A 103,514-nucleotide genomic window follows, 5' to 3' on the forward strand; every position below is an offset into this window, starting at 1 on the left:
CTCGAAGCCGCCCAGCACGGGCCACGTCGAGTCGCCGATCGCGATCTGCATGGCGGTGGAGGCGATGAGTCCGGGAACCATCCAGTCGAGATAGGGCACTCCCTCGACGCCACCGGTGACGTACGCCCCGACCCCCACGCCGAAGCCGAGCATGGTCAGCAGGGGCAGCACGAACGACGAGAGCACGCTCGAACGCCAGATCCGGCGGTAGCTGACGAGGTGATACTCCAGGACGTGCCAGGTCATGTCAGTCCACCAGCGTCCGTCCGGTGAGGTGCAGGAACACGTCCTCGAGGCTGCTGCGGCGCACCAGGACGCTGGCCGGGCTCAGGGCGCGGCGCTGGACCTCGGCGACCGCCTCGTCGCCGTCGCCGACGTAGAGCAGGATGCGGTCCGGCAGGATCTCCAGGCGCTCGCCGACGCCGGCGAGCTTGCCGGCGAAGGCGTCCTGGGACTCCACGGTGAAGCGCAGCTCGACCACCTCGCGCGTGGAATACCGCTCGATCAGGGCGCGGGGCGAGCCCTCGGCCACGATACGCCCGCCGTCCATCACCACGAGCCGGTCGCAGAGCTGCTCGGCCTCGTCCATGTAGTGGGTGGTCAGCACCAGGGTCACGCCCTGCTGCTTGAGCCGGAACAGGCGCTCCCAGACCAGGTGCCGGGCCTGCGGGTCGAGGCCGGTGGTGGGCTCGTCGAGCAGCACGATGTCGGGCTCGTTGACCAGCGCGCGGGCGATGGTGAGCCGCCGTTTCATGCCGCCGGAGAGCGGCTCGACCTTGCTGTCGGCGCGCTCGCTCAGCTGCACGAAGTCGAGCAGCTCGTCGGCGCGCCGGCGGGCCACCCTGCGGGGGATGCCGAAGAAGCGGGCATAGGTGGTGAGGTTCTCCCGGACCGTGAGCTCGAGATCGAGGTTGTCGAGCTGGGGGCAGACGCCGAGGCGGGCGCGGATCGCCGGCCCGTCGCGCAGCGGGTCCTTGTCGAGGATGCGCAGGACGCCGCCGGTCGGCGGGGAGACGCAGCCGATCATGCGCATGGTGGAGCTCTTGCCCGCGCCGTTGGGACCCAGGAAGCCGAACGCCTCCCCGCGCGCCACGTCGACGTCGATGCCGTCGACGGCGGTGAAGTCGCCGAAGCGTTTGACCAGCCCGCGGGCGTGAATGAGGCTCACCCGAGCGACCTTAGTGAAAGGGTCCGACAAAACCGCGCGTTTGCTGAGCCGGCCTTGCGACCGGCTTGAGGTTGCCCGCCGATCCCTCCACCTGTCATGAAGAAGCGGGAAGGAACCTCGAAGTGAAGTTGACGCGTACGATCGCAGCCCTGAGCCTCAGCCTGCTCGGCTCCCTCGCCGTCCCGCTCTCCGCGTCGGCCGCCGTGGCCCCGCCCGCGCCCGAAGTGCCGCCCACGCCGGTCGGCGTGCACCAGGGCCGCGCGTACATGAGCCCGATGGAGACCGAGATCCGCTGGGCGTCGATGCCGCGCGCCACCAGCTACGACGTCACCGTCACCGACGGCACCACGAGCAACACCTACTCCGTGCCGAGCTCGGCCTACTACCTGGCCCAGGGCTACAAGGCCTTCGCCTTCCGGGTACCGACGCCGGACAAGTGCTCCACCTACAAGATCAGCCTCGCGGCGCGCAACGAGTCGGGCGTCAGCAAGCCGGTCCTCATGACGGAGAAGACGCTGGCCCCGACGATCGTGACCAAGGCTTCCGCCACCCGGGGCTCCGCGCCCACCATCGGCAAGTTCACCATGTCGGCGCCGCACTGGCGGGGCTACCTGGGCGACCCGGTCCGCGGTACGGCCTGGCCCGACGACCCGGTGAACGCGACCGGAACGCTGAACGTCAAGCTGGAGCTGGTCCGGATGGTGGACAACAAGGTCGTCCAGACCGCCAACTGGGCCGTCGGCAAGTGGTACACCGGCGTCCGGACGCAGAACTTCTTCGGTCTCGAGGCCAAGCGCGCCTACGTGCTGAAGGTCACCACCGCCAACGGCTGGGGCAGCTGCTCGCGCCAGGTGGGCAAGATCCTGCTCCCGCGCCTGCCGTGACGTCCGCCCGGCCCCGCGACCGATCAGGTTGCGGGGCCGGTCACGTCATGGGGGCCGGTCAGGCCGGCGGCGCGGTCGCTTCCTGCGCCGACGCGACGAGCTGGTCGGTGGCCTCGATGATCGGGTCGGCCTCGACCGCGGTCCTGGCGTCGTACCGGACCGACCAGGTCAGCCCGTCGACACCGCTGATCCGCCGCCCGACGACCCGGACGCCGCCGTTCGGCGGCAGCGGGTGGTGCGACGTGTACGCGACCGAGCGCGTCACCCGGGTGCGCACCTGGTCGGGCAGCTCCCCCGGCTCCAGCAGCAGGAAACCGACCACCGGGGCGTCCACGTGCACCGTGTAGCCGTTGCGTTCCTGGGCCACCTCGGCGGGGGTGATCCGCAGCTCGCGCCCGGACCACGCGGCCTTGTGGATCTCGTGCCAGCCGAGCCGGCGGCCGTCGGGCAGCCACAGGCCGCGGTTGGTGGCGACGAGGACGCCGTCGCCCTCGGTGGCGGCCCACGCGAGGACGCGCTCCTCGCTCTCCAGCGGGGGCCGCTTGTCGAGCGGGAGCTTCGGGACGCGGCGGAAGAGTCTCACAATGCACCTGCTGCCTGGTCACGGAGTGCGCGGGCGTGCTGTTCCAGCGAGAAAAGCTCCCCGGCGAGCGCCAGGTACTCGTCCTTGTGCGCCACCGGGTTGAGGCGCTGCACCTTCGACTTGAGGTCCTTGATCCGGGTGGTCACCGAGCCGACCTGCAGGCGGGCCAGGGTGATCTGCACGTAGCGCAGGTCGGCCTCCCCGTCGACCAGCAGCGGTTCGACCGACAGCTCGCCGACCAGCGCCTTGGCGCCCAGGTCCTGGCAGGCGTCGCGGACCGCCTCGATCCACACCGCGCCGCCGGTGGCCGAGGCGGTGCCGCCGGCCGCCGCGACGGCCGCGCGGATGTCGCGCAGGACCGGGTCGCCGTACGCGTCCACCTCGATCGCGTCGAACATCGGCCCGGCCAGCACCGGCTGCTGCAGGGCCAGCTTCAGCGTCTCCCGCTCGACCTGGCGCTGGGGGCTGTCGGCGGCGCGGCGCTGGGCCACCACCGGGGCCTCCGGCGCGTGCGCGGCGGCCACCGCCCGCTGCACGGGCTCCAGGTCCATGCCCAGGTCGCCGGCGAGCTTGCGGGCGTACTCGGGGCGCTTCTCCCGGTCCTTGATCTTGGCGACCAGCGGCGCGGCCCGGCGCATCGCCTCGACCCGGCCCTCGACGGTGTCCAGGTCGAAGCGGGCCAGGGTCTGGCGCAGGGCGAAGTCCACGAGCGGCTCCCGCCCGGCGATCATGTCCCGGACGGCGAGGTCGCCCTTGGCCAGGCGCAGTTCGCAGGGGTCCATGTTGTCCGGGCTGACCGCGATGAAGGTACGCCCGACGAACCGCTGGTCCTCCTCGAACGCCCGCAGCGCCGCCTTCTGCCCGGCCGCGTCCCCGTCGAAGGTGTAGATGATCTCGCCGGTGAAGCTGTCGCTGTCCATCAGCAGCCGGCGCAGCACGCCGATGTGGTCGACGCCGAAGGCCGTGCCACAGGTCGCGACCGCGGTCGGCTCCCCCGCCTCGTGGCAGGCCATGACGTCGGTGTACCCCTCGACGATGACCGCGCGGCCGCGCTTGGCGATCTCGCGCTTGGCGAAGTCGATGCCGTAGAGCACGTGGGACTTCTTGTAGAGCGGCGACTCGGGGGTGTTGAGGTACTTCGGGCCGTCGTCGTCGTCGAAGAGCTTGCGCGCACCGAAGCCGATGACGTCGCCGCTCAGGTCGCGGATGGGCCAGAGCAGGCGGCGGCGGAAGCGGTCGATGAGCGAGCCTGAGCGGGCCGGCTTGGCCAGGCCGCCCGTGGTCAGCTCCTCGGCGGTGAAGCCCTTCTGGCGCAGGTGCTTGGTGAGCAGGTCCCAGCCCTCGGGGGCGTAGCCGCAGCCGTACCTCTCGGCGGCGTCCCGGCCGAAGCCGCGCTGGGCGAGGAACTCGCGGGCCTTGCGCGCGCCCGCCTTGCCGAGCTGGTCGCGGTAGAACTCGGCGGCTGCCGCGTGGGCGGCGATCAGGCGCTGCTTCTGACCGGGCTGCTGCCGGGGCGTGCCGGGCCGCTCGTCCGGGGCGTCGTAGCGCAGCTGGATGCCGGCCCGGCCGGCGAGGCGCTCGAGCGACTCGACGAAGGTGAGGTGCTCGGCGTCCATGAGGAACTTGATGGCGTCCCCGCCCGCCCCGCACCCGTGGCAGAAGTAGACGTTCCGGGCGGGCGACACGGTGAACGAGGGGGTCTTCTCGTCGTGGAACGGGCAGAGACCCTTGAGGTTGCCGCCGCCCGCGGAGCGCAGCGTCACCGTCTCGCTGATCACGTCCGCGATCGAGGTGCGGTCGCGGACCAGCGCGATGTCCTCGTCCTTGACCCTGCCCGCCACGGCTACATACTGCCTCGCGTCACCGGCGGCCCGCCAAGAGGGTCCGGTGCCAGGCGACCGCCGCGGGATCGGTCAGCGACGCGACCTGGTCGACCACCACCCGCAGGCGCGCGGCGTCGTCCGCGGCGGCCTTCCACTCCTGCGCGAACATCGGGTCGAGGTGGTCGGGAGCGCGGTGGCAGAGGAGATCGACCAGGGACGTCAGGATGGCGCGCTGCTCCTCGTACCAGTCCTCCGCGGCGCGGGCGCGCATCACGTAGCGCAGTGCCATGCCCTTCAGGAGCGCGCATTGGTTACGCACCGTACGCGGCACGATCAGGTCGGCGTCGTAGCGGCGGACCCGTCCGGGCCCGTGCCTGCTGTTCGTGGCCCCGACCGCCGACGAGACGAACCGGCCGGTCAGGACGCTGGTCATCCGCTTGAGCGCGACCTGGGCGGCGTACGTGCCGTCGTAGCCGGCGGCGGCCTGCACCACACCGTCGGAGAGCAGCAGGTCGAGAGCCTCCCCGAGCGCCTCCGGGGTCTCGTCGGAGTAGGTGGCGGCGACGTCGGCGCACAGCTCGGCCCGCTCGTCGGCGTCGTCGAGCAGCGGCCGCAGCGACAGGTAGCCGCCGTGCACCCCGTCCTCGACGTCGTGCACGGAGTAGGCGACGTCGTCGGCCCAGTCCATGACCTGCGCTTCGAGGCAGCGGCGCTCGCCGTCGGGCGCGGTCGAGCGGATCCAGGCGAACACCGGCATGTCGTCGGCGTACACCCCGAACTTGCGGCTTCCCGGCCGCCGGGGCCAGGGATATTTGCAGCTCGCGTCGAGCGAGGCGCGGGTGAGGTTGAGGCCGGCGCCCTCGACCTTGGCCTCGAGGCGGGTGAGGACCCGCAGCGTCTGGGCGTTGCCCTCGAAGCCGCCGCACGGCTGCGCCACGGCGTCCAGCGCGGCCTCGCCGTTGTGCCCGAACGGCGGGTGGCCGAGGTCGTGCGCCAGCCCGGCCACGTCCACGACGTCCGGGTCGCAGCCCAGCCGCGCGCCCATCTCGCGGGAGATCTGGGCGACCTCCAGGGAGTGCGTCAGGCGCGTACGCAGGAAGTCGTCGGACCCGGCCGTGTGCACCTGGGTCTTGGCCGCCAGGCGCCGGAAGCCCGCGGAGTGCAGCACCCGGGCCCGGTCGCGCTCGAACTGGGTGCGGCCGTAGCCGCTGTCCTTGGCGGGTTCGCTCGCCCACCGCTCGGCGTCGCCCGTCATGGCTCAACCCTAAGGCCGCGGTCGATCACTCGGACTGCTTCGCGGCGAGCACACAGAACTCGTTGCCCTCCGGGTCCGCGAGCACGACCCAGCTCTCGTCCTGCTGGCCGATGTCGATGGCCCGGGCGCCCATGTCGACCAGGCGCTCCACCTCGGCCTCCTGGTCGTCCGGGCGCAGGTCGAGATGGAGCCGGTTCTTCACCGTCTTGGCGTCCGGGTTGGTGCCGAACAGCAGGCCGGGCAGCGTGTCCGGGGTACGCCGGATCTCCACCTCGTCGGGCGCCTCACGCACGATGACGTAGCCGAGCGCCTCCGCCCACCAGCGCGCGAGCCGCGCCGGGTCCTCGGCGTCGACGACGATCTGTTCCCAGGTGCTGGCCATTGGACACCCTCCACGAAACGCCATCGAAAGTGACGATCATGTCACGCGGGGACGGCGGCCGCAGCACGGATCGAAACAACGCACTCGTCGTGCGACATCCTCCGGCCAGGCGCCCGACACTGGCCGAAAGGAGGAGCGACATCGTGATTTCGCTGAGTCATCGCCTCGCCGCCCTGGCCGAGGCCGGGCGCACCGGGGCCCTGCACATCGGCGGTACGCCGGGGGGCACCGTCTATCTCGTCGCCGGGCGCATCACCCACGCCGAGTCGCCGGCCTGCCCCGGCATCGGCGAGCGACTGATCGCGTCCGGCCGCCTCTCGGCGGTGCAGTGGCGGGCCGCGTACGACGCGGGGCACCGCGCCCGGCAGGTCGGCCGGGTGCTGCTGCGCGACGGCCACCTCGGCCACCACGAACTGGCCTGCCGAGTCGTGGCGACCATCACCGCCGTCACCCACGTGCTGCTGCAGGCGGACGACGCGCCGATGCTGTTCGTGGCCGGCGAACGGCACTGGTTCGGCACGATCGCCGAGGTGGACCTCGATCTCGGACCGCAGGCGGCACGGCGGCTGCTGGCCCGGCCGCTACCCCGGGGCGCCCGGTCGGTGCGGTGCCGGCGGCGTTCGCCGGTGCCCGGATGACCATCGACGACCATGACGCACACGGGGTGCGACTCGCGATCTCAGCGTGGCCGCAGGATGGCCCATTGTGACGGCGGGACGTACGCCATCCCGCCGGAGCAAAAAATCCGGAAACACCCGACACCGCCGGCAGCGGGGACCGGCCGCCGGCGGGAGCATCACTCGGCTGAGGAGAGATGTGCCCGGGGTCGAAAACTGTCTGCAGGAGGCCATGGCGATCCCCGGCGCGATCGGCGCCAGCATCGTCGACTACACCACCGGCTTCCCGGTCGCCACGACCGGAGCCGCACCCAACGAGGACCACGAGGCCGCGGCGGCCGGCACTGCCGACGTCGTCCAGGCCGCGCAGAGCCGGGCGCTGTTCGTCTCGGCCGTACCGCACGACCTGCTCGAGGACCTCATCATCACGACCGCGGGGGGCTACCACCTGCTGCGGCTCGTCCAGACCGACTTCGACAGCCGGCTCGTGCTCTACGTGTGGCTCGACCGGATCCACGGCAACCTCGCCGTGGCCCGGCGGCGCATGCAGACGCTGGCCGACGAGTTGATCGCGACGTAAGGGATGACAACCCTGCGCAGTGAGGAGTTCACGGTGAAGCCCCCGAAGTCCGCGGCGCCCGGCCGCCTGCTCACGCAGGTCGCGGGCGAGCGGCGGACCGGCGCCCTGATCGTCGGCGGCACGCCGGGCGGCACGATCCACCTCGACGAGGGCCTGGTGACGTACGCCGAGTCGGCCGCCGCCCCGGGCGTCGGCGAGTTGCTCACCGCGTCCGGGCGGCTGGCGGCCCGGACCTGGCAGGCGGCCCTCGACGCCGGATCGCCCCGCTCCTCGGTCGGGCGGACGCTGCTCGACCAGGGCCACATCACCCAGGGCGAGCTGGAGCTGTGCGTGCTGGGGGCGACGTACGACGCCGCGTACTTCGCGCTCTCCCCCGCCTCGGCGCCGGTCGACTTCGTGGACGGCGTCAAACACTGGCTGGGCGACCTGGTCCGCGTGGACCCGGCCGCGCTCAACCGGGAGTCGCGCCGCCGCGTCCGGCTGCTGGACGAGATCTTCCCCTACCCCCAGCTCGACACGGAGGTGGTCATCCCGGTGACCCGTCCGCCCCGCGAGCGGATCACGCTGACGGCGGCGCAGTGGGAGCTGCTGGTGCACGCGGACGGCCAGCGCACCCCGGCCGACCTGGCCCAGCTGCTCGGCCGGGCCGGCTACGCGACCATCCAGGAGCTGCGCCGGCTCGCCGCGGCCGGCCTGATCGAGCTGCCCACGCCCCGGGACGCCACCGGCGCCCCCGCGTTCGTCCGCCTGCCGCGCGCCCGGGGAACGGCGGTGGACGTGCACCGGCCGGCGCCGCCCGGGCCGGCCGTACCCGCCGCCACCGCGGCCCGGCCCGGCCTGGCCTCCGGCGACCCTCCCGCGCGCGAGCCCGACCCGGCCACGGCGAACGGCACCGCCTACCGCCCGCCCCGGCTGGCCCGGCGCAAACCGGGTGCCAAGCTGCCGAAGGAGATCGCCGCCGAACCGGCGTCCATCCATCCCGGCACGGACGAGGTCCTGCTCAAACGCATCCGCACCGCCCTGAAAGCGCTGCGGTGACGCGCGCCCCTCCCGCCGCCCGGCGGTCGACACAAAGGAGAAACCGCGGATGACGGTGGACCCGGCGGTACTGAAGGAACTCGGCAACCTCCGCAACAGGCTGCCGGAGCTGTGCGGGAGCGTTCTCGCCACCGCCGACGGCATGGTGGTGGCCCACGACGCCCACGGCATCGAACCCGACAGTCTCGCCGCCCTGGCCGCCGCTCATCTCGCCCTTGCCCGGCGCTTCGCGCACGCCGTGAACCACGGCGAGTTGCGCGAGTCGGTGGTGGAGTGCGACGGCGGATACATCACCTCGTACACCGCGGGACCGAACGCCCTGCTGACCCTCGTCACGTCCGGGGGCGCGAACCTCGCCCTGGTCCATCTCGAGGCGCGCCGAGCCGTACGCCGGCTCATGAAGCTGCTGGTCCTGGAGCCCGCCGCCCCCCGGCCGGAGATCCCGATGCAGGCGGGGCCGCCGACGCCGCTCGCCCGGCGGACACCGATGGCGACGCTGCAGAACACGATCCGAGGCCGCTGAGGTCTTACCCGCAACACCCCTACCCACCATCGCGAACGAAGACGGAGGAACAGAAATGCCCAGTATGGAAACCGCACTCAAAGAGGTCATGGACATCGACGGCGCCATCGGCGTCGCGCTGGTCGACCACACGAGCGGCATGGCCCTCGGCACGGCCGGCGGCGGCAAGGATCTCGACCTGACGGTCGCCGCGGCCGGCAACACGGACGTGGTCCGGGCCAAGCTCCGGGCGATGGAGATGCTCAACCTCACCGAGAAGATCGAGGACATCCTCATCACCCTGGACACCCAGTACCACATGATCCGGCCGCTGACGAGCCGGTCGGGCAAGGGCCTGTTCCTGTACGTCGCCCTGCGCCGCGACCGCGCCAACCTGGCGATGGCCCGCCACCAGCTCAAGCGCATCGAGAACGACCTCGACGTCTGAGCGAGGCGCACGGCCACGGCGGGGAGGGCACCTGGCGCCCTCCCCGCCGGCGTCGTGTCCGCCGACCGCCCGGACCTAGCCGCCGCTGTTGTCCATCTCCGCGCCCTCCGGCACGGTGTCGTCGTCGCGGCTGTCCAGCCAGCCGTACGGCAGCGACACCTTGCCCGGCGCGTTGACCCGGCCGCGGGGCTGGCCCAGCGACTCGCGCGGGAACGGCGCGTCCGCGTCGAGCTTGCCGAGCAGGTCGTCGAGCTGGGCCAGCGACGACACCATGGACAGGCTGCGGCGCAGGTCGCCGCCGACCGGGAAGCCCTTGAGATACCAGGCGATGTGCTTGCGGAAGTCGGCGCAGCCGTGCTTCTCGTCCTCGAGCGCCTCGACCAGCAGGTGCGCGTGCCGGGACATGACGGCGGCGACCTCGCCCAGGGTCGGCAGCTCCTGGGACCGGACCCCGTCGAAGGCGGCGTGCAGGTCCTTGAAGAGCCAGGGCCGGCCGAGGCAGCCGCGGCCGACCACCACGCCGTCGACGCCGGTGTGGGCGACCATCCGCATCGCGTCGTCGGCCTCCCAGATGTCGCCGTTGCCCAGCACCGGCACGTCGAGGGCCTGCTTGAGGGTGGCGATGGCGTCCCAGTCGGCCGTGCCCGAGTAGCGCTGCTCGGCGGTGCGGGCGTGCAGGGCGACGGCCGCGACGCCGGCCTCCTGGGCGATCAGCCCGGCCTCGACGTACGTCAGGTGGTCGTCGTCGATGCCCTTGCGCATCTTGACCGTGACCGGGATGCCGGCCGGCGCCGCCGCGCGCACCGCCTGGGTGACGATGCGGCCGAAGAGCCTGCGCCGCCACGGCAGGGCGCTGCCGCCGCCGCGCCGGGTGACCTTGGGCACCGGGCAGCCGAAGTTGAGGTCGATGTGGTCGGCGAGGTTCTCCTCGGCGACCATGCGGGCGGCCGCCGCGGTCACGTCCGGGTCGACGCCGTAGAGCTGCAGGCTACGGAAGCCCTCGTCCGGCGCGAACTGGATCATCTTGAGCGTCTTGGGGATCCGCTCGACCAGCGCCCGGGTGGTGATCATCTCGCAGACGTACACGCCGCCGCCCTGTTCCCGGCAGAGCCGCCGGAACGCGACATTCGTGATGCCGGCCATCGGCGCCAGCACGACGGGCGGCCACACCTGATGATTTCCCAGCGTCAGGGCCTTGGCGGAGGGTGCGAGAGTCACGTCGTCGAGCATGGCACAGCCCTTTCCCGGCGGGAAAACCGGAAAGATCTACGGATCCGGTTCGGCGCGCCGATCGCAGACGGAGCTTGCCCGTCTCCAGAGCCAGGACTCCGCCTTCATGATCACTCGCGCACCGCGCTCCGCCGCGTCGCTGCTGTCCGCCGCAATCCTCGCCACCGGTGCACTGAGCGGGGCCGCCCTCGCCCCCGCGCCCGCCTACGCCGCCGGTGTGGCCACCGCCGTCCCGCTCAGGTTCGTCCTGCCGACCGTGGACAAGGCGACGGACGTGCTGGCCGTCGGCGGCAACGTCTGGGTGGCCGCGGGCAACGGCGTTCTCATCGCCTCGCCGTCCGGCACGGTCGGGGCGCCGGTGAACGGGCTGCTCGGAGCGAAGGCGCTCACGCTGAGCCCGGACGGGCAGAGCGTCTACGTCTCCGCGTCCACCGGCTCGAAGATCTTCCAGCTCTCCACGTCCGGTGCGGTCCTGGGCTCTTGGACGGCCCAGAACTGCCCGGGCGAGTCGGCCGTCGCCGGCGGGGCGCTCTACTACGTGTACGGCTGCGCCGGAGCGACCGCCGGCATCGCCCGGCTGGACCTCTCCACGCACGAGGACAAGAGCGTGCTGACCAAGAACCTCATCGGCATGACGGCCGCCGGTGAGACGCTGGTCACGTACACCACCGGGGGCCAGTTGACGTCCTTCGCGATCGGCGCCGACGGAGGCCTGACCGAGCAGGCCGACAAGTTCACCAGCACCACCTACGACGCGGCGCTCTCGCCCGACGGCACCCAGCTGATCACCACGGACTACGGCAACGGCTACGGCGTGGCCCGCTACGACAGCGCGACGCTGACACCGGCCGGCACCTTCGAGACCGGGGCGTACCCGAACGCCGTCGCCTGGTCCCCGGACGGCACCAAGTTCGCCGGGATCCTGGACGCCAGTTACGAGACGTCGCCGGTGCACGTCTTCTCCGCGCAGGACGGCGCGGTGCTCACCCGCGCGACCAACGCCGGCACCACGACCTACCAGAGCCTGGCGCACGAGGCGTCCTGGTCCGCGGACGGTCGGTACATCTACTCGCTGGCGCAGGGCTACACCGGCAACCCGTCGCTCGTGGTGACGCCCGCCGCCGGCCAGGCCAAGGCCCCGGTCACCGTCGCCGTCAAGGCGGCCTCCGCCTACGGCAGGAACCTCACGGTCACCGTGCGCACGACGAACCGCCCCGGTGCCCGGGTGACCGTGACCGTGACCCAGAACGGCACGGCCACCAAGAAGAGCCTCACGACCGACAAGAGCGGCGTCGCCACCTTGTCGCTCGCGGCGAGGGCCAGTGGCACCGTCACCGCGCGCACCGCGGGTGACCTGTCCTATCTGGCCGCGTCGGCGACGGCGAGGTTCAGCACGCCGTCCGTGGTGACCGCCAAGCTGACCGGTCAGGCGAGGACGAGGAGCGGTGTGGCCCAGTACACGTCGTACTCGAAGGTCCGGCTGAACATCCAGACCCTGCCGAAACACCGCGGCAAGGTGACCATCTCCCTTCAGCACCGCAGCGGCGGCACCTGGAAGACCGATCAGAAGGGCACCGTGCTCACCGCCACCGACGGCACGGTGCAGATCCTGCTGACGGGGGGCCGCAAGAAGGTGACCTTCCGCTTCGTGGTCAAGGCCGTCGCCGACTCGGTCGCCGGAGCCTCCCCCACCGTGATCTCGCAGTCCCTCATCGTCAACTGAGCCGTGGCGCCGCCCGCGAGCGGGCGGCGCCACGTCCTTCGCGTCAGCAGCCGGGCAGGCGCTTGATCAGGTAGTCCTCGATGGCGTCGAGGGAGACGCGCTCCTGCTTCATGGTGTCGCGGTCGCGGACGGTCACCGCGTCGTCGGTGAGGGTGTCGAAGTCGACCGTGACGCAGAACGGGGTGCCGATCTCGTCCTGGCGGCGGTAGCGCCGGCCGATGGCCTGGGAGTCGTCGAACTCGACCATCCAGCGCCGGCGCAGCAGCTCGGCGAGGCCGCGGGCCTTGGGCGAGAGCTCCGGGTTGCGCGACAGCGGCAGGACCGCCACCTTGATCGGGGCCAGCCGCGGGTCGAAGCGCATCACCGTGCGCTTGTCGACGCCGCCCTTGGTGTTGGGCGCCTCGTCCTCGTCGTACGCCTCCAGCAGGAAGGCCAGCACCGCGCGGGTGAGGCCGGCCGCCGGCTCGATGACGTACGGCACCCAGCGCTCCTGCTTCTCCTGGTCGAAGTACGACAGGTCGACGCCGGAGTGCTTCGAGTGCGTGGCGAGGTCGAAGTCGGTGCGGTTGGCGATGCCCTCGAGCTCGGCGAACTCGGTGCCGCCGAACTTGAAGCGGTACTCGATGTCGACCGTGCGCTTCGAGTAGTGCGAGAGCTTCTCCTTGGGGTGCTCGAAGAAGCGCAGGTTGCTCTCGCTGAGGCCGAGGTCGCGGTACCAGTTCCAGCGCTGTTCGAGCCAGTACTCGTGCCACTTCTCGTCGGTGCCGGGCTCGACGAAGAACTCCATCTCCATCTGCTCGAACTCGCGCGTACGGAAGATGAAGTTGCCCGGGGTGATCTCGTTGCGGAACGACTTGCCGACCTGCGCGATGCCGAACGGCGGCTTCTTGCGCGCGGCGGTCGCCACGTTGTTGTAGTTGACGAAGATGCCCTGGGCGGTCTCGGGGCGCAGGTAGTGCAGGCCCTCGGCGCTCTCGGTCGGGCCGAGGTAGGTCTTCATCAGGCCGTTGAACATCTTCGGCTCGGTGAAGGTGCCCTTGTTGCCGCAGTTGGGGCAGTTCAGCTCGCTCAGCGAGGCGGGCGCGGAGCCGTGCTTGGCCTCGTACGCCTCCTCGAGGTGGTCGGCGCGGAACCGCTTGTGGCACGACTGGCACTCGGTCAGCGGGTCGACGAACGCGTCGAGGTGGCCGGAGGCGGCCCACACGTCACGGGCGAGGATGACGGCGGAGTCGAGGCCGACGATGTCGTCGCGCTGCTGGACCATCGTGCGCCACCACTGCTGGCGGACGTTCTCCTTGAGCGCCACGCCGAGCGGACCGTAGTCCCAGGCCGAGCGGGTGCCTCCGTAGATCTCGCTGGAGGGGAAGACGAAGCCGCGGCGCTTGGCCAGGCTGACGACGGCGTCGATACGGTCGACAGGCATGTTCCTCCTACGCCGGCTGGTTGTCGGCGGGGACGTGTGGCGGACAAAATGAGGAGATTACCCCTCGATACTGCACACCTCGAAACCGCCCGTCCGGGGGTTCTGCGCCAGGTACGCCTCCAGCCGGTCGGTGGAGCCGTCGGCGTAGGTGACCTCGACGGGCGCGGACAGCCGGACGGGGTTGAGGTCACCGACGTCGTAGTCGGTGATCGGCTCCCGGGAGGTGGCCTCGCTGGTGAACTCCGCCTCGGTCGTGCTGTCCTTGGCGTCCTGGCACAGCATGTCGTAGGCGCTGTGCCAGCGCCGCTCGCGCAGCGCGTCGAGGTAGTCGCTGACCACGACGTCGGCCTGCTCGTTGAGCGCGCGGGTGGCCACGGTGGTGAGCCCGACGGTGGCGGCCGCGCCGCCGCCGAGGACCAGCACCAGCGCCCCGACGCCGAGGCCCACTCCGAGGCCGACCCGCCGGCCACGGCCCTCGACCGGCGGCGCCGGGAAGGGCGGCACGACTCCCGGCCCGGGCGGCGGCCCGGGCGCCTCGATCCCGCCCGGTCCCGCAGGGGCCGGCGCCGGTGCCGAGACGGCCGGCCCGGGGAAGGCGGGCGCGGAGTCACCGAGGGTGGTCATGCGAGCAAGCCTACGGCTCAGCGCCAGGGTTCGGCGGCGCGGTCGCTGGCGCTGGCGACGACGCCGGCCCCGGGCTCGGCCGCGGCGAGCGTCTCGAACGCCGACGGCTCGTCGAGCGACTCGGACAGCAGCGGTGTGGCGTGCACCTTGACGTCGAATCTGCCCAGCGCCCGGCGGTACGCTCCGACGGACTCCCATTCGGTGACCAGGGTCCAGTAGGCGGGGTCGTCCAGCGCGCGGGTGAGCCGTCCGGAGGTGTATCCGGTGCTCGCCGCGAGGGCGGCGAGGGCGGCGTGCGCCCGTTCGACGAACGGGTCCTGCAGGTCGGCGGGGACGACGAAGCGGTTGAGCACCAGCATGACGTGAGCGTACGCACCAGGAAGGAACCCGACGTGACCGTGTTGCGCAGGCTGGCCGGCGTGAACCCGACGACCGCGTTCGTCGCCGCCCTGGTGGTGCTGCTCGCGGGCCTGTTCCTGCCGGGCATCGTGGGTGCGGCGGTGCTGGTCGTGCTGGGCGCCGCGCTGGCCACGCTGACCTTCACGACGTGGCCGGTGCAGCCGCCCGCGCTGCGCACCGTACGGGTGATTCTGCTGGCCCTGCTCTTCGTGGCGGCGGTGGCCAAGGCGCTCTGACCCATGCGCTTTTGACAATCATTACCATTATCGCGCATGGTAGGTGCTATGCCGCTCCGCCGATTCCTCGCCGTGTCCGCCGCCGCGCTGCTCCTCGGCGCGACCAGCGCCTGCGGACAGGAGGCGAACGGATCGAGCGGCGGGCGGCTCGATGTGGTGACGGCGTTCTATCCGCTGAAGTTCCTGGCCGAGCGCGTCGGCGGCGACGCCGTGCGGGTCAGCCAGCTCACCAAGCCCGGTGCCGAGCCGCACGACGTGGAGCTCACCGTCCGCCAGGTCGCCGAGATTAGCGACGCCGCCCTGGTGGTCTATCTGCGGGGTTTCCAGCCGGCCGTGGACCAGGCCGTGGCGCAGCGGTCGAAGCGGGGGTTCGACGCGGGTGAGGAGGTCGAGCTGCTCCCGGCCGGCGAGCACGACCACGAAGCCGGCGAGGAGCACCAGGAGGGTGCCGGGCACGAGGGTGACGAGCACGCCGAGGGCGGCACCGATCCGCACGTCTGGCTCGATCCCGCGCGCTACGCGGCCATCGCCGACGCGCTCGCCGTACGGCTCGGCACGATCGATCCCGAGCGCGCCGCGGCCTACACCGAGCGCGCCCGTACCCTGCACGCCGAGCTGGACGCGCTGAACGGCGAGTACGCCGCCAAGCTGAAGACGTGCGCGCGCCGCGAGTTCGTGACCAGCCACACCGCATTCCACTACCTCGCCGACCGGTACTCCCTGAAGGAGATCGGCATCACCGGCATCACCCCCGAGACCGAGCCCTCCCCGCAGCGCCTGGCGGAGGTCGCCGAGCGCGCGAAGGCCACCGGTGCCACGACGATCTTCTTCGAGACGCTGGTCAGCCCCAAGGTCGCCGAGACCGTGGCGCGCGAGGCCGGGGTCGGGACCGCCGTCCTCGACCCCATCGAGGGTGTCGACGAGAGCCGGGCGGACTATTTTTCCGTCATGCGCGCCAACCTGACCGCCCTCGCCACAGCGCTGGGCTGCTCGTCGTGAGCGTCGTCGCCGTCCGGCACGCCGCGGTCGCGTACGTCGGCCGTCCCGTCCTGCACGACGTCTCCCTCGACGTCGCCCACGGCCAGGTCGTCGCGATCCTCGGCGCCAACGGCTCGGGCAAGTCGACGCTGATCCGTACGGTCCTCGGCCTGGTGCCGCTGGCCGGTGGCGAGATCGAGCTGTTCGGCACCCCGCAGCGCCGCTTCCGGGCGTGGGCGCGGATCGGCTACGTGCCGCAACGGATGGGTGCCGGCAGCGGCGTGCCCGCCACGGTCGGCGAGGTCGTGGCCTCCGGGCGGCTGGCCCGGCGCGGCATCTTCCGGCCCGCCCGCGCCGCCGACCGGGCCGCGGTCCGCGCGGCGTTGGAGGACGTGGGCCTGCTGGAGCGGATCGGCGACCCGGTCGCCACCCTCTCCGGCGGCCAGCAGCAGCGCACGCTGATCGCCCGGGCCCTCGCCGGGCGCCCCGACCTGCTCGTCCTCGACGAGCCGACGGCCGGGGTCGACGCGGCGAGCCAGGAGGCGTTCGCGGACGCCCTGCGCCGCTTCGGCGAGCGCGGCGGCACGGTGCTGCTCGTCGCGCACGAGCTGGGCCCGCTGGAGCCGCTGATCGACAGGGCCGTCGTCGTGCACGACGGGCGGATCGCCTACGAGGGACGGGTCCCGGAGCCTGCCGGGCACCACGCGCATCCCGGTCACGATCACGTCCACCCGCACGCGGACCCCGAGGACTCCGGAATCTGCGTGGCACCCACGGATCGGATGCCGGCGAACTGAGATGAACCTCCTGCTGCACGACCTCGTCCTCCTGCCGCTGGCCGGCGCGCTGGTCATCGGACTGACCGCGCCCGCGCTCGGCATCTACCTGGTGCAGCGCCGGCTGTCGCTGATCGGCGACGGCATCGGCCACGTGGCGCTGACCGGCGTCGGCGTCGGCTTGCTGCTGGATCACCACCCGGTCGTCACCGCGGTCGTGGTGGCCGTGCTCGGGGCCGTCGCCGTCGAGCTGGTCCGCGAGCGTGGGCGCACCTCCGGCGACCTGGCCCTGGCCCTGCTCTTCTACGGCGGCATCGCCGGCGGGGTGGTGCTGGTCGGGCTCTCCGAGGACAGCAGCAACGCCAACCTCATGCAGTATCTGTTCGGCTCGCTGACCACCACGTCCGGGCCGGAGCTGACGGTGATCGCGATTCTCGGCGCCGCCGTGCTGCTCACCACGCTGGGGCTGCGCCCGGCGCTGTTCGCGGTCTGCAACGACGAGGAGTACGCGCGGGTCTCCGGCCTGCCCGTCCGTACGCTCAACCTGGTGCTCGCCGTGACCACCGCCGTGACCGTCACGATCGCCATGCGCACCGTCGGCCTGCTGCTGGTCAGCGCCCTGATGGTGGTGCCGGTGGCGGCGGCCCAGCAGGTCACCCGGGGCTTCCGCACCACGATGGCGACGGCCATGACCATCGGCGTCGTCGCCGCCGCGACCGGCGTGCTGGCCTCGGTGCAGCTGGACACGGCACCGGGCGCGACCATCGTCATCGTGGCCATCGCCATCTTCGTCGCGCTGACCGCCGCGGGCGGCGCCTGGCGGACGCTGCGCAGGATGCCCGCGCAAAGACGGGCCGAGCATGCCGAACCGCCGGACGTCGTGCTCGGCGCCGGGGCCCGGTGAGCAACCCCGCCGTGGCCGGGCAGTCCGCGGCGTACGAGGCGTTCGAGGCGGCCGCCGAGCTGCTGCGGGCGCTGTCCACGCCGATCCGGGTGGCGATCGTCGCCGAGCTGGGCGGCGGCGAGCGGTGCGTGCACGAGCTGGTCGAGAAGCTGGGTGTGTCGCAGCCGCTGGTTTCCCAGCATCTGCGGGTGCTGCGGGGCGCGGGGGTGGTCCGGGGTGCCCGCCGCGGACGCGAGATCGCATACTCACTCGTGGACGAACACGTCGCGCACATCGTCGCCGATGCGGTGAGCCACGCGAGGGAGGGAACATGACGGACGACGGGACCATTGTTCGCAACACCCGGCAGCGCGCGGCGGTCCGTGAGCTCCTCGCGGACTGCGAGGGCTTCCACAGCGCCCAGGACCTGCACGCCATCCTGCGCGACCGGGGCGAGCGGGTGGGACTGACCACCGTCTACCGCACGCTGCAGGGCCTCGCCGACGCGGGCGAGATCGACGTGATGCGCCCGCCCGGCGGCGAGCACCTCTACCGCCGGTGCAGCGAGGGCCACCATCACCATCTGGTCTGCCGCTCCTGCGGGCGTACGGTCGAGGTCGAGGGCCCGGCGGTGGAGACCTGGGCCGACAAGGTCGCCGGTCAGCACGGCTTCGTCGACGTCTCGCACACCATGGAGATCTTCGGCAGGTGTCCGGAGTGCGCGGCCAAGCGAAGCTAGCCGGTCCGTGGGAGGCTGGCGCGCGTGAAGATGTACGCCGACCGGCTGCCCACCGCCGTCCGCCAGCTCCTCACCGACATCCTGGTCGTGCTCTGGGTCTACTGCTGGATCCGGGCCGGCCTCTGGGCGCACGACATGGTGGAGAGACTCGCCGTGCCCGGGCGCAAACTGCAGGAGGCCGGCACCGCCATCGCGGGCAACCTCGGCGACATCGGCGGCAAGGTCGGTCGGGTCCCGCTCGTGGGTGACGAGCTGACCTCACCCTTCTCCGGCGCGGCGGACGCGGCCGGCGGTCTGGCCGAGGCCGGCCGCCAGCAACAGGAGATCGTCGGCGACCTCGCGCTGACCGTCGCGCTGCTGATCGTCGCGGTCCCGCTGGCGCTGGTGCTCTTCGGCTGGTTGCCGCTGCGGCTGCGCTGGATGCGCCGCGCCGGGGTGGCCGCCCGGGTCCGCGACGAGCCGGCCGGCCGGGAGCTGCTGGCGCTGCGGGCGCTCGCCGGCCGTCCCCTCGGCGAGCTGACGAAGCTCGGCCCGGACATCGCCCGGTCCTGGCGCACCGGCGACGCCGCCGCCGTCGACGCGCTGGCCGCGCTGGAGCTGCGCGGGCTCGGGCTCAGGAGCGCGCGGCCGCGTTAGGCTCCGCGGCGTCCCGCGCGAACTCCTCGTCCTCCTGCTCGGCGTCCTCGTCGAGCCAGGTGCGCTTGGCGAACGGGATGGCCGCCCAGAACGTCAGGAAGTAGGCGGCGGCGACCGCGGTGAGCACGATGGCGACCCAGAAGTTCAGCAGGTAGTCGGTGATGAGCAGGATGCTGCTGACCATCGAGATCAGCATGAAGGCCAGGCCGCCGGTCGCCATGCGGTGCGAGTACCGGACCAGCTCCGGCTTGCGGCCCTGCCGGAACAGGGCCCGGTGGAAGGCGACCGGCGAGATGATCATCGCGGTGGCGAACGCCGCCGTGATGAGCGCGACCAGGTAGGTGTCCTTCTGGAACTCGGTCACCCGGGGGAAGCCGTTGCTGAACGGCAGCGTCAGCAGGAACGCGAAGAGGATCTGCACACCGGTCTGGGCGACGCGCAGCTCCTGCAGGAGATCCGCGAAATTCCGGTCCCAGCGCTGCTTTTCCGACTCGTGTTTCATCCGCGGCTTCTCGGCGGCCATCCGGGCGACTCCTGTTCGTCAACTGGCGCACCGCATGCCCGCTCGGCGAGAACGTCAAACACCGATGCGTGCGAGGGCCACCTCGGCGAGCGCCTGCGGTGCCTCCTCCGGCACCCAGTGGCCGATGCCCCGCAGGACGACCAGGCGGTAGTCCGCCTCCACCCAGGTGCGCGTCGCGGACGCGGCGGCCCGGCCCACGACGGGGTCACCGTCGCTCCAGACGTACGTCGTCGGCACGGTGACCTTGCCGACGTCGGCCAGCTCGCCGCGGGAGAGCGCCCGGTACCAGTTCAGCGCCCCGGTGAGCCGGCCCGGCTCGGCCATCGCCCCGGCGTACATCGCGGCGCGCGGACCGATGTCGCGCATCATCCCCTTCAGCACGGCGCCGTCGCGCGCCAGCAGCAGCCGCTCGGCGACCCGCGACTGGAAGACCTTCATGTAGGCGAACCGCAGCCGCTGCGACGGCTGGTTCTGCAACGCCACGGCGATGCCGCGCGGGTGCGGGACCGAGATCGCGGTCAGCGTACGGATCCGCCCGGGATGCCGGGCGGCCAGCGCCCACGCCACCTGTGCACCCCAGTCGTGGCCGATGACGTCCACCTGCTTCAGGCCGAGCGCGTCGAGCACCGCCACCGCGTCGGCCTCCGCCTCCCGCAGCCGGTAGTCGGCGACCGCGGCGGGACGCGCCCCCGGCGAGTACCCGCGCTGATCCAGGGCGTACGTCCGCAGCCCGGCACCGTGCAGCCGCGGCAGGATCAGGTCGAACTCCCGGTGATCCTGCGGAAAGCCGTGCAGCAGGAGCACCGGCCGGCCGTCCTCGGGCCCGGAAACCGCCACGTCGAAGGTCAGACCTCGGGCTTTGATCTCCACGGGACCCCTCCTATGCTGTTGGCTCCCCACCAGGGGTGTTAGCGTCATCGAAACACATGCCATATGAAGCTTGTTCGCGACGGCGAGGACGTAGTGCATCGCTCACGCGAGGCAAGCGTCAAGGTGGTCGCGAACGAACTTCACCGACAGGGGAGCGCGCGGCGCTGAGAGTGCGGGACACCCTTCCGCAGACCCTCGAACCTGATCTGGGTAATGCCAGCGCAGGGAGCTCGGTCTTCTCCAGCCGCGCCATGTCCGGAAAGCTCCGGGTGTGGCGTGCGTCTCCTCCCGGTGGTCGCTGGGAGGCATATACATGAGCAACAACACCAACGCATACCGCTGGCGCACGATCGACATCGTGATCGCCTCGGTCATCGCCGTCGCGTTCGGCGTCATCTTCTGGGCCTGGGGCCACCTCTGGACCGTCACCGAGGGCGCGTTCGCCTTCTTCCCCCCGGCGCAGGCCGTGCTCTACGGCATCTGGCTGATGCCCGCCGTACTGGCCGCGCTGATCATCCGCAAGCCGGGCGCGGCGCTCTACGCCGAGACGGTGGCGGCGGTCATCTCCGCGCTGCTCGGCGAGAAGTGGGGCGCGATGGTCATCCCCCAGGGCCTGGTCCAGGGCCTCGGCGCGGAGCTCGCCTTCGCGATGCTGTTCTACCGGTCGTGGAAGCTGCCCGCCGCCCTGCTGTCCGGGGCCCTCGCCGGTCTCGGCGCCGCCCTCTTCGACTTCTTCGCCTGGAACAGCGCCTACGACCTCTGGGACTTCCGGATCCCGTACGCGCTGTTCACCGTCGCCAGCAGCACGCTGATCGCGGGCGCCGGCAGCTGGGCGCTGACCCGGGCGCTCGCACCGACCGGCGTCCTCGACCGCTTCGCGGCGGGCCGGGACCGGGCGCTGGTCTGAGCGATGGCGGAGGTCGTGCTGCGGGGCTTCGGCTGGCGCCATGCCGGGCGCCGGGCCTGGGCGATCCGCGGCGTCGACCTGCGCATCCGCAGCGGCGAGCGGGTGCTGCTGCTCGGCCCGTCCGGGGCGGGCAAGAGCACCCTGCTCGCCGCGCTCGCCGGGCTGCTGCCGGAGGACTCCGGCGAGTCGGAGGGCACGGTCACCGTCGACGGGCGCGACCCGCACGCCCGGGAGAGCGCCGGCCTGCTCTTCCAGGACCCGCAGACCCAGCTCGTGATGGCCCGCAGCGGCGACGACGTGGCCTTCGGCCTGGAGAACAGGGGCGTGCCCGCCGGTGAGATCTGGCCACGGGTCAGCGACGCGCTGGACCGGGTCGGCTTCCCGTACCCGATCACCAGGCCGACCCACGCCCTCTCCGGCGGCGAGCAGCAACGCCTGGCGCTGGCGGGAGTCCTCGCCCTGCGGCCCGGCCTGCTGCTGCTCGACGAGCCCACCGCCAACCTCGACCCGGCCGGCGGCACCCTGATCCGCGAGGCGATCGCCCGGGCCGTCGGCCGCGACACCACCCTGATCCTCGTCGAGCACCGCGTCGAGCAGGCGCTGCCCCTGATCGACCGGGTGGTGGTGCTCGCGCCGGGCGGCGGCGTGGCCGCCGACGGCGCGCCCGAGGTGGTCTTCGCCGGTCACGGCCCGGCGCTGGCCGAGCAGGGGGTCTGGGTGCCGGGATATCCGCTGCCCCGGCACCGGGCCGTCGCCGGTCCCGGAGATGCTCTGGTACGGGCGCAGGCCGTCGCCGTCGATCGCCGCCTCCCGCCCGTACGGCTCGAGGCCCGCGCCGGCGAGGCCCTCGCGGTGACCGGCCCCAACGGTGCGGGCAAGTCCACCCTGGCGCTCGTCCTCGGCGGGCTCCTGGCGCCGACCTCGGGCACGGTGACCGCCTTCGACGATCCGTCGCCCCCGCACCGCTGGCGCGCCGCGACGCTGACCCGGCGCATCGGCTCGGTCTTCCAGGCCCCGGAACACCAGTTCGTCACCTCCCGGGTCGCCGACGAGCTCGCCCTCGGCCCCCGCCGCCTGCGCCGCCCGGCCGCCGAGGTGTCGGCCACCGTGGACGAGCTGCTGGCCCGGCTGCGGCTGACGGCGCTGGCGGAGGCCAACCCGTACACCCTCTCCGGGGGTGAGGCGCGCCGGCTCAGCGTGGCGACCGCCCTGGCGACCCGGCCCCGCCTGCTCGTGCTCGACGAGCCGACCTTCGGCCAGGACCGCGGCACCTGGATCGACCTGGTGGCCCTGCTCGCCCGGCTGCGCGACGAGGGCCACGGCATCCTCGCGGTGACCCACGACGAGGCGTTCGCCGACTCCCTGGCCGACCGGGTCCACGACCTGACCCCGGCCCTGCCCCACGCCCACCGCCGGCCCGACCGCAGACCGGCATGACGCTCGCCTGGGAGCCGGTCGCGGATCCGGCGGCGCCGCTCGCCCGCCGCAACCCGGTGGCGAAGCTCGGCGCGGCCCTGCTGTTCTCGCTGCCGCTGATCGCCACCCTCGACCCGCTCACCCCGGCCCTCGCTGTCGCCGTCGAGCTGGCCCTGCTGCCCTTCTTCGGCGTACGCCTGCGCGTCCTGGCCCGGCGGGCCTGGCCGCTGACGCTCGCGGCGGGCGGCGTTCTCGTGACGATGGTGCTGTTCGCCGCCGAGCGCACCGGCACGCTGCTGGTCGCGCTCGGCCCGTTCGACGTGACCACCGGCGTGGTCTCCACCGCCCTGGCCCTGGTGCTGCGGATCTTCGCGGTGGCGCTGCCGGGCGTCGTCGTCTTCGCCACCACCGACCCGACCGACCTGGCGGACGCCCTGGTGCAGAACGCCAAGGCGCCCGCCCGCTTCGCCATCGGCGCGCTGGCGGCCTTCCGCCTGATCCCGCTGCTGGCCCAGGAGTGGCAGATGCTGAGCCTGGCCCGCCGGGCCCGCGGCATCGACGCGGGCCGCAACCCGCTGGCTCACCTGCGGATCTTCGGCTCGACCGCGTTCGCCCTGCTGGTGGGCGCTTTGCGGCGAGGGGTCCGGCTGGCGACGGCGATGGACGCCCGGGGCTTCGACTCCCGCACGCCCCGGACCCACGCCCGCCGCCAGCACTTCGGCCCGGCCGACGCCGCCCTGCTGGCGGGCGCGGCCGTGCTGTCGGCCGCGGCCCTGACCACCAGCGTGCTGACCGGCTTCTTCACCCCGATTCTGGGCTGAGAACCGCCGTCAGTGGAGCGCGGCGGCCGCCTCCTCCTGCGCGCGGCGCTCGTCGCCGCTCAGCGTGTGCAGCGGTTTCTCCTTGATGAACAGGACCGCGATCACGGCGAGCAGTGCGATCGGGGCGCCGACCAGGAAGAGGCCGGCGGTGGCCTCGCCGTACACGTCCCGGACGACGGCCAGCACCTGCGGCGGCAGGGTGGCCAGATCCGGGACCTTCGCCGTGCCGCCCGTGGCCGCGGGCGCGCCGAAGCGCTCGGCCAGCAACGAGGTCACGTGGTTGGCCAGCACGGCGCCCAGCGCGCTGACGCCGATCGCCCCGCCCATGGTCCGGAAGAACGTCAGCGACGACGTGGTGGCGCCCAGCTCCTGGGCGGGAACGTCGTTCTGGGCCGCCAGCACCAGGTTCTGCATCAGCATGCCGACGCCGATGCCGAGCACCGCCATGAACAGCGACAGCGTCGGTACGCCGGTGTGCGCGTCGATGGTGCTCAGCAGCAGCATGCCCCCGGTCATCACCACCGCGCCGGTCACCAGGTACGCCTTCCAGCGGCCGTACCTGGTGATCAGCTGGCCCGCCACCGTCGACGACACCAGCACCCCCGCGATGAGCGGCAGGCTCATCAGGCCGGCAACCGTCGGCGACTTGCCGAGCGAGATCTGGAAGTACTGCGACAGGAACACGGTGCCGCCGAACATGGCCAGGCCGACCAGCACGCTGGCGACGATCGCCAGCGACACCGTCCGGTTGCGGAAGATGCTCAGCGGGATGATCGGCTCCTTGGCCCGGGACTCCACGTACACGGCGAGGGTGAGCAGCAGGAGCCCGCCCACGACGAAGGTGGCGGTCTGCCACGACGCCCAGGCGAACCGGTGGCCGGCCAGGGTCGACCAGATCAGCAGGTCGCACACGCCCCCGGTGACCAGGACGGCACCGAGCCAGTCGATGGAGACCGGCTTGCGCGGCGTTCGGGGCAGGTGCAGCGTCTTCTGCAGCAACGTGATCGCGGCCAGCGAGAACGGCACGCCGATGAGGAAGCACCAGCGCCAGCCCAGCCAGGAGGTGTCCACCAGCACGCCGCCGATGAGCGGGCCGGCGATGGTCGCGACGCCGAAGACGGCGCCGAACAATCCGGAATAGCGGCCGAGCTGCCGCGGCGGGATCATCGCCGCCATCACGATCAGCGCGAGCGAGCCCATGCCGCCCGCGCCGACGCCCTGCACGACCCGGCTGACGAGCAGCACCCCGACGTCCGGCGCGAGGCCGGCGATCAGCGAGCCGACGACGAACATGCCGAGCGAGAGCTGAATGAGGAGTTTCTTGCTGTAGAGGTCGGCCATCTTGCCCCACAACGGCACGGTCGCCGTCATGGCCAGGAGCTCGGTGGTGACGATCCAGGTGTACACCGACTGGCTGCCGTCCAGGTCGGCGATGATCCGCGGAAGCGCGTTGGACACGATCGTCGAGGCGAGGATGGTGACGAACATGCCGAGCATCAGGCCGGAGAGCGCCTGGACTACCTCGCGGTGCGACATCTTCCCGGCGGTTTCCGCCGATTTGTCTCCAGTGGTCTCGGGCTGGTCGGGCGAGCTGGTGACTGACGTCATCGATCTCCTCTGGTGAGGTCGTCCGCCGGTAATGCGTGGGTACCGGCATCGGTCAGCGATTCTGCGCCACCCCCAGGGCCTTGCCGCAAGCCCTATATTGCGATATAGGTTAGAACTGGAAGGAGTGTGTATCTCCTCCTTCGAACCCCTCATCCCCTACCGTCAGCCACGCCGGCGTACGGCCGGCACGGCGAGCGACGCGAGGACGGCGAGGGCCCCCACTCCGGCACAGACCGCGAAACCGGTGGTGAACGCGCCGTCGGCCGGCAGACCCTGCGGCGTGCTGTGCGCGGGAGATCACCGCCGCCGCCGGCGAGCAGGACCTGATCGGGCCCCTGCGCGACCTGACCACGGCACTGCTGGGTGATCCGCCGGAACCGAAGCCCTGACCTGTCGCACGGCGAGGTCCGCACCGGGCGCGGCCCGTGGCCATGCCGGCCGGTCCGGTGGCCTGCCAGCCGGCTCGGTGGCCTGCCGGCCGGCTCGGTGGCCTGCCAGCCGGCTCGGCGGCCTGCCAGCCGGCTCGGTGGCCTGCCGGTCCGCTCGGCGGCCTGCCAGCCGGCTCGGCGGCCTGCCGGTCCGCTCGGCGGCCTGCCGGTCCGCTCGGCGGCCTGCCGGTCCGCTCGGCGGCCGTGCCACGATGAGGCTCATGCTGATCGCCTTCTCCGTCACCCCCATCGGCGTCTCCGAGTCCGTCGGCGACCTCGTCGCCGAGGCCGTCCGGGTGGTGCGCGCCTCCGGCCTGCCGAACCGCACCGACGCGATGTTCACCACGATCGAGGGCGAGTGGGACGAGGTCATGGCCGTCGTCAAGCATGCCGTCGACGCCGTCGCCGCCCAGGCTCCGCGGGTCAGCCTGTCGCTGAAAGCCGACATACGGCCCGGGGTCACCGGTGCGCTGGAGTCGAAGGTGGAGCACATCGAACGCAGACTGGCCGACCAGTGAGGCGGCTGGCCCCGCGGCGGATTTGCACGTCTGCCGTCGCCGCCGACCGCCTCGACCCGCTCGGCGGTGCGGGGCACATCGAGCGCAAGTGGACTCAGCGGTGAGGCGGCCGGTTGCGCGACACATCGAGCGCAAGCGGGCTCAGCGGTGAGGCGGCCGGTTGCGCGACACGTCGGGCGCAGGCGGGCTCAGCGGTGAGGCGGCTGGTCATGTGGGACATCGACCACACGTTGCTGCGCGGCGGAGATGTTGCCGCGCGGGCGTGGGTGGCCGCGTTCACCGAGGTGACGGGGCTGGCCTGGCGGGCGACTCCGGCCTTCGCGGGACGTACCGACCTGGACATCTGCGCCGAGGTCTTCGCCGTGCACGGAGTCACCGACTGCACGCCCGAGCGGTTCTTCGCCCGCTACGTGGAGCAGGTGCACGCCTCGCGCCATCTCTTCGCCGAGCGGGGAACGCTGCTGCCCGGGGTGCGGGCCGTCCTCGACGCGCTGGGCACCCGCGACGACGTGGTGCAGACGCTGGTCACCGGCAACGTGCCGCAGGTCGCCGCGGCCAAGATCGCGGCCTTCGGCCTGACGGGTGTGTTCGACGCGGAAGTCGGTGGTTACGGCACGGACGACAGCGTGCGCGCGACGCTCGTCCGCCGCTCCCGGGAACGCGCGGAGGCAAAATACGGCGAGAGCTTCCGCCCGGTCGTCATCGGCGACACGGCACACGACGTGTCGGCGGCCCTGGCGAACGACGCCCTCGCCGTCGGCGTGGCGACCGGCGGCACCACCATGGCCGAACTGGCCCACGCCGGCGCCCATGCCGTCCTGCCCGACCTCTCGGACGTCGCAGCGACCATCGACATCATCACCGCCTGACCACAACCCCGGTGGGCGCTTCACCAACCCGCGCTTGCCCCAGCGATGACCCGGACGCTGCCCACCGACCCGGCAGGGCGCGGGTGTCAGCGCCGGGTGTCAGCGCTAGGCCGGCGCCCGGCGCAGGTCGCCGGCCTACAGAAGAATCCGCTGCACACGGCGGGTCACCCGGGGCACCGGCGTCACCGAGGGGCGATCGGGTTCGGGATCGCGCCGCCGAAGCGGCGGTCGCGCTGGGCGTACAGCTCGCAGGCGTACCAGAGGTGGCGGCGGTCGAAGTCGGGCCAGAGCGTGTCGAGGAACACCAGCTCCGCATAGGCCGACTGCCAGAGCAGGAAGTTGGACGTGCGCTGCTCGCCCGAGGGGCGCAGGAACAGGTCCACCTCCGGCACCTCGGGGTGGTAGAGGTACTTCTGGATGGTCTTCTCGTTGACCTTGTCGGCCCGCAGCTTCCCGGCCGCCACGTCCCGGGCGATCGCCGCCGCCGCGTCCGCGATCTCGGCCTGGCCACCGTAGTTGACGCAGAACTGCAGGGTGAGCGTCTTGTTGCCGCGGGACATCTCCTCGGCGGTCTGCAGCTCCGAGATCACGCTCTTCCAGAGCCGGCCCGCGCGGCCCGACCAGATCACCCTGACGCCGAGGTCGACGAGCTGGTCGCGGCGGCGGCGGATGACGTCGCGGTTGAAGCCCATGAGGAAGCGGACCTCCTCCGGCGAGCGCTTCCAGTTCTCGGTCGAGAACGCGTACGCCGACAGGTAGGGGATGCCGAGCTCGATGGCGCCCTCGATGGCGTCGAACAGCGAGTGCTCGCCCTGCTCGTGGCCCTTGGTGCGGGAGAGGCCGCGCTCCTTGGCCCAGCGGCCGTTGCCGTCCATCACCAGCGCCACGTGCCGCGGGATCGCGTCCTTGGGCAGCGCCGGCGGCGTCGCGCCGGAGATGTGCGGGGTGGGCGGACGTGTCACAGGATCTCCCGTTGCTCGCTGATGATGGGGTGACGCGGAACCGGCGCCGGCTCCCGACGATCGGCACCCGAAGCCGGCGCCGGCTCCCGACGAACGGCACCCGAAGCCGGCGCCGGCTCCCGACGAACGGCACCCGAAGCCGGCGGCGACTCCCGCGGGTCGGCCCGCGGAGCCGGCGGGGACTCGCGGCGGTCGACGAGGGGCAGGGCGCGCAGGTTGCGCTCCATGTGCCATTGCAGGTGGGCGGCGACCAGACCGCTGCACTCGCGGCGCACCGGCGGCTCGGCGCCGTCGGCGATCTGCCAGTCGCCGTGGGTCAGGGCCAGCATCAGGCCGACCGTCGCCGGGGCGGGATGCGCCGCGCCGGGCGGGCGGCACTCCGGGCAGACCGAGCCGCCGGCCGGCACCGAGAACGCGCCGTGCCGGCCGGGCGTGCCGCAGACCGCGCACTCGGCCAGCGCCGGCGCCCACCCGGCGAACGCCATGCCGCGCAGCAGGTAGGCGTCGAGGACGAGGCTCGTGGCGTGCTCCCCCGCGGCCAGCGCCTTCAGCGCGCCGAGGGTGAGCTGGAAGAGCCGCAGCGACGGCTCGCGCTCCACCGGGGTGAGGCGCTCGGCGGTCTCGGCGATCGCGCTCGCGGCGGTGTAGCGGGGGTAGTCCTCCAGGAACCGCTTGCCGTAGAGGGCGAGGCCCTCGACCTGGCTGATCGAGTGCAGGCTGCTGCCCACCCCCTCGGGCGAGCCGGCGAGCTGCAGGTCGACGTGGCCGAACGGCTCGAGCCGGGCCCCGAAGCGGGAGGTGGTGCGGCGCACGCCCCGGGCGACGGCGCGCAGCCGGCCGTGCCGGCGGGTCAGCAGGGTGATGATCCGGTCGCTCTCGCCGAGTTTCTGCACGCGCAGCACCACCGCGTCGTCGCGGTAGAGCTGGCGGCGGTATCCGGCGGGCACGCAGACATTCTGCCCGGTGGGTACGACAGACCCTGACCCGGATCTCAGGGTCTTCTCGGGGGCGGCTGGGTGGAGGGACGGATGGCGCCGGGCGTACCCGGGCTCATAGGTTCTGACCATGACAGCGAGGCTGACCCGGCGCGCCGGCGCACTCACCCTGATCGCCGCCGCGGCGACGGCCCTCACCGGCTGCGACGGCGCGATCGGCGCCAAGCTCACCTACGAGGACACGGAGAAGGTGAAGGTCACCGAGATCGTGGTGGCGGGGGCCTCCGGGGACGTCCGGGTGCGGACCGCGGCGATCGGCGAGACCCACATCAAGCGCGTGGTCCGCGGCGGCACGAGCGATCCGGGTGCCTCGTACCAGCTCTCCGGCACCACCCTGACCGTCGACACGAGCTGCGGCGACGACTGCCACGCCTCGTACGAGATCGAGGCGCCCACCGGCGTCGCCGTCCGCGGCACCCTGCGCTCCGGCTACCTGGACCTGCTCGGCGTGGCGACCGCCGACGTCAGCGTGACCTCCGGCGAGATCCACATCGAACAGGCCACCGGCGAGGTGAAGGCGAAGGCCACCTCGGGCAACATCGTCGCCAACCGCCTCGCCGGCCCGGCCACCCTGATCGCCACCTCCGGCAACATCGAGGCCCTGGAGCTGACCGGCGGCGGCGCGATCCGCGCGGAGGCCAGCTCGGGCAACGTCGACCTGCTCCTGCGCGAGCCGGCGTCGGTGACCGCCGGGGCGACGAGCGGCAACGTCGACCTGGCGGTACCGGCCGGCTCCTACCGGATCGTGGAGCAGGTCGGCGCCGGCAGACTCGACTCCCAGGTGCGTTCCGACCCGAAGGCGAAGCAGGTGCTCACCGTGCGGACGAGCAGCGGCGACGCCACGATCAGGACCACGTAGGAGCCGGTCAGAACCCGAGCCGGCGGAGCTGCTTCGGGTCGCGCTGCCACTCCTTCGCGACGCGGACGTGCAGATCGAGGTAGACCTTGCGGCCCAGCAAGGTCTCGATCCCGGCGCGTGCGCGGGTGCCGACGTCCTTCAGTCGGGCGCCGCGGGTACCGATGACGATCGACTTCTGGCTGTCGCGCTCGACGTACACATTGGCATAGATCTTGGTGGTCTGCCCCTCGACGAGCATCTCCTCGACCAGCACGGCGATCGAGTGCGGCAGCTCGTCGCGCACGCCCTCGAGCGCGGCCTCCCGGATCAGCTCGCCGATGAGGACCTGTTCGGGCTCCTCGGTGAGCACGTCGTCGGGGTAGAGCGGCGGCGACTCCGGAAGATGGCCGACGATCACGTCGACCAGCGTCTCCACCTGATGGCCGGAGACCGCGCTGACCGGCACGATGTCGGCGAAGTCGTACAGCCGGCTCACCTCGAGCAGGCGCTCCGCGAGGACGGCCGGAGGAACCAGGTCGACCTTGGTGACGACGGCGATGACCGTGGCCTTGAGCTCGGCGATCTCCGCGGAGATGAACCGGTCCCCGGCGCCCACCGGCTCGTCGGCCGGGAAGCACACGCCGATCACGTCGACCTCGCTCCACGTCTCCCGCACGAGGTCGTTGAGCCGCTCCCCGAGCAGCGTGCGCGGCCGGTGCAGCCCCGGCGTGTCGACCAGCACGAGCTGGGCGTTCTCCCGGTGCAGCACGCCCCGGATGACGTGCCGGGTGGTCTGCGGCTTGTTCGAGGTGATCGCGATCTTCTGCCCGATGATCGCATTGGTCAGCGTCGACTTACCGGCGTTCGGCCGCCCGACGAAACAGGCGAAACCCGCGCGATACACGTCGTCCACCGGCCGGGTGGGGCGCGCGGCCTTGTGCCGGTGCTTCTTCACCCCGGCTACCGTACGGGCGTTCCCCGAACCCGCCTTGGCCCGTGGCCCCGAGCTCACGGCTTCCCCGGACGTCCCGCCACCTCTTGCGCGACTGTCCTTCGGGTCTCTCCCGGGCCTCTTTCCGGTCGCGCTCTTCTTCCCGGAAACATCAGCATTTCCAGGACGGCCGCCTGCCTCCTGCCGCCGGACGTCCGCTTCCTGCTGCCTGCGTGCCGCGCGGCGCTCCCGGCGGCGCTGCTCGTTGCGCTCCCCCGGCGTGAGCCTGCGCTCCTCGCCGCCCGTCGGTTCCGTCACTCCGTCACCGTGCCGAGCAGGGTGCCGTCCGGCGCCGCCACGTACACCGGGGCGTCGTCGGCCAGGTCCCGCACCGCGGCGTGACCGGCGCCGTCGAGGGTGGCGGACTCCGTCGCCACCGCCGCGGCCTCGATCGTGGTCGCGCCCGCCGCCACCGCCGAGGCCACCGCGAGCTGCAGGGCGGTCACCTGCAGGCTGGGCAGGGACACCGTCGCGGCGGCGTAGGTGCGGCCGTCCTGGTCGCGTACCGATGCTCCCTCGGTCGCGCCCACCCGGGCGCGGGCGCCGCGGGCCAGGGTGACCAGCTTCGCGTCCTCGGCGCTGAGCTCGGCGTCCGCGGTGCCGGCGGGAATGCTCTGATCAGGCATCGGCGTGCTGTCTTTCCTCGGTCTCGGGGGCGTTCTCGTCGCCGGAGTCCTCCGACGGGGGCTCGACCCGGCGCACCAGCACCGAGTCGATGCGATTGCGGCGGCCGGTGGTGCCCTCGGCGATCAGGTGCAGGCCGCCCACGTCGACGGTGGCGCCGGGGATCGGCACCCGCCCCAGCGTCTGGGCCAGCAGGCCGCCGACCGTCTCCACCTCGTCGGCGGGCAGCTCGACGCCGAAGATCTCGCCCAGGTCCTCGATCGGCAGGCGCGCGGTGACCCGGACCGCGCCTCCGTCCAGGTGCTCGACCGGGGGCCGCTCCACGTCGTACTCGTCGGTGATCTCGCCGACGATCTCCTCGAGGATGTCCTCGATGGTCACCAGCCCGGCCGTGCCGCCGTACTCGTCGACGACGATGACCAGGTGCATGCGGGCCGCCTGCATCTCCGAGAGCAGGTCGTCGACCGGCTTCGACTCGGGCACGAACGTCGCGGGGCGCATCAGCTCGGCGACCGCCACCGCGGAGGAGCCCGGGTCGCCGTTCTGGGTGCGGCGGACCACGTCCTTCAGGTAGAGCACGCCCAGCACGTCGTCGACGCTGTCGCCGATCACCGGGATGCGGGAGAAACCGGAGCGCAGGAAGAGGAACAGCGCCTGCTGCAACGTCTTCGGCGCCTCGATCCACACCATCTCGGTGCGCGGCACCATCACCTCGCGGGCGATGGTGTCGCCCAGCGCGAAGACCGAGTGGATCATCTCCCGCTCGCCGTGCTCGACGACCCCGCGCTGCTCGGCCAGGTCGACCAGCTCGCGCAGCTCCACCTGGCTGCCGAACGGCCCCTCGGGGAACCCCTTGCCCGGCGTGACGGCGTTGCCGATGAGGATCAGCAGCGACGCCAGCGGGTTCAACACCCGCCCGATCCAGCGCACGAGCGGGGCGGTCGCCTTGCCGACGGCGTACGCGTGCTGCCGCCCCACCGTCCGCGGCCCGACGCCGACCACGACGAAGCTGACCAGCGTCATCGCCCCGGCGGTGACGAGCGCGGCGCGCCATCCCGCGCCCCAGCTGTCGACCGCGACGAGCGCGACGAGCGTGGTGGCGGTCAGCTCGCAGAGCAACCGCAGGAGCAGCAGGAGGTTGAGGTGCCGCACCACGTCACCGGCGACGGCGGCCAGGGCGGCGGCACCGCGCTGCCCCTCCCGCTCCATCTCGGCGGCCCGCGCCGGCGAGACGGTCCCGAGCGCGGCGTCGGTCATGGACGCGAGCCCGGCGAGGAAGACGAGCACGGCCGCGTAGACGATGAGCTGAAGATCCGGCAGCCCGGCCGCACCCGCGCTGTCGGCCGCCGCGAGCAGAGCGGAAGGGTCGGCGGGCAGAGCGGAGGGCCCGGCGTGCAGGGCCGACGGGTCGGTCGCGAGTGGCGGCGGGGCTGTCGCGGCGAACGGCGCGGACAGGTGGGTCGCCGCGGCCGGTGAGGACGGCTCCATCGGGATCAGCCGGTCCGCCGTCCGGAGCGCCAGCTCTGCAGCAGCCGGGCCTGCAGGGCGAACATCTCGCGCTCCTCGTCGGGTTCGGCGTGGTCGTAACCGAGCAGGTGCAGCACGCCGTGCACGGTGAGCAGGTGCAACTCGTCCGCGGGGGTGTGCCCCGCGGCGGCGGCCTGCTTCGCCGCCACCTCCGGCGCCAGCACGATGTCGCCGAGCAGCGCCGGCTCGCCCGTGCCCGCCTCGCCCGGGCCGTGGTCGACGCTGCCCTCGTCCATCGGGAAGGCGAGGACGTCGGTCGGCCCGTCGCTGCCCATCCAGCGATGGTTGAGCTCGGTCATGTAGTCGATGTCGACGAGCAGGATCGACAGCTCGGCGAGCGGGTTGACCCCCATCTCCTCGAGCGCGTGCCGGGCCACCGCGAGAATCGCGTCGGTGTCGACCTCGACTCCCGACTCGTTGGCGATCTCGATGGACATGTGGTGCGTTACCCCTGGTCTCGAATCGGTACGGCCCCGCCGCTCCGGCGGGCACCGGTCTTCCACGTGCTGATTGTCCCCGCTCCCGGTCCGCCCGAGCGCCTGGGCCGCCTCGGCCGTCCCGGTCGGTGCATCGCCGGCTCAGCGCCGCCGTCGGCCGCCACCGGCGGCGCGTTCCTGCACCGCCCGGACGGACTGCTGGGTGGTCTGCTGTTCCTGGTCGGCGTCGTAGCGCGCGTACGCGTCGACGATCTCGGCGACCAGCCGGTGGCGGACCACGTCGGAGCTGGACAGCTCGGCGAAGTGCACGTCCTCGACGGCCTGCAGGATCTCGCGGACGACCCGCAGCCCGCTGGTGGTGCCGCCGGGCAGGTCGACCTGGGTGACGTCGCCGGTCACCACGATCTTGGCGCCGAAGCCGAGCCGGGTCAGGAACATCTTCATCTGCTCGGGCGTCGTGTTCTGCGCCTCGTCGAGGATGATGAAGGCGTCGTTGAGCGTGCGTCCCCGCATGTACGCCAGGGGCGCGACCTCGATGGTCCCCGCCTGCATGAGCCGCGGGATCGTCTCGGGGTCGAGCATGTCGTGCAGGGCGTCGTACAGCGGGCGCAGGTACGGGTCGATCTTCTCGTTGAGCGTGCCGGGCAGGAAGCCGAGGCGCTCGCCGGCCTCGACCGCCGGCCGGGTGAGGATGATCCGGTTGATCTGCTTCGCCTGCAGCGCCTGCACGGCCTTGGCCATGGCGAGGTAGGTCTTGCCGGTGCCGGCCGGGCCGATGCCGAACACGATCGTGTTCTCGTCGATGGCGTCGACATAGCGCTTCTGACCGAGCGTCTTGGGCCGGATGGTGCGCCCGCGCCGGGACAGGATGTTGAGCGTCAGCACGTCGGCCGGGCGCTCGGCGGTGTTCTGCTCCAGCATGGCGGCGGTCCGCCGGACCGCGTCGACGGTGAGCGTCTCACCCTTCTCGATGAGCTCGATGAGCTCGGAGAAGAGCCGCTCGGCGGTGGCGTTGTCGGCCGGTGCGCCGGTGATGGTGATCTCGTTCCCGCGGACGTGCACATCGCTGGCGAGGGTGCGCTCGACGAGCCGCAGGATCTCGTCCTTCGGGCCGAGCAGGTTCACCATGATCTTCGGGTCGGCGACCGAGATCCTGGTCTGCACCCGAGCGGCAGCGCTGCTGTGTTCGGTGCCGGTCATAGGGGCGGCCGTACGGCCTACGCCACCTGCTCTCTTTCTCATCACCGCCGTGGGGGCGGCGTGCGTAAGGATCGTGCCATCGTATCCGCTCGGGAGCGAACCCGCCGAGGCCATTATCGGCCGTTTCCGGGCGCCGCCGCCCGCGGGTGTCCCGCCCGGCGACCCCTCGGACCCCACGGCCTGGGGACATCGCACCGGCAGGATGGCCCACAATGCCGCTTTCCGCCCAAACAGACAGAGAGCGGGTCAGCCCTCGGACACCGGCACGCCGTCGAAGGTTTCCTGGACGCGCGTGAACCGGTAGGTCGCCCAATGCATCCGTACGACGGTTCCCTCGGCGTCCCGCGTCAGCCGCAGCAGCTCTCCCGCTTCCCTTCCCGACACCGTACGCAGAATGTCCGGTTGGTCCGGAATCGGGCGGAAGATCGACGGCGGCCGGTCGGCCGGGGCGTCCGCCGCGCGCGACTGCAGGGCGCCGTCGTGCCAGCTGAAGATGTGCGCGAAGCCCTCGCCCCACCACGGGCCCAGGATGCTGCGGTACTGCGGCGGGGCCGCCGGGCCCGGGGACCAGGGGCGGATGTCGGCCGGGTCGGCGTCGACCGCGATGGCCAGCAGCTCGTGGACCAGGTCGTTGATCTCTGTCGCCGTACCCGAGGAGGCCAGGACCGCCGCGCCCAGCGCGCCGGGGTTGCCCTCGCCGCCGCGGCGGCCGTAGACGCCGGCCAGGAAGCCCGGCATGGCGCCGTCGTGACCGACGTGCAGCACGCGCCCGCCCTGCGGAACGAGGATCAGGCCCAGGCCGAAACCGCCGGTCCACAGGGTCTCGTCGGTGGTCGTCCGCGGCCAGCGCATCTCGTCGAGGGTGGCCGGGGCCAGCACGCGGGCGTCCGGATCGACGATCTCGGGCGAGGCGAGGAACGCCGCCCAGCGGGCCATGTCGGTGGCCGTGCTCCACAGCTGCGCCGCCGGCGAGACGCCGCCCAGGTCCAGCCGGGGCTCGGGGCGCGCGGCGTCGGAGTAGGCGTCGACGAGGTAGCCGACCGCCGCCTCGGCGGTGGGGTCGACCGTGGTGGCGGTGAGTCCGAGCGGGTCGAGGATGCGCTCCTGCAGCACCGAGGCCCAGGTGCCGCCGCGCAGCCGGGCCACCAGCTGGCCGAGGAGGGCCAGGCCCAGGTTGGAGTAGTGGTAGCGGCGGTGGGCGGGCAGGACGCGCTCGGCGCGGGCCAGGTCGTCGAGCAGCCGGCGGTCGTCCGGGGCGGTCAGCACGTCCCAGACGTCGCCGTGCGGCTCGCGCTGGTAGCCCGCCGTGTGCGAGAGGAGGCCACGGATCGTCGCCGTGCCGTGCGCCGGGACGTCGAGGTGGGCGGAGACCGGGTCGTCGAGGTCGAGCAGGCCGTCGTCGCGGGCCTGGAGCACCAGGACGGCGGTGAGCGTCTTGGTCACCGAGCCGATGCGGAAGCGCGTGCCGGCGTCGAGCGGGCGGCGCGGGTCGCCGGACGTCCCGACGGTGCAGGTCCAGGGCTCCCGGTCGGCCCGGTGCAGCGCGACGGAGAGCGCCGGGACCCGGGCGTCGGCTTGGACCTTGCGGACGGCGCGCTCGAGGCGCCGGCGGGCGTGCGTCAGGCGTTCTGGCTCCACGACGAAGATCCTAGAGCCGCCGGCGCGCCGGCCGCGTCAGCCGACGCGGGTCACGACCAGGTCCAGGCCCTTGTCGGGGTCGTTGGTCCACACCACGGTGTAGCCGGGCCACTCGCCCTCGAGCCGGCCGTCGGCGGGCACGGTGGAGTACATCCGGGCGGTGAGGGCGCCCGGCATCTGGAGTGTCTCCATCACGCAGGTCATGGCCTGCTCGGGCAGGCCGCCGAGGACGGTCTTCCCGGAGCCGTCGACGGTCAGCTTGCGGTTGCGGTCGGAGAGCTTGAGACCCTGCTTGGCGGGGTCGCACTTGCCGATCACGGTCAGCATCGGGTCGGCCTCGGCGGCGGCGACCGGCGCGGCGTCGCCGGCGTCCTCGCCGTCGAGCAGGATCTTGGGTGCCAGGACGACGCCGACCGCGACGGCGACGACGGCGAGGAACACCCACGGGAGCGGACTTCGTTTGCGCGTGTGGCGGTGCTGGGTCATGACACGTCCTAGAGCGTCGAGGGGGAGGGGATCAACGCGAGGACGAAGTTTCCTCCGCGTGACGAACCGGGACAACGATCATGACTCGAACTCGGCCGAACGGACGAGTCGACAGTGGAAGAAAGTCCTACCCGACCCCCCAGCCGGCGCTAGCGCAGATCCCGCAGGGCCGCACGCAGCAGACCGGGGGTCTCGTCCGGCGGCGCCGCGTCGATGAACAGCCGGCCCATCGCCGCCGCGTAGTGGTCGACCTCCTCGCGCTTGTCCAGGTAGATGCCGCTGGTCAAGTGCTCGATGTAGACGACATCGGGCAGGTTCCGGTGGGGGAAGCGCAGGATGGTGAACGCGCCGCCCGCCGCGGCGTGGCCGCCGGAGCGGAACGGGATCACCTGGAGCCGGATGTACGGGTAGGCGGACATCTCCAGCAGGTACTCGACCTGCTCCCGCAGGACCGCCCGGCCGCCGATCGGGCGCTTGAGCACCGCCTCGTCGATCACCGCCCACAGGCGCGGCGGCTTCTCGCGGGCCAGCAGCCGTTTGCGGGCCATGCGCAGGTCGGCACGCCGGTCGATCTCCTCCGTCGAGGCGGTGCCGTGGCCGAGCATGATGACCGCGCGGGCGTACGCATCCGTCTGCAGCAGGCCCGGCACGAACTGGATCTCGTACGAACGGATCAGCTCGGCCGCCTGCTCCAGGTCCAGATAGTTCTGGAACCAGGTGGCCAGCACGTCGCCGTACGAGTGCCACCAGCCGGGCGAGTTCGCCTCGCGGGCGAGGGCGACCAGCCGGGCGTGCTCGCCGGGGTCGGTCACGCCGTACAGGGTGAGCAGGTCGGTGACGTCGCGCTCCTTGAACGCGACGCGGCCGAGCTCCATCCGGCTGATCTTCGACTCGGAGCCGCGGATCTCGTAGCCCGCGCGGTCGCGGGTGATCCCGGCCGCCAACCGCAGGCTGCGCAGGCGCGCGCCGAGCTGGAGCCGGCGAACCGTCGGCCCGCCGTTCTGCTCGGTGGCGCTCATCGTCGCGACAGCATAGACCCCTCTCCTGACGAAAGGGGCGGCCGGCGGCCACCCCTTTCGCCCGATGGGAGGTCAGAGCTTCACGGAGCCGATCCGGTTGTCGAACCCGATCTCCCGCAGATCGGCGATGCCGCCCACGTTCTCCGCGTCCAGCGCGCCCAGTTCCTTCGACTGTCCGGTGCAGCCCGGACCGCTCCAGATCTTGACCAGTCCGTCGAACACGATGGAGGACGCGGTCCCCGGTGCGGTGGCGTCGACACAGCCGCGCTTGCCCTCGATCAGCTGCGACTGCGCGTGCTTGTCGAAGACGTTGAAGGACCGGGCGCTGAAGAGCACGACGCGCTTCGCCGGGACGTTGCGCCCGCCGCCGTCACCGGGCGGAGGAGTCTCGCCCGCCTCGTCGACGCCGGCCTTCTTGCCGTCCGGCCGGACGCCGAACCAGGTGCCGCCGACGCCCTGTCCCTTGGTGTCGCCGGGCGCGGTGTCCTTGGCGAAGCGGTAGACCGGCCATCCCCCGACGGTCACCTGGAGCCGGCCGTCGTCGCGCTTGACGACACCGACCTTGCTCTTCTGGACCCCGGCGAGGAAGATCCGGCCGCCCGGCTTCACGGTCACCGGCGGCCACTTCGCCGCGCAGTCGCCGTTGCACGTGGACTTCGACGGCTTCGCCGTGTCCTGGTCGAACCGGTAGAGCGTCAGGCCCGCGCCGTTCACCAGCACCGGGTCGAGGTCCCCGGCCCGAGCGGCGGTCAGCTGCACCCACTTCTGCGACACGGTCGCGGCCTCGCCGGTCGGGGTGCCGCCCTTCGGCGCCGCCCAGTCACCGGTGCCACGCAGCGCCTGAGAGCTTTCCGCCGTACCCGTGACCAGATCGGCCAGGGCCGCCACCGGCGCGGCGGCGGGCACGGACGAGGTGCTGCCGCACGCGGACAGGAGCAGCGCGCCACTCACGGCAACTGCGGCAAAAGAAAGCATTCGCGGGGATTGCATGACGGGGCCCTTTCTAGTGGCCTTTGCGGTACGAACGCCCTTCACACGTAGGACCCCGCGAAGCGGTTCAGGCCGCCGGCCCACCCCTCGGCGACCTCCCGGATATCACCTGGTCAGAGGCGCGGAGACCCGCGGGATGGTGGCTTGGATCACGAATCCGGCGGCGCTCAGGAGTGCTCGGCACCCGTGGGGGTGCGGGATTCCCAGGCGGCCCAGAGCCGGGCGTACCGGCCTCCCGCGGCGACCAGCTCGGCGTGCGGCCCGGACTCCACGATGGAGCCGTGCTCCAGCACGACGATGCGGTCGGCGGCGGCGGCCTGGGTCAGCCGGTGCGCCACCACGAGGGCCGTCCGGCCCCGCAGCGCGGCCGCGGCCGCCTGCTCCAGCGCCCGCGCACCCGCGCTGCCGGCTTCCGCGGTCGCCTCGTCCAGCACCGCCACGGCCGGATCGAGCAGGACCAGCCGGGCCAGGGCGAGCTGCTGCGCCTGGGCGGCGGTCAGGTCGTGCCCGCCCTCGCCGACGGCCGTGTCCAGGCCCTGCGGCAGCGCCCGTACCCACTCCAGCGCCCCGACCGTCGCCAGGGCGGCCTCGACGTCGGCGGGCGCCGCCGCCGGCCGGGCCAGCCGCAGGTCCTCCACGAGCGGGCCGGCGAAGACATGCGTCTCCTGGCTGACGATCGCCACGGTGTGCGCGGGCAGGTCGGCGACCGGCACGCCGCCGACCCGGGCGGTGCCGCTGCCGGGCCGCAGGACGCCGGCGGCGATCGACGCGACGGTGGTCTTGCCGGCGCCGGTGGAGCCCACGAGCGCGACCCGCTCCCCCGGTGCGACGCGCAGCGAGACGTCGCGCACCACCGGGGTGACCCCGTCGTAGCTGAAGCCCACGCCCTCCAGGGACAGCGACGCATCGGCCGGGGTCCGGCCGGCGACGCGCTGCTCCACCGGCATCCGCTGGACGCCCACGAGGCGGGCCAGGCTCGCCCCGGCGGCCTGCATCTCGTCGAAGGTGAAGAGCAGCATGGCCACCGGGTTGAACAGCCGGTGGAACAGCAGGGCGGCCGCCGACGTCTCGCCGACGGTGACCGCTCCCTCGCGAACCAGCAGGAAGCCGACCGTCAGGATCGCGGCGAGGCCCAGGAACTCGGCCCGGTTGATCCTGCCGACGAACCGGGTGAACAGCGCGAAGACGTGCACCGAGAGATCCCGGGCCCGGGCCGAGGCGCCGTCGATGTCGCGCAGGTGCCGGTCCTCCAGCCGGTAGGCGTGCACCGTACGCAGGCCCTGCATGCTCTCGACGAGCAGCTGGGACCGTTCCGCGACGGCCGCCCGCTCCTGGGCGTAGCGGGGCGCCGAGCGCGGCAGATACCAGCGGAGCGCGACCACGTAGAACGGCACCGCCAGGGCACCGGCGAGCCCGAGCCGCCAGTCGATGCCCGCCATCGCGCCGAGGCTCAGCGCGGCGAGCAGCACGGCCGAGATCAGCTCGGGGAGCACGTCGGACCCGGCCTTGCCGATCGCCGCGATGTCGGCGCCCACCCGCGACAGCAGGTCGCCGCGGCCCGCGCGGTCCAGCACGAGCGCGGGCAGCCGCAGCGCGGTCGCCACCGTGCTCTCCCGCAGGTCGGCGAGCATCCGGGCACCGAGCCGGCCGGCCAGGTACGTGGCCAGCCCGGTCGCCACGCCACCCACCACGGCGGCGACCACGATGACGACCGAGAGCCCGGCGATCGCCGAGGTGCCGGCGCCGGCGCGGACCCGGTCGACGAGCATGCCCAGCGCGTACACGGGGACGATCGAGGCGGCGGCGGCGAGCAGGCCGGCCACCAACACGCCGGTCACCTCGCCGCGGCGGCCGCTCAGCTCGGCCCGCAGCCATTCCCAGCTCTGCCCGGCGGAGGCGATCGGCAGCGCCGGCGCCCGGTCGCCGGCCGCCGCGGCTCCCGCCCGGCTCACCGCAGCACCAGTCGCCGGTAGGAGTCGTCCGTGGCGCCGAGGTCGGCGTGCCCGCCCTCGGCGGTGACCACGCCGTCGCCGAGGACGACCACCCGGTCGGTGGCGGCAAGCAGGGCCGGGCTACTGGTGATCACGACCGTGCCGAAGCCGGACCCCGGGCCGTGCCGCAGCGCGCGGATGCCCTGGGCGATGGCGTGCTCGGTGACCGCGTCCACGGCGGTGGTCGGGTCGTGCAGCACCAGCACCGGCGCCCGGGCGAGCAGGGCGCGCGCCAGGGCGAGCCGCTGCCGCTGGCCGCCGGAGAGGCTGGCGCCCCGCTCCGCGACCGGCGCGTCGAGGCCGGCGGGATGGGTCGCCACCACCTCGTCGGCGGCCGCCGCGGCGAGCGCCTCGGCCAGGAAGGTGGCGTCGTCGTGCACGGCCACGTTGGCCGCGAGCGTGCCGGTGAACAGGTCCGCATGGTGCGGCTCGACCAGCAGCAGGCGCCGGGCGTGGTCCCGGTCGACCTGCTCGATCGGGACGCCGCCGAGCAGCACCGTACCCTCGTAGCCGGCCGGGACGGCGAGCAGCTTGACCAGGGCCTCGGCGTCGGCCGGCCGGCGGGCCACGACGCCGACGAACTCACCCGGCCGCACGTGCAGGTCCAGGCCCGCGAGCGGGCCGTGGCGCACCCCGCTCAGGTGCAGCTCGCCCGGCCGGTCGGCGGGAGCCGCGACGCCCTCCGGCAGGATCAGACCGGCGTCGGCCACCCGGGCGACCCGGTCCGCCGACGCGCGTGCCCTGGCGATCAGGGCGGGCACGACCGCCAGCAGCCCGAAGGGCTCGACGAGGAACTGCGCCGAGCCGATCACGGCGATGAACTGGCCGACGGTGATCCGGCCGGTGAGGGCGAACCACCCGGCGAGGATCGCGATGCCGCACGCCACGAGCGTGCTCAGGATGGTCGAGGCGGCGAGATGGCCGCCCTGTGTCCGGGCGGCGCGCAGGGTGGCGGCGAGCGAGCGGCGGCTCACCGCGCGGTAGCGCTCGGCGGCCGCCTCCTGGGCGCCGATGCCGCGCAGCGGACGCAGGCCGGTGACCAGGTCGGCGGCGAGCGAGGTGGCCCGACCGGCCTGCTCCTGCTGGTGCGCGACCCGCCTGGTGATCAGCGGCGCGCCGAGCTGCAGCACGATCAGCACGAGCGGCGTGGCGACCAGCACCGCCAGCCCCAGCGGTACGGAGATCAGCAGCAGCGTCACGGCGCTCACCGCGGTGGCCACGACGGCACCGGCGATCCGGGGCACGTAGTCGAGCAGGTACGACGTGTTGTCGGCATCGGTGGTGGACACGGACAGCAGGTCCCCGGCGCGCAGGTCGGAGAGGATCCCGCGGGGATGCAGGATCCTCGCGGCGACCTCCACCCGGAGCCGGTGCGCCTCCTCGGCGATCGCTCCCACCAGCAGCCGCGACCCGATCCGGTACGCCGTGGTCAGGACGGCGAAGACCAGGCCCAGCGCGGCGACCCAGAGCGCCAGCGCGGCGCCGTCGCCCGGCGTGACGGCACGGTCGACGATCACGCCGACGAGGACCGGGATGGCCGCCTCGCAGGCCTGGAACACGCCGATGAGCGCGGTGCCGGCCGACAGGCGTCGGCCGTTGCGGCCGATCGTCCTGCGCAGGATGCGGCTGCCGGAGCGGGGTGACACGCTGACTCCTTCGCGCTGTCGCGGACTCGCCGGCTCCGTCGAGGGGCGGGCGCGCAGGCGAGGCTAGCCTAAGCTGCGGCGGCGAACCGTGATCGGGCTCTCACCAGCGGTCGAGCAGCGCCGACAGGACCGCCAGGGCGGCCACCCCCGCGGTGGACGTCCGCAACACCGCGTCACCCAGCCGCACCGGCTGGGCGCCCGCGGCGACGAACGCGCCCACCTCCTGGTCGCTGATCCCGCCCTCCGGGCCGACGACCAGCACGATCTCCCCGGTGGCGGGCAGCTTCGCCGAGGTCAGCCGGTCGGTCGCCTCCTCGTGCAGCACGAAGGCGGCCGCGGCGGCCGACAGCCGCGCGGCGGCCTGCTTGGTGGACACGTCCGGGTCGCCGGACACCACCGGCAGCCAGGGCCGGCGCGCCTGCTTGGCGGCCTCGCGCGCGGTGGACACCCACTTCTCCCGGGCCCGGACGCCCCGGTCGCCGCGCCACTGCGCCACCGACCGGGACGCGGCCCAGGGCACGATCTCGTCGACCCCGATCTCCGTCATCGCCTGCACGGCGAGCTCGCCCCGGTCGCCCTTGGCGATCCCCTGCACCACGACGAGGCGCGGATCCGGCGCCGGGGCGAACGTACGCTCCCCCACCTCGACGTCGACGCTGCCCCGGCCGACCCCGGTCACCTGGGCGCGCACCGAGCCGCCCCGCCCGTCGGCGAGGATGAGCGCCTCACCGGTCCGCAGCCGCTGCACGTCGGCAGCGTGGTGGCCCTCCCGGCCCGAGAGCGTGAAGCGCCGGGAAGTGGGCAGGTCGTCGACCAGGAACAGGGGTGCGGACACGGTCAGTGGCCGTTGAAGGCGTCCCGCATGCGCGAGAAGAACCCGCCCTGCTTGCTCAGCTCGGCCACGTCCTCGCCGCGCGTCTTGGCGAAGTCGCGCAGCATCCGCTCCTGGTCGGCGGTGAGCTTGGTCGGGGTCTTCACGTCGAGGTGCACGAAGAGGTCGCCGCGGCCCTGCCCGCGCAGGTGCGGCACGCCCTTGCCGCGTACCCGCAGGGTCGAGGCCGGCTGGGTGCCCGGTTTGACCTCGATGTTCTCCTCCGAGTCGAGGGTCTTGATGGTCAGCCGGGTGCCCAGGGCGGCGGCCGTCATCGGCAGCGTGACCCGGCAGTGCAGGTCGTCCCCCTTGCGGGAGTAGACGTCGTGCGGGCGCTCGTGGATCTCCACGTAGAGGTCGCCGGCCGTGCCGCCGCCGGGGCCGACCTCGCCCTGCTGGGCCAGGCGGATCCGCATCCCGTCCTCGACACCGGCCGGGATCTTGACGGTCAGCGAGCGCCGGGTCCGGATCCGGCCGTCACCGGCGCAGGTCGGGCAGGGCTGCGGGATGACCGTGCCGTGACCCTGGCAGTTCTGGCAGGGGCGCGACGAGACGACCTGGCCCAGGAAGGTGCGCTGCACCGACTGGACCTCGCCGCGGCCACCGCAGGTCTCGCAGGTGGCCAGGTGGGTGCCGGGTGCGGTGCCGGCGCCGGAGCACTGGGTGCAGAGCACCGCGGTGTCGACCGTGATCGGCGCCTCGACCCCGAACGCGGTCTCGACCAGGTCGAGCTCCAGGCGCAGGATCGCGTCGGCGCCGGGCCGGGTGCGCGGCCGCGGGCCCCGGGCACCGCCACCGCCCGCGGCCGTGCCGAAGAAGGCGTCCATGATGTCCTGGAAGCCGACGAACGGGCCGGCGCCGCCGGGACCGCCCGGGCCGGCACCCGCGCCGCCGCCGGGCGCGAGCGGGTCGCCGCCCAGGTCGACGATCTGGCGCTTCTGGTCGTCGGAGAGGACCTCGTAGGCGGCGTTGATGTCCTTGAACTTCTCGTGCGCCTCGGGGTCCGGATTGACGTCCGGGTGGTACTGACGGGCCAGCTTGCGGTAGGCACGCTTGATCTCGTCGTCGGTGGCTTCGCGGCTGATGCCGAGAATTCCGTAGTAGTCCTTCGCCACAGGGTTTCGAGTCCTCATGTCTGCCCCGCGCTGTGAAGCGCCGGAAACCTTCGTCGCTTTGCGTCAGTGCCGTGCTTCAGTTCTGGGCCAGCAGATCGCCAACGTAGCGTGCCACGGCGCGCACGGTGGCGATGGTGCCGGGGTAGTCCATCCGGGTCGGCCCCAGCACGCCGAGGCCACCAACGATTGTCGTACCCGGTCCGTAACCGGTACTCACCACCGACGCCGCCCGCAGATTGTCGATCTCGTTCTCGTCGCCGATGCGGACCCGGGTCGTGCTCGGCTCCACCTCGCCGATGAGCTTGAGCAGGATGACCTCCTCCTCGAGGGCCTCCAGCACCGGGCGCAGCGAGCCCTGGAAGTCCAGGACGCCGCCGCGGGTCAGGTTGGCCGTCCCGGCCAGCGCGAGACGTTCGTCACTGCGCTCGACCAGGGTCTCCAGGAGCACGGAGGCCACGCATGCCACCGTGCTGCGCTTCTCCGGGGCCGACTCGTCGACCAGCGCCTGCACCAGCGGCGGCGTGTCGGCGAGCTTCACCCCGGTCAGCTTGGCGTTGACCTTGCGCCGCATGTCGAGCACGTCGTCGGGGTGGGTCGGCTCGGGCAGCTCGACGAGCCGCTGCTCGACCCGGCCGGTGTCGGCGATCATCACGAGCATGATCCGGGTGCTGGAGATCGGCACCAGCTCGAGATGGCGCACGGCCGAGCGCGAGAGGCTCGGATACTGCACGACGGCGACCTGGCGGGTGAGCTGGGCGAGCAGCCGCACCGTGCGGTGCACGACGTCGTCCAGGTCGACCGCGCCGGCGAGGAACCGCTCGATGGCCCGGCGCTCGGCCGGGCTCAGCGCCTTGACCCGCGACAACCGGTCCACGAAGAGCCGGTAGCCGGCGTCGGTGGGGACCCGGCCCGCGCTGGTGTGCGGCTGGCGGATGTAACCCTCCTCCTCCAGCACGGCCATGTCGTTGCGCACGGTGGCCGGGGAGACGCCCAGCTGGCGCCGCTCGACCAGAGCCTTGCTGCCCACCGGCTCCTGGGTGGCGACGTAGTCCTCGACGATGGCACGGAGCACCTCGAGCTTGCGGTCATCGAGAGCCATGACCCCTCCCCCTGTCCACTGGCACTCCGTCGAGTCGAGTGCCAGTCTACGACGCACCGGGCCCGCGCGCGATGATCGACCGATGATGCCGGCACCGGTTAGCCGAGTGTCTATTCTTGGACCCACCTCGGGTGTTGCCCTCGCCAGGGCCGACCTGCGGTCCTACCGTGTCAGCCATGACTGAACCGCCGCGCCCGCCCGGTGAGGGAAATCCCTCGGACCCCACCGCGCCGCTCAACCCCTATCCGGGCAGCGAAGGGTCGGCCCCGCCGCCGCCCCCGGCATACGGAGCCCCCCAGCCCCCGACCTACGGCACCCCGCCCCCGACGTCCGGCGCCGGTGGGTACGCGCCGCCGCCCACCTCCGGCGCGGGCGGATACGGACCGCCGCCCGGTTCCGGCGCCCCGTACGGCGGGCCGCCGCCCGGCCAGCCCTACGGTGCTCCCGGCGGGTACGGCCAGCAGCCCGGCTACCCGTCGCAGGGTTACGGCCAGGGCAACGACGACAAGACCTGGGTCCTGGTCGCGCACTTCGGCGGCGCGGCCGGTGCCTTCCTCGGCGGCGGCGTCTCCGGCTGGATCGCGCCGCTGATCGCCATGCTGGTCCGGGGCAACCAGTCGCCGTGGGTGCGGTCCGAGGCGATCAAGGCGCTGAACTTCCAGATCCTCTGGGCGATCATCGCGGTCGTCGGCTGGCTCCTCGCCTGCATCTTCATCGGCATCTTCGTGGTCATCGCGGCCTGGCTGGTCGGCACGATCGTCGGCGTCATCGCCGGCGTGAAGGCGAACAACAACGAGCCGTACGACTATCCGATGAGCATCACGATGATCAAGTGACGCGGCGGGCGGCGCCGGACTCGACGGCGCCGCCCGGCCGGGTCGGACGTGCGGACGGGTCAGATCAGGTCGCGGAGCACGGCATCCGCCAGCAGACGGCCCCGCAGCGTCAGCACGGCCCGGCCCCGTCCGTACGCGATCGGCTCCAGCAGCCCCGCGTCCAGGGCCCGCCGCGCGCCGTCCTCCCGGGCCAGGGCCAACGGCAGGCCCTCGGCCAGCCGCAGCCGCAGCATGATCTCCTCGATCCGGCGGTCCTCGCCGGTCAGCACCTCCCGGCCGAGCCCCGGCGAGACCCCGTCGGCCAGCCTCTTCGCGTACGCGGAAGGGTGCTTGACGTTCCACCACCGCACCCCGCCGACGTGGCTGTGCGCGCCCGGGCCGAGCCCCCACCAGTCGCCGCCGGTCCAGTACAGGCGGTTGTGCCGGCAGCGTGCCGCCTCCGACGTCGCCCAGTTGGAGACCTCGTACCAGGAGAAACCCGCCGCGGAGAGGACGCTCTCCGCGGCCAGGTAGCGATCGGCCGCGACGTCGTCCTCCGGGTACGGCAGCTCGCCGCGGCGCATCCGGGCGGCCATCCGGGTGCCGTCCTCGACGATCAGCGAGTACGCGCTGACGTGATCGACCCCGGCGGAGATCACGGCGTCCAGCGAGGCGGCGAAGTCGTCCGCGGTCTCCCCCGGCGTCCCGTAGATCAGGTCCAGGTTGACGTGGTCGAAACCGGCCTCCCGGGCCTCCTCGGCGGCCCGCGGCGCCCGCCCGGCGGTGTGCCGGCGGTCCAGGATCGCGAGCACGCCCGGCGACGCCGACTGCATGCCCAGCGAGATGCGGTTGTAGCCGGCCTTGCGCAGCGCCTGCAGCGAGGCCGGGGTCACCGACTCGGGGTTGGCCTCGGTGGTGATCTCCGCGTCCGCGGCCAGGCCCCAGGTGCGGTCGATGCCCTCCAGGATCCGGCCGAGGTCGCCCGGGTCGAGCAGGGTGGGCGTGCCGCCGCCGACGAAGACCGTGTCGACCGGGGCCCGCAGGATCCCGCCGGCCAGCGCGAGCTCGCGCAGCACGGTGTCCGCGTACGCGTCCCGGCTCGCCCCGCCGCCCAGCTCGCTCGCCGTGTACGTGTTGAAGTCGCAGTAGCCGCACCGGCTGGCGCAGAAAGGCACGTGGACGTACACGCCGAAGCCGTTGCGCCCGGCCTCGCGCAGCGCCGCGGCGGGCAGCGAGCCGTCGGCCGGTACGGGCTCGCCGTCGGGCAGGGGACCAGGCATCTGCCAAGTGTGCACGGACACCGTTAGGGTTCGGTCATGGCTCTGGTCCGTACCGTCACCGACGCCGGGGTTACCACCCTGACGCTGGACAGCCCCTCGAATCGCAATGCGCTGTCCTCCCAGCTCATGACCGATCTGCTCAACGGCCTCAGCGCCGCGCTGACCGACGCCGCCGTCCGGGCGGTGGTGATCTCGCACACCGGCCCGGTGTTCTGCTCCGGCGCCGACCTGAAGGAGACCGCCGAGGCCCGGGAGAACGGCCGGGTGCCGGCCGAACTGCTCGCCGACGTGCTCGCGGCGATCTGGGAGTTCCCGAAGCCCGTGGTGGCCCGGGTCGGCGGCCCGGCCCGGGCCGGCGGGCTCGGCCTGGTCGCCGCCGCCGACATCGCCGTGTGCACCCGCGACGCCACGTTCGCCTTCTCCGAGGTTCGGCTCGGCGTGATCCCGTCCGTGATCAGCGCCACGGTGCTGCCGCGGCTGGCGCCCCGGGCCGCCGCCGAGCTGTATCTGACCGGCAACGTGTTCGACGGCGCCCGGGCGGAGCAGATCGGCCTGGTCACCGCCGCGGTCGAGGCCGACGGGCTGGACGCGGCCGTGCGCGCGTACTGCGATTCCCTGGTCAAGGGCGGCCCGCTCGCGCTGGCCGGCACCAAGCAGCTGCTGCGCCGCCCCCCGGGCGGGTCCATCCGCGCCGATCTCGCCGAGCTCTCCGAGCGCTCGGCGGCATACTTCAAGTCCGACGAGGGACGCGAAGGGGTGACGGCCTTCCGCGAGAAGCGCCCGGCGAGCTGGGTGCCGGTCACGTAAGCGGCGAGCGGTCGTTGTCTACGCTTGTCGTCCGAACGACGAGGGAGGCAGCGGTGAAGCGGAAGCCGGTCGCGGTGGCCGTGGTGGTCATCCTTCTCGGTGCGCTCGGCCTGTTCTTCGCCGGCAAGTCCTTCACCGGCGGTCTCAAGATGCCGCGGCTCGGGCCGGAGTGCACGGTCCGGGCCGACGGCGAGGTGGCCCTCGACTCGGTGCAGATGGCGAACGCGGCGACGATCTCGGCCGTGGGCATGCGGCACAAGCTGCCCGAGCGGGCCGTCGTGGTGGCGCTGGCCACGGCCTTCCAGGAGTCCAAGCTGGAGAACCTGGAGACCGGCGACCGTGACTCGGTCGGCCTCTTCCAGCAGCGGCCCAGCCAGGGGTGGGGCACCCCGGAGAAGATCCAGGACCCCCGGTACGCGGCGGACAAGTTCTACTCCGCGCTCAAGAAGGTCAAGGGCTGGGACGAGATGCGGGTGACGGACGCGGCACAGAAGGTGCAGCGGTCGGCGTTCCCGAACGCGTACGAGAAGTGGGCCGACGAGTCCGAGGTGCTCGCCCGGGCGCTCACCGGGCGGGCCACCGGCGCCGTCGAGTGCACGGTCAGCGGCAAGCCCGCGCTGCGCGGCGCCGCCGCGGCGGCCGCCCTGGCGGAGGGCTTCGCCCTGGACTGGGGCGTCCCGGCGACGACGGCGACGGACCTCACCGTCGCCGTCGAGGACCCGAGTTCGGGCTGGCGCTACGCGCACTGGCTGGTCTCGCACGCCGAATCCACCGGCCTCGAACGGGTACGTTTCGCCGATCGCGAATGGACGGCGCCGGACGGAAAGTGGCAGCCCGTAACCGGTGACCGCCGGGTGGCCAGCGGCACGGTGGTGGCCGAGGTCTTCCGCTGACCTGGGGCGACGTCCGGTCCATCCGGGTATTCGCGAGGCTCCACCCCGCTCGGCGTCGTCGCGGACAGCAGTCCCGTCCATAGCGCTGCGTATACATCGACATGGACAGACAGCGACCGTCCTGGTACTAGTTACTTCCGTGCTCCAAGCCCTGGAATGGATCCTCTTCGGAGCCGCGAGCGTCGGAGCCTTCGCCGTCGGGCTGAGCCGGCACCGGCCGGCCCGCCTCGCACCCTGGCTCCTGCTCGCCGCGTCGATCACCTGCCTCGCCGTCGGTGACGTCTGTTACGCGCTGGCCGCGCGCGACGCCGCGGCGATCTGCTACCTGACGATGTTCGTCTTCGTGGCGCTGGCACTGCTGCAGTTCACCCGCAGAGGCGCCCTGCTCATGAGTCGCGCGCGGCTCATCGACCTGCTCGCGGCCGCCTGCGCGGCCCTGCTCGTCGGATGGGTCTTCCTGATCGGCGACAGCGGCCGGTTCGCCGCCCTCTCCGCGACCGACGTGATCGGCGCGCTGCTGCTCATCGGCGTCACCGTCCGGCTGGCGGCGGCCGCCTGGTTGAACTGGTCCGCGCTGCTGCTCTGCACGGGCGCGATCGGCCTGCTCGTCAGCGACGTCGCGTACGGCCTGGCCCCAGGGTGGCCGAGCGAGATCGGCTACATGGTGCTCTACGTCGCGTGGGGCGCGGCCGCCCTGCACCCGTCCATGGTCCGCCTGACCACCCCGATCCCGACCCACCCGGCCCCGTGGCAGGGTCGCTGGGCGGCGCTGCTGGGAGTGTCGGTCGCCACGCCGCCGCTGGTCCTGATGGTCGAGGCGGTGTCGGGCACGGTGACCGACGGCGTGGTCATCGCGGTGGCCTCCGCCCTCACCCTGGTGCTGACGATCACCCGCCTCGCCGACTCGGTGACGCTCAACAGCCACGCCCTGGTCCGCGAACGAGCGCTGCGCGAGGCCAGCGCGGCCCTGGTCGCCGCGGCGGACGAGGTCGCCGTCGACCGCGCGGTCCGCGGGGCGGTGACCCAGCTCCTGCACCCGAACGACCTGACGCGGGTGGTGTTCGCGACCGACGACCGCGAGCTCGCCCTGGAGGCCTTCCCCCCGGCGCCGAGCGGCCCCCGCCCGCGCAGCTGGTGGCTCGACCCGTCCCGTTCCCCGGCCGGCTCCGGCGCCCGGACCGGCTCCCGGGCGCGAGATGACGCCGGCGACGGCACGCTGGTGTGCCCGCTCTGGCTCGAACCCCTGGCGGTGGCCCGCCCCAGCGGCGGCGCCCTGGTCCTCGAGGGCCGCCGCGACGTCCTGGCCGCCAGCCGCGACGCCCTCGAGGTCCTCGCCGGCCAGGCGGCCCTGGCCCTGGACCGCATCAGCCTGGTCGACGCGGTCGGCCGCCGCGACAGCGACCTCTACCTGCGCGCGGTCATCCGCAACACCGCAGACATCATGCTGGTGGTGGACGACGACCAGGTCATCCGGTACGCCAGCCCCGCCCTGCACGACCTGATGGGCATCGACGAGCTCCCGCCGTTCGCGACGCTGCCGGATCTGGTCCACCCGGACGACACCAGCCACGTCCGCCGCGCCCTCCGAGAGGACGGCGACGGCGTGCTCTACTGCGCCCTGCGCCGCCCCGACGACACCCAGATCCTCGTCGAGGCCACCTACCGCGACCTGCGCGGGGACCGCCTCGTCCAGGGCTTCGTGGTGACCGTCCGCGACGTGACCCGGGCCCACGACCCGGTCGAGCGGATGCCCCACCTGGAGCACGTCGACGCCCTCCCGGCCTGGGTGAACCGCCGCAGCGCGCAGCACAAGTTCCGGTATTGAGAAGTGGCGCCTGCTTTCCCGGCGCATACCCGAGACGCCGGGTCCCTGAGGACCCGGCGTCTGCTGGTGGTGCGGTTCCTCCAAGCCCCCGAGGGGCCCGAGGTCAGCGGCGGCTGTAGCCGCGACGACCGCCGATGCCGACGACCAGCGCCACACCCAGCGCGGCGAGGACGACCTGGAACAGCAGCTCGGTCCAGTCGACCCCGCTGGTGTCGGCCACACCGATGGCACGGGCGATCACGGTGCCCAGCAGCGCCGCCACGACGCCGATGACCATCGTCAGCCAGATCGGAATGTTCTGCTTGCCCGGTACGACCAGGCGGCCCAGGGCGCCGATGATGAGGCCGACGATGAGCGCGGTGATGATGCCGGTGACAGTCATGGAATACCTCCTCGGGGGTGGTGCATTCGTTGCGTCCGTCGCACCGCAGAGTTCCCGAGGTCCCGAAAAATCAAACCGCCGAATTGCCAGGAACCTTTCAGCCAGTCCCTGCCACCAAGGCCGCCACAACGCCGTCCGCGCAGTTCAAGGCCCTTTACGAGGTTCGCGGCGCTTTCCTGCCCGCCGGGTGGAATCCACCCCCTCGGACCACGCACCGGGCCCCCGGCCCGGACGGGATTCCGCTCTCGCCGACCGAAGCCCTACCCGCAGACGCCGGCGGCGCCGCGAATCCGTGATCCGCGACGCCGCCGGCTTGGTTGCGCCGAGCCAGGCTACTTCTTGCCGCCACCCTTGGTGTCGGGGCCGTCCGAGGTCGACAGCGCGGCGATGAAGGCCTCCTGGGGCACCTCCACCCGGCCGACCATCTTCATCCGCTTCTTGCCTTCCTTCTGCTTCTCGAGCAGCTTGCGCTTGCGGCTGATGTCACCGCCGTAGCACTTGGCGAGCACGTCCTTGCGGATGGCGCGGATCGTCTCCCGGGCGATGATCCGGCTGCCGATCGCCGCCTGGATGGGAACCTCGAACTGCTGCCGCGGGATCAGCTTCTGCAGCTTGGACGCGATCGTGACCCCGTAGTTGTAGGCCTTGTCCTTGTGCACGATGGCGCTGAACGCGTCCACCGGCTCGCCGTGCAGCAGGATGTCCACCTTCACCAGGTCGGCCACCTGCTCGCCGGAGGGCTCGTAGTCGAGGGACGCGTACCCCTTGGTCTTGCTCTTGAGCTGGTCGAAGAAGTCGAAAATGATCTCCGCGAGCGGCAGGGTGTAGCGCAGCTCGACCCGCTCGGAGGACAGGTACTCCATGCCGAGCAGGTGGCCGCGGCGGCTCTGGCACAGCTCCATGACGGCGCCCACGTACTCGTTGGGCACCAGCACCGTGGCCCGTACCACCGGCTCGTGGATCTCGGCGATCTTGCCGTTCGGGAACTCGCTCGGGTTGGTGACGACGTGCTCCTGCATGTCCTCGGTGATCACCTGATAGACCACGTTCGGCGCGGTGGAGATCAGGTCGAGGTTGAACTCCCGCTCCAGGCGCTCGCCGATGATCTCCAGGTGCAGCAGCCCGAGGAAGCCGCACCGGAACCCGAACCCGAGCGCCGCGGAGGTCTCCGGCTCGTAGGTGAGCGCGGCATCGTTGAGCTTGAGCTTGTCGAGCGCGTCGCGCAGGGCCGGATAGTCGGAGCCGTCGATCGGGTACAGCCCGGAGTACACCATCGGCTTCGGGTCCTTGTACCCGCCGAGCGGCTCCCGAGCCGGCCGGCCGTTGCCGGTGACGGTGTCGCCGACCCGCGACTGCCGCACGTCCTTCACGCCGGTGATGAGGTAGCCGACCTCACCGACCCCGAGCGCGCCGGCCTTCTCCATCTCCGGAGAGACGACCCCGATCTCGAGCAGCTCGTGCACGGCCCCGGTCGACATCATCTTGATCCGGTCCCGGGCCTCGATCCGCCCGTCGACGACCCGCACATAGGTGACGACGCCGCGGTACACGTCGTACACGGAGTCGAAGATCATCGCTCGCGCGGGCGCGTCGGCCTCGCCGACCGGCGGCTGGAACTGCCGCACGATCTCGTCGAGCAGGTGCTCGACGCCCTCGCCGGTCTTGCCGGAGACCTTCAGCACGTCGCCGGGCTCGCACCCGATCAGCTTGGCGAGCTCCTCGGCGTACTTCTCGGGCTGGGCGGCCGGCAGATCGATCTTGTTCAGCACGGGAATGATGTGCAGATCGTTCTCCATGGCCAGGTACAGGTTGGCCAGGGTCTGCGCCTCGATCCCCTGCGCCGCGTCGACCAGCAGCACCGCGCCCTCACAGGCGGCCAGACTGCGGGACACCTCGTACGTGAAGTCGACGTGCCCGGGAGTGTCGATCATGTTGAGGACCGCGGACTGACCCTGCTGCTCGCCGGCGCGAACGACCCAGGGCATGCGCACGGCCTGGCTCTTGATCGTGATGCCGCGCTCACGCTCGATGTCCATGCGGTCGAGATACTGCGCCCGCATCTGCCGTGGGTCGACCACGCCGGTGATCTGCAGCATCCGGTCGGCCAGGGTCGACTTGCCGTGGTCGATGTGGGCGATGATGCAGAAGTTGCGGATGCGACCCGGATCGGTCGCTCCGATGATGTTCACGCCGGGGTCGAGCGGTCCAGGCACGTTCGTCCGTTCTGTTCAAGCAGGTCAGATCTGCCGACTGGCAACCGGCACGAGGTCCGGCCCTCCTATCGTCCCACGCCGCGAACCCACCCCGGACAAGACCCGATCCTCCGGCCTCCCCGGCTCGGCGAGAACCCGGCCCGCCCAGCAGACCGCCGCACGAATCGCCCTCGACGGCAACCGGAACGCGCGGCCGCTCCCGCCGACCTACCTCCTCAGCCCACCTCGCCCCGGGGCCGGCGCATGTGAACCGCGCCCTGCCCCTCAGCTCCTTCCGCCGGGGCCCGCAAAGCCGGGGCCTGCAAAGCCGAGGGCCCGCAAAGCCGAGGGCCCGCAAAGCCGAGGGCCCGCAAAGCCGAGGGCCCGCAGAGCCGGGGCCTGATCGGTCAGACCCGATCCAGCGCCCGATGGGCGACCACGGTCGGCAACTCGACGGTGATGGCGTCGCCCGGCCGAACCGTCCCACCGCGCAGCACGACGGCCATGACACCGGCCTTGCGCACCAGGTTGCCGTCCGCATCCTTGCCGAGCACCTGCTTGAGCAGCCCCGCCCGGAAGCCGTTGATCTGCTGACAGGGATTACGCAACCCCGTGACGACGACGGCGGGCCGCGGGTCGGCCGTCCCATCCCGCGAACCCTCGGCCGCGACGACAGCCGCAAGCACCGCGACGGCACCCTCGGTAGCCGGATCAAGCGAAGCCCGCCGGGCGACGGCGACAACGTCGCCTGCGTCACCCGGGCCGCCCCTCCCCGCCGGGCCGGTGCCGTTCGTGCCGCTGCTGGACGGTGCAAACGGCTCCGAAGGCGGGCGCCCGAAGCGCAGAACCGTTCCACACGGGAGCGACAGGAGGTCGAGCCCCATCGTCGTGACGTTCTCCCCCAGCGCGCCCGGGGCAACGTCGTAGCCGACGGTCCGCAGCTCGTCGTGCAGCTCGGCGTGGATGAGGTGGACCTGCCGCAGGTTCGGCTGGGCCGGATCCGCGGCGACCCGGCTGCGGTGCCGCACGGTGACGCCGGCGTGGATGTCGTCACGCACGCCGAGACCGGTGACCAGCTCGATCGCGTCACGCCGAGGCTTGCCGAAGGAATAGGCGTCGTTGCGGCTCACCGCGACAACCGCGCCCCGCAGAGACGCAGGGTTCTGCCGAGGAGTGCTCATGGCGTGACCTGTCGAAGGGTGCTCATGGCGTCGATCTTCCCCATTCGTTCCCGGCGTCGTCACCCTCGCCCGCAGCACCGGGAGGGGGCGAGTCACTCCAACCCGGAGGAACCAGACAGCAGAGTCGCTCAGTCCGGGGGCTCGAGGAAGAGAGAGGACAGGCGGGGCAGGCGGCGGCGCATCTCTTCTTCGTCGTCGAAGTCCCAGAGCATGGAGGCGTCCGGGCGGTTCGGGGCGGCCTCGGCGGGCGGCAGCTCGTCGCCCGTCGCTTCCCGGTGGGCGACCTGGGCGATCGTCAGCACCTCCTCCGCCTCGAACACCGCGCCGGTCGCCGCCGCGGCGCGAACCGAGGGCAGGTCGGCGAGGGAGTCGGGGTCGCGGACGGCCCGGGCCAGGACCTCGCGGCCGTTGGCGATCAGCCATCCGCGGAAGTGGTCGAACCCGTCGTCCGAGCAGCCGCCGTTGACGAGGTAGGCCGCCGCCCACAGATCCTCCTTGCCGGAGGCGGCCATCACCTTGTCGAGGTGGCGGGCCCAGGCCACGATCTCGGCGGGGTCGCGCCCGGCCAGATCGGCGGCCGCCCGCTTCGCCACCTCGCCGGGCGAACCCGGCCGGTCGGCGGTCGCCCGGTCGATGACCGCCCAGAAGTCGTCCGTTCTCATGGGCGACAGCCTGCCAGCCGGGTACGACAAAAGCGGGGAGGCAGGATGGGGGCATGCGTCCGATATCGCTGCCCGAGGTCGCCTACGGTGCTACCGCCGTACGCCCGGATTGGGGGGATCTGCCGTTGGCCCTGCGGGCGGCGATCGAGGCCCGGCTCGGCGCCCGGGTGACCGCCTCGGCCACCGCAGGCGGGGGCTTCACCAGGGCTTTCGCGGCCGTCGTGGAGACCTCGGCCGGCGACCGCGCGTTCCTCAAGGCGGCTCCCCTGGACCACCCCGATGCCGATGCCTACGCCCGTGAGGCGGCCGTCACATCCGCGCTGCCTCCCGGCGTACGGGCACCACGGCCCCGCTGGACGCTGACGGCGGAAGGTCACTACGTGCTGTGCATGCAAGCGCTCGACGGACGCGTACCCGGACTCCCCTGGCAACCGGACGACCTCGCGGCGGCACTGCGGGCGTGGCACACGGCTGCCGCGGCTCTGTCCCGGCCGACGACCCCGGGGCTGCCGCAGCTGAGCGACATCGTGAGAGGCGAGCTGTCCTGGTGGTCGGAGATCGCGGCCGGCCGGGCCCCGCTTCCCCCGGCACCCGGGTGGGTCCGCGAGCGCCTCGACGACCTGGCGGATCTCGAGCAGGGGCTGCCGGCACTGGTCGCCGGACCCGGAATGCTCCACGGCGACCTGCGGATAGACAACGTCATGATCGACGCGTACGGGGAAGCCTGGCTGTGCGACTGGACCTGGCCGTGCCTGGGCGCACCCTGGTTCGACGCGGTGACTCTGCTGGTCACGGCGTACGCCAGCGGGCTCGACGCGGACCGGCTGCTGACACCCTGGGCGGCCCCGACGGCTGGCGTGGACGGGGCACTGGCGGCGCTGAGCGGCTACTGGCTGACCCGCGCGGCCGGAAGGCCGAGCACCGCCTCACCGCACAGCCGCCAGCACCAGAGGTTCAGCGGCGAACAGGCCCTGGCCTGGCTGGCCACCCGGCGCACCTGGCACCCACCCGCCGAGAACACCGCCTGACCTGGCCGCCGCCGAGAATGTCGCCTGGCTCCCACCCCGCGCCGCGCGGCCTTTCACCTCATGCGCCGAGAGTTCGCCCGACCTTCGGTCCGCGGCCAGATGCACCGCCCGGAGTGGCCGACCACCGTCCGCTGCGCCCACCCGGAGGCCACCCCGCTGCGGAGGTCCTCGGCGACCCGCTAACGTTCCCCGGGACGAACCGGCCCCGTGGACTGCTCGATTTGGGCGGGCCCGATCAGGCCTGATACATTGGTTCGTCGCGTGTGGTGACGCGCTGCTGCTTGCCGTCCGTCGCCACCGTCCGAGTACATCATCCGAACTAGTCAGGACAAGGCTGTCGCGTGGCGAACATCAAGTCCCAGATCAAGCGCAACCGGCAGAACGAGAAGGCCCGGCTGCGCAACAAGTCGGTCAAGTCGTCGCTGAAGACCGTGATCCGCAAGCTGCACGAGGCGAGCGAGGCCGGCAACACCGAGACGGCCACCGCTCTGCTGCGTGACGCCTCGCGTCAGCTCGACAAGGCCGTGAGCAAGGGCGTCATCCACAAGAACCAGGCGGCGAACCGCAAGTCGGCCATCGCCAAGCGGGTCGCCTCGCTGTCTGCCTGATCACTGACCAACCACGGTCGCGCCCCCGGGGCCCGACCGGGTCGTAGATCGCTCTCCAGGCACCGCCGGACTCTCCGAGTCCAGCGGTGCCTGAGCTGTTTCCACCTCCCGGGCCGCCGGAAGCGGCCCGCCCGCCGCGACCGCAACCAGCACGGGCCGGCAACAACCGACACAGCTCGTCCCGGGCCGATCCCACCCGGCCTGACCCAGCACGGGCCGACGCCACCAAGAACGGCCCGACGCGACTCGGCGCGGCGCGCCGCGACCAGGGGTCACGCGACCCCACGTGACCCAGTGCGTACCAACCTCCACCCAGCATGGGCCGGCGCGGTTCGGCCTGACGTGACCCGGCGCGGTTCGGCCCGGCGCGGTTCGGCGCGGTTCGGCCCGGCGCGAAGCCGCCCCGCGCCGCCTGGTGCAAAGCGGCCCCGCACGGCTTGGCGCGGTTCCGCCCTGCGCGGTTCGGCGCGGTTCCACGCGGCGCGGTTCGGCCCGGCGCCAAACCACCCCGCACGGCCTGGCGCGGTTCCACCCCGCACGGTTCGGCGCGGTTCGGCGCGCGGCCCGGCGTCATACCGCTGGCGATGGAATCCGGGGGGTGGTGCGGGGCCGCTCCCGCCCTCGCCGACTAGATCACTGACGGTGTCCGGTCGCCGTGGCGGAGAAGAGCTGGCGTGATGTCGGCGAAAGGCGTGGAGCGCACGCGGGACCACCGACTCCGGCGGATGCGCGCGTGACCAGGGTCGGGACGGCAGGTGCCGGGCCGTGTGTCACGGGACCGGACTGTGCCCGTACTTATAAAAAGCCCCACCCCCGACACGCCCGAATTAGGCCTTGTGTTTGGTTCGACCCCCGGCTATCGGTCGGGATGTGCGTCGGATCACGTTCCCGGCGTGGCGGCGCCGTCCCTCCTGATCGAGGCGGTTGTGCACGCGGCGGGCATGGCAGCCTACCGATATGTCTGGTTTCGCGTTCGATGATCAGACAGCTGCGCGCAGGAGTGAGGCTCGCGGAAGTGTCGGACCGACATGCAAAGATTCTGTACGTGAAAAGCGCACCTCCCGCCCCCGTCGTCCTCGTTCTCGGTGACGAGGAGCTGCTTGCCGCGCGTGCGATCACCGCGACGGTCGAGGCGGCGCGGGAGCAGGATCCCGGGGCCGACGTCCGGGAGTACGAGGCGGGTCAGCTCAGCGCCGGCGAGGTGGCCGAGATGCTCAGCCCTTCGCTGTTCGGCGGGCGGCGCGTGCTGGTCGTGCGCGGTGGGCAGGATGCGCGCAAGGATCTCGCTTCCGCCCTGCTTTCCTATGCGAAGAGTCCCGATCCCGACGTGACGCTCGTCGTCGCCCACCTCGGCGCGGCCAAGGGCAAGGCGTTCGCCGACGGGCTGAAGTCGGCGGGGGCGACCGTGGTGCCCGCCGTCAAGCTCAAGGGCGACCGGGAGAGGATCGCGTTCGTGCGCGACGAGTTCCGGCGCCATGGCGGGCGGTGCGACGAGGCCGCCGCGTCCGCGTTGCTGCAGGCCGTGGGCACGGATTTGCGCGAGATAGCGGCCGCGTGCTCGCAGCTGCTCGCCGATACCGACGGCAGGATCAGCGCCGCCGTGGTCGCCCGCTACTACAAGGGGCGGGCCGAGGTGAGCGGGTTCGCCGTGGCCGATGCCGCGATGGTCGGCGACGTGCCGGGGGCGCTGGAGGCCCTGCGCTGGGCCCTGCACGTCGGGGTCGACCCCGTGCCGATCGCCGACGCGCTCGCCGACGGCGTGCGCACGGTCGCCCGGGTGGCGTCCGCCGGGCGCGGCAACCCCTACCAGATGGCCAGCTCCCTCGGCATGCCCGCGTGGAAGATCCAGAAGGCCCAGGAGCGCAGCCGCGGCTGGACCCCCGAGGGCCTGGTCGACGCGATGCGCGCCGCCGCCGACTGCAACGCCGCGGTCAAGGGCGGTGCCGAGGACCGGGGCTACGCGCTGGAGCAGGCGGTCTTCGCGGTGGCCCAGGCTCGGCAGTCCGGAGGTGCCCGATGACGCGGTCCCGCCGTGCCGGGCTGTCCCGCGACGAGGTGCGGCAGCAGCCGCTCTACGCGCGGATGCTGGGGCTGCAGTATCTGGCGCCCAGCGGCTTCCTCTGCTTCGTCTTCCTCGAGGGAGCGGTCGCCCTCGGCATCCTGCTGGCCCTGGCGGAGCTCGTCAGCTGGTGGGGCGTGCTGGTGCTGCCGGTGACCGTCGCGGCGATGGTCAAGCTGAACGACGTCGTGGCCGGGGCGCTGACGAGGCCGCAGGTGCGCACTTCCGGGGGCGGGGGGCGCAGCGGTGCGGAGTTCGGCGGGCGGGAGCCGGGATCCCGGGGTGCGGAGACGGTGCGGATTCCCGAGTCGCTGATCGCGAACGTCAGTGCCGCGCCGCCGACGCGACCGGCTGGGCTACCGATGGGTGGCGGACTGCCTTCGGATGCCGGGTTGCCTCCAGCCGGCGGGTTGCCGACAGCCGGGCGGGTGGAAGGCGGACGGCCGACGCGTGTCGGAGAGGGTCCGACGAGGACGTTCGAACGTGTGCCGGCCGACGGTCCGGTGGCACCCCCCGTCTCCGGAGACCGGTGGGCGCCGGAGAGCCCCGGCCGCTTCACGCCCGTCAGCGCGGACCGCTTCACAGCCGACAGCACAGACCGCTTGACGCCCGACGGTGCGGGCCGCTTCACGCCCGGCAGCGCGGGCCGCTTCGCCCCGGACAGTGCCGGCCGTTTCAGCCCTGACGGCGCCGGCCGTTTCGCCGGTGAAGGCGCGAGCTCGTTCGACCGTGACCCGGCGGCGTCGTTCACTCACGACGGTGCGGGCTCGCTCAGGGGTGACAGCCCGGCCCCGTTCCCGCACGGTGGCGGGGAGCCGTTCCCGCACGGTGGTGGAGAGCCGTTCCCGCACGGTGGTGGAGAGCCGTTCCCGCACGGTGGTGGAGAGCCGTTCCCGCACGGTGGTGGGGAGCGATGGGCGGTGCGCGACGGCGAACAGCAGCGTCCGGCCGGACCGCCGATCGGGGCGGAAGGCTTCGTCGTCGACCCGGCGGCTATGGACGGGGTCGGGGGTCCGCTGCACGCGTCCGGGGCCGCCATCGACGAACCTGGCATGTTCCAGAGCCCGCGCACGGTGCAGCAGTGGGCGAGCAGCCAGGTGGACGACCACCAGCAGCGCGCCCGCCAGTCCGCGGCGCGGCGCTACGAGTGACGGCCGCGGAACAACTTCGGAGCCTGCCGGCTGTGAGCCTCGTGGCGCCGAGGGCGCACACGGCACTACGGGCGAGGACCGCGGAACAGCTTCGGAGCTACCGGCCTTGACACTCGGCGGTGCGCGAGGGGGCATCCGGCACCGCTGGCAGGCCCGCCGGTAACCCGTCAGCGGAGTGAGCGCCCGCGACGGCATGATCAGATGGTGGCGTTGAGTTCGGAGTCGGTCGCCGCCTGGTCGGGCATCGAGTTGGTGGAGCGTCTGGCGGGCGGAGCCCGCAACGAGGTCGTCCTCGCGCGTCGCGGTGGGCGACGGGTGGTCGTACGCCGGTCTGCTCGTTCCCTGGCCGCCCTGGAGTGGGAACTGGATCTGCTGAACCACCTCGCGAGTCACGGCATCGGCGTCCCCCGTCTGGTAGCCACCGACGATGGACGCAGGCACGTGGATGGTGTGCAGGTCCACGAGTTCGTCGACGGCAGGCGGCCTCGGGACAGGCCGGACCGGCAGCGGTGATCGATGCGCTGGCGACCGTGCACGAGTTGACTGTCGGGTGGCCACAGGGCCCGGGATTTGCCTCGGCCCGGCAGTTGCTGGATCTCGACCGTGGCGGTGACGTCCGTTTGGACGCCATGCCGCCGGAAGCGGTACGAGCCGTGCGCGCCGCCTGGCAGCAGACTCTGGCCACCGCCGGCGTGGCATGGGAAGCCGCGACCTGCGGGGTACCGGAACCGGAATACGCCGCACGACGGCTGGCGGAACTCTCCGTCCGATCGAACTAGTCATGCGTGCCACGACACCGAGGCCGGGAAGACGCCGGAGGTTGGCCGGCAAAACCTTCCGCCGATCGAGCCGCCATGGGTACTCGGATATCCGGCGTTGCGGAGCGCGTCGCTCCGTATGCACGCCGTGAAGGGAACCGCTCACTACGCAGCATTGCGTATGGAAGCGCTCCGCCGTTCCTCCCTACGCTTTTGATCATGGTGATTCGTGCGGTGGTTTTCGATGTCGGAGGTGTGCTGGCGCTGGTCGAACCGATGGACTTCGACCGGCGGTGGGAGGCCGAGCTCGGCCTGGCCGACGGGGCGATCGGCGCCGCCATGGCCGACGTGTGGGCGGCCGGCGCGCTGGGCCGGGTGAGTGAGGACGAGGTGCACAAGGCCATGCGCGACCGGCTCGGGCTCACCCGGGAGCAGGTCGACGCGGTGATGGCCGAGATGTGGCGGCAGTATCTGGGTGTCCCGAACACCGAGCTGATCGCGTACGCCCGAGCGCTGCGCCCGGCGTACCGCACGGGGATCCTGAGCAACAGCTTCGTCGGCGCGCGCGAGCGGGAGCATCGGGAGTTCGGCTTCGGCGACCTGGTGGACGAGCTGATCTACTCGCACGAGGTGGGGATGAGCAAGCCGGATCCGGCGCTGTGGGAGCTCGCCTGCCGGCGCATGGGCGTCGCGCCGGGCGAGACGGTGTTTGTGGACAACGCGCCGGCCCTGGTGCAGAGCGCCCGGGAGTTCGGCATGCAAGCCGTACTCTTCCGCGACACCGTTCAGGCCACCACCGACCTCGACGCCCTGCTGGCGACGAGGTGACCCGCCGAAACCGGCCGTCGGCCCGCACGGGGACGTCTCCCCCTGAGTCCGGATGTCGCGTCCGCGGTCGTAGGCGGCCTGGGCGGCACGGGCTTTGCCGTGGCAGGGTCACTCCGACCGCCCCGCCGACCATGAATCCTGACGCTGCTCCGCCAGCCACTGGTCGAAGGTCTGCACGCCGCGGGCTCCCGGCCCGCTCGGCAGCAGGCCCCTGCCCATCGGCCCCGGCACCCAGAGCGGCAGCACCGGCCGCCGCCGCGCGCCGCCCGCGGCGATGAGCCGCCGCGCCATCGTGACCAGCGACTCCACCCGGGGCCCGGCCAGGTCTCCCGCCATTCCGCGCGGCTCCTCACCGGCCAGCGCCACGAGCGCCTCGGCGACCTCGCGCACCGCGATCGGTTGCACGGTCAGTTTCGGCACGACCGCGACCGGCCCGGGCACCCGCTCGAGCAACTGGCCCGCGAACTCGTGGAACTGGGTCGCCCGCAGCACGCTCCACGGCACCGCGCCGGCGCGGGCGACCGCCTCCTGGCACAGCTTGCCCTGGTAGTAGCCGCTCTTGACCCGGTCGATCCCGACGATCGACAGCACGACGTGGTGGCGCACCCCCGCCCGCGCGGCCGCCGCCAGCAGGTTGCGCCCCGCCCGCTCGAAGAAGCCGACCGCGACGGCGCGCCTCGTCGTCGTCACGTTGCTGACGTCGATGGTGACGTCCACCCCGTTCAGCGCCGCGTCGAGCCCGGCGCCGCTCACCAGGTCGACGCCACGCCCGCGCGCCAGCACCACCGGCTCATGGCCGGCGGCGGACAGGGTCTCGACCACATGCCGGCCGGTGAGGCCGGTTCCGCCCGCGACTGCAACCTTCATCGTCTCGCTCCCTGCTGTCAGTGTGTCGCATCAGGGACGGACCACCACCGGGGAACGTGACACCAGCGGGAGCCCGTGGTGAGCGAGCTCACGCCGGGTCGCCGCGGGCCGCGACCGCGAGACCGTTGCCGGCCAGCACGACGGCCAGGTCACCGCCTTCGTCCGTACGCAGCACCCGCGCCCCCTCCCGCCCGAGCCGGGCCAGCAACGCCGCATTGGGATGTCCGTAGTCGTTCCCGCGTCCCACCGACACCAGCGCCACGGCCGGGTCCACGGCGTCCACGAACTCGGGCGACTGGTACGCACTCCCGTGGTGCGCCACCTTCAGCACGTCGGCACGCACCGCCCGGGGACCGAGGCGCTGGAGCAGTTCCTGTTGTTCCTCGGTCTCGGCGTCGCCCGGCAACAGCACCGTCCGCCCGGCCACCCGGGCCCGCACCACGAGGGAGTTGTTGTTCGGGTCCGAGTTGGTGCCGTGCAACGGTTCGAGCGGCCCGATGACGGTCATCGCCAGGCCGCCTGTCGCATACGTCCAGCCCGGGCGCACCGCGGCCATCGGCACCCGGGCGGCGGCGGCCTGGGCGGCGACGGCGGCGCGACCGCCCGGCGGCTCGGGCCAGTCGGGGGTGACCACCGCGGCGACCGTACGGCCCCGGAAGACCCCGGCGATGCCGCCGATGTGGTCGACGTGGAAGTGGCTGACGACGAAAAGCGCCACTTCGCGGACGCCGAGCCGCCGCAGGCAGCGGTCCACCGCACCCGGCTCGGGGCCGGCGTCGACCACGACCGCCCGGCCGTCGCCCGCCGGCAGCACCACGGCGTCGCCCTGACCTACGTCGCACGTCACCACGATCCAGCGCGCCGGCGGCCACCCGGATGCCAGCAGCCGTACGGGAAGGGCGCCCAGCATCGCCGCGGCCGCGACGACCGCGACCAGCCGCCGCACCACCGGCCTGCGGGACGCGACCAGCAACGCGACGGTGAGCGCACCCAGCAGGAGCGCCCCGGCCACGCCGCCCGGCCAGGGCACCGCCCCGGCCGGCACGCGGGCGCCGTGCGTGGCGACGAGCACGAGCCACCGGGCTGGCCACTGTCCCGCCCAGGCCGCGAACTCGGCGCCGGCCGGCCAGACCGGCGACAGCACCGCGGCCGAGACGCCCAGCAGCGTCGCGGGGGCGATGGCCGGCACGACCAGGAGGTTCGCCGGCACGGCGACCAGGCTCACGCTGCCCGAGATCGCCGCCACGACGGGGCCGCAGGCGACCTGGGCGCCGGCCGGAACCGCCAGCGCATCGGCCGCCACGACCGGCCATCCGCGCCGCCGCAACGCGTCGCGCCACACCGGTGCGATCAGCAGCAGCCCGGCCGTCGCCAGCACCGAGAGGGCGAAGCCGACGTCGCCGGCCAGCTCGGGATCCACCAGGACCAGCGCCGCGACCGCGGCGGCCAGCGCGGACACCGCCGCGCGCGGCCGTCCCGCGGCGAGGCCGAGCAGCCCGATCGCACCCATCGCCGCGGCCCGCACGACACTCGGCGACGGGCGGGCGAGGATGACGAAGCCCACCAGGGCGGCGGCGCAGATCAGCGCGGTGACGACGGGTCCGGCGCGGGCCCACCGGACGGCGAACAGCACCACGCCGAGGATGATCGCCACGTTGGCGCCGCTGACGGCGTTGAGATGCGTCATGCCGGTCGCGCGGAAGTCCTCCTCGAGGGCGGGGTCCATCCGGCTCGTGTCTCCGACGACCAGCCCCGGCAGCAGCCCGCCGACGTCGTCCGGCAGCGGCGCGCAGGCACGCTGCAGCCCGGCCCGCAGGAAGCCGGCCGCACGCTGCGCGGGGGACGACCGGCCGATGAGGCTCGGCGGGTCCTTGACCGACACGACGGCGGCCCGCAGGTCACCGCCCCGCAGCGCCAGCAGCCGCCCGGTGGCCGACGCCCGCTGGCCCGGCAGCAGGGGCCGCCACGACGGGTCCGCACCGAGCACGAGGGCCCGGGCCGACAACCGCATCGAGGGGGCGTCCTCGGGATGCACGCCGGTCAGGTCCACCGGCACCAGATAGGTCGGCGGCAGGCCCGGCGAGCCGTCGATCGCGCGCGGGTCGTCGCGCACGGTCAGCTCCACCCGTACGGTGGCGCCGGCGGCGACCAGAGTGGCCAGCGGACCGGCCTCGCGCACCGCGACCCGTGCGGCCGTCGCGGCGGCTCCGCATCCCGCCCCGAGCAGCAGGGATGCCGTCAGGAACCGCACGGCCCGCCGGAAACGCAGCAGAGGTGTCACCGCGGCCGCCAGGAAGGCGACGGCCGCGACACCGAGCCCGCCGCGGAACGACAGGTGCAGCGCGGCGAGGGCCGCCAGCCAGAGCGCGACGGCGAACCCGGCGAGCCGCAGATCCGGTGCCGTCATACGGTCACCAGGTCCTTGAGCTGCTCGTAGCGCGCCGCCCCGATGCCGTCGACCTTGCGGAGGTCGGTCACGGCGCGGAAGCCGCCCTGGGCGTCGCGCGCGTCGAGGATGCGCTGGGCCAGCACCGGGCCCACGCCCGGGAGGGCGTCCAGATCCGCCAGCGTGGCGGTGTTGAGGTTGACGAGGCCACCGGCCGCCGCGGAAACGCCGGCACCGGCCGGGGCGGCGCCCGGCGGCTGCGGGACGCCCACCATGATGAGCTCGCCGTCCACCACCTTCCGGGCCAGGTTGAGCGGCGCCACGTCGACGCCCGGCCGGGCACCGCCGGCGGCCCGCACCGCGTCGGCCACCCGCGCGCCCGGCACCAACCGCACCAGGCCCGGCCTGTGCACCTTGCCGCCGACCGCCACCACCACCTCGGCGGGCCCGGAGGACGTGGCGGCCACCGCACCACCGGCTCCCGGCCCGTCCAGGGTGGAATCGGCGGCGACCGGCGCGACCGCCGGATCGACGCGGGGCCGCGCGCGCCAGGCGAGCACCGCCGCGATCAGCACGACCACGACCGCCACGGCCGCAAGCGCCCGGACACCCCGCCGACCGGGATCGAAGAGGCCGAGCCGCGGAGCGCCCTCTCCGAAGGCACCGGCACCGCCGAGCGCGGTCTCGGCGCCCGCCGACTCCCCGCTCCAGGGCGGCCGGCAGGCAAGATCGACCTCCACCGGACCAGGCGCAGGGGCAGCCGGCTCCGGCGCCGCGCCGGCAAGGATCACATCGTCGGGCCACTCCCGAGGCGAAGGGCACGGGGCCGACGAAGGCGAGGCGCAAGCGCCCGACAACGGCGAACCCGAAGGAGCGGACGAAGGCGAACGCCACAGAGCTGAGGAAGGCGAAGGCACGGGAGATGCCGCCAGCACCGTTCTCAGCCTGGCGCGTACCGGATCCTCGGGGCTGTTCTCCTCATGCACGCCGCGACCGTAGGGTTTCGCCATCATGGTCCGCGCCGCCGTCTGTGGACGGCGGCGCATTGTGGAAAACCCGGGAGTCCGATGAAGTCTGTGCTACCGGCCGAGCTGGCCGAGGCGGTCACCCGGCTGCGCGCCGCGGGCTGTGTCTTCGCCGAGGACGAGGCCGCGGTGCTCGCGGAGGCCGTCCCGGACGCCGCCGCCCTGGCCGAGGCGGTACGCCGCCGCGCCGGCGGCGAGCCCCTCGAACAGGTCGTCGGGTACGCCGACTTCTGCGGAGTGCGGGTCCGGCTGCGCCCCGGCGTCTTCGTCCCCCGGGTCCGCAGCGAGCTGCTGGTCCGGCTGGCCGCCGCCCGCGCCGTCCCCGGCACCGTCGTCGTCGACCTCTGCTGCGGGTCGGGCGCCCTGGGCCTGGCCGTGCGCCACCGCGTGCCCGGCGTCGAGCTGCACGCCGCGGACAGCGACCCCGCCGCCGTCGCCTGCGCCCGCGACAATCTCGGCGCGGGTGTCCATGAGGGAGATCTCTTCGCCGCGCTGCCCGGCGGACTGCGGGGCCGCATCGGCGTCCTGCTCGCGAACGTGCCCTACGTGGCCACCCGGCACATCCCCTTCCTGCCCGCCGAGGCCCGCCTGCACGAGCCGCACACCGCCCTGGACGGCGGCGAGGACGGGCTGGAGGTCTTCCGCGCCGTGGTCGCCGGGGCCGCCGGCTGGCTGGCTCCCGGCGGCCTGCTGCTGTCGGAGATCACCGAGGAGCAGATCGACCCCGCGACCGCGGCGGTACGGGCGGCAGGCCTGCACCCGTCGATCCACACCGACGACGACCTGGAGGCGACGGTCGTGACAGTCACCACGGCGAGGAGATAGGGTCGGCGCCCACCGACACGCGGAAGGGCACGAGTGCCGTGGGCTGGTTGCGGAGTGTCGCCCGTGCACGCCTGGCCTGCCAGGTCGTCAGGCGGCTGCGGCGGGCCGGCGTGCGGCAGGCCCGCTACCACTCCGCATCCTTCACCGTGCGCTTCACCCGTCCCGGTGACGACGAGCCGACCGTGCTGCGGCTCGGTGAGGTCCGCCGCGGGCACGTCGCCGACTTCGTGGCCGGGGTGCTGCGGGCGCCGGGCCTGCCCGCCACCTGGGCCGAGGCGCGCCCGCTGCTGCGTCCCGTGGTGCGGGGCGTGACCCCGCCGGCCGACGTCACGACGCCGCTGCACCGTCCCGCGTGGCCGTTCCTGGCCGAGTACGTGGTGGTCGACCAGCCCGACACCATGACGTACGTCAACGCCGCCCACGGCTGGGGTGTCACCGACGACGAGGTCTTCGCCGCCGCCCGGGCCAACCTGACGGGCGCCAAGCTGCTCGGCGCCGCCGACGAGCCGGTGGTCGTGCAGTTCGTCGACGACGGCGACGCGTACTGGACCTCGCACCTGCTGCTCGACGGCTGGCTCGCCGGCCTGGCCGGGCAGGTCGGCGGTCGCCCGGTGGCCTTCGCTCCGGAGCGCGGCACGCTGCTGGTCACCGCGGACGGCAGCGACCATCTGCCGGAGCTGTTCGCCCGGGCCGAGGCGATCTTCCTGCGCTCGCCGCGGGCCATCTCCCCGATGGCGTACGTCCCGGACGAGCGCGGCCGCACGGTGCCCTACTCCGCGCAGCCCGGTACGCCCTGGTGGATCTGTGTACGCCGGGCCGAGGCCGTGCTCGCCTCCTGGGGCTACGCCCGCCAGGCCGAGCGCCTGCCGCTCGCGGCCGAGCTGCTGATCACGCCGGACGGGCGGACCCGCGCGCTGTGGCCGTCGGACGGGCCGGCGCTGCTGCCCCGGGCCGACGAGGTGCAGTGCGGCGACACCGTGCGCCCGTGGGCGGAGATCAGCGGGCACCTCACGGCCCAGGGACTCGAACCCGAACGCTGGCGCGGCGAGCGCTGGCCCTAGGTCCTGCGGTGCACCACGACGCCGGCGAGGCCGGGGCCGACGTGTGCGGCGACGACCGCACCGATCTCGGTGATGTAGCAGTCGCGGAGCCGGTCGCCGAGCCGGGCCGAGACGGCGTCCGCCAGCGCCGCCGCCCGGTCGCTCGCGCCGAGGTGGTGGACGGCGATGTCGGCCTCGCCGGTGCCGGACGCCTCCACCGCCAGGTCCACGAGCCGGGCGAGGGCTCGCCCGGCCGTGCGGACCTTGTCGCGGACGACGATGGCGCCGTCGACCACGTGCAGGATGGGCTTCACCGACAGGGCGGTGCCGAGCAGGGCGGAGGCGGCGCCGATGCGGCCGCCGCGCCGCAGGAACTCCAGGGTGTCCACGTAGAAGAGCGTGCTGACCTGCGCGGCGTGCTCGACGGCCGTCCGCCGTACGGATTCCAGCGTGCCGCCCCGGTCCGCCGCGGTGGCCGCGGCCAGGGCCGCGAAGCCCAGCCCCATCCCGGTCGTCTGGCTGTCCACGACCTCGATCTGGGGCCCGATGGCGGCGGCGGCCAGCGCGGCCGCCTCGTACGTCCCGGACAGCTTCGCGGACAGGTGCACGGAGACGATCCCGTCGGCGCCGGCGTCCAGCACCTTGCGGTACGCGCGGGCGAACTGCTCCGGGGCGGGCCGTGAGGTGCTGACGGCGGAGCGCCGGGCGCCGAGCGCGCGGGCCACCTCGGCCGGGGAGATCTCCTCCCCCTCGAGCCCTTCGTCGCCGTTGATGACGACGGTGAGGGGCACGACGGTCAGGTCATAGGTGCCGCCCAGCTCGGACGGCAGGTACGCGGTGGAGTCGGTGACGACCGCGACGGGCATGCGGGCACCGTAACTGATGGTCGCCTATTTCGCGCGGATAGTGGCGACGATGAACGGCGTGCCCTGCTGACAAGTGGTCATCATGCCGGCCTCGGAGCGGCCCGTGACGGTGACGCTGGCGCCCACCTTGGCCTTGGCGCGCAGCGACTCCTGGTCGAAGACCAGCAGGTTGTCGCCGAGCAGCAGGCAGTTGGGCTCGACACCGGCGGTGATCTTGCCGGAGATGGTCCGGCTGCCGCCCGCGGCCGGCGGCTTCGCGCTCGATCCCTGGCCGGTGGTGGCAGACGGCGCGGACGCCGCGGGGGCGGACGGGGCCGGCGCGGACGACGGGGTCTCGGCGGCGGGTGCGCCCGCCGGGGCCCCGGAGCCGGAGCCGGCTCCGTTGGCGCAGCCCGCGACGGACAGCGCGAGAAGAGTCGTGGCAACGAGGGTCATGCGTTGACTGATCATGATGCCTTGGACGCTACCGGCCGGTGATCCGTTCCCACGGGGGGACGGAAGATCACAGCGACGACGGGGCCGGCCGGTCGGCGAACGGGCCGACGTTGTAGGCGGCGAGCTGCCAGCCCCGGGCGTCGTCGTAGCTGAGCTCGCTCCAGTGGCAGTTCTGCAGGGCCCGCAGGGTCCGCAGCTGCTCCCGGGGCCAGCCCAGCAGGTGACCGGCGCCGTGGCGGGCGGCCCCGCCGTGCGTGGCCACCACGACGGTCCCCCCGGCCGGAACGGCGTCCACCGCGGCCTGCAGGGCGTCGCCCACCCGCTTGGCGAGGTCGTCCAGGGTCTCGACGCCGCCGCCCACCACGTCGGCGCCGGCCTTCCAGGCGGCGTGCTCCTCGGGCCGGGTCTCGGCGACCTCGGCCATGGTGAGGCCCTGCCACGCGCCGAAGTGGCGCTCGCGCAGCCGTTCGTCGCGCCGGACGGACAGGCCGGTCAGGGCGGCGAGGGCGGCCGCAGTGTCCGCGGCACGGCGCAGATCGCTGGAGAAGAGCGCGCCGGGGCGCAGCCGGACGAGCAGCTCGGCCGCGTCGACGGCCTGCTGCTCGCCCAGGGCGTTGAGCGGGACGTCGGTCTGGCCCTGGACGCGGCCGGCCGCGTTCCAGTCGGTGTTGCCGTGCCGCCAGACGACGAGGCGGGTGGTGGTCATGCCACGCCGGAGGAGTCGGCCTCGACCATGTCCCGGTCGACGAACGGAATGGTCGGGCAGTCCTTCCACAGCCGGTCGAGGGCGTAGAACTCCCGCTCCTCGGCGTGCTGGATGTGCACGACGATGTCGACGTAGTCGAGCAGCACCCAGCGGCCCTGCCGCTCGCCCTCCCGGCGGACCGGCTTGGCCTTCTCCGGAAGGTTGATCAGAGCTTCCTCGACGGCGTCGACGATGGCGATCACCTGCCGCTCGTTGGACGCCGACGCGATGACGAACGCGTCGGTGATGTAGAGCTGCTCGGCGACGTCGATGACGACGATGTCCTGCGCCTTCTTGTCGGCGGCGGCCTGGGCCGCCGTCAACGCGAGCTCGCGGGCGCGGTCGGTGACGGGCACCGGTCTCCCCTCGTTCGGTTTCAGAGGTACTAGCGTCTCACACAGGTATGACAACCCGAGTCGGACAAACAACCAGAAGAGGGTTGTTATTCGCGATAGAGATGCCGTTTGGCGATGTACTGCACCACACCATCGGGTACGAGGTACCAGACGGGCTGGCCCTTCGCGACCCGGGAGCGGCAATCGCTCGACGAGATCGCCATGGCCGGGACCTCCACCAGAGTGACCGTGTCGGCCGGCAGGTGCGCATCGGAAAGCTCGAACCCGGGCCGGGTGACGCCCACGAAGTGCGCCAGCGAGAGCATCTCGAGCGCATCCTTCCACGACAGGATCCGCGCCAGCGCGTCGGCGCCGGTGATGAAGAACAGCTCCGCGTCCGGACCGTAGACGGCGTGCAGGTCACGCAGCGTATCCACGGTGTAGGTGGGACCGTCGCGGTCGATGTCGGCCCGGCTGACGTGGAAGTGCGGGTTGGAGGCGGTCGCGACGACGGTCATCAGGTAGCGGTCCTCGGCGGGGCTGACCTGGCCCTTCTGCCACGGCTGCCCGGTGGGTACGAAGACGACCTCGTCCAGCTCGAAGCGGCTCTGCACCTCGCTCGCCGCCACCAGGTGACCGTGGTGGATCGGGTCGAAGGTCCCGCCCATGATGCCGATCCGTCGCCGCCGTCGCATCGGCGCATCCTAGATCAGGCGGCCGGTCAGCCGTCGAGGCGCTTGCGGACGGCGGTCAGCAGGTCCTCGGCCGTGAACGGCTTCTCGACCAGCGCCGCGCCCGGATCCAGCGTCCCCTGGGAGGCGAGCACGGGCTGCGCGTAGTCGGACATGTAGAGGACTTTGGTGTCCGGGCGTACGCCGGTGAGCCGGTCGGCCAGGTCCCTGCCCAGCATGCCCGGCATCACGACGTCGCTGAGCAGCAGGTCGATCGCGCCGTCGTGCAGCCGGGCCAGCTCCAGCGCCTGGGCGCCGCCGTCGGCCGCGAGCACCCGGTAACCCGCCCCGGAGAGGATCCGCGCCGCCTCGTCGCGCAGGGCCGCCGCGTCGTCGACCAGCAGCAGCGTCTCGCCGGACCCGGCGGCGACCGCGGGCCCGGCCGCGGGCTCCGGTTCGGGTTCCGCGCGTTCCGCGGCCGGCAGCAGCACGGTCACGGTGGTGCCCATCCCCGGCTCGGAGGCCAGGCTCACGCTCCCCCGGGCCTGCGTGACGATGCCGTACACGGTGGCCAGCCCCAGGCCGGCCGCCTCGTTCTTGGGCCTGGTGCTGAAGAAGGGCTCGAACGCGCGCTCCAGGACGTCCGGTGTCATGCCGGCGCCCGAGTCCGTCACCCGCAGCCGTACGTACTCACCGGCCCCGAGTTCCGGGTGCTCGTTCGCCGACAGGTGCGCGCCGGCGGTGTCGATCACCAGGTTGCCGCCCGACGGCATGGCGGTGCGGGCGTTGGCCGCGAGGCTGACGAGCACCTGCTCGATCTGGGCGGGGTCGCAGGTCACCGGCGGCAGGGCGGCGCCGGGCCGGATGATCAGCTTGACGTCCGTGCCGAGCACGCCGCGGATCGCTTCCTCGGCCGCCGCCACCACGTCGTTGAGGTCGGTGAGCTGCGGGCGGACCGCCCCGCGCCCGGCGAACTTCAGGAGTTGCTGGGTCAGCCCGGTCCCCCGCTCGCCGGCCTTGATCACCTGGCGCGCGTCCGCCGCGATGGCCGCGACGTCCGGGGTGGGCGACTCCGTCTCCTCGACGACGAAGGTGGCATAGTTGACGATCACGCCGAGCATGTTGTTGAAGTCGTGGGCGATGCCGCCGGCGAGCTTGCTCAACGCCTCGAGCCGCTGGGCGCGCTGGCTGTGGGCGGCGGCCTTGTCCTGGTGCCGCCCGGTGACGTCCCGGACGATCGCCACGGTGAGACGGCCCCGCGGCACCTCCACGACCGCGAGCGAGGCCTCCGCGGGGAACTCGGCGCCGTCCCGGCGGCGTGCCTGCGCCACGAGCGTGCCCGCCGTGCCGGTGAAGGCCTCGCGCGCCGCCTCGGTGAGCAGGACCTCGACGTCACGGCCCAGCAGGTCGGCGCGGGACCACCCGAAGACCTCCTCGGCCCGGTCGTTGACCAGGACGATGCGGCCCTCGTCGAGAACCAGGATCGCGTCCGGGGCGGCCTGCAGCAGGCCGCCGGACAACTCGTCGGACCATTCCACCGCCCACCCCCCGTAGTTGCGAGGCTAACGGCTCGCACCGGAGTCGAGGGGCGGAATCAGGCACCCCGCGCCCGGAGCGCCCGACGGACGTCGTCGTCGCCGTCCGTCACGACCCGGCGCACGATCGCCGAGAGGCCGGGCGTGGCCAGCAGCTCCGCGGCGAACCGGCGGGTGTCCGGCGACACCACCACCCTCGGGTACGCCGCGACGGCCACCCGTTCCCCGGTCATCCCGGTACGCCGCTCCAGCAGCCCCGGGAGCTCGGCGAAGTAGCGCTCGGCGTACCCGGCGACGAGGTCGAGCTGCTCCGGCTGCCAGAAACCGAGCGCGGTGGCCTCCAGGATGCGGTTCGACGCCTCCGGGTCGTGCAGGATCAGCTCCCAGGCGCGCGCCTTGGCCCCGGCGTCGGGCAGCGCCGCCCGGCACCGGGCCGCCGCCTGCTCTCCGAGGGCGCTACGGTCGGCCGCGAGCTCCGCCTCGATCCGCTCGGGCCTGGCGGCACCCAGCACGACCAGGCGGGACAGGATCAGCCAGCGCAGGTCCGCGTCGACGGCCACCCCCTCGGGCACGTTCTCGCCGGCCAGCCAGCCTTCCAGGCGTACGGTGTCGACGCTCGCGCCGATCAGGCCGCGCAGGCCCGCCAGCTGGCGCGAGCTGCCCGGCTCGGAGGCCGCCACGAGCCGGTCGCAGGCCTGCGCGAGCAGCTCCAGGGCGGCCGGCCGGGTCTCCGGCGTGGGATACCGGTCCACCAGCGTGCGGGTCAGCTGCAGCACGTCCTCGACGACTGCCACCTCCCGCTCCACCGGCAGGGCGGCCAGCACCAGCGTGACCAGCTCCGCCACCGGCAGTTCCGCGTCGATGACGGCGTCGAGCACCGCGCTCCACACCAGCGCGCGAGTCAGGGAATCCTCCAGCAGCGGCAACATCATGGGTACGGCGTCCGCCGAGTCCGGGTCGAGCCGGACCTTGGCGAACGTGAGGTCCCCGTCGTTGACGAGCAGCAGGTCGGCGGCGGGTTCCCCGGTCAGCTCGGCAACCGGCGTCCGCCCGCCGTCCACCTCCGGGTCCACCTCGACCTCGACCAGGCGCCGGCGGGTCACCACGCCGTCCGTACCGTGGTCGTAGAGGCCCACGCAGAGCCGGTGCGGGCGCAGCGTCGGATAGTCCTCGGGAGCCGTCTGCACGATCGTGACCCGCGCGTACCGGCCGTCGCCGCCCCGCTCGACCTCGGCGCGCAGGGTGTTGACCTGGGCCCGGCGCAACCACACCTCGGCCCAGGCGGTCAGGTCGCGCCCGCTGGCCCGGGACAGGGCGCCGAGCAGGTCGGCGAGGGTGGCGTTGCCGTACGCGTGCGCGGCGAAGTGCTCGTTCAGCCCGGCCAGGAACGCCTTGTCCCCGACGTACGCGACGAGCTGGCGGAGCACGGCGGCGCCCTTGGCGTACGAGATGCCGTCGAAGTTGAGCAGTGCCAGGGCGGTGTCGTCGACGTCGCTGGGCGCCACCGGATGGGTCGAGGGCCGCTGGTCGGCGCGCAGCCCCCAGGCCTTGCGCTGCATCGCGAAGGTCGTCCAGGTCTCGGTGAACCGGGTCGCCTCGGCGGTGATCCGGGTGCCCAGATACTCGGCGAACGACTCGTTCAGCCAGAGGTCGTCCCACCACGCCATGGTGACCAGGTCGCCGAACCACTGGTGCGCCATCTCGTGGGCGACCACCATGGCCCGCTGCTCCCGCTCGGCGTCGGTGACCGCGGAGCGGAAGATGTACTCGTCGCGGAAGACCACGATGCCGGGGTTCTCCATCGCGCCGAAGTTGAACTCCGGCACGAACGCCTGCTGGTAGTGGCCGAACGGATACCGGACGTCGAAGAGCTCGTGGTAGCGGTCGAGGCACTGCTTGGTGATCGTGAAGAGCTCGCCGGCCTGCTCGTCGAGGTGCTCGGCGAGCGCCTGCCGGCAGTAGAGCGCGAGCGGAATGCCGTCGTGGGAGTCCGTCCGGGCATGGTAGGGCCCCGCGATGAACGAGATCAGGTACGTGGACAGCGGCTTCGTGGGCGCGAACCGCCACCGGCCGCCCTCCACCGCGCCCGCCCGCTCGCCGTTGGCGGCGACGAGCCAGCCCTCCGGCGCCGTGACGCTCACCGTGACGGGCGCCTTCAGGTCGGGCTGGTCGAAGCAGGGGAAGATCCGGCGCGCCCCGTCGAGGAACATGTGGGCGTACAGGTACACGCGCTCGTCGGCCGGGTCGACGAAGCGGTGCAGTCCCTCGCCGGTGTTCGAGTACCGCATCTCGCCCTCGACCACCAGCTCGTTGGCGGCGGCGAGCCCGGTCAGCGTCAGCCGCTCCTGCGCGAGAGCGGCCGGATCCACCGGAACGCCGTTGAGCGTCGCGGAAACCAGCTCCGCGGGTTCCAGCTCGACAAAGGTCGTGCTGCCCGCTTCCGCCCCGAAGAGGAGCACCGTACGCGAGCGAAAGGTGTCACCGTCCCCGGTGAGATCCAGGGCGACGTCGTATCCGGTCACGGTGATCGTGGCGGCCCGCGATACGGCCTCGGCGCGCGTCAGACTCGGCATGCGCACCATCATGTCGCACAGCGGGACGACCTATGCGTCGGCGTCCTCGTCGTCGTCCTCGGTGACCAGGACCGGCTGGGCGGACATGGAGACGGTGGAGACCGTGCCGTCCTCGTTCATGTGCAGGAGCTCGTCGTCCGAGCGGATGCGGCGGGCCTTGCGGGCCGCGAGGCGCTGGGCGGCGGTGGGCCGGTGCGAGTCCTCCTCGAGGCGGGCGTCGGTGCCCCGGGGCCCCGAGACGTACTCGCCCGTGTTGGGCTGCCAGTCGAACTCGCGGTCGGCGATGCGCACCGGGTCGCCGGGCTGGGCGCCCTTCTTGGCCAGCGCCGCCTCGACGCCGAGGCGCTCCAGGCGGTCCGCGAGGTAGCCGACGGCCTCGTCGTTGTCGAAGTTCGTCTGCCGGATCCAGCGTTCGACCTGGGTGCCGCGGACCACGTACACACCCTCGGCGTCCTGCTCGATGGTGAAGCCCTTCTCGTCGACCGCGCGCGGCCGGACCACCGTACGGCTGGGCTCGGGAGCGGGCGCGGCCAGGCGGTTCGCGGCGACGGCCTCGGCCAGGGCGTACGTGAACTCCTTGAGCCCCTCGCGGGTCACCGCGCTCACCTCGAAGACGCGCAGGCCGCGGGCCTCGAGGTCGGGGCGGACCATCTCGGCGAGGTCGCGCCCGTCCGGGATGTCGATCTTGTTGAGCACGACCATGCGGGGCCGGTCCTCGAGCCCGCCGTACGCGCGCAGCTCCGCCTCGATGGCCTCCAGATCGGCGATCGGATCGCGCTCGATCTCCAGCGCCGCCGCGTCGAGGACGTGGACCAGCACGGAGGTGCGCTCGATGTGCCGCAGGAACTCCAGGCCCAGCCCCTTGCCGGTGGCGGCGCCGGGGATGAGGCCCGGCACGTCCGCGACCGTGAAGGTCTCCTCGCCGGCCTGCACGACCCCGAGGTTGGGCACCAGCGTGGTGAACGGGTAGTCGGCGATCTTCGGCTTCGCCGCGGAGATGACCGAGATGAGCGACGACTTGCCGGCCGACGGGAAGCCCACCAGGCCCACGTCGGCGACGCTCTTGAGCTCCAGGACCACGTCGAGGCGGTCGCCGGGCTCGCCCAGCTCGGCGAAGCCGGGCACCTTGCGGCGGGTGTTGGCCAGCGAGGCGTTGCCGCGCCCGCCCCGGCCGCCGCGGGCCACCTCGAAGGTGGTGCCGGCGCCGATCAGGTCGGCGATGACCTCGCCGTCCGGGGTCTGCACGACCGTGCCGTCCGGCACCTTGAGCACGAGGTCGCCACCGTTGGCGCCGTCCCGGTTGTCGCCCATCCCGCCGACGCCGTTCTGCGCCTTGACGTGCGGGCGGAAGTGGAAGTCGAGCAGCGTGTGCTGCTGCGGGTCGACGACGAGGGTGATGCCGCCCCCGTGGCCGCCGTTGCCGCCGTCGGGACCGCCGAGCGGCTTGAACTTCTCCCGGCGTACGGACACGCAGCCGTGACCGCCGTCACCTGCGTGCAGGTGCAGCACCACCCGGTCGACGAACGTAGCCACTCGTAACTCCTACCTCGAACGCAGTGCCTGCCCGAGGGAAGAACACCAGCGAAGTCGTCCGGCTTCCCGCCGGGAGAAACAACAGCGGGCCGCGGACCCCGGAAGGTCCACGACCCGCTGCGACGCTGTCCGGCCGCTGAGCGCGGCCTGCGGCCTTACTCGGCCGCGACCGGCACGATGCTGACGGTCTTGCGGCCACGCTTGTGACCGAAGAGCACGTTGCCCGCGGCGAGCGCGAACAGCGTGTCGTCGCCACCGCGGCCGACCAGGTCGCCGGGGTGGAACTTCGTGCCGCGCTGGCGGACGATGATCTCGCCGGCGTTGACCAGCTGGCCGCCGAACCGCTTCACCCCGAGCCGCTGAGCGGCGGAGTCACGGCCGTTCCGCGAGCTGGAAGCACCCTTTTTGTGAGCCATGGCGGTTCGCCCCTACTTCCCGCTGGAGATGCCGGTCACCTTGACGCGGGTCAGCGGCTGACGGTGCCCCTGGCGCTTGTGGTAGCCGGTCTTGTTCTTGAACTTGTGGATCCGGATCTTCGGACCCTTGGTGTGCTCGGCGATCTCGCCGGACACCGTCACCTTGGCAAGCTTGGCCGCATCGGTCACCAGGTTGTCACCGTCGACGAGGAGGACCGCGGCGAGCGTCAGCGAGTCGCCGGGCACACCCGCGAGCTTCTCGACCTCGATCACGTCGCCCTCGGCAACCTTGTACTGCTTGCCGCCGGTCTTGACGATCGCGTACATCGGACGCGGACTCCCTGAGACTTACGCAGCGGACATCGCTGCTTGGCGGATGAAACTCGGGCCCCGGCGCCGCAGAACACTGCCTCGCGCACAGGAACACGGCGCTTGAAAAAGCGCCGACAGATAGCGTACTTCATCGAGCGGGTGGCGCCCAAACCGGGGAGACGCTCAGGCGGTGCCGCAGGCCCTGGCCAGGGTTTCCTGCAGGCCGGCCAGCTTCCGCGCGTCGAGCTTGCGCACGTCGCCCTGCAGCGCCGCCACCTGCTTGCCCATGTCCGTGAGGGCCTTCTTGACCTCGGGCTCGGAGGCGAGCTTCGCCATGTCGGCCAGGGCGGAGGAGTAGTTCTGCACGTCCCGGTCGGTCTTGGCCTTCGCCTTGGTCACCGCGGAGGCGTCCTGCGAGGTCTCGGCCTCGATCAGCAGTTTGAGGTCCAGCGCGAACTTCTGGGCCGCTTCCGCGCCGGTCCGCGCGGCCTGGTCGCAGATCGCCTTGGTGTTGCCCTTGAGCGCGACGTCGCCGCCCGCCGGGGACGCTCCCCCCGGAGCGGGACCGCCGCTCGCCCCGGGAGCCGCGGCGGTGCTCGGCGGGGTGGCGCCGCCGGTGGTCTCGGCGGACTTGCCGGACGAGCAGGCGCCGAGCACGAGAAGGGCGCCGCTCAGGGCGGTCGCGCACAGCAGGCGTCGCATGGTGGGCTCCTCGGGGACGTGACGGGGATGACGAGGGTAGCCGACATCGATCAGCCGACATGGCGCGGGCGGCCCCAGCAGGTAGTTCCTGCCGGGACCGCCCGCATCGTGCGCGTTACGGGCGGGTCCGCCGCCGAGAGCCGCCCCGCCGGGAGCGCCGCCGGGAGCCGGCCCCGGCGCCGACCGGCTCGTCGTCGTCCTCGTCGTCGTCGGCCGCGTCCGGGTCGTCCGCCCCGGTCAGCTGCATCGGCTCGGCCTCGTACGAACCGTTCGTCTCGTACCGGGAGAGGTCGTAGCCGCTGATGTCGTAGTCGTCGTCGCCGTCGTCGGTGGTGAGCTTCGGCGCCGGGGTGATCACGCCCGACCCGGCCGGGGCGATGATCCCGGAACCGGCCGGAGGAAGACCGGCCGTCTCCGCCACCGGGTCCTCCGTGAGGTGCTCCGGCGCCGCGGCGGCCGGGACCACGTCGTCCGGCACCACGTCGGCCGGGGCGACCTCGGCGGGAGGCTGTTCGGCCGGGGTCACCTCGGCGGGAGCCTGCTCGCCGCCGTTGCCCCGGCGGCGCCGGGACCGCGAGGAGGACTGCGCCGGCGGGGCCGGCGACTCCGGGCGTCCCGCCGCCGCGACGGCCTTGACCTGGTTGGCCGCGCCCGAGGACCGCTTCTCCGGCACCGGCTCGGTGTGGATCACCAGGCCCCGGCCCTTGCAGTGCTCGCAGTTCTCGCTGAACGCCTCCAGCAGCCCGGCGCCGATGCGCTTGCGGGTCATCTGCACGAGGCCCAGCGACGTGATCTCGGTGACCTGGTGCTTGGTACGGTCCCGGCCCAGGCACTCGGTGAGCCGCCGGAGCACCAGCTCGCGGTTGCTCTCCAGCACCATGTCGATGAAGTCGATGACCACGATGCCGCCGAGGTCGCGCAGGCGCAGCTGCCGCACGATCTCCTCGGCCGCCTCCAGGTTGTTGCGGGTGACCGTCTCCTCGAGGTTGCCGCCCGCACCGGTGTACTTGCCGGTGTTGACGTCGACCACGGTCATCGCCTCGGTGCGGTCGATCACCAGGTGACCGCCGGAGGGCAGGAAGACCTTGCGGTCGAGGGCCTTGAGGATCTGCTCGTCGACCCGCTTGTCGGCGAAGACGTCGTTGCCGCCGGTGTGCCGGTGCAGCCGCTCCAGCAGGTCCGGGGAGACCGACTCCAGGTAGTTCTCGATCTCCTGGTACGCCTGGTCGCCCTGCACGACGAGCTCGCGGAAGTCCTCGTTGAAGAGGTCGCGGACCACCCGGATGACCAGGTCGGGCTCCTCCGACAGCGGGCGCGGCGCGGCGCCCTCGGCGGCCTTGGCCTGGATGTCCTCCCACTGCGCCTGCAGCCGCTTGACGTCGCGGGCCAGCTCCTCCTCGGAGGCACCCTCCGCGGCGGTCCGCACGATGACGCCCGCGCCGTCCGGGACCAGCTTCTTCAGCACGTCCCGCAGCCGCTTGCGCTCGTTGTCGGGCAGCTTGCGGCTGATGCCCGAGGCGTTGCCGTTGGGCACGTAGACCAGGTGCCGGCCGGAGAGCGCGATGTGGCTGCTCAGCCGGGCGCCCTTGTGCCCGATCGGGTCCTTGGTGACCTGCACCAGCACCGAGTCGCCGGAGCGCAGCGCCTGCTCGATCGAGCGGGCCCGGCCCTCCAGCCCGGTGGCGTCCCAGTTGACCTCGCCGGCGTAGAGCACCGCGTTGCGGCCGCGGCCGACGTCGACGAAGGCCGCCTCCATGCTCGGCAGCACGTTCTGCACCTTGCCGAGGTAGACGTTGCCGACCATGGTCCCGGAGGTGGAGCGCGACACGTAGTGCTCGACCAGGATGCCGTCCTCGAGCACGGCGATCTGGGTGCGGTCCGGCTTCTGCCGGACGACCATGACCCGGTCGACCGCCTCGCGGCGGGCCAGGAACTCCGACTCGCTCAGGATCGGCGGCCGCGTCCGGCGCTGCTCGCGGCCGTCCCGGCGGCGCTGCCGCTTGGCCTCCAGCCGGGTGGAGCCGGAGACGCCCTGCACCTCGTCGCTGCGGCGGGGCTCGCGCACCCGCACGACGGTGTGCACCCCGTCCTCGACCCCGCCGGTCTCGGCGTCGCCGGAGCCCTTGCGGCGCCGCCGGCGGCGCCGGCGGGTGACGCCGTCGCCGTCGTCGGGGTCCTCGTCGCTCTCGGCCTCGGCCTCGGGCTCGTCGGCACCGGCCTCGTCGTTCTCGTCGCCCTCGTCGGACGGGCCCTTGCCGCGGCCGCGGCCACGGCGTCCCCGCCGGCGGCGCCGGCNNNACCCCCGCCGGCGGCGCCGGCGCCCGACCGCGTCCTCGTCGTCGAGGTCCTCGTCGGCGCCGTCCTCGACGTCGTCGGCGCTCTCGTCGGCGTCTTCCAGTGCGGGTTCTTCGGTGACCTCGGCGGCCGGGGCCTCGTCGGCCTCGGCTGCGGCACCCCGGCGGCGGCGCCGGTTCTTGCGGGCGCCCTCGGCGGGCTCCTCCTCGGCGGCGGGCACCGGCTCGGCGGACGCCTCGGCGGGCTCGGCGACCGGCTCGGCGGTGACGGCCGCGGTCGTGCCGCGGCGGCCGCGCCGGGCGGCGGGCGCCGGCTCGGCGTCCGGCTCCGGCGGCATGAACAGTACGGCGGGGGGCAGCGCCGCCTTGCGCCCGCGACGACGGGTGGGCGCCTCCTCGACGAGGTCATCGTCCAGGGGCAGCACGCCGACCAGCGGCACCTCGGCCGCGGGCGGCTCGGTGACCTGCTCTTCTTCCTCGATCGGCTCCTCGGCCGGCTCCTCGGCGGCGACCGCCTGGGCCGGGGCGGGGGCCGGGACCTCTTCCTCCGCCGGCGCGGGGGCGGCGGCCGGGGCGGCCTTCTTGCGGGCCCGGCTGCGAGTCGCCTTCACGGGGGGCGTCTCCACGGCCTCCGGAGCCGCCTCGCCGGCCTCGGGCTCCGGCGCGGCGGCCGGGACGGCCTTCTTCCGGGCCCGGCTGCGGGTGGCCTTCACCGGGGCCGCGGGGGCCTCGGCCGCGGCGGCCGCATCGACGGCGTTCGCCGCCTCGTCGGCCGCTCCGGGTTCGACGCCGGGCGCGTCGACCGGCAGGGCCGCCGGTGCGGCGGCCTTGCGGCGCGGTGCGCGCGTCCGGCGTGCGGGTGTGGTGCTCTCGGCGGCATCGGCGGCAGGAGGTGCGGACACCTCTTCCCGTTCACCGCCCTGTGGCTCGTTATCGAGCATCGGGCGCTCTCCAGTTCTGGCGGCCCCGGGCGCGGGTGAGCGCTGCCACGCAGGATCGCCGCAAGTTTTTCGGACCCGGCCGTTGGACGGGCTTCCGAAGTCTGCCAACGCGGGCACCGGCCGGACCGGCTAGCGCCCTCCGATGGGTGCGTCCTCGCGATCCGCGTCCAACGGATCGACGATCTCCCCCTGCGGGGTGAGCGAGCCCTGGGCCAGCCGGGTCACCCGTGGGGGCACCGGCGGCTCCAGACCGGCCACCACGCGCAGGCCGGACATGACGTCATCGGGCCGCACGGCGGGAGTGACCTGCCGCACGACAAGGTCGATTATCGCACACGGTGCCGCCGCCGCCTCGGAAGGTGCGTCAGACTCCGCGGTCACTGTGCACGACGCAACTGCTTTTCTCGCGTCGAACGAGCGCTTGCCCTGCTTGGTCATGCGCTCGACCAGCACCTCCCCGGCGGCGAGAAAGGCTTCGACGGCCTTCTCCGCAACCTCCGGCGCGATCTCGGGCAGTTCGATGCGCCAGCGGGACGCGTCGATCCGGTCGGCGAGTCCACCCTCCCGCGCGACGACCGCGTCGAGCACGTCGAGGCCGGGGGACAACGCCGCGTCGAGCGCGACCCGCAGGGCCGCCGGGTCGACCGGGGCCTGGAGACCGATCTCCAGGTATTCCGCCTCGCTGCCGACGCCGGTGGGCGCGGCGCTGGCGTACGAGATCTTGGGATGCGGGGTGAAGCCCTGCGAGAACGCGATCGGTACGTTCGCCCGCCGCAACGCCCGCTCGAAGGCGCGCGCGAAGTCCCGGTGTGAGGTGAAACGCAGCGGCCCGCGCTTGGCGTACCGCAGGCGGATCCGCTGGACCACCGGGGCCTGACCGCCCACGGGTTGATTCTTGGGGGGAATTGTCGGACTCCTAAACGGGTACCCGGAGTTGGTTCACCGGGGTCAGGGGGAGAAGCTTCTTGCCGGTGGGGCCGATCTGGATCTCGGTGTCCATCGACGGGCAGACACCGCAGTCGAAGCACGGCGTCCAGCGGCAGTCGTCCTGTTCGTATTCGCTCATGGCGTCCTGCCAGTCCTGCCAGAGCCAGTCCTTGTCCAGGCCGGAGTCGAGGTGGTCCCAGGGCAGCACCTCGAGCTGGTCGCGCTCGCGGGTGGTGAACCAGTCCAGGTCGACGCCGAACTGCGGGAGCACCTCGGCGCACGCCTCGACCCAGCGGGCGTACGAGAAGTGCTCCGACCAGCCGTCGAAACGCCCGCCCTTGTCCCATACCCGCCGGATCACCGCGCCGACCCGGCGGTCGCCGCGCGAGAGCAGGCCCTCGATCAGCGACGGCTCGCCGTCGTGGTAGCGGTAGCCGATCGCGCGGCCCAGCGAGCGGTCGCTGTTGATCTCCTGCTTGAGCAGCTTGAGCCGCGCGTCGATGACCTCCGGGCGCTCCATCGGCGCCCACTGGAACGGGGTGTGCGGCTTGGGCACGAACCCGCCGATCGAGACCGTGCAGCGGATGTCCTTGGTGCCCGCGGCCTCCCGGCCGGCCCGGATCACTTCGTGCGCCATGTGCGCGATCTCGAGCACGTCCTCGTCGGTCTCGGTGGGCAGGCCGCACATGAAGTACAGCTTGACCTGCCGCCAGCCGTTGGAGTACGCCGTGACGACCGTCCGGATCAGGTCCTCCTTGGTCACCATCTTGTTGATGACCTTGCGGATCCGCTCGGAACCGCCCTCCGGCGCGAAGGTGAGGCCGGTGCGCCGCCCGTTGCGCGACAGCTCCTGGGCCAGGTCGATGTTGAACGCGTCCACCCGGGTCGAGGGCAGCGACAGCGAGACGTTGGTGTCGGCGTACTGCTCGGCGAGGCCCGAGCACATGTCGCCGATCTCCGAGTGGTCGGCGCTGGAGAGCGACAGCAGGCCGACCTCGGAGAAGCCGGAGAACTCCAGGCCCTCCTTGACCATCTGGCCGACGGTCGTGATGGACCGCTCGCGGACCGGCCGGGTGATCATGCCCGCCTGGCAGAACCGGCAGCCGCGGGTGCAGCCGCGGAAGATCTCCACCGCATACCGCTCGTGGACCGTCTCGGCGAGCGGGACCAGCGGCTTCTTCGGGTACGGCCACGCGTCGAGGTCCATGGTCGTGCGCTTGGCCACCCGGAACGGCACGTCGGGGCGGTTGGGCACGACCCGCTGGATCCGGCCGTCGGGGAGGTAGTCCACGTCGTAGAACCGCGGCACGTAGATGCTCTCCGTGCGGGCGAGGCGCAGCAGCAGCTCGTCACGGCCGCCCGGGCATCCCTCGGCCTTCCACTCCCGGATGATGCCGGTGATCTCGAGGACGGCCTCCTCGCCGTCGCCCAGCACGGCGGCGTCGATGAAGTCCGCGATCGGCTCGGGGTTGAACGAGGCGTGGCCGCCCGCCAGCACGATCGGGTCCTCGTCGCCGCGGTCGGCGCTGTTCAGCGGGATGCCGGCGAGGTCGAGCGCGGAGAGCATGTTGGTGTAGCCCAGCTCGGTCGCGAACGACAGGCCGAGCACATCGAAGGCGCGGACCGGGCGGTGGGCGTCGACCGTGAACTGCGGGACGCCGTGCTCCTTCATCAGCGCCTCGAGGTCGGGCCAGACCGCGTACGTCCGCTCGGCCAGCACGTCGGGCTGCTCGTTGAGCACCTCGTACAGGATCTGCACGCCCTGGTTGGGCAGGCCCACCTCGTACGCGTCCGGATACATCAGGGCCCACCGGACGGTGGTGGCGTCCCAGTCCTTGACGACGGCACCCAGCTCGCCGCCCACGTACTGGATCGGCTTGCTGACCCGGGGCAGCAACTGCTCGAGCTGCGGAAAGACGGAAGAGACGCTCATGGGTCTCCAGGGTACGCGGGCTAGCCGCGCAAATCCTCCGCGGCCCGGTCGAGGTCCGCGGCCAGGAGATCGTCCCGGAATGCGCAGAGTTGCAGGGTCATCCGGACCGGCCCGCTCTCCCCCACCACGAGCCGGATCGGCGTGCCCGCGTGGTCCATGTCACCGACGACCGTGTCGAGCAGCCGCACCCCCGCGCTGTCCAGGAAAGAGACGGCGGTGAGGTCGATGAGCACGGCGCCGGCCCGCCCGGTGTGCCGGACGATCTCGCGGGTCAGCTCCGGGGCGTTCGCCAGGTCGATCTCCCCGGCGAGCCGGACCACCGCGGCGTCGCCGAGCCTCGAGAACGTCACCCACCGATCGGTCATACTGCCTCTTTCCGGGCACGGCGCATCGTCACCGTGGTCCCGTCCGTACGGTCGAACACGACATCGTCCATCACCTGGTGGATGAGCTGCAGTCCCCGGCCGCGCAAAGCCTGGTCCGCGGGGACGTGCCAGTCGCCGCGGTCGGTGACCCGCACCTCGATCGCCTCCGCCGAGACCACCGCGCTGACGTCGACCACGCCGAACGGGTCGTTGCGGTAACCGTGCTCGATGGCGTTGGCGACCGCCTCCGAGCAGGCCAGCAGCACCGCCTGGGTGGTCTCCTCGTCGACGTCGTGCGACACCAGCCAGCCGCGCATGTCCTTGCGCAACAGCGCGATCTGCACCGGGTCCGCCCCGATGGCGCGTTCCAGCCGCTCCTCGGTGCCGAGGGCGAGGCAGAGCAGGCAGACGTCGTCGGGGTGCTCGCGCCCCACGAGGCGCTCCGCCAGCCCGGCGGCCAGGCCCGGCAGCGGGGCGTCGCGGCGGCCGGCGTACGCCCGGGCCAGCATCTCGAAGCCGGCGTCGATGCGCCGGTGGCGGCGCTCGATGAGCCCGTCGGTGTAGAGCAGCAACCGGCTGCCGGCCGCGAGGTGCACGCGGTGCTCCACCCGGGTCCGGTGGCCGGCCCGGGTGCCCAGCGCGCCGGACCGGCCGTCGAGCAGGTAGAGCGGCGCGGCGCCGGGCTCGGTCAGCAACGGCGGGAGGTGCCCGGCACAGGCGTACGTCATCTCGCTGGTGGTGAGGTCGACCTCGGCGTACACGACGGTCGCCATGCGCGCCGACTCGACCCGGTCGACGAAGCGGTCCAGCCGCTCGAGCAGCCGCGCCGGGCCCGCCTCGGCCGACGCGAGCGCCCGGATCGCGCTGCGCAGCTGGCCCATGGTGGTCGCGGCGTCGATGCCCCGGCCCACCACGTCGCCGACGACCACGGCCAGCTTGTCCGGGGTGATCAGGAACGCGTCGAACCAGTCGCCGCCGACCTCCAGGTCGTGGGCGGCGGCCTGGTAGTGCGTCTCCACCGCGAAGCGCGGGTCGGTGGGCAGGTCGCTGGCGAGCAGACTGCGCTGCAACGTCCGGGCGACGGCGCGCTCCTGCTCGTAGAGGCGGGCGTTCTCCAGCGCCAGTCCGGCCCGGTCGGCCAGGTCGTTCAGGAAGACGGCGTCGGCCGGGGCGGTACGCCGGCCCGGCGCCATCCGCAGCGCCAGCGTGCCGAGCACCTTGCCGCCGGCGGCCAACGGCAGGACGGCGCAGCCCGGGTCGGCGCCGTCGTCCGCCAGCTCCGCCTTGCCGTGCGCGCCGACCAGGGCGACGCGCTGGGCCAGCCGGACCGGGTCGGGTGCGGGTCCGCCGGCCTCGGCCTGCAACCCGGCCGGGCCGACCTGCAGCCGTACGGCGGCCCACTCGGCGACCTCGGGGACGAGCCGGTCGACCAGGCGGCGGGCGCGGAGCATGAGCCGCGGCACCTCGTCGAGCGCCCGGGTGGTCTCGGCGAGGAAGGTGGCCCGCTCCTCGCGGCGGCGCGCGTCGTCGTACAGCCGGGCGCGGTCCAGGGCCTGGCCGGCCTGGTGCCCCAGCAGCCGGACCACGCGCAGCTCGCTGTCGCTCAGCTCGCGCTCCTCGGCGAAGGCGAAGGTGAGCACGCCGAGCACGTCGGCGCCGAGGGTCTCGCCGGGGAAGCCCGCGGTCAGCGGGAGCAGCACCACGCTGCGGTGACCCGCCTCGCGCATGGCGGCGGCCAGCTCGGGGAAGTGACGTTCGGCCTCCGTCACCGATCCGATCACGTGCAGGTCGCCGCGGCGGGCGACCTCGGCGACCGGACACGACGAGCCCAGCGGCACGTCGTCGCCCACGGCACCCGGCTCGGTGCCGGCCAGCACCCGCAGCAGCTCCCGGTCCGGCTCGAGCAGCCACACCCGGGCGTACGAGGCGCCGAAGGCGAGGCCGGGCGCCCGGACCACCGCCTCGGCGACCTCGGCGCCGGTGGGCGCCGCCGCCAGGTCCGCGACCACCTGTTGCAGCGCGCCGACCCGTTGCTCGGAAGCCTCCGCCAGCCGCCGGGCGGCAAGCAGTTCCTTCTCGTAGCCGCGCCGCTCGGTGGCGTCGAAGATGGTGGTCCGCACCACCCGCGGCCGACCGGCCGGGTCGCGCCCGAGGATCGAGTTGACCAGGATCGGCAGCCGGCGGCCGTCGGCGCGCACCAGGTCGAAGGCCATCTCGTGCACGTCGTCCTGCATGCTCAGCAGCGGCGCGTAGTGCGTCTCGTAGTAGATCTTGTCGCCCGGGCTGAGCAGGTCCCGGAACCGCCGGCGGCCGATCAGCGCCGACCGCTCGAAGCCGGTCCAGGCGAGGAACGTCGCGTTGACCTTGACGATCGTGCCGTCCGGCAACATGGTCAGGTAGCCGCACGGCGCGTGCTCGTACAGGTCGCCGGGATCCTCGTCCCAGGGCACCCGCAGTTCCTGCGTCACGTCCGGCCCACCACCGCCGCTCTCGGCCATCACCGTCAGATGTACGCCTTGATCGCCGCAACCGTCTCGGCGGGCGCGCTCAGATTCGGGCAGTGGCCGGTCGCGTTCATGGCCACCAGTGTGCTCCCGGCAAGGTGTTCGTGCACATAGTTCCCGACCGCCGAGGAGGCGATGACATCGTCGGCACACTGCAGAATCAACGCCGGGGTACGCAGTTTCGGCAGGTCGTCGCGGTTGTCGGAGAGGAAGGTGACGCGCGCGAACTTCTTGGCGATCTCCGGGTCGGTGGCGCAGAAGCTGTTGGTGAGCTCCCGGCCCAGCTCCGGCCGGTCGGGGTTGCCCATGATGACCGGCGCCATCGCGCTCGACCAGCCGAGATAGTTGCTGTCCAAGGACTCCAGCATGGCCTCGATGTCGGCGCGGCCGAAGCCGCCGACGTAGTCGCCGTCGTCGATGTATCGCGGCGACGGTCCGATGAGCACCAGCTTGGCGAACCGCTCCGGCTCCCGGATCGCGGCGAGCACCCCGATCATCGCGCTGACCGAGTGCCCCACGAAGATCACGTCCCGCAGGTCCAGGTCGTGCACGATCTCGAGGACGTCGGAGGCGTAGCCGTCCAGGGTCGAGTACCGGCGTTCGTCGTACGCCCGCAGATCGGAACGGCCCGCACCGACGTGATCGAAGAGCACCACCCGGTGGGTGTCGGCGAACTCGGGAGCGACGAACCGCCACATGTTCTGGTCGCAGCCGAAGCCGTGGGCGAACAGCATCGGCTGCCCATCCGCGCGACCGCTCTCGTGGATCGCGTTTCTCTGAGTCGTGTTCATATCCGGGGTCACCACCGGGTCACCATACGACTCCGGACGGTCTCACACATCGCCCCGCCTGTCCGTCAATCGCCCCCGATTCCGCCCGGCGTCCGGTGCCGCGTCGGCGACCGGGCGGGTGGGCGGACTGGCGCACCGGCTCTAACCTGGCCCTGAGGCAGCGACGTCCGGGAAAGGAGAGCGGATGACCGACCAGCAGCCGGACGACCCCGCCCCGGGCTCCGCACCCACCTTTCCAGGAGATGCCAAGGGCGCCGCGCCGGAGGGCGACGAGCCGGCGGCGGCCGAGGTGCCGGCGACCGAGGACGTCCCCGAGCGCTGGAGCGGCTCCGCGGCCGTCCCGCCACCCACGCCGAAGAAGTCCTGGTGGGAGCGCCGCCGCCCGGCTCACGACGAGACCCCACCGCCGCCCGCGGACCCGTGGGCGGACAGCGAGGACTGGTCCACGACTCCCCCGGTCGACCCGTGGGCCGACCAGGACACCCCGATCGACGTCCTGGAGCCGTTCCCGGAGGCGATGCCACCCACCCGCGTGGACGCGCCGCTGCCCCCGGCCGCCGCCGCGCCCCTGCCACCGACCCGCGTCGACCAGCCCCTGCCGCCGACCCGCGTGGATGCGCCTCAGTCATCGACCCATGTGGATGCGCCGCTGCCGCCGACCCGCGTCGAGGCTCCCGCCCCCGCGAACGCCGCACCACGGCCCACGGTGGACGGCACCGTGCCTGCGGTCGGGCCGGCAGGCGCGCCGCCGCTCGCGGCGCCGGGCGCCGGGCCCGCCGAGCCGCCCCGCCGGGGCTGGTGGCGCCGGGGCCGCGACAGGACCGCACCAGCGCAGGCACAGGCCGACCGCATCCCGCCCGCGCCGGCCGGCGACGCCCCGATTCAGCCCACCCCAGCCGCGCCCCCGCCCGCCACGCGGGTGCCCGCACCCAGGCGTCCGGTCGCACCGGCCGCGGTTCCCCAGGCATACCTCGACCGGGCCCGGCCGCTTCCGCCGCCACCGCCCGGCAAGAAGGCGAAGAAACGACGAAAGGGTCACCCTGCGCCCTCGGCCTGGCAGCCACCGCACGCCGGGACCAGCCTTGGCGCCCGGCCGCTGCCGCCACCACAGGCCGGGACCCGCCCCGGCGCCCGGCCGCTGCCGCCACCGCCGCGCCGCAAGCGCCGCTGGGGACGCCGGCTGTTCACGACCGCCCTGCTCGGCGCGCTCTGCTGCTGCGGCGTGCCGGGCTACTTCCTCTGGCCGGCCGCCCAGCAGTACCCCGTGTCGGCGGTGCTGCCGTCCCACGTCGCCGACCTCGACCTGCGGGAGGACGCGGCCGGTCGGCGAGCCACCGAGCGCCTCGCCGAGCAGGCGGGCGGCACCAGCCTGATCTCGTCCGGCGATCCCTTCGCCGGGGTGTACGCCGACGGCAACGGCAAGCGGGTCACCGTCTTCGGCGCCACGGGGCTGCGCCTGACCCCGGAGAGCGACGTCGAGGCCGAGCTGACCCACCTGAGCGACACCTACCGGATCGAGGACGTCCAGGCGTTCGACCTCGGCGAGGCCGGTGTGCACGAGCGGTGCGGCGTCGGCCGGGACGCTCGGGGCACGGTCGTCGTCTGCGCCTGGGCCGACCACGGGAGCCTGGCCACCGTGCTGCTGACGCGGCGCTCGGTGGACGAGAGCGCCGAGCTCACCGGCACCCTCCGCCAGGCGATCCTGGTCCGAAAATAGCGGCCGGCGAGCGCCGGCTCAGGTGGCGCGCGGCGGGGCGTAGCGCGGCACGTACTCCTGGCCGGTCAGCTTCTGGATCTCGGCCATGACCTCGTCGGTCAGCGCGCGCAGCGAGGTGCGGTCGTCGGCCCGGCCGACGGTCTCGATCGGCTTGCCGAACTTCACCGTGACCTCGCCCTTGCCCTGGCCCCACTTCGGGTACGGCTGCCCGATCGGCTGCACCTTGTCCGTGCCGATCATGCCGACCGGGATGATGGGCACGCCCGCGGCGACGGCGAGCCGGGCCACGCCCGTACGCCCGCGGTAGAGCCGACCGTCCGGAGAGCGCGTTCCCTCGGGGTAGACCGCGACCATGTCGCCGCCCTTGAGCACCGGGATGGCGCCGTCGAAGGCGGTCAGCGCGGCCCGGCCGCCGCCGCGCTCGACCTTGATCGCGCCGAGTCCGCGCATGACGAACTTGGTGACCATGCCGCTCAGGCCACCGCCGCGGAAATATTCCGCCTTGGCCCAGAAGGCGATGTGCCGGGGCACGACCGAGCCGAGGAACAGCTCGTCCGCGACGGACAGGTGATTGCCGGCGAAGATGGCGCCGCCGGTGGCCGGGATGTTCTCGAGGCCTTCGACGCGGGGTCGCCAGCCGATCATCATCGCCTTGCCGACTGTGATTTTGCCGATCGAGTAGAGCAGCGGCAACGTGTTCCTCCGGCGGGCATGCTTCGAAGAAGTGGGGGGGGGCGGTAGGACGATAACCGACGCCACCGGGGAAACTCTCGTCGAGCTTGGCACCGGGCTCGGCATTTACCGCGTAAGACGGCAAATGCCGAGCCTCATCAGGTACCGCTCAGACCGTACGGAACACCGAAACCGTGACGGTCTCGCCGTCGCCGGCCTCACCCGCGAAGCCCTCGTCCACGGCGCCGAAGCTCAGCGACGTGGCCAGGGTCTCGGCGGCGACGAAGTCGCGATGCGCCTGCACCGCGGCCACGACCGCGTCGGAGGCGGCGACGGTGAGCGCGATGCGGTCCGAGACGTCCAGGTCCGCGTCGCGCCGGGCCTGCTGCACCACCCGGATCACGTCGCGGGCCAGGCCCTCGGCGGCGAGTTCCGGGGTGACCTCGGTGTCGAGCACGACGACACCGCGGTCCCCGGGCAGCGGCGCGGAATTCTCCACGTCGGCCGCGACGAGCTTGAGCTCGTACTCGCCCTCCTGCAGGGTGACACCGGCGGCGACGGGCGCGCCGTCGACCAGCTCCCACTCGCCGGCCTTGACCGCCTTGATCACCTGCTGCACCTGCTTGCCCAGGCGCGGCCCGAGGGCCCGCGGCACCACGGTCAGGACCTGGCGGCAGTACGCGCTCAGATCGGCGCTGAGCGCGACCTCCTTGACGTTGACCTCGTCCGACAGCAGGTCCTGGAACGCCCGCAGCCGCTCGGCGTCGGGCGTGGCCACGGTGAGCCGGGCGAGCGGCAGGCGTACCCGCAGCGCGCGCGCCTTGCGCAGCGACAGAGCCGCCGACGCCACGTCGCGGATCGCGTCCATCGACGCCACGAGCTCGTGGTCCGCCGGGAACGCCTGTGCCTCCGGCCAGTCGGTCAGGTGCACCGAGCGGCCACCGGTCAGCCCGCGCCAGATCTCCTCGCTGGTCAGCGGGGCGAGCGGCGCCACGACCCGGCACAGCACCTCGAGCACGGTGGCCAGGGTGTCGAACGCGTCGGCGTCGCCGGCCCAGAAGCGGTCCCGGGAACGGCGCACGTACCAGTTGGTCAGCGCGTCGAGGTACGACCGCACCGCGCCGGCCGCGCCCGAGATGTCGTACTCGTCCATCCGGGTCCGGACGTCGGTGACCAGCTCGTTGGTCTTCGCCAGGATGTAGCGGTCGAGCAGGTGCGTCGAGTCGGTCCGCAGCGTCGCGGTGTGACCCGACGCGTTCGCGTACAGGCTGAAGAAGTACCAGACGTTCCAGAGCGGGAGCAGCACCTGCCGGACCGAGTCGCGGATCGCGGTCTCGGTGACCGGCATGTCCCCGCCGCGCAGCACCGGCGACGACATGAGCATCCAGCGCATGGCGTCCGAGCCGTACGTGTCGAACACCCGGTAGACGTCCGGATAGTTGCGCAGGCTCTTGGACATCTTGCGCCCGTCCTCGCCGAGCAGGATGCCGTGGCTGAGGCAGTTGCGGAACGCGGGCCGGTCGAACAGCGCCGTGGCCAGCACGTGCATGGTGTAGAACCAGCCGCGGGTCTGGCCGATGTACTCGACGATGAAGTCGCCCGGGTAGTGGTGCTCGAACCACTCCTTGTTCTCGAACGGGTAGTGCACCTGTGCGAACGGCATCGACCCCGACTCGAACCAGCAGTCGAGCACCTCCGGCACCCGGCGCATGGTCGACCTCCCGGTCGGGTCGTCCGGGTTGGGCCGGGTCAGCTCGTCGACGTACGGGCGGTGCAGGTCGGTGACCTTCACCCCGAAGTCGCGCTCCATCTCCTCGAACGAGCCGTAGACGTCGACCCGCGGGTAGTTCGGGTCGTCGGACTTCCACACCGGGATGGGCGAGCCCCAGAAGCGGTTCCGGGAGATCGACCAGTCCCGGGCGTTCGCCAGCCACTTGCCGAACGAGCCGTCCTTGATGTGCCCGGGCGTCCAGGTGATCTCCTGGTTCAGCTCGACCATCCGGTCCCGGAACTTCGTCACGGCCACGAACCACGACGACACCGCCTTGTAGACCAGCGGGGTGTCACAGCGCCAGCAGTGCGGGTACGAGTGCGTGTAACCCTCGTGCCGCAGCACCTGGCCGCGCCCCTTGAGGTCGGCGATGATCGGCTTGTTGGCGTCGAAGACCTGCACGCCCTCCCACGGGCCGACCAGCGACGTGAAGCGGGTGTGCTCGTCCACGGTCACGATGGTGGGGATGCCGGCCGCGTTGCAGACGTTCTGGTCGTCCTCACCGAAGGCCGGCGCCTGGTGCACGACGCCCGTACCGTCCTCGTCGCTGACGTAGTCGGCGGCCAGCACCTGGAACGCGTTCGGCCCGGCCTGCTCGACCAGGAAGTCGAACATGGGCGTGTACCGGCGCCCGGCCAGCTCGCTGCCGCGCACCGTCCCGACCTGCTCGTACCCGTCCAGTTCCCGGGCGTACGCGGCCACCCGCCCGGCGCCGAGGATGAGCTTGCGGCCGTCCTTCTCCAGCACGGCGTAGTCGATGTCCGGTCCGACGGCGAGCGCGAGGTTCGACGGCAGCGTCCACGGCGTGGTGGTCCACACCGCGATGTCCTCGCCGGTCTCCAGCCTGAACGTGACGGTCAGCGCCGGGTCCGTGCGGTCGCGGTAGACGTCGTCCATCCGCGTCTCGGTGTTCGACAGCGGCGTCTCGCACCGGAAGCAGTAGGCGAGCACCCGGAAGCCCTCGTACACCAGGCCCTTGTCGTGCAGGGTCTTGAACGCCCACATGACCGACTCCATGTAACTGGGGTCGAGGGTCTTGTAGTCGTTGCCGAAGTCGACCCACCGGGCCTGCCGGGTGACGTACCGCTCCCAATCCTTGGTGTACGTCAGCACGGACGTGCGGCAGGCGTCGTTGAACTTGTCGACGCCCAGCTCGAGGATCTGCGCCTTGGTGCTGATGCCGAGCTGCTTCTCCGCCTCCACCTCGGCGGGCAGCCCGTGGGTGTCCCACCCGAACCTCCGCTCGACACGCTTGCCCCGCATCGTCTGGTAGCGGGGGACGACGTCCTTGACGTAGCCGGTGAACAGGTGCCCGTAGTGCGGCAGCCCGTTGGCGAACGGCGGGCCGTCGTAGAAGACGTACTCGTTGCTGCCGTCCTGGCCGGCGGGGCGCTGGTCGACGGAGGCCTCGAAGGTCTTGTCGGCCGCCCAGTGCTCGAGCACGGCCCGCTCGACCGCGGGCAGGTCCGGGCTCGCGGGCACGCCGGAGGCGTCGGTGTGCTGGGGATACGCCATCGGTGGCTCGCTCTCCTCGCAGGTCACGTGGACTGCGAGGACGAGCTCGGCAGAGCCCGCGGTACCACCTCGCTTGACGGTCGCCGTGCGGCCGCCCGCTCGTTTCGCCGGCGGGGATGCGGGCCGGTGCCGCCCGGTTCTACTGAGACCCGGATCCGGGTCCGTTCTTCCGGAGGCTCCCCGGTGATGGCCGGATCAACGCCTGCTGGAACCACGATACCGCGGCGCGCATCCGGTTTTCCCGCGCGTCGCTGTCACACGGCCGGGGGCTGTCTCGTCCTGGGGGTGACATCGCAACTCACAGGAGGTTCTCATGCCCCGCTTGACGATCGACCAGGTCGCCCCGGGCGCCTACCGCGCGGTCCTCGGCATGGAGCAGTACTGCCGGCAGACCGTCGACCCGACCCTGCTGGAGCTGATCAAGCTGCGCGCCTCGATGGTGAACGGCTGCTCGTTCTGCACCGACATGCACAGCCGTGAGGCGCTGGAGCAGGGAGAGTCGTCCCGCCGCCTCTTCGCCGTCTCGGCATGGCACGACGCGCCGTTCTTCAGCGAGCGGGAGCGGGCGGCACTGGCGCTGACCGACGCGGTGACCCGGCTCGGCGAGGACGGCGTCCCGGACGAGGTCTGGGAGCCGGCCGCCAAGGCGTTCAGCGAGGAGGAGCTGGGCAACCTGCTCATGGCGATCGCCACGATCAACGTGTGGAACCGGCTCTCGGTCGCCGTACGGAACGAACCGCCCGCCCTCTGAACCACGCGCCCCGGCGCCGCGCCCATGGTCCGCGGCGCCGTGGCGCCGGCGTGGTCTTTCCGACGGTGCCGTGCCCCTGGTGCGGCACCGTGGCGCAGGCATGGTCCCTGCCCACGGCGCCCTGCCCTGCTGCGGCGCCGCGGTGCGGGCATGGTCTTTGCCGACGGCGCCGCGGCCCTGGTCAGCGGCGATGGTCTTTGCCGACGGCGCCGCGGCCCTGGTCAGCGGCGCCGGGCCGCGGCGCCGTCCGTGCCGGCGGCGCCGCGCGCCTGCCCGGGGTGGGTCAGAGCTCCGGGAACCAGAGGGCGAGCTCGCGCTTCGCGCTGTCCGGCGAGTCGGAGGCGTGGACCAGGTTCTCCCGGTTGGACAGGGACAGGTCGCCGCGGATCGTGCCCGCGGCGGCCTTGCGCCCGTCGGTGGCGCCGACCAGGGTCCGCACGACCGAGATCACCTCGTCGCCGGAGAGGACCGCCGCGACCAGCGGGCCGCCGGTCATGAACTCCTTGAGCGGCGGGTAGAAGGCCTTGTCCACGTGCTCGGCGTAGTGCGCGTCGGCCAGTTCCGCGTCCATGGTGCGCAGCTCGAGCGCCTCGAGCACGAGGCCCTTGCGCTCGAATCGGCCGAGGATCTCCCCGAGCAGGCCGCGCCGCAGCGCATCGGGCTTGACGAGCACGAGCGTGCGCTCGGCAGGGCTGGTGGACACGAAAACGGCCTCCTGGTCGGGGTACGGAACCCGGCGGCAACGCGACACGCCGCTGGTGTCATGCCGGGATGTCAGCCTATCGGTACCGCATCCGGCGCGAGCGGCAACCGCCGGGGCGGAGTGCCCCACGTCTCCGCTGCGAAGCTGCAGCACGCCGGCCGGAGCGCACTTTCCACCGCTGCTCGCCCTACGTAACCTGACGGGTAGTCCCCGGGAGGTCCACAGTGGCGAACCAGAACGGCCGGCCGATCGCGCCGGCCCGCAAGCTCGTGGCCGCGGTGGTCGGCACCATCGCCGCCTTCGTCATGGTGTTCGGCCTCGGCATGTCGAGCTGGGCGATCGTCGCGCTGGGGGTGGCGATGCTGGCCCTGGCGATCAGCACCGGGATGCTCACCGTGGTGCGCCGGGGCGCCCGCGCCTGGGTCTCCGGAACGGCCCAGGTCAAGGCCGTCTCGGAACCCCCCGCCACCGCCGTCTACGGCCGCGCCGAGCTGCTGATCCTGATCATGGCCCCCGGCCTGCCCGCCGTCGAGGTGACGATCCGTGACCCCCGCGTCCCCGTGGCCAAGTGGCCCCACCCCGGCGACATGCTCCCGGTCACCGTCGACGTCGACGACATGCGCCGGGTGAAGATCGACTGGGACGAGGCGGAACCCCACCAGGCGGCCACGACGACGGCACAGCCGGCCTTCTACGAGGAGGACGTGCCGGACGACGACCTGCTCGGAGAACCGGAACCCCCGCCGTGGGCCACGCGCGACCGCCGCTGGGGCCGAGGCCCGGAAGAACCCCCGCCGCCCCCGCCCCCGGCCCCCCGCACGGGCGACCAGGACGACCTCCCCCCGCCACCCCCGCCGGGCGTGATCGTCCGAGACGCCCCCGGAGGCCCGATCCTCGAGGGCCAACTGGTGGACGGCGACTACAGCCAGCCCCTCCCCCGCCGCGCCACCGCGACGGCGACAGCCCCGCCACCACCGGCACCGCCCACCGCACCACCGCAAGCACCGGCGGCGCCGTCCTCGGCGCGGCCCACGGCACCCGCGGCAGAACCGCCGGCGGCATCAGCGGCGCCCTCCCCAGCACCACCCTCCGCACCAGCGGCCCCCTCCGCAGAATCGCCCTCCGCACCAGCCGCTTCCTCCGAAGGATCGCCCTCCGCACCAGCGGCTCCCTCCGCAGAATCGCCCGGAGCTCCACCTTCGCCATCGGATGAGTCCTCGGCGGTCTTCGCAGCATCGCCTGTGGCGTCCGAAGCGCCTCCCACCGCGCCCGCAGAGCCTTCGGTCGCCCCCACGGCGTCGCCTCCCCCGGCGCCGACCCGCCCAGCCGACTCCCGGCCCCGCCCCCGCCCCAGGCCGAGATCAGCGACGCCCACTGAGCCGACGCCGACGGAAGAGCCCTCGGCAGCGCCGCACGAGAAGCTCGCTCCTCCCGGGCCGGCCGACCAGACCGCACCCGCCCGGGACACCGGGCCCGCCATGCCGGCACCCCACCCGGCGGGATCCCCCGACGCCGACATCGACGTCCCCCTGGACGGCGACCCGGAGCCCCCGCCGGAAACCCGCCCCCAGGCCCACGCGGCGATGGCCGCCGGCATCATGGCCCCACCGGCCACCGACCACCCGGCCGCGCCACGCGCAACCGAGCCGCCCGCCGCCGAGCCCCCTGTCACCGAGCCGCCCGCCGCCGAGCCCCCTGTCACCGACCGGCCCCCGGCTGAGCCGCCCACCGCCGAAACGCTCCCGGTCGAACCGCCCACCGCCGAGACGCCGCCGGTCGAACCGCCCACCGCCGAGACGCCGCCGGTCGAACCGCCCACCGCCGAGACGCCGCCGGTCGAACCGCCCACCGCCGAGACGCCGCCGGTCGAACCGCCCACCGCCGAGACACCCTCGGTCGGGTCGCCGGGCGCCGAGGGGCCCCCGGCACGCGACTCCGGCCGGCCCGAGGCCGAGGCGCGCGCCGCCAGAATCCTCGACGCGGAGTCGCGCCGCAAGCCGATGGATGACGCCCTCCTGGGCGATCTCGAACCGCCACCGTGGCAGCAGCGCGCCTCCCAGCCCGAAGCCCCCGCACCGGCGGAACGAACCGAAGTTCAGGCCCCACCGCCACCCTTGCCCCGCTCAGGCGAAACCGGGACCCCGGCGGCACCCGCCCGGCAGAGTGAAGCCCGGCAGAGTGAAGCCCCGCGGAGTGAAACCCCGCCGAGTGAACCCGCGTCGGAGCCGACGGCCACCACAGGCCTCGCCGCCGCCGTCGCAGCCGGCGTAGCGGCCCTCAGCAACGCCTTCCGTGCCAGGCCCTCCGCCAGAAATCCCCAGACCTCTCAAGCGGCACGCCCCTCGTCGTCCGGGGAAGCACCTGAGGACTCGCCGGAGACCGCCCCGGAGGCAGGCCCGGAGGCAAGCCCGAGGAGTGCTGTTCCCGAGCAGGGCAGCCGGCGTAGCCCGTGGTCCGATCTCGAGGGCGGCTTCCAGCCGGACGACCGCGCCGACGAGCTGATCACCGGGTACCCGAGTGCCCGCCCGGGCTCCGCCGGGACCATCCACGGCGTGGGCATCACCGTGCTGGTCACCGACCTGGACCGCTCGATCGCGTTCTACAAGGAGATGCTGGGTTTCCTCGAGATCGACTCCGGCACCGGCAGCGCGGTGCTGGCGTCGGGCGACACGCGGCTGGTCCTGCGTACGGTCCGCGACCTGTCCACCGTGGCGGGTCGTCACATCCACCTGAACCTGGAGGTGGGCGACGTGGAGGCCGTCCACCGGGAACTGCAGAGCAAGGGCGTCGCCTTCGTCCACGGCCCCCGCCCGGTGAACCGGGGCGACAAGCTGGAACTCTGGGCCGCGTCGTTCCACGACCCGGACGACCACAACATCGCCATCACCCAGTGGAAAGCCATCCGCTGACCCGTCAGAGACGATGCCGGTCACCCAGGCCGCGGCGACACCACGGCCGATCCCCGGTCCCGCAACGCCGGAGAGCAGCCGCTCACCCGCCCCCGCCCGAACGGCGGCCGGAGCGCGCTCGGAACGCTGACCGGACTGCGAACGCAGCCGGTCCGCCGCCCGGTCGCCTGCGCGGGATGCCGCCCGGCCTGGGCGGGATGCCGCCCGGCCTGGGCGGGATGCCAGTCGGCCTGGGCGGGATGCCAGTCGGCCTGGGCGGGATGCCGGTCGGCCTGGGCGGGATGCCGGTCGGCTCAGCCCAGGATCGTGCGGCGGACGTAGGTGGCATACACCCAGGCGGCCCCGAAGATGAGCCCGAGCGCGGCCAGCGACCAGTGCAGCAGCCCTGACGCCAGCAGCAGCACCTGCAGCGCCGTGCCCGCGTGCCAGGCCCAGGACCGGCGCATGCTTCCGGCAACCACCGCGGCGGCGAGCGCGAGGCCGACGACCGCGCCGATCCCCCAGCCGCTGAGCTCGCCACCCATGATGCGGATCGGCTGGATCGCGAGCAGGAGCACGATCGCTTCCAGCGCCAGCGTCCCGGAACCCAGGCCACGCACGGCCCCCTCCGGATTCCGCAGCCCCGACCGCAGACCCCCGGCCCCCGCCGCGGTCCCACCGTCGGCCCCGGCAGCGGCCGCGGCTCCAGCCCCGGCCGCGGTGCCGGGCCCGGCGGCGGCTGGATCGAGTTCCGCCCCGGCGGGGAGGGCCGGGTCCGGCACGGGACCGGGGCGCCCCGGCTCCGGCGTCGTCATTTCTTCAGCAGCTTCCTGGCGTCGGCCACCGTCACGATGGACCCGGTGATCAGCACTCCCACGCCGCCCAGCTCGCCGTTGGTGTCCTCCTCGGCGAGCACGACGGCCTCCTCGATCGCGTCCGGCATGGTCTGTGCGACGGTCACCCGGTCCTCGCCGAAGACGTTCGCGGCGGCCTGGGCCAGCTCCGCCACCGGCATGGAGCGGGGCGAGCTGTTCTGCGTGACGACGATTCGCGCCGCGACCGGTTCCAGCAGGTCGAGCAGGCCGGACACGTCCTTGTCGCCGAGCACCGCGACCACCACGACCAGATGGCGGAACGCGAATTCCTCCTCCAGGGCCGTGACCGTGGCGGTCATGCCGTGCGGGTTGTGGGCGCCGTCGAGCAGGATCGTGGGCGCGCTGCGGACGCGTTCGAGCCGCCCCGGCGAGTCCACGCCCGCGAAGCCCTCGCGCACGAGATCGAGCTCGAGCTGCTTGTGCGCCCCGGCGCCGAGGAACGCCTCGACCGCGGCCAGCGCCAGCGCCGCGTTCTGGGCCTGGTGGGCGCCGAACAGCGGGAGGAACACCTCGTCGTACACCCCGCCGAGGCCCTGCAGGGTGAGCATCTGGCCGCCGACCGCCTGGTCGCGGCGTACCACGCCGAACTCGCTGCCCTCCCGCGCGAGCGTGGCGCCCAGGTCGGCGCAGCGTTCGAGCAGGGGCCGCATCGCCTCCTCGGTCTGCACCGCCGTGATCACGGTGGCGCCGCGGTGGATGATGCCGGCCTTGGCCCAGGCGATGTCCTCGATCGTGTCGCCGAGCCACTCGGTGTGGTCGAGCCCGATCGGGGTGATGACGCACACGCCCGCCTCGATGACGTTGGTGGCGTCCTCCTCACCGCCCAGCCCCACCTCGACGACGGCGATGTCCACGGGCGCGTCCGCGAACGCCGCGTACGCCATCGCCGTGGTCATGTCGAAGTAGGTCAGCGGTTCCGGCGCCCGCTTGTCGATCAGATCGGCCAGCGGCGCGACCTCGTCGTACGTGGCGGCGAGCCGCTCCTCGGACACCGGCTCGCCGTCGAGGCTGATCCGTTCCCGGACCGTCTCCAGGTGCGGGCTGGTGTACCGGCCGGTGTGCAGGCCGTGCGCCCGCAGCAGACTGTCGATCATCCGCGCCGTCGACGTCTTGCCGTTGGTGCCGGTCAGATGGATCGCCGGGTACGCCCGCTGCGGGCTGCCCAGCACGTCCATGAGGTCACGGATCTTCTGCATGTCGAAGTCCATGCGGGTGAAGCCACGCGCGTCGAGCGCGGCCACCACCTCGTCAAAGCTGCTCACACCGGGCCTCCGACCGTGCTCGGGACAGGGGTGCTCATGCGGAGGGCAGCGCCGTCAGGGCCGCGGCGATCCGGGCCAGGTCGGCCTCGGCCGTGGCCAGCCGCTCCTTGATCTTCGCCACCACCTGCTCCGGCGCCTTGCCCACGAACGCCTCGTTGCCCAGCTTGGCCCGGCACTGCGCCGCCTCCTTCTCGGCCGCCGCCCGGTCCTTCTCCAGGCGGGCGCGCTCGGCCGCGACGTCGATCGTGCCGCGGGTGTCGAGATCGACCGTGATGCCGCCGGTGATCGCCAGCGTCGCGGTGGCGGTGAACTCGGCGCCGGGGGCGTCGAGCCGGGCGAGCGACCTGATCAGCGGCTCGTGGGTGTCGATGCCGACGTTGCCGAGGCCGGTGAGCGCGGCGCTGACCCGCTGACCCGGCCGCAGGCCCTGGTCGGAACGGAAGCGTCGCACCTCGGTGACCACCTTCTGCAGCGCGGCGAGCTCCTCCTCGGCGGCGTCGTCGATGAGCGCCCGGTCGACCACCGGCCACGCGGCCCGCATGACGGTCTCGGCGCCGGTCAGCACCGTCCAGAGCTCCTCGGTGACGAACGGGATGATCGGGTGCAGCAGCCGCAGCAGCTGGTCGAGCACGTGCCCGAGCACCCGGCGGCTGCGCGCCGCCTCGGCACCGTCGCCGGCCAGGACCGGCTTGCTGAGCTCGACGTACCAGTCGCAGACGTCGTCCCAGGCGAAGTGGTACAGCGCGTCGCAGACCTTCGCGTACTCGTACGTGGCGAACAGCTCGTCCACCTCGGCGACGACGTGCTGCAGCCGGGACAGGATCCACTTGTCGACGGCGGACAGGTCGCTCGCCGCCGGGAGGTCGCCCTCGACCGTGGCACCGTTCATGAGCGCGAACCGCGTCGCGTTCCACAGCTTGTTGCAGAAGTTGCGGGAGCCCTGGCACCACTCCTCGCTGATCGGCACGTCGGAGCCGGGGTTGGCGCCTCGCGCCAGCGTGAAGCGGGTGGCGTCCGCGCCGTACCGCTCGATCCAGTCCAGCGGGTCGACCACGTTGCCGAACGACTTCGACATCTTCTTGCCGTGACCGTCGCGGACCATGCCGTGCAGGTTCACCACGTTGAAGGGCTGCACGCCGTCCATCGCGTACAGACCGAACATCATCATCCGGGCGACCCAGAAGAAGAGGATGTCGTAGCCGGTGACCAGCACGCTGGTCGGGTAGAACCGCGCCAGGGTGTCGGTCTGCTCGGGCCAGCCCATCGTGGAGAACGGCCACAGCGCCGACGAGAACCACGTGTCGAGCACGTCCTCGTCCTGGTGCCAGCCCTCACCGCTCGGCGGCTCCTCGTCGGGGCCGACGCAGACGACCTGGCCCTCGGGTCCGTACCAGACCGGGATGCGGTGTCCCCACCACAGCTGGCGCGAGATGCACCAGTCGTGCATGTTGTCGACCCACGCGAAGTACCGCTTGGAGAGCTCGACGGGCTCGATCGCGACCCGGCCGTCGCGCACCGCGTCCCCGGCGGCCTTGGCCAGCGGGCCGGTGTTGACGAACCACTGCAGCGACAGCCGCGGCTCGACGGTCGTCTTGCACCGCGAGCAGTGGCCCACCGAGTGCTCGTAGGGACGCTTCTCGGCGACGATGCGCCCCTGCTCCCGCAGGGCGGCCACGATCGCCGGCCGGGCCTCGAACCGGTCGAGCCCCTGGAACGGCCCGGGTACGGTGACCACGGCGCGCTCGTCCATGATCGAGATGCTCGGCAGCTCGTGCCGCTGGCCGATCTCGAAGTCGTTCGGGTCGTGCGCGGGCGTCACCTTGACCGCGCCGGTCCCGAAGCCCGGGTCGACGTGCTCGTCGGCCACGATCGGGATGCGCCGGCCGGTGAGCGGCAGCTCGACCTCGGTGCCGACCAGGTGCTTGTAGCGCTCGTCGTCGGGATGCACGGCCACCGCGGTGTCGCCGAGCATCGTCTCGGCCCGGGTGGTGGCCACCACGATGGCGTCGTCGCCGTCGCCGTAGCGGATCGAGACCAGCTCGCCCTCGTCGTCGAGGTGCTCGACCTCGATGTCACTGAGCGCGGTGAGGCACCGCGGGCACCAGTTGATGATCCGGTTGGCACGGTAGATCAGCTCGTCGTCGTACAGCCGCTTGAAGATCGTCTGGACGGCGCGCGACAGGCCCTCGTCCATGGTGAACCGCTCGCGGCTCCAGTCGACGGAGTCGCCGAGGCGCCGCATCTGACCGAGGATCGCACCGCCGGACTCGGCCTTCCACTCCCAGACCTTCTCCACGAACTTCTCGCGCCCGAGGTCGTGCCGGGACAGCTTCTGCGAGGCGAGCTGCCGCTCCACCACGTTCTGCGTGGCGATGCCGGCGTGGTCCATGCCGGGCAGCCACAGCACCTCGAAGCCCTGCATGCGCTTGAGCCGGCTGAGGGTGTCCTGAATGGTGTGGTCGAGGGCGTGGCCGATGTGCAGGGAGCCGGTCACGTTGGGCGGCGGGATGACGATGGAGAAGGGCGGCTTGTCGCTCGCCGGGTCCGCCGTGAAGTAGCCGGCCGATACCCAGTGCTCATACCGCCGCTGCTCTACCTCGCCCGGCTGGTATTGGGCGGAGAGGCCGCCGGTGGGCCGGCTGTCGGGGGTGCGGGTGTCGGTCGATTCGGTCACGCGACAAGTCTACGGAGCCCGTGGGGGTGGGTTGCGGGCGCATGCCCCCGCCTGTGGATAACTGTTGTTAGGCTCGCACGATGTCCGAGCGCCCCGGCGAAACGCACGCCTTCCCGGCCGATCCGCCGGAGACCGCTCGCGACCGTTCCGCGGCCGAGCCGGTGGAGATCGCCTCCGAGCCCTTCCCGCTGACCGAGCCCGCGCCGGAGGCGGCGGAGGCGCCGGCGGAGAAGCCACCCCGCACGCGGACCAAGACCATAGTCCTCGGCTCACTCCTCGCGGTGAGCCTGGCCGGTGCAGGGATCCTCGGGTACGCCGGATGGCGCATCGCCACCCAGAAGGACGCGACCCTCCAGGTGCCGTCCCAGGTGGGCGCCCTGAAGCTGAACACCAGCGACAACGGCCGGTCGACGGCCGACTACCTCCGGACGGCGCTCTCGGCGGACGTGGAGCTGGACAAGGCGGTCGGCGCCGTCTATTCCGACGGCAGCGGCAACGACGTGCTCTTCTTCGGGGGCACCACCCTGTTCTGGACGCCGGAGGACGACCTCGACACCGCCTTCGGTTTGATCTCGGACGCACAGGGCTCGGTGACCGGGCTCCACGACGTCGCCGCCGGACCGCTCGGCGGCACCATGAAATGCGGCACGACGAAATCCGACGCTACGGACATGGCAGTGTGCGGCTGGGCCGACCACGGAAGTCTGGCGCTGGCGATGTTCCCCGGCCGCTCGGAAGCGGACTCGGCCGGCCTGCTCCGCGAGATTCGCGGTGCCACCCAGACCCGCGACTGAGTACGTCCCGCGAACCTCCTGCAAACGGCGAAAGGCCGGTCCCGTGCCGGGGCCGGCCTTCCCAGAAAGTCATCTGCGTCCAAAAC

The 103,514-nt window shown here is 72.8% G+C and carries 95 protein-coding genes, 2 pseudogenes and 1 riboswitch (1 of these 98 cut by a window edge); of the genes and pseudogenes, 37 read left to right on the forward strand and 60 right to left on the reverse strand.

The window, feature by feature from the left end:
• Both IEY99_RS28560 and IEY99_RS28565 read right to left on the reverse strand, forming a co-directional pair.
• Window positions 1–246, reverse strand: the beginning of a protein-coding gene (locus tag IEY99_RS28560; RefSeq protein WP_189207174.1) for an ABC transporter permease. The gene continues 507 nt to the left of window position 1, outside the view; only the first 246 of its 753 coding nucleotides appear in the window; its start codon is at window positions 244–246; the stop codon falls past the left edge of the window.
• Between the two features lies 1 nt (window position 247).
• Window positions 248–1,168 (reverse strand): ABC transporter ATP-binding protein, encoded by a 921-nt coding sequence (locus tag IEY99_RS28565; RefSeq protein ID WP_189207175.1) that lies wholly within the window; start codon window positions 1,166–1,168, stop codon window positions 248–250.
• A gap of 122 nt (window positions 1,169–1,290) precedes the next feature.
• Here IEY99_RS28565 and IEY99_RS28570 point away from each other — a divergent pair, with 122 nt between their 5' ends.
• Window positions 1,291–2,052, forward strand: a complete 762-nt coding sequence (locus IEY99_RS28570) for a hypothetical protein (protein WP_189207176.1) — start codon at window positions 1,291–1,293, stop codon at window positions 2,050–2,052.
• 58 nt (window positions 2,053–2,110) lie between these two features.
• Here IEY99_RS28570 and IEY99_RS28575 read toward each other — a convergent pair whose 3' ends face one another.
• The 4 genes from IEY99_RS28575 to IEY99_RS28590 are packed head-to-tail and all read right to left on the reverse strand — an operon-like array spanning window position 2,111 to window position 6,095.
• Entirely contained in the window at window positions 2,111–2,635 is a 525-nt protein-coding gene (locus IEY99_RS28575; protein WP_189207177.1) for a hypothetical protein, read from the reverse strand.
• Entirely contained in the window at window positions 2,632–4,476 is a 1,845-nt protein-coding gene (gene dnaG, locus IEY99_RS28580) for a DNA primase (protein WP_189207178.1), read from the reverse strand. The genes IEY99_RS28575 and dnaG overlap by 4 nt, the downstream gene beginning before the upstream one ends.
• 19 nt (window positions 4,477–4,495) lie before the next feature.
• Window positions 4,496–5,713: a deoxyguanosinetriphosphate triphosphohydrolase gene (locus IEY99_RS28585; protein ID WP_189207179.1), complete on the reverse strand. Its 1,218-nt coding sequence runs from the start codon at window positions 5,711–5,713 to the stop codon at window positions 4,496–4,498.
• A gap of 25 nt (window positions 5,714–5,738) precedes the next feature.
• Window positions 5,739–6,095 (reverse strand): VOC family protein, encoded by a 357-nt coding sequence (locus tag IEY99_RS28590; RefSeq protein ID WP_189207180.1) that lies wholly within the window; start codon window positions 6,093–6,095, stop codon window positions 5,739–5,741.
• Between the two features lie 143 nt (window positions 6,096–6,238).
• Here IEY99_RS28590 and IEY99_RS28595 point away from each other — a divergent pair, with 143 nt between their 5' ends.
• From IEY99_RS28595 to IEY99_RS28615, 5 genes are all read left to right on the forward strand, one after another.
• Window positions 6,239–6,733, forward strand: coding sequence for a DUF4388 domain-containing protein (locus IEY99_RS28595; protein ID WP_189207181.1), 495 nt, complete (start codon window positions 6,239–6,241; stop codon window positions 6,731–6,733).
• A 178-nt stretch (window positions 6,734–6,911) separates the two neighbouring features.
• A complete protein-coding gene (locus tag IEY99_RS28600) occupies window positions 6,912–7,292 on the forward strand; it encodes a roadblock/LC7 domain-containing protein (RefSeq protein WP_189207182.1) in 381 nt (126 codons plus the stop codon).
• Window positions 7,293–7,325: 33 nt separating this feature from the next.
• Window positions 7,326–8,330, forward strand: coding sequence for a MarR family transcriptional regulator (locus IEY99_RS28605; RefSeq protein WP_189207183.1), 1,005 nt, complete (start codon window positions 7,326–7,328; stop codon window positions 8,328–8,330).
• A gap of 49 nt (window positions 8,331–8,379) precedes the next feature.
• The gene (locus IEY99_RS28610) at window positions 8,380–8,853 is read left to right on the forward strand and encodes a roadblock/LC7 domain-containing protein (protein WP_189207184.1); all 474 of its coding nucleotides are present in this window, start codon (window positions 8,380–8,382) and stop codon (window positions 8,851–8,853) included.
• 55 nt (window positions 8,854–8,908) lie between these two features.
• Window positions 8,909–9,280: a hypothetical protein gene (locus IEY99_RS28615; protein ID WP_189207185.1), complete on the forward strand. Its 372-nt coding sequence runs from the start codon at window positions 8,909–8,911 to the stop codon at window positions 9,278–9,280.
• Window positions 9,281–9,355: 75 nt separating this feature from the next.
• Here the strand turns inward: IEY99_RS28615 and dusB are convergent, their stop codons facing one another.
• Window positions 9,356–10,510 carry a tRNA dihydrouridine synthase DusB gene (dusB, locus tag IEY99_RS28620; RefSeq protein ID WP_189207186.1) on the reverse strand — a complete coding sequence of 385 codons (1,155 nt, stop codon included), beginning with the start codon at window positions 10,508–10,510 and terminating at the stop codon, window positions 9,356–9,358.
• Window positions 10,511–10,616: 106 nt separating this feature from the next.
• Between dusB and IEY99_RS28625 the strand changes: the two genes are divergently transcribed.
• Window positions 10,617–12,233, forward strand: a complete 1,617-nt coding sequence (locus IEY99_RS28625; RefSeq protein WP_189207187.1) for a hypothetical protein — start codon at window positions 10,617–10,619, stop codon at window positions 12,231–12,233.
• Between the two features lie 43 nt (window positions 12,234–12,276).
• Here the strand turns inward: IEY99_RS28625 and IEY99_RS28630 are convergent, their stop codons facing one another.
• From IEY99_RS28630 to IEY99_RS28640, 3 genes are read right to left on the reverse strand one after another with little or no spacing between them, the layout of a single operon-like run.
• Window positions 12,277–13,656: a glycine--tRNA ligase gene (locus IEY99_RS28630; RefSeq protein WP_189207188.1), complete on the reverse strand. Its 1,380-nt coding sequence runs from the start codon at window positions 13,654–13,656 to the stop codon at window positions 12,277–12,279.
• Window positions 13,657–13,713: 57 nt separating this feature from the next.
• A complete protein-coding gene (locus IEY99_RS28635; RefSeq protein ID WP_229799332.1) occupies window positions 13,714–14,280 on the reverse strand; it encodes a hypothetical protein in 567 nt (188 codons plus the stop codon).
• A 17-nt stretch (window positions 14,281–14,297) separates the two neighbouring features.
• The gene (locus IEY99_RS28640; RefSeq protein ID WP_189207189.1) at window positions 14,298–14,639 is read right to left on the reverse strand and encodes an antibiotic biosynthesis monooxygenase family protein; all 342 of its coding nucleotides are present in this window, start codon (window positions 14,637–14,639) and stop codon (window positions 14,298–14,300) included.
• 33 nt (window positions 14,640–14,672) lie between these two features.
• Here IEY99_RS28640 and IEY99_RS28645 point away from each other — a divergent pair, with 33 nt between their 5' ends.
• From IEY99_RS28645 to IEY99_RS28675, 7 genes are read left to right on the forward strand one after another with little or no spacing between them, the layout of a single operon-like run.
• Entirely contained in the window at window positions 14,673–14,915 is a 243-nt protein-coding gene (locus tag IEY99_RS28645) for a DUF6703 family protein (RefSeq protein WP_189207190.1), read from the forward strand.
• Window positions 14,916–14,963: 48 nt separating this feature from the next.
• Complete coding sequence (locus tag IEY99_RS28650) at window positions 14,964–15,914, forward strand: metal ABC transporter substrate-binding protein (RefSeq protein ID WP_229799333.1); 951 nt, start codon at window positions 14,964–14,966, stop codon at window positions 15,912–15,914.
• Complete coding sequence (locus IEY99_RS28655) at window positions 15,911–16,690, forward strand: metal ABC transporter ATP-binding protein (protein ID WP_189207192.1); 780 nt, start codon at window positions 15,911–15,913, stop codon at window positions 16,688–16,690. Before IEY99_RS28650 ends, IEY99_RS28655 begins: the two co-directional genes overlap by 4 nt.
• A gap of 1 nt (window position 16,691) precedes the next feature.
• Window positions 16,692–17,573 (forward strand): metal ABC transporter permease, encoded by an 882-nt coding sequence (locus IEY99_RS28660; protein WP_189207193.1) that lies wholly within the window; start codon window positions 16,692–16,694, stop codon window positions 17,571–17,573.
• Complete coding sequence (locus IEY99_RS28665; RefSeq protein WP_229799334.1) at window positions 17,570–17,887, forward strand: ArsR/SmtB family transcription factor; 318 nt, start codon at window positions 17,570–17,572, stop codon at window positions 17,885–17,887. The genes IEY99_RS28660 and IEY99_RS28665 overlap by 4 nt, the downstream gene beginning before the upstream one ends.
• On the forward strand, window positions 17,884–18,291 hold the full coding sequence (locus tag IEY99_RS28670; RefSeq protein ID WP_189207194.1) for a Fur family transcriptional regulator: 408 nt from the start codon (window positions 17,884–17,886) through the stop codon (window positions 18,289–18,291). Before IEY99_RS28665 ends, IEY99_RS28670 begins: the two co-directional genes overlap by 4 nt.
• A 30-nt stretch (window positions 18,292–18,321) precedes the next feature.
• Window positions 18,322–18,927 carry a hypothetical protein gene (locus IEY99_RS28675; RefSeq protein WP_229799349.1) on the forward strand — a complete coding sequence of 202 codons (606 nt, stop codon included), beginning with the start codon at window positions 18,322–18,324 and terminating at the stop codon, window positions 18,925–18,927.
• On the opposite strand, the gene IEY99_RS28680 is transcribed toward IEY99_RS28675, so the two are convergent.
• Together IEY99_RS28680 and IEY99_RS28685 are read right to left on the reverse strand one after the other, a co-directional pair.
• Entirely contained in the window at window positions 18,905–19,429 is a 525-nt protein-coding gene (locus IEY99_RS28680) for a DUF6328 family protein (RefSeq protein WP_189207196.1), read from the reverse strand. The genes IEY99_RS28675 and IEY99_RS28680 overlap by 23 nt on opposite strands.
• A gap of 75 nt (window positions 19,430–19,504) precedes the next feature.
• The gene (locus IEY99_RS28685) at window positions 19,505–20,320 is read right to left on the reverse strand and encodes an alpha/beta fold hydrolase (protein ID WP_189207197.1); all 816 of its coding nucleotides are present in this window, start codon (window positions 20,318–20,320) and stop codon (window positions 19,505–19,507) included.
• Between the two features lie 138 nt (window positions 20,321–20,458).
• Window positions 20,459–20,566, forward strand: a riboswitch (TPP riboswitch).
• Between the two features lie 67 nt (window positions 20,567–20,633).
• On the opposite strand from IEY99_RS28685, the gene IEY99_RS28690 reads away from it, so the two are divergent.
• From IEY99_RS28690 to IEY99_RS28700, 3 genes are read left to right on the forward strand one after another with little or no spacing between them, the layout of a single operon-like run.
• Complete coding sequence (locus IEY99_RS28690) at window positions 20,634–21,227, forward strand: ECF transporter S component (RefSeq protein ID WP_189207198.1); 594 nt, start codon at window positions 20,634–20,636, stop codon at window positions 21,225–21,227.
• Window positions 21,228–21,230: 3 nt separating this feature from the next.
• Window positions 21,231–22,664: an ABC transporter ATP-binding protein gene (locus IEY99_RS28695; RefSeq protein ID WP_189207199.1), complete on the forward strand. Its 1,434-nt coding sequence runs from the start codon at window positions 21,231–21,233 to the stop codon at window positions 22,662–22,664.
• Window positions 22,661–23,464 (forward strand): energy-coupling factor transporter transmembrane component T family protein, encoded by an 804-nt coding sequence (locus tag IEY99_RS28700; protein ID WP_189207200.1) that lies wholly within the window; start codon window positions 22,661–22,663, stop codon window positions 23,462–23,464. Before IEY99_RS28695 ends, IEY99_RS28700 begins: the two co-directional genes overlap by 4 nt.
• 9 nt (window positions 23,465–23,473) lie before the next feature.
• Here the strand turns inward: IEY99_RS28700 and IEY99_RS28705 are convergent, their stop codons facing one another.
• Window positions 23,474–25,072, reverse strand: a complete 1,599-nt coding sequence (locus IEY99_RS28705) for an MDR family MFS transporter (RefSeq protein WP_189207201.1) — start codon at window positions 25,070–25,072, stop codon at window positions 23,474–23,476.
• Between the two features lie 649 nt (window positions 25,073–25,721).
• Between IEY99_RS28705 and IEY99_RS28710 the strand changes: the two genes are divergently transcribed.
• Window positions 25,722–26,018 carry an MTH1187 family thiamine-binding protein gene (locus tag IEY99_RS28710; protein WP_189207202.1) on the forward strand — a complete coding sequence of 99 codons (297 nt, stop codon included), beginning with the start codon at window positions 25,722–25,724 and terminating at the stop codon, window positions 26,016–26,018.
• Between the two features lie 194 nt (window positions 26,019–26,212).
• Window positions 26,213–26,887, forward strand: coding sequence for a haloacid dehalogenase-like hydrolase (locus tag IEY99_RS28715; RefSeq protein WP_229799335.1), 675 nt, complete (start codon window positions 26,213–26,215; stop codon window positions 26,885–26,887).
• Between the two features lie 182 nt (window positions 26,888–27,069).
• On the opposite strand, the gene IEY99_RS28720 is transcribed toward IEY99_RS28715, so the two are convergent.
• Both IEY99_RS28720 and recO read right to left on the reverse strand, forming a co-directional pair.
• Window positions 27,070–27,849: an isoprenyl transferase gene (locus IEY99_RS28720; RefSeq protein ID WP_189207204.1), complete on the reverse strand. Its 780-nt coding sequence runs from the start codon at window positions 27,847–27,849 to the stop codon at window positions 27,070–27,072.
• A gap of 176 nt (window positions 27,850–28,025) precedes the next feature.
• Window positions 28,026–28,796, reverse strand: a pseudogene (gene recO, locus IEY99_RS28725) (DNA repair protein RecO); the annotation flags it as partial.
• A 118-nt stretch (window positions 28,797–28,914) separates the two neighbouring features.
• Here recO and IEY99_RS28730 point away from each other — a divergent pair.
• On the forward strand, window positions 28,915–29,703 hold the full coding sequence (locus IEY99_RS28730) for a DUF4097 family beta strand repeat-containing protein (protein ID WP_229799336.1): 789 nt from the start codon (window positions 28,915–28,917) through the stop codon (window positions 29,701–29,703).
• 7 nt (window positions 29,704–29,710) lie between these two features.
• Here the strand turns inward: IEY99_RS28730 and era are convergent, their stop codons facing one another.
• The 14 genes from era to hrcA all read right to left on the reverse strand — a co-directional run bounded on the left by era (window position 29,711) and on the right by hrcA (window position 45,316).
• The gene (gene era, locus IEY99_RS28735) at window positions 29,711–30,586 is read right to left on the reverse strand and encodes a GTPase Era (protein ID WP_189207274.1); all 876 of its coding nucleotides are present in this window, start codon (window positions 30,584–30,586) and stop codon (window positions 29,711–29,713) included.
• Window positions 30,587–30,927: 341 nt separating this feature from the next.
• Window positions 30,928–31,299, reverse strand: a complete 372-nt coding sequence (locus tag IEY99_RS28740) for a cytidine deaminase-like protein (RefSeq protein ID WP_189207205.1) — start codon at window positions 31,297–31,299, stop codon at window positions 30,928–30,930.
• Window positions 31,292–32,785, reverse strand: coding sequence for a hemolysin family protein (locus IEY99_RS28745; RefSeq protein ID WP_373293457.1), 1,494 nt, complete (start codon window positions 32,783–32,785; stop codon window positions 31,292–31,294). Before IEY99_RS28745 ends, IEY99_RS28740 begins: the two co-directional genes overlap by 8 nt.
• A 5-nt stretch (window positions 32,786–32,790) precedes the next feature.
• Entirely contained in the window at window positions 32,791–33,261 is a 471-nt protein-coding gene (ybeY, locus tag IEY99_RS28750; protein ID WP_071807580.1) for an rRNA maturation RNase YbeY, read from the reverse strand.
• A 141-nt stretch (window positions 33,262–33,402) separates the two neighbouring features.
• On the reverse strand, window positions 33,403–34,461 hold the full coding sequence (locus tag IEY99_RS28755; RefSeq protein WP_189207206.1) for a PhoH family protein: 1,059 nt from the start codon (window positions 34,459–34,461) through the stop codon (window positions 33,403–33,405).
• Window positions 34,462–34,707: 246 nt separating this feature from the next.
• Window positions 34,708–36,099, reverse strand: coding sequence for a serine hydrolase domain-containing protein (locus IEY99_RS28760; protein WP_229799337.1), 1,392 nt, complete (start codon window positions 36,097–36,099; stop codon window positions 34,708–34,710).
• Between the two features lie 36 nt (window positions 36,100–36,135).
• Complete coding sequence (locus IEY99_RS28765; protein ID WP_189207207.1) at window positions 36,136–36,585, reverse strand: hypothetical protein; 450 nt, start codon at window positions 36,583–36,585, stop codon at window positions 36,136–36,138.
• A gap of 149 nt (window positions 36,586–36,734) precedes the next feature.
• A complete protein-coding gene (locus IEY99_RS28770; protein ID WP_189207208.1) occupies window positions 36,735–37,604 on the reverse strand; it encodes a Sco1979 family transcriptional regulator in 870 nt (289 codons plus the stop codon).
• A gap of 72 nt (window positions 37,605–37,676) precedes the next feature.
• Entirely contained in the window at window positions 37,677–38,555 is an 879-nt protein-coding gene (locus tag IEY99_RS28775) for a hypothetical protein (RefSeq protein ID WP_229799338.1), read from the reverse strand.
• Between the two features lie 206 nt (window positions 38,556–38,761).
• Complete coding sequence (locus IEY99_RS28780) at window positions 38,762–40,546, reverse strand: ABC transporter ATP-binding protein (protein ID WP_229799339.1); 1,785 nt, start codon at window positions 40,544–40,546, stop codon at window positions 38,762–38,764.
• Window positions 40,543–42,231: an ABC transporter transmembrane domain-containing protein gene (locus IEY99_RS28785; protein WP_189207210.1), complete on the reverse strand. Its 1,689-nt coding sequence runs from the start codon at window positions 42,229–42,231 to the stop codon at window positions 40,543–40,545. The genes IEY99_RS28780 and IEY99_RS28785 overlap by 4 nt, the downstream gene beginning before the upstream one ends.
• Before the next feature lie 100 nt (window positions 42,232–42,331).
• Window positions 42,332–43,066, reverse strand: a complete 735-nt coding sequence (locus tag IEY99_RS28790; RefSeq protein ID WP_189207211.1) for a 16S rRNA (uracil(1498)-N(3))-methyltransferase — start codon at window positions 43,064–43,066, stop codon at window positions 42,332–42,334.
• A 2-nt stretch (window positions 43,067–43,068) separates the two neighbouring features.
• Window positions 43,069–44,217 (reverse strand): molecular chaperone DnaJ, encoded by a 1,149-nt coding sequence (gene dnaJ / locus IEY99_RS28795; protein WP_189207278.1) that lies wholly within the window; start codon window positions 44,215–44,217, stop codon window positions 43,069–43,071.
• A 76-nt stretch (window positions 44,218–44,293) separates the two neighbouring features.
• Window positions 44,294–45,316 carry a heat-inducible transcriptional repressor HrcA gene (gene hrcA, locus IEY99_RS28800; protein ID WP_189207212.1) on the reverse strand — a complete coding sequence of 341 codons (1,023 nt, stop codon included), beginning with the start codon at window positions 45,314–45,316 and terminating at the stop codon, window positions 44,294–44,296.
• Between the two features lie 176 nt (window positions 45,317–45,492).
• Between hrcA and IEY99_RS28805 the strand changes: the two genes are divergently transcribed.
• Window positions 45,493–46,152: a DUF4870 domain-containing protein gene (locus tag IEY99_RS28805; RefSeq protein ID WP_189207213.1), complete on the forward strand. Its 660-nt coding sequence runs from the start codon at window positions 45,493–45,495 to the stop codon at window positions 46,150–46,152.
• A gap of 59 nt (window positions 46,153–46,211) precedes the next feature.
• Here the strand turns inward: IEY99_RS28805 and hemW are convergent, their stop codons facing one another.
• The gene (hemW, locus tag IEY99_RS28810) at window positions 46,212–47,411 is read right to left on the reverse strand and encodes a radical SAM family heme chaperone HemW (protein ID WP_189207214.1); all 1,200 of its coding nucleotides are present in this window, start codon (window positions 47,409–47,411) and stop codon (window positions 46,212–46,214) included.
• A 36-nt stretch (window positions 47,412–47,447) separates the two neighbouring features.
• On the opposite strand from hemW, the gene IEY99_RS28815 reads away from it, so the two are divergent.
• The 3 genes from IEY99_RS28815 (at window position 47,448) to IEY99_RS28825 (ending at window position 50,936) form a co-directional block, all read left to right on the forward strand.
• Window positions 47,448–48,218, forward strand: coding sequence for an enoyl-CoA hydratase-related protein (locus tag IEY99_RS28815; RefSeq protein ID WP_189207215.1), 771 nt, complete (start codon window positions 47,448–47,450; stop codon window positions 48,216–48,218).
• 53 nt (window positions 48,219–48,271) lie between these two features.
• Window positions 48,272–49,111, forward strand: a complete 840-nt coding sequence (locus IEY99_RS28820; protein WP_189207216.1) for a hypothetical protein — start codon at window positions 48,272–48,274, stop codon at window positions 49,109–49,111.
• Window positions 49,112–49,250: 139 nt separating this feature from the next.
• On the forward strand, window positions 49,251–50,936 hold the full coding sequence (locus IEY99_RS28825) for a PAS domain S-box protein (protein WP_189207217.1): 1,686 nt from the start codon (window positions 49,251–49,253) through the stop codon (window positions 50,934–50,936).
• Between the two features lie 103 nt (window positions 50,937–51,039).
• On the opposite strand, the gene IEY99_RS28830 is transcribed toward IEY99_RS28825, so the two are convergent.
• The 4 genes from IEY99_RS28830 to IEY99_RS28845 all read right to left on the reverse strand — a co-directional run bounded on the left by IEY99_RS28830 (window position 51,040) and on the right by IEY99_RS28845 (window position 55,353).
• Window positions 51,040–51,318 carry a GlsB/YeaQ/YmgE family stress response membrane protein gene (locus IEY99_RS28830; protein ID WP_189207218.1) on the reverse strand — a complete coding sequence of 93 codons (279 nt, stop codon included), beginning with the start codon at window positions 51,316–51,318 and terminating at the stop codon, window positions 51,040–51,042.
• A 332-nt stretch (window positions 51,319–51,650) separates the two neighbouring features.
• A complete protein-coding gene (gene lepA, locus IEY99_RS28835; protein WP_189207219.1) occupies window positions 51,651–53,531 on the reverse strand; it encodes a translation elongation factor 4 in 1,881 nt (626 codons plus the stop codon).
• Between the two features lie 386 nt (window positions 53,532–53,917).
• Window positions 53,918–54,754 (reverse strand): MOSC domain-containing protein, encoded by an 837-nt coding sequence (locus IEY99_RS28840; protein WP_229799340.1) that lies wholly within the window; start codon window positions 54,752–54,754, stop codon window positions 53,918–53,920.
• 65 nt (window positions 54,755–54,819) lie between these two features.
• The gene (locus IEY99_RS28845; RefSeq protein ID WP_189207220.1) at window positions 54,820–55,353 is read right to left on the reverse strand and encodes a DUF4240 domain-containing protein; all 534 of its coding nucleotides are present in this window, start codon (window positions 55,351–55,353) and stop codon (window positions 54,820–54,822) included.
• A gap of 53 nt (window positions 55,354–55,406) precedes the next feature.
• Between IEY99_RS28845 and IEY99_RS28850 the strand changes: the two genes are divergently transcribed.
• The 7 genes and pseudogenes from IEY99_RS28850 (at window position 55,407) to IEY99_RS28880 (ending at window position 61,785) form a co-directional block, all read left to right on the forward strand.
• Window positions 55,407–56,381 carry a phosphotransferase family protein gene (locus IEY99_RS28850; RefSeq protein WP_189207221.1) on the forward strand — a complete coding sequence of 325 codons (975 nt, stop codon included), beginning with the start codon at window positions 55,407–55,409 and terminating at the stop codon, window positions 56,379–56,381.
• 341 nt (window positions 56,382–56,722) lie between these two features.
• Window positions 56,723–56,989, forward strand: a complete 267-nt coding sequence (rpsT, locus tag IEY99_RS28855) for a 30S ribosomal protein S20 (RefSeq protein WP_189207222.1) — start codon at window positions 56,723–56,725, stop codon at window positions 56,987–56,989.
• Between the two features lie 1,045 nt (window positions 56,990–58,034).
• Window positions 58,035–59,009, forward strand: a complete 975-nt coding sequence (gene holA / locus IEY99_RS28860; protein ID WP_229799341.1) for a DNA polymerase III subunit delta — start codon at window positions 58,035–58,037, stop codon at window positions 59,007–59,009.
• Window positions 59,006–59,257: pseudogene (locus IEY99_RS28865) on the forward strand (hypothetical protein); the annotation flags it as partial. The gene holA and the pseudogene IEY99_RS28865, both read left to right, overlap by 4 nt.
• Before the next feature lie 1,146 nt (window positions 59,258–60,403).
• Entirely contained in the window at window positions 60,404–60,712 is a 309-nt protein-coding gene (locus IEY99_RS28870; RefSeq protein WP_189207223.1) for a phosphotransferase, read from the forward strand.
• The gene (locus tag IEY99_RS28875; protein WP_189207224.1) at window positions 60,709–60,978 is read left to right on the forward strand and encodes a hypothetical protein; all 270 of its coding nucleotides are present in this window, start codon (window positions 60,709–60,711) and stop codon (window positions 60,976–60,978) included. The genes IEY99_RS28870 and IEY99_RS28875 overlap by 4 nt, the downstream gene beginning before the upstream one ends.
• Before the next feature lie 198 nt (window positions 60,979–61,176).
• Window positions 61,177–61,785: an HAD family hydrolase gene (locus IEY99_RS28880; protein ID WP_229799342.1), complete on the forward strand. Its 609-nt coding sequence runs from the start codon at window positions 61,177–61,179 to the stop codon at window positions 61,783–61,785.
• 108 nt (window positions 61,786–61,893) lie between these two features.
• Here the strand turns inward: IEY99_RS28880 and IEY99_RS28885 are convergent, their stop codons facing one another.
• The 3 genes from IEY99_RS28885 to IEY99_RS28895 form a co-directional block, all read right to left on the reverse strand.
• Complete coding sequence (locus IEY99_RS28885) at window positions 61,894–62,652, reverse strand: SDR family oxidoreductase (RefSeq protein ID WP_189207225.1); 759 nt, start codon at window positions 62,650–62,652, stop codon at window positions 61,894–61,896.
• A gap of 88 nt (window positions 62,653–62,740) precedes the next feature.
• Window positions 62,741–65,059 carry a ComEC/Rec2 family competence protein gene (locus IEY99_RS28890; RefSeq protein ID WP_189207226.1) on the reverse strand — a complete coding sequence of 773 codons (2,319 nt, stop codon included), beginning with the start codon at window positions 65,057–65,059 and terminating at the stop codon, window positions 62,741–62,743.
• Window positions 65,056–65,778, reverse strand: coding sequence for a ComEA family DNA-binding protein (locus tag IEY99_RS28895; RefSeq protein WP_229799343.1), 723 nt, complete (start codon window positions 65,776–65,778; stop codon window positions 65,056–65,058). Before IEY99_RS28895 ends, IEY99_RS28890 begins: the two co-directional genes overlap by 4 nt.
• 327 nt (window positions 65,779–66,105) lie before the next feature.
• Between IEY99_RS28895 and IEY99_RS28900 the strand changes: the two genes are divergently transcribed.
• Complete coding sequence (locus IEY99_RS28900; protein ID WP_189207227.1) at window positions 66,106–66,888, forward strand: putative protein N(5)-glutamine methyltransferase; 783 nt, start codon at window positions 66,106–66,108, stop codon at window positions 66,886–66,888.
• A 38-nt stretch (window positions 66,889–66,926) separates the two neighbouring features.
• A complete protein-coding gene (locus IEY99_RS28905) occupies window positions 66,927–67,949 on the forward strand; it encodes a DUF1444 domain-containing protein (RefSeq protein ID WP_189207228.1) in 1,023 nt (340 codons plus the stop codon).
• Here the strand turns inward: IEY99_RS28905 and IEY99_RS28910 are convergent.
• The 17 genes from IEY99_RS28910 to IEY99_RS28990 form a co-directional block, all read right to left on the reverse strand.
• The gene (locus tag IEY99_RS28910) at window positions 67,946–68,794 is read right to left on the reverse strand and encodes a DegV family protein (protein ID WP_189207229.1); all 849 of its coding nucleotides are present in this window, start codon (window positions 68,792–68,794) and stop codon (window positions 67,946–67,948) included. The genes IEY99_RS28905 and IEY99_RS28910 overlap by 4 nt on opposite strands.
• A 24-nt stretch (window positions 68,795–68,818) precedes the next feature.
• The gene (locus IEY99_RS28915; RefSeq protein WP_194505980.1) at window positions 68,819–69,244 is read right to left on the reverse strand and encodes a hypothetical protein; all 426 of its coding nucleotides are present in this window, start codon (window positions 69,242–69,244) and stop codon (window positions 68,819–68,821) included.
• Window positions 69,245–69,296: 52 nt separating this feature from the next.
• Window positions 69,297–69,935, reverse strand: coding sequence for a histidine phosphatase family protein (locus tag IEY99_RS28920; RefSeq protein ID WP_189207231.1), 639 nt, complete (start codon window positions 69,933–69,935; stop codon window positions 69,297–69,299).
• Window positions 69,932–70,330 carry a ribosome silencing factor gene (gene rsfS / locus IEY99_RS28925; RefSeq protein WP_071807903.1) on the reverse strand — a complete coding sequence of 133 codons (399 nt, stop codon included), beginning with the start codon at window positions 70,328–70,330 and terminating at the stop codon, window positions 69,932–69,934. The genes IEY99_RS28920 and rsfS overlap by 4 nt, the downstream gene beginning before the upstream one ends.
• Before the next feature lie 86 nt (window positions 70,331–70,416).
• Window positions 70,417–71,004 (reverse strand): nicotinate-nucleotide adenylyltransferase, encoded by a 588-nt coding sequence (gene nadD / locus IEY99_RS28930; protein ID WP_189207232.1) that lies wholly within the window; start codon window positions 71,002–71,004, stop codon window positions 70,417–70,419.
• 26 nt (window positions 71,005–71,030) lie between these two features.
• Window positions 71,031–72,518 (reverse strand): hybrid sensor histidine kinase/response regulator, encoded by a 1,488-nt coding sequence (locus tag IEY99_RS28935; protein WP_189207233.1) that lies wholly within the window; start codon window positions 72,516–72,518, stop codon window positions 71,031–71,033.
• Between the two features lie 56 nt (window positions 72,519–72,574).
• Window positions 72,575–75,088 (reverse strand): aminopeptidase N, encoded by a 2,514-nt coding sequence (gene pepN, locus IEY99_RS28940; protein ID WP_189207234.1) that lies wholly within the window; start codon window positions 75,086–75,088, stop codon window positions 72,575–72,577.
• A 30-nt stretch (window positions 75,089–75,118) separates the two neighbouring features.
• On the reverse strand, window positions 75,119–76,621 hold the full coding sequence (gene obgE, locus IEY99_RS28945; protein ID WP_189207235.1) for a GTPase ObgE: 1,503 nt from the start codon (window positions 76,619–76,621) through the stop codon (window positions 75,119–75,121).
• 155 nt (window positions 76,622–76,776) lie between these two features.
• Complete coding sequence (gene rpmA / locus IEY99_RS28950) at window positions 76,777–77,037, reverse strand: 50S ribosomal protein L27 (RefSeq protein WP_189207236.1); 261 nt, start codon at window positions 77,035–77,037, stop codon at window positions 76,777–76,779.
• A gap of 12 nt (window positions 77,038–77,049) precedes the next feature.
• A complete protein-coding gene (gene rplU / locus IEY99_RS28955) occupies window positions 77,050–77,364 on the reverse strand; it encodes a 50S ribosomal protein L21 (protein WP_189207237.1) in 315 nt (104 codons plus the stop codon).
• Window positions 77,365–77,532: 168 nt separating this feature from the next.
• Window positions 77,533–78,051 (reverse strand): hypothetical protein, encoded by a 519-nt coding sequence (locus IEY99_RS28960; RefSeq protein WP_189207238.1) that lies wholly within the window; start codon window positions 78,049–78,051, stop codon window positions 77,533–77,535.
• A gap of 115 nt (window positions 78,052–78,166) precedes the next feature.
• Window positions 78,167–81,286, reverse strand: coding sequence for an Rne/Rng family ribonuclease (locus IEY99_RS28965; RefSeq protein ID WP_189207239.1), 3,120 nt, complete (start codon window positions 81,284–81,286; stop codon window positions 78,167–78,169).
• A 129-nt stretch (window positions 81,287–81,415) separates the two neighbouring features.
• Window positions 81,416–82,171, reverse strand: a complete 756-nt coding sequence (locus IEY99_RS28970) for a TIGR03936 family radical SAM-associated protein (protein ID WP_189207240.1) — start codon at window positions 82,169–82,171, stop codon at window positions 81,416–81,418.
• A gap of 31 nt (window positions 82,172–82,202) precedes the next feature.
• On the reverse strand, window positions 82,203–84,146 hold the full coding sequence (locus IEY99_RS28975) for a TIGR03960 family B12-binding radical SAM protein (protein ID WP_189207241.1): 1,944 nt from the start codon (window positions 84,144–84,146) through the stop codon (window positions 82,203–82,205).
• A gap of 20 nt (window positions 84,147–84,166) precedes the next feature.
• On the reverse strand, window positions 84,167–84,511 hold the full coding sequence (locus tag IEY99_RS28980) for an STAS domain-containing protein (protein ID WP_189207242.1): 345 nt from the start codon (window positions 84,509–84,511) through the stop codon (window positions 84,167–84,169).
• Window positions 84,508–86,979 carry a SpoIIE family protein phosphatase gene (locus tag IEY99_RS28985; RefSeq protein WP_229799344.1) on the reverse strand — a complete coding sequence of 824 codons (2,472 nt, stop codon included), beginning with the start codon at window positions 86,977–86,979 and terminating at the stop codon, window positions 84,508–84,510. The genes IEY99_RS28980 and IEY99_RS28985 overlap by 4 nt, the downstream gene beginning before the upstream one ends.
• Before the next feature lie 35 nt (window positions 86,980–87,014).
• Entirely contained in the window at window positions 87,015–87,806 is a 792-nt protein-coding gene (locus IEY99_RS28990) for an alpha/beta fold hydrolase (RefSeq protein WP_189207283.1), read from the reverse strand.
• Window positions 87,807–87,990: 184 nt separating this feature from the next.
• Here IEY99_RS28990 and IEY99_RS28995 point away from each other — a divergent pair, with 184 nt between their 5' ends.
• Window positions 87,991–89,523, forward strand: a complete 1,533-nt coding sequence (locus tag IEY99_RS28995; RefSeq protein ID WP_189207244.1) for a hypothetical protein — start codon at window positions 87,991–87,993, stop codon at window positions 89,521–89,523.
• Window positions 89,524–89,541: 18 nt separating this feature from the next.
• On the opposite strand, the gene IEY99_RS29000 is transcribed toward IEY99_RS28995, so the two are convergent.
• Together IEY99_RS29000 and ileS are read right to left on the reverse strand one after the other, a co-directional pair.
• A complete protein-coding gene (locus tag IEY99_RS29000; RefSeq protein ID WP_189207245.1) occupies window positions 89,542–90,216 on the reverse strand; it encodes a lysophospholipid acyltransferase family protein in 675 nt (224 codons plus the stop codon).
• A 148-nt stretch (window positions 90,217–90,364) separates the two neighbouring features.
• Window positions 90,365–93,481 (reverse strand): isoleucine--tRNA ligase, encoded by a 3,117-nt coding sequence (gene ileS, locus IEY99_RS29005; protein ID WP_189207246.1) that lies wholly within the window; start codon window positions 93,479–93,481, stop codon window positions 90,365–90,367.
• A 313-nt stretch (window positions 93,482–93,794) separates the two neighbouring features.
• Here ileS and IEY99_RS29010 point away from each other — a divergent pair, with 313 nt between their 5' ends.
• Window positions 93,795–94,232 (forward strand): carboxymuconolactone decarboxylase family protein, encoded by a 438-nt coding sequence (locus IEY99_RS29010; protein WP_189207247.1) that lies wholly within the window; start codon window positions 93,795–93,797, stop codon window positions 94,230–94,232.
• 283 nt (window positions 94,233–94,515) lie between these two features.
• On the opposite strand, the gene ndk is transcribed toward IEY99_RS29010, so the two are convergent.
• Entirely contained in the window at window positions 94,516–94,935 is a 420-nt protein-coding gene (gene ndk, locus IEY99_RS29015) for a nucleoside-diphosphate kinase (protein ID WP_189207248.1), read from the reverse strand.
• A 224-nt stretch (window positions 94,936–95,159) separates the two neighbouring features.
• Here ndk and IEY99_RS29020 point away from each other — a divergent pair, with 224 nt between their 5' ends.
• Window positions 95,160–97,844 (forward strand): VOC family protein, encoded by a 2,685-nt coding sequence (locus IEY99_RS29020; protein WP_189207249.1) that lies wholly within the window; start codon window positions 95,160–95,162, stop codon window positions 97,842–97,844.
• A 293-nt stretch (window positions 97,845–98,137) separates the two neighbouring features.
• Here the strand turns inward: IEY99_RS29020 and IEY99_RS35325 are convergent, their stop codons facing one another.
• The 3 genes from IEY99_RS35325 to IEY99_RS29035 form a co-directional block, all read right to left on the reverse strand.
• Window positions 98,138–98,443 (reverse strand): DUF4233 domain-containing protein, encoded by a 306-nt coding sequence (locus tag IEY99_RS35325; RefSeq protein WP_373293458.1) that lies wholly within the window; start codon window positions 98,441–98,443, stop codon window positions 98,138–98,140.
• A gap of 191 nt (window positions 98,444–98,634) precedes the next feature.
• Window positions 98,635–99,906 (reverse strand): bifunctional folylpolyglutamate synthase/dihydrofolate synthase, encoded by a 1,272-nt coding sequence (locus IEY99_RS29030; protein ID WP_229799352.1) that lies wholly within the window; start codon window positions 99,904–99,906, stop codon window positions 98,635–98,637.
• Window positions 99,907–99,994: 88 nt separating this feature from the next.
• On the reverse strand, window positions 99,995–102,634 hold the full coding sequence (locus tag IEY99_RS29035; protein ID WP_189207252.1) for a valine--tRNA ligase: 2,640 nt from the start codon (window positions 102,632–102,634) through the stop codon (window positions 99,995–99,997).
• A gap of 80 nt (window positions 102,635–102,714) precedes the next feature.
• On the opposite strand from IEY99_RS29035, the gene IEY99_RS29040 reads away from it, so the two are divergent.
• The gene (locus IEY99_RS29040; RefSeq protein ID WP_189207253.1) at window positions 102,715–103,428 is read left to right on the forward strand and encodes a hypothetical protein; all 714 of its coding nucleotides are present in this window, start codon (window positions 102,715–102,717) and stop codon (window positions 103,426–103,428) included.
• Window positions 103,429–103,514: the final 86 nt, after the last annotated feature.

This window comes from Couchioplanes azureus, from assembly GCF_014648355.1.
GTDB lineage: Bacteria > Actinomycetota > Actinomycetes > Mycobacteriales > Micromonosporaceae > Actinoplanes > Actinoplanes azureus.

Excerpts from the sequence above, each read along its gene's own strand:
- IEY99_RS28755 (WP_189207206.1), bottom strand. The coding sequence starts at position 34,461 with ATGACCGGCACCGAACACAGCAGCGCTGCCGCTCGGGTGCAGACCAGG.
- IEY99_RS28695 (WP_189207199.1), top strand. The coding sequence starts at position 21,231 with ATGGCGGAGGTCGTGCTGCGGGGCTTCGGCTGGCGCCATGCCGGGCGC.
- IEY99_RS28915 (WP_194505980.1), bottom strand. The coding sequence starts at position 69,244 with ATGATCAGTCAACGCATGACCCTCGTTGCCACGACTCTTCTCGCGCTG.
- IEY99_RS28960 (WP_189207238.1), bottom strand. The coding sequence starts at position 78,051 with ATGCGACGCCTGCTGTGCGCGACCGCCCTGAGCGGCGCCCTTCTCGTG.
- IEY99_RS28995 (WP_189207244.1), top strand. The coding sequence starts at position 87,991 with ATGACCGACCAGCAGCCGGACGACCCCGCCCCGGGCTCCGCACCCACC.
- IEY99_RS28805 (WP_189207213.1), top strand. The coding sequence starts at position 45,493 with ATGACTGAACCGCCGCGCCCGCCCGGTGAGGGAAATCCCTCGGACCCC.
- pepN (WP_189207234.1), bottom strand. The coding sequence starts at position 75,088 with ATGCCGAGTCTGACGCGCGCCGAGGCCGTATCGCGGGCCGCCACGATC.
- hrcA (WP_189207212.1), bottom strand. The coding sequence starts at position 45,316 with ATGGCTCTCGATGACCGCAAGCTCGAGGTGCTCCGTGCCATCGTCGAG.
- IEY99_RS28730 (WP_229799336.1), top strand. The coding sequence starts at position 28,915 with ATGACAGCGAGGCTGACCCGGCGCGCCGGCGCACTCACCCTGATCGCC.
- IEY99_RS28890 (WP_189207226.1), bottom strand. The coding sequence starts at position 65,059 with ATGACGGCACCGGATCTGCGGCTCGCCGGGTTCGCCGTCGCGCTCTGG.
- rpmA (WP_189207236.1), bottom strand. The coding sequence starts at position 77,037 with ATGGCTCACAAAAAGGGTGCTTCCAGCTCGCGGAACGGCCGTGACTCC.
- IEY99_RS28770 (WP_189207208.1), bottom strand. The coding sequence starts at position 37,604 with ATGAGCGCCACCGAGCAGAACGGCGGGCCGACGGTTCGCCGGCTCCAG.
- IEY99_RS28740 (WP_189207205.1), bottom strand. The coding sequence starts at position 31,299 with ATGCCTGATCAGAGCATTCCCGCCGGCACCGCGGACGCCGAGCTCAGC.
- IEY99_RS28615 (WP_189207185.1), top strand. The coding sequence starts at position 8,909 with ATGCCCAGTATGGAAACCGCACTCAAAGAGGTCATGGACATCGACGGC.
- IEY99_RS28745 (WP_373293457.1), bottom strand. The coding sequence starts at position 32,785 with ATGGAGCCGTCCTCACCGGCCGCGGCGACCCACCTGTCCGCGCCGTTC.
- IEY99_RS28885 (WP_189207225.1), bottom strand. The coding sequence starts at position 62,652 with ATGAAGGTTGCAGTCGCGGGCGGAACCGGCCTCACCGGCCGGCATGTG.
- IEY99_RS28585 (WP_189207179.1), bottom strand. The coding sequence starts at position 5,713 with ATGACGGGCGACGCCGAGCGGTGGGCGAGCGAACCCGCCAAGGACAGC.
- hemW (WP_189207214.1), bottom strand. The coding sequence starts at position 47,411 with ATGCCTGGTCCCCTGCCCGACGGCGAGCCCGTACCGGCCGACGGCTCG.
- IEY99_RS28690 (WP_189207198.1), top strand. The coding sequence starts at position 20,634 with ATGAGCAACAACACCAACGCATACCGCTGGCGCACGATCGACATCGTG.
- IEY99_RS28590 (WP_189207180.1), bottom strand. The coding sequence starts at position 6,095 with ATGGCCAGCACCTGGGAACAGATCGTCGTCGACGCCGAGGACCCGGCG.
- IEY99_RS28630 (WP_189207188.1), bottom strand. The coding sequence starts at position 13,656 with ATGCCTGTCGACCGTATCGACGCCGTCGTCAGCCTGGCCAAGCGCCGC.
- IEY99_RS28640 (WP_189207189.1), bottom strand. The coding sequence starts at position 14,639 with ATGCTGGTGCTCAACCGCTTCGTCGTCCCCGCCGACCTGCAGGACCCG.
- IEY99_RS28660 (WP_189207193.1), top strand. The coding sequence starts at position 16,692 with ATGAACCTCCTGCTGCACGACCTCGTCCTCCTGCCGCTGGCCGGCGCG.
- ileS (WP_189207246.1), bottom strand. The coding sequence starts at position 93,481 with ATGGCGTATCCCCAGCACACCGACGCCTCCGGCGTGCCCGCGAGCCCG.
- IEY99_RS28700 (WP_189207200.1), top strand. The coding sequence starts at position 22,661 with ATGACGCTCGCCTGGGAGCCGGTCGCGGATCCGGCGGCGCCGCTCGCC.
- IEY99_RS28625 (WP_189207187.1), top strand. The coding sequence starts at position 10,617 with ATGATCACTCGCGCACCGCGCTCCGCCGCGTCGCTGCTGTCCGCCGCA.
- IEY99_RS28980 (WP_189207242.1), bottom strand. The coding sequence starts at position 84,511 with ATGACCGATCGGTGGGTGACGTTCTCGAGGCTCGGCGACGCCGCGGTG.
- IEY99_RS28845 (WP_189207220.1), bottom strand. The coding sequence starts at position 55,353 with ATGAGAACGGACGACTTCTGGGCGGTCATCGACCGGGCGACCGCCGAC.
- IEY99_RS28880 (WP_229799342.1), top strand. The coding sequence starts at position 61,177 with ATGGTGATTCGTGCGGTGGTTTTCGATGTCGGAGGTGTGCTGGCGCTG.
- IEY99_RS28920 (WP_189207231.1), bottom strand. The coding sequence starts at position 69,935 with ATGACCACCACCCGCCTCGTCGTCTGGCGGCACGGCAACACCGACTGG.
- IEY99_RS28975 (WP_189207241.1), bottom strand. The coding sequence starts at position 84,146 with ATGAGCGTCTCTTCCGTCTTTCCGCAGCTCGAGCAGTTGCTGCCCCGG.
- IEY99_RS28850 (WP_189207221.1), top strand. The coding sequence starts at position 55,407 with ATGCGTCCGATATCGCTGCCCGAGGTCGCCTACGGTGCTACCGCCGTA.
- IEY99_RS28900 (WP_189207227.1), top strand. The coding sequence starts at position 66,106 with ATGAAGTCTGTGCTACCGGCCGAGCTGGCCGAGGCGGTCACCCGGCTG.
- IEY99_RS29030 (WP_229799352.1), bottom strand. The coding sequence starts at position 99,906 with ATGGACTTCGACATGCAGAAGATCCGTGACCTCATGGACGTGCTGGGC.
- IEY99_RS28910 (WP_189207229.1), bottom strand. The coding sequence starts at position 68,794 with ATGCCCGTCGCGGTCGTCACCGACTCCACCGCGTACCTGCCGTCCGAG.
- IEY99_RS28705 (WP_189207201.1), bottom strand. The coding sequence starts at position 25,072 with ATGACGTCAGTCACCAGCTCGCCCGACCAGCCCGAGACCACTGGAGAC.
- IEY99_RS28815 (WP_189207215.1), top strand. The coding sequence starts at position 47,448 with ATGGCTCTGGTCCGTACCGTCACCGACGCCGGGGTTACCACCCTGACG.
- ybeY (WP_071807580.1), bottom strand. The coding sequence starts at position 33,261 with ATGTCCATCGAGATCGCCAACGAGTCGGGAGTCGAGGTCGACACCGAC.
- IEY99_RS29010 (WP_189207247.1), top strand. The coding sequence starts at position 93,795 with ATGCCCCGCTTGACGATCGACCAGGTCGCCCCGGGCGCCTACCGCGCG.
- IEY99_RS28680 (WP_189207196.1), bottom strand. The coding sequence starts at position 19,429 with ATGAAACACGAGTCGGAAAAGCAGCGCTGGGACCGGAATTTCGCGGAT.
- nadD (WP_189207232.1), bottom strand. The coding sequence starts at position 71,004 with ATGCGACGGCGGCGACGGATCGGCATCATGGGCGGGACCTTCGACCCG.
- rplU (WP_189207237.1), bottom strand. The coding sequence starts at position 77,364 with ATGTACGCGATCGTCAAGACCGGCGGCAAGCAGTACAAGGTTGCCGAG.
- IEY99_RS28990 (WP_189207283.1), bottom strand. The coding sequence starts at position 87,806 with ATGAACACGACTCAGAGAAACGCGATCCACGAGAGCGGTCGCGCGGAT.
- IEY99_RS28675 (WP_229799349.1), top strand. The coding sequence starts at position 18,322 with ATGTACGCCGACCGGCTGCCCACCGCCGTCCGCCAGCTCCTCACCGAC.
- IEY99_RS28610 (WP_189207184.1), top strand. The coding sequence starts at position 8,380 with ATGACGGTGGACCCGGCGGTACTGAAGGAACTCGGCAACCTCCGCAAC.
- IEY99_RS28830 (WP_189207218.1), bottom strand. The coding sequence starts at position 51,318 with ATGACTGTCACCGGCATCATCACCGCGCTCATCGTCGGCCTCATCATC.
- IEY99_RS29040 (WP_189207253.1), top strand. The coding sequence starts at position 102,715 with ATGTCCGAGCGCCCCGGCGAAACGCACGCCTTCCCGGCCGATCCGCCG.
- IEY99_RS28710 (WP_189207202.1), top strand. The coding sequence starts at position 25,722 with ATGCTGATCGCCTTCTCCGTCACCCCCATCGGCGTCTCCGAGTCCGTC.
- IEY99_RS28650 (WP_229799333.1), top strand. The coding sequence starts at position 14,964 with ATGCCGCTCCGCCGATTCCTCGCCGTGTCCGCCGCCGCGCTGCTCCTC.
- IEY99_RS28765 (WP_189207207.1), bottom strand. The coding sequence starts at position 36,585 with ATGACCCAGCACCGCCACACGCGCAAACGAAGTCCGCTCCCGTGGGTG.
- dusB (WP_189207186.1), bottom strand. The coding sequence starts at position 10,510 with ATGCTCGACGACGTGACTCTCGCACCCTCCGCCAAGGCCCTGACGCTG.
- IEY99_RS28635 (WP_229799332.1), bottom strand. The coding sequence starts at position 14,280 with ATGACCACCCTCGGTGACTCCGCGCCCGCCTTCCCCGGGCCGGCCGTC.
- IEY99_RS28670 (WP_189207194.1), top strand. The coding sequence starts at position 17,884 with ATGACGGACGACGGGACCATTGTTCGCAACACCCGGCAGCGCGCGGCG.